This is a genomic window from Streptomyces atroolivaceus (assembly GCF_000717025.1).
Taxonomy (GTDB): domain Bacteria; phylum Actinomycetota; class Actinomycetes; order Streptomycetales; family Streptomycetaceae; genus Streptomyces; species Streptomyces atroolivaceus.
Map to the genome: position 1 here is coordinate 389855 of NZ_JNXG01000002.1, position 112062 is coordinate 501916.

117 protein-coding genes, 4 tRNA genes and 1 pseudogene (1 of these 122 running past the window's edge) are annotated in these 112062 nt (G+C 69.7%); 93 read left to right on the forward strand and 29 right to left on the reverse strand.

Going from position 1 to position 112062, the window contains the following annotated elements:
* The 9 genes from OO67_RS05020 to OO67_RS05060 all read left to right on the forward strand — a co-directional run.
* A protein-coding gene (locus OO67_RS05020; protein WP_244300039.1) for an NADH-quinone oxidoreductase subunit J family protein crosses the window boundary here: on the forward strand, window positions 1-427 show its 3' portion. It extends 305 nt beyond the left edge of the window; the window shows 427 of its 732 coding nt (coding positions 306-732); its start codon lies off the left edge, out of view; the stop codon is at window positions 425-427.
* Window positions 427-840: an NADH-quinone oxidoreductase subunit NuoK gene (gene nuoK, locus OO67_RS05025; RefSeq protein ID WP_033297562.1), complete on the forward strand. Its 414-nt coding sequence runs from the start codon at window positions 427-429 to the stop codon at window positions 838-840. Before OO67_RS05020 ends, nuoK begins: the two co-directional genes overlap by 1 nt.
* Window positions 837-2837, forward strand: coding sequence for an NADH-quinone oxidoreductase subunit 5 family protein (locus OO67_RS05030; protein WP_033297563.1), 2001 nt, complete (start codon window positions 837-839; stop codon window positions 2835-2837). The genes nuoK and OO67_RS05030 overlap by 4 nt, the downstream gene beginning before the upstream one ends.
* A 27-nt stretch (window positions 2838-2864) precedes the next feature.
* Window positions 2865-4415 (forward strand): complex I subunit 4 family protein, encoded by a 1551-nt coding sequence (locus OO67_RS05035; RefSeq protein ID WP_033297564.1) that lies wholly within the window; start codon window positions 2865-2867, stop codon window positions 4413-4415.
* Window positions 4412-5947 (forward strand): NADH-quinone oxidoreductase subunit N, encoded by a 1536-nt coding sequence (locus OO67_RS05040; RefSeq protein WP_033297565.1) that lies wholly within the window; start codon window positions 4412-4414, stop codon window positions 5945-5947. The genes OO67_RS05035 and OO67_RS05040 overlap by 4 nt, the downstream gene beginning before the upstream one ends.
* Before the next feature lie 116 nt (window positions 5948-6063).
* The gene (mscL, locus tag OO67_RS05045) at window positions 6064-6528 is read left to right on the forward strand and encodes a large conductance mechanosensitive channel protein MscL (RefSeq protein ID WP_033297566.1); all 465 of its coding nucleotides are present in this window, start codon (window positions 6064-6066) and stop codon (window positions 6526-6528) included.
* Between the two features lie 220 nt (window positions 6529-6748).
* Complete coding sequence (gene htpX / locus OO67_RS05050) at window positions 6749-7612, forward strand: zinc metalloprotease HtpX (protein ID WP_033297567.1); 864 nt, start codon at window positions 6749-6751, stop codon at window positions 7610-7612.
* Window positions 7609-8001, forward strand: a complete 393-nt coding sequence (locus OO67_RS05055) for a YccF domain-containing protein (protein ID WP_033297568.1) — start codon at window positions 7609-7611, stop codon at window positions 7999-8001. Before htpX ends, OO67_RS05055 begins: the two co-directional genes overlap by 4 nt.
* An 81-nt stretch (window positions 8002-8082) precedes the next feature.
* Window positions 8083-8355, forward strand: a complete 273-nt coding sequence (locus tag OO67_RS05060; protein WP_033297569.1) for a GlsB/YeaQ/YmgE family stress response membrane protein — start codon at window positions 8083-8085, stop codon at window positions 8353-8355.
* Window positions 8356-8458: 103 nt separating this feature from the next.
* Here the strand turns inward: OO67_RS05060 and OO67_RS05065 are convergent, their stop codons facing one another.
* Window positions 8459-8947 carry a YajQ family cyclic di-GMP-binding protein gene (locus OO67_RS05065; RefSeq protein ID WP_033297570.1) on the reverse strand — a complete coding sequence of 163 codons (489 nt, stop codon included), beginning with the start codon at window positions 8945-8947 and terminating at the stop codon, window positions 8459-8461.
* A gap of 164 nt (window positions 8948-9111) precedes the next feature.
* On the opposite strand from OO67_RS05065, the gene OO67_RS05070 reads away from it, so the two are divergent.
* Window positions 9112-9193 (forward strand) — tRNA-Tyr (locus OO67_RS05070).
* Window positions 9194-9915: 722 nt separating this feature from the next.
* Here OO67_RS05070 and OO67_RS05075 read toward each other — a convergent pair.
* From OO67_RS05075 to OO67_RS05095, 5 genes and pseudogenes are all read right to left on the reverse strand, one after another.
* A complete protein-coding gene (locus OO67_RS05075) occupies window positions 9916-11151 on the reverse strand; it encodes an MFS transporter (RefSeq protein ID WP_033297571.1) in 1236 nt (411 codons plus the stop codon).
* A 132-nt stretch (window positions 11152-11283) separates the two neighbouring features.
* Window positions 11284-11696 (reverse strand): annotated as a pseudogene (locus OO67_RS05080) (LuxR C-terminal-related transcriptional regulator); the annotation flags it as partial.
* Window positions 11697-11789: 93 nt separating this feature from the next.
* Window positions 11790-12452 carry a DedA family protein gene (locus OO67_RS05085; RefSeq protein ID WP_033297572.1) on the reverse strand — a complete coding sequence of 221 codons (663 nt, stop codon included), beginning with the start codon at window positions 12450-12452 and terminating at the stop codon, window positions 11790-11792.
* A gap of 192 nt (window positions 12453-12644) precedes the next feature.
* Window positions 12645-13301 carry an SDR family oxidoreductase gene (locus OO67_RS05090; RefSeq protein ID WP_033297573.1) on the reverse strand — a complete coding sequence of 219 codons (657 nt, stop codon included), beginning with the start codon at window positions 13299-13301 and terminating at the stop codon, window positions 12645-12647.
* Between the two features lie 34 nt (window positions 13302-13335).
* On the reverse strand, window positions 13336-14550 hold the full coding sequence (locus tag OO67_RS05095) for an amidohydrolase family protein (protein WP_051709131.1): 1215 nt from the start codon (window positions 14548-14550) through the stop codon (window positions 13336-13338).
* Window positions 14551-14846: 296 nt separating this feature from the next.
* Between OO67_RS05095 and OO67_RS05100 the strand changes: the two genes are divergently transcribed.
* From OO67_RS05100 to OO67_RS05125, 6 genes are all read left to right on the forward strand, one after another.
* A tRNA-Thr gene (locus tag OO67_RS05100) sits at window positions 14847-14919 on the forward strand.
* 45 nt (window positions 14920-14964) lie between these two features.
* Window positions 14965-15037: transfer RNA gene (locus OO67_RS05105), tRNA-Met, on the forward strand.
* Between the two features lie 89 nt (window positions 15038-15126).
* Complete coding sequence (gene rpmG / locus OO67_RS05110) at window positions 15127-15291, forward strand: 50S ribosomal protein L33 (RefSeq protein ID WP_003956487.1); 165 nt, start codon at window positions 15127-15129, stop codon at window positions 15289-15291.
* Window positions 15292-15404: 113 nt separating this feature from the next.
* A complete protein-coding gene (locus tag OO67_RS05115; RefSeq protein WP_033297575.1) occupies window positions 15405-15857 on the forward strand; it encodes a MaoC family dehydratase N-terminal domain-containing protein in 453 nt (150 codons plus the stop codon).
* Window positions 15857-16285 carry a MaoC family dehydratase gene (locus OO67_RS05120; protein ID WP_033297576.1) on the forward strand — a complete coding sequence of 143 codons (429 nt, stop codon included), beginning with the start codon at window positions 15857-15859 and terminating at the stop codon, window positions 16283-16285. Before OO67_RS05115 ends, OO67_RS05120 begins: the two co-directional genes overlap by 1 nt.
* Before the next feature lie 107 nt (window positions 16286-16392).
* Entirely contained in the window at window positions 16393-17448 is a 1056-nt protein-coding gene (locus OO67_RS05125) for a UDP-N-acetylmuramate dehydrogenase (RefSeq protein WP_033297577.1), read from the forward strand.
* 42 nt (window positions 17449-17490) lie between these two features.
* Here OO67_RS05125 and OO67_RS05130 read toward each other — a convergent pair whose 3' ends face one another.
* Window positions 17491-18126 (reverse strand): NAD(P)-dependent oxidoreductase, encoded by a 636-nt coding sequence (locus OO67_RS05130; RefSeq protein ID WP_033297578.1) that lies wholly within the window; start codon window positions 18124-18126, stop codon window positions 17491-17493.
* A gap of 88 nt (window positions 18127-18214) precedes the next feature.
* On the opposite strand from OO67_RS05130, the gene OO67_RS05135 reads away from it, so the two are divergent.
* Complete coding sequence (locus tag OO67_RS05135; protein WP_033297579.1) at window positions 18215-18796, forward strand: TetR/AcrR family transcriptional regulator; 582 nt, start codon at window positions 18215-18217, stop codon at window positions 18794-18796.
* On the opposite strand, the gene OO67_RS05140 is transcribed toward OO67_RS05135, so the two are convergent.
* Together OO67_RS05140 and OO67_RS05145 are read right to left on the reverse strand one after the other, a co-directional pair.
* Complete coding sequence (locus tag OO67_RS05140) at window positions 18789-19802, reverse strand: adenosine deaminase (protein ID WP_033297580.1); 1014 nt, start codon at window positions 19800-19802, stop codon at window positions 18789-18791. The two genes, OO67_RS05135 and OO67_RS05140, sit on opposite strands and share 8 nt — an antisense overlap.
* 120 nt (window positions 19803-19922) lie before the next feature.
* Window positions 19923-21149 (reverse strand): pyridoxal phosphate-dependent aminotransferase, encoded by a 1227-nt coding sequence (locus tag OO67_RS05145; RefSeq protein WP_033297581.1) that lies wholly within the window; start codon window positions 21147-21149, stop codon window positions 19923-19925.
* Between the two features lie 214 nt (window positions 21150-21363).
* Between OO67_RS05145 and OO67_RS05150 the strand changes: the two genes are divergently transcribed.
* From OO67_RS05150 to tuf, 13 genes are all read left to right on the forward strand, one after another.
* A tRNA-Trp gene (locus OO67_RS05150) sits at window positions 21364-21436 on the forward strand.
* A gap of 106 nt (window positions 21437-21542) precedes the next feature.
* Entirely contained in the window at window positions 21543-21830 is a 288-nt protein-coding gene (gene secE, locus OO67_RS05155; RefSeq protein WP_033297582.1) for a preprotein translocase subunit SecE, read from the forward strand.
* Between the two features lie 74 nt (window positions 21831-21904).
* Window positions 21905-22798, forward strand: a complete 894-nt coding sequence (gene nusG, locus OO67_RS05160) for a transcription termination/antitermination protein NusG (RefSeq protein ID WP_033297583.1) — start codon at window positions 21905-21907, stop codon at window positions 22796-22798.
* 178 nt (window positions 22799-22976) lie between these two features.
* On the forward strand, window positions 22977-23411 hold the full coding sequence (gene rplK, locus OO67_RS05165; protein ID WP_033297584.1) for a 50S ribosomal protein L11: 435 nt from the start codon (window positions 22977-22979) through the stop codon (window positions 23409-23411).
* Window positions 23412-23492: 81 nt separating this feature from the next.
* Entirely contained in the window at window positions 23493-24215 is a 723-nt protein-coding gene (gene rplA / locus OO67_RS05170; protein ID WP_033297585.1) for a 50S ribosomal protein L1, read from the forward strand.
* A 411-nt stretch (window positions 24216-24626) separates the two neighbouring features.
* Entirely contained in the window at window positions 24627-25190 is a 564-nt protein-coding gene (gene rplJ, locus OO67_RS05175; protein WP_033297586.1) for a 50S ribosomal protein L10, read from the forward strand.
* Window positions 25191-25276: 86 nt separating this feature from the next.
* Complete coding sequence (gene rplL, locus OO67_RS05180) at window positions 25277-25660, forward strand: 50S ribosomal protein L7/L12 (RefSeq protein ID WP_033297587.1); 384 nt, start codon at window positions 25277-25279, stop codon at window positions 25658-25660.
* A gap of 606 nt (window positions 25661-26266) precedes the next feature.
* Complete coding sequence (rpoB, locus tag OO67_RS05185) at window positions 26267-29752, forward strand: DNA-directed RNA polymerase subunit beta (protein ID WP_033297588.1); 3486 nt, start codon at window positions 26267-26269, stop codon at window positions 29750-29752.
* A 129-nt stretch (window positions 29753-29881) separates the two neighbouring features.
* Window positions 29882-33781: a DNA-directed RNA polymerase subunit beta' gene (locus tag OO67_RS05190; protein ID WP_033297589.1), complete on the forward strand. Its 3900-nt coding sequence runs from the start codon at window positions 29882-29884 to the stop codon at window positions 33779-33781.
* Between the two features lie 499 nt (window positions 33782-34280).
* Window positions 34281-34652 carry a 30S ribosomal protein S12 gene (rpsL, locus tag OO67_RS05195; protein ID WP_003948652.1) on the forward strand — a complete coding sequence of 124 codons (372 nt, stop codon included), beginning with the start codon at window positions 34281-34283 and terminating at the stop codon, window positions 34650-34652.
* A 2-nt stretch (window positions 34653-34654) separates the two neighbouring features.
* On the forward strand, window positions 34655-35125 hold the full coding sequence (rpsG, locus tag OO67_RS05200; RefSeq protein WP_018101248.1) for a 30S ribosomal protein S7: 471 nt from the start codon (window positions 34655-34657) through the stop codon (window positions 35123-35125).
* A gap of 38 nt (window positions 35126-35163) precedes the next feature.
* The gene (gene fusA / locus OO67_RS05205; protein WP_033297590.1) at window positions 35164-37293 is read left to right on the forward strand and encodes an elongation factor G; all 2130 of its coding nucleotides are present in this window, start codon (window positions 35164-35166) and stop codon (window positions 37291-37293) included.
* Between the two features lie 147 nt (window positions 37294-37440).
* Window positions 37441-38634 (forward strand): elongation factor Tu, encoded by a 1194-nt coding sequence (tuf, locus tag OO67_RS05210; protein ID WP_033297591.1) that lies wholly within the window; start codon window positions 37441-37443, stop codon window positions 38632-38634.
* Between the two features lie 203 nt (window positions 38635-38837).
* Here the strand turns inward: tuf and OO67_RS05215 are convergent, their stop codons facing one another.
* Genes OO67_RS05215 through OO67_RS38530 form a run of 5 tightly spaced genes read right to left on the reverse strand, consistent with a single transcriptional unit; the run spans window position 38838 to window position 44406 of the window.
* On the reverse strand, window positions 38838-39539 hold the full coding sequence (locus OO67_RS05215; RefSeq protein WP_033297592.1) for a tpaF: 702 nt from the start codon (window positions 39537-39539) through the stop codon (window positions 38838-38840).
* Window positions 39536-41164, reverse strand: coding sequence for a nitroreductase family protein (locus OO67_RS05220; protein WP_033297593.1), 1629 nt, complete (start codon window positions 41162-41164; stop codon window positions 39536-39538). Before OO67_RS05220 ends, OO67_RS05215 begins: the two co-directional genes overlap by 4 nt.
* A gap of 14 nt (window positions 41165-41178) precedes the next feature.
* Window positions 41179-41817, reverse strand: coding sequence for a hypothetical protein (locus OO67_RS05225; protein WP_051709133.1), 639 nt, complete (start codon window positions 41815-41817; stop codon window positions 41179-41181).
* Complete coding sequence (locus OO67_RS05230) at window positions 41814-43160, reverse strand: YcaO-like family protein (protein ID WP_051709136.1); 1347 nt, start codon at window positions 43158-43160, stop codon at window positions 41814-41816. The genes OO67_RS05225 and OO67_RS05230 overlap by 4 nt, the downstream gene beginning before the upstream one ends.
* A 46-nt stretch (window positions 43161-43206) precedes the next feature.
* Window positions 43207-44406: a hypothetical protein gene (locus OO67_RS38530; RefSeq protein WP_157841653.1), complete on the reverse strand. Its 1200-nt coding sequence runs from the start codon at window positions 44404-44406 to the stop codon at window positions 43207-43209.
* A gap of 73 nt (window positions 44407-44479) precedes the next feature.
* Between OO67_RS38530 and OO67_RS36250 the strand changes: the two genes are divergently transcribed.
* The 3 genes from OO67_RS36250 to OO67_RS05245 all read left to right on the forward strand — a co-directional run bounded on the left by OO67_RS36250 (window position 44480) and on the right by OO67_RS05245 (window position 48541).
* Window positions 44480-44623 carry a thiocillin/thiostrepton family thiazolyl peptide gene (locus OO67_RS36250; protein WP_078597647.1) on the forward strand — a complete coding sequence of 48 codons (144 nt, stop codon included), beginning with the start codon at window positions 44480-44482 and terminating at the stop codon, window positions 44621-44623.
* Window positions 44624-44952: 329 nt separating this feature from the next.
* The gene (locus OO67_RS05240; RefSeq protein ID WP_244300041.1) at window positions 44953-47604 is read left to right on the forward strand and encodes a lantibiotic dehydratase; all 2652 of its coding nucleotides are present in this window, start codon (window positions 44953-44955) and stop codon (window positions 47602-47604) included.
* Entirely contained in the window at window positions 47495-48541 is a 1047-nt protein-coding gene (locus tag OO67_RS05245) for a lantibiotic dehydratase C-terminal domain-containing protein (RefSeq protein ID WP_078597759.1), read from the forward strand. Before OO67_RS05240 ends, OO67_RS05245 begins: the two co-directional genes overlap by 110 nt.
* Window positions 48542-48661: 120 nt before the next feature.
* Here the strand turns inward: OO67_RS05245 and OO67_RS05250 are convergent, their stop codons facing one another.
* Window positions 48662-49864, reverse strand: coding sequence for a cytochrome P450 (locus OO67_RS05250; protein ID WP_033297595.1), 1203 nt, complete (start codon window positions 49862-49864; stop codon window positions 48662-48664).
* A 325-nt stretch (window positions 49865-50189) separates the two neighbouring features.
* Here OO67_RS05250 and OO67_RS05255 point away from each other — a divergent pair, with 325 nt between their 5' ends.
* Both OO67_RS05255 and nshR read left to right on the forward strand, forming a co-directional pair.
* Window positions 50190-50534, forward strand: coding sequence for a hypothetical protein (locus tag OO67_RS05255; RefSeq protein ID WP_033297596.1), 345 nt, complete (start codon window positions 50190-50192; stop codon window positions 50532-50534).
* Window positions 50535-50895: 361 nt separating this feature from the next.
* Window positions 50896-51699, forward strand: a complete 804-nt coding sequence (nshR, locus tag OO67_RS05260; protein ID WP_033298694.1) for an NshR/TsnR family 23S rRNA methyltransferase — start codon at window positions 50896-50898, stop codon at window positions 51697-51699.
* 84 nt (window positions 51700-51783) lie between these two features.
* Here nshR and OO67_RS05265 read toward each other — a convergent pair whose 3' ends face one another.
* Window positions 51784-53781 (reverse strand): PIG-L family deacetylase, encoded by a 1998-nt coding sequence (locus OO67_RS05265; RefSeq protein ID WP_078597761.1) that lies wholly within the window; start codon window positions 53779-53781, stop codon window positions 51784-51786.
* 212 nt (window positions 53782-53993) lie between these two features.
* Window positions 53994-55478: a hypothetical protein gene (locus OO67_RS39530; protein WP_033297597.1), complete on the reverse strand. Its 1485-nt coding sequence runs from the start codon at window positions 55476-55478 to the stop codon at window positions 53994-53996.
* A 270-nt stretch (window positions 55479-55748) separates the two neighbouring features.
* Here OO67_RS39530 and OO67_RS05275 point away from each other — a divergent pair, with 270 nt between their 5' ends.
* Both OO67_RS05275 and OO67_RS05280 read left to right on the forward strand, forming a co-directional pair.
* Window positions 55749-56894, forward strand: coding sequence for a hypothetical protein (locus OO67_RS05275; protein ID WP_033297598.1), 1146 nt, complete (start codon window positions 55749-55751; stop codon window positions 56892-56894).
* 197 nt (window positions 56895-57091) lie between these two features.
* Entirely contained in the window at window positions 57092-57703 is a 612-nt protein-coding gene (locus OO67_RS05280) for a dihydrofolate reductase family protein (protein WP_033297599.1), read from the forward strand.
* Here OO67_RS05280 and OO67_RS05285 read toward each other — a convergent pair.
* Window positions 57685-58224, reverse strand: coding sequence for a GNAT family N-acetyltransferase (locus OO67_RS05285; RefSeq protein ID WP_078597651.1), 540 nt, complete (start codon window positions 58222-58224; stop codon window positions 57685-57687). The genes OO67_RS05280 and OO67_RS05285 overlap by 19 nt on opposite strands.
* Window positions 58225-58762: 538 nt before the next feature.
* On the opposite strand from OO67_RS05285, the gene rpsJ reads away from it, so the two are divergent.
* The 31 genes from rpsJ (at window position 58763) to truA (ending at window position 76107) form a co-directional block, all read left to right on the forward strand.
* Window positions 58763-59071 (forward strand): 30S ribosomal protein S10, encoded by a 309-nt coding sequence (gene rpsJ / locus OO67_RS05290; protein ID WP_003948644.1) that lies wholly within the window; start codon window positions 58763-58765, stop codon window positions 59069-59071.
* 14 nt (window positions 59072-59085) lie between these two features.
* Complete coding sequence (gene rplC, locus OO67_RS05295; protein WP_014154591.1) at window positions 59086-59730, forward strand: 50S ribosomal protein L3; 645 nt, start codon at window positions 59086-59088, stop codon at window positions 59728-59730.
* Between the two features lie 4 nt (window positions 59731-59734).
* Window positions 59735-60385 carry a 50S ribosomal protein L4 gene (gene rplD / locus OO67_RS05300; protein ID WP_033297600.1) on the forward strand — a complete coding sequence of 217 codons (651 nt, stop codon included), beginning with the start codon at window positions 59735-59737 and terminating at the stop codon, window positions 60383-60385.
* A complete protein-coding gene (gene rplW / locus OO67_RS05305; protein WP_031096361.1) occupies window positions 60385-60723 on the forward strand; it encodes a 50S ribosomal protein L23 in 339 nt (112 codons plus the stop codon). Before rplD ends, rplW begins: the two co-directional genes overlap by 1 nt.
* Window positions 60724-60762: 39 nt before the next feature.
* Complete coding sequence (gene rplB / locus OO67_RS05310) at window positions 60763-61599, forward strand: 50S ribosomal protein L2 (RefSeq protein WP_033297601.1); 837 nt, start codon at window positions 60763-60765, stop codon at window positions 61597-61599.
* Window positions 61600-61611: 12 nt separating this feature from the next.
* Window positions 61612-61893 (forward strand): 30S ribosomal protein S19, encoded by a 282-nt coding sequence (gene rpsS / locus OO67_RS05315; protein ID WP_023539342.1) that lies wholly within the window; start codon window positions 61612-61614, stop codon window positions 61891-61893.
* 42 nt (window positions 61894-61935) lie between these two features.
* Window positions 61936-62283, forward strand: a complete 348-nt coding sequence (rplV, locus tag OO67_RS05320) for a 50S ribosomal protein L22 (RefSeq protein WP_026290933.1) — start codon at window positions 61936-61938, stop codon at window positions 62281-62283.
* The gene (gene rpsC, locus OO67_RS05325; protein WP_014047784.1) at window positions 62283-63119 is read left to right on the forward strand and encodes a 30S ribosomal protein S3; all 837 of its coding nucleotides are present in this window, start codon (window positions 62283-62285) and stop codon (window positions 63117-63119) included. The genes rplV and rpsC overlap by 1 nt, the downstream gene beginning before the upstream one ends.
* 5 nt (window positions 63120-63124) lie before the next feature.
* Window positions 63125-63544 (forward strand): 50S ribosomal protein L16, encoded by a 420-nt coding sequence (gene rplP / locus OO67_RS05330; protein WP_014154587.1) that lies wholly within the window; start codon window positions 63125-63127, stop codon window positions 63542-63544.
* A complete protein-coding gene (rpmC, locus tag OO67_RS05335; protein ID WP_033297602.1) occupies window positions 63544-63768 on the forward strand; it encodes a 50S ribosomal protein L29 in 225 nt (74 codons plus the stop codon). Before rplP ends, rpmC begins: the two co-directional genes overlap by 1 nt.
* Window positions 63768-64052 carry a 30S ribosomal protein S17 gene (rpsQ, locus tag OO67_RS05340; RefSeq protein WP_033297603.1) on the forward strand — a complete coding sequence of 95 codons (285 nt, stop codon included), beginning with the start codon at window positions 63768-63770 and terminating at the stop codon, window positions 64050-64052. The genes rpmC and rpsQ overlap by 1 nt, the downstream gene beginning before the upstream one ends.
* Window positions 64053-64152: 100 nt before the next feature.
* Complete coding sequence (gene rplN / locus OO67_RS05345; protein WP_033297604.1) at window positions 64153-64521, forward strand: 50S ribosomal protein L14; 369 nt, start codon at window positions 64153-64155, stop codon at window positions 64519-64521.
* Between the two features lie 2 nt (window positions 64522-64523).
* Entirely contained in the window at window positions 64524-64847 is a 324-nt protein-coding gene (gene rplX / locus OO67_RS05350) for a 50S ribosomal protein L24 (protein ID WP_014047788.1), read from the forward strand.
* Window positions 64847-65404, forward strand: coding sequence for a 50S ribosomal protein L5 (rplE, locus tag OO67_RS05355; RefSeq protein ID WP_033297605.1), 558 nt, complete (start codon window positions 64847-64849; stop codon window positions 65402-65404). The genes rplX and rplE overlap by 1 nt, the downstream gene beginning before the upstream one ends.
* Window positions 65405-65406: 2 nt before the next feature.
* Window positions 65407-65592 (forward strand): type Z 30S ribosomal protein S14, encoded by a 186-nt coding sequence (locus OO67_RS05360; RefSeq protein ID WP_003948630.1) that lies wholly within the window; start codon window positions 65407-65409, stop codon window positions 65590-65592.
* Window positions 65593-65815: 223 nt separating this feature from the next.
* Window positions 65816-66214, forward strand: a complete 399-nt coding sequence (gene rpsH, locus OO67_RS05365; protein ID WP_028439249.1) for a 30S ribosomal protein S8 — start codon at window positions 65816-65818, stop codon at window positions 66212-66214.
* Window positions 66215-66235: 21 nt separating this feature from the next.
* The gene (gene rplF / locus OO67_RS05370; RefSeq protein WP_033297606.1) at window positions 66236-66775 is read left to right on the forward strand and encodes a 50S ribosomal protein L6; all 540 of its coding nucleotides are present in this window, start codon (window positions 66236-66238) and stop codon (window positions 66773-66775) included.
* 2 nt (window positions 66776-66777) lie between these two features.
* On the forward strand, window positions 66778-67161 hold the full coding sequence (gene rplR, locus OO67_RS05375; RefSeq protein WP_033297607.1) for a 50S ribosomal protein L18: 384 nt from the start codon (window positions 66778-66780) through the stop codon (window positions 67159-67161).
* Between the two features lie 47 nt (window positions 67162-67208).
* On the forward strand, window positions 67209-67811 hold the full coding sequence (rpsE, locus tag OO67_RS05380) for a 30S ribosomal protein S5 (RefSeq protein ID WP_014047793.1): 603 nt from the start codon (window positions 67209-67211) through the stop codon (window positions 67809-67811).
* Window positions 67811-67993 (forward strand): 50S ribosomal protein L30, encoded by a 183-nt coding sequence (rpmD, locus tag OO67_RS05385; RefSeq protein WP_003966943.1) that lies wholly within the window; start codon window positions 67811-67813, stop codon window positions 67991-67993. The genes rpsE and rpmD overlap by 1 nt, the downstream gene beginning before the upstream one ends.
* Window position 67994: 1 nt before the next feature.
* A complete protein-coding gene (gene rplO, locus OO67_RS05390) occupies window positions 67995-68450 on the forward strand; it encodes a 50S ribosomal protein L15 (protein ID WP_014047794.1) in 456 nt (151 codons plus the stop codon).
* A 224-nt stretch (window positions 68451-68674) separates the two neighbouring features.
* Complete coding sequence (secY, locus tag OO67_RS05395; protein ID WP_033297608.1) at window positions 68675-69994, forward strand: preprotein translocase subunit SecY; 1320 nt, start codon at window positions 68675-68677, stop codon at window positions 69992-69994.
* Window positions 69994-70653, forward strand: a complete 660-nt coding sequence (locus OO67_RS05400) for an adenylate kinase (protein ID WP_033297609.1) — start codon at window positions 69994-69996, stop codon at window positions 70651-70653. The genes secY and OO67_RS05400 overlap by 1 nt, the downstream gene beginning before the upstream one ends.
* A 125-nt stretch (window positions 70654-70778) precedes the next feature.
* Window positions 70779-71615 carry a type I methionyl aminopeptidase gene (gene map / locus OO67_RS05405; RefSeq protein WP_033297610.1) on the forward strand — a complete coding sequence of 279 codons (837 nt, stop codon included), beginning with the start codon at window positions 70779-70781 and terminating at the stop codon, window positions 71613-71615.
* A gap of 271 nt (window positions 71616-71886) precedes the next feature.
* A complete protein-coding gene (gene infA / locus OO67_RS05410) occupies window positions 71887-72108 on the forward strand; it encodes a translation initiation factor IF-1 (protein ID WP_003956442.1) in 222 nt (73 codons plus the stop codon).
* Window positions 72109-72169: 61 nt separating this feature from the next.
* On the forward strand, window positions 72170-72283 hold the full coding sequence (gene rpmJ, locus OO67_RS05415) for a 50S ribosomal protein L36 (protein WP_003956441.1): 114 nt from the start codon (window positions 72170-72172) through the stop codon (window positions 72281-72283).
* A gap of 197 nt (window positions 72284-72480) precedes the next feature.
* On the forward strand, window positions 72481-72861 hold the full coding sequence (rpsM, locus tag OO67_RS05420) for a 30S ribosomal protein S13 (protein WP_014047799.1): 381 nt from the start codon (window positions 72481-72483) through the stop codon (window positions 72859-72861).
* Window positions 72862-72966: 105 nt separating this feature from the next.
* A complete protein-coding gene (gene rpsK, locus OO67_RS05425; protein ID WP_003956432.1) occupies window positions 72967-73371 on the forward strand; it encodes a 30S ribosomal protein S11 in 405 nt (134 codons plus the stop codon).
* Window positions 73372-73507: 136 nt separating this feature from the next.
* Window positions 73508-74530 (forward strand): DNA-directed RNA polymerase subunit alpha, encoded by a 1023-nt coding sequence (locus OO67_RS05430; RefSeq protein WP_003966937.1) that lies wholly within the window; start codon window positions 73508-73510, stop codon window positions 74528-74530.
* Window positions 74531-74667: 137 nt separating this feature from the next.
* On the forward strand, window positions 74668-75174 hold the full coding sequence (rplQ, locus tag OO67_RS05435) for a 50S ribosomal protein L17 (RefSeq protein WP_014154578.1): 507 nt from the start codon (window positions 74668-74670) through the stop codon (window positions 75172-75174).
* Window positions 75175-75252: 78 nt separating this feature from the next.
* Entirely contained in the window at window positions 75253-76107 is an 855-nt protein-coding gene (truA, locus tag OO67_RS05440; RefSeq protein WP_033297611.1) for a tRNA pseudouridine(38-40) synthase TruA, read from the forward strand.
* Here the strand turns inward: truA and OO67_RS05445 are convergent.
* The gene (locus OO67_RS05445; RefSeq protein WP_033297612.1) at window positions 76076-77965 is read right to left on the reverse strand and encodes a hypothetical protein; all 1890 of its coding nucleotides are present in this window, start codon (window positions 77963-77965) and stop codon (window positions 76076-76078) included. The genes truA and OO67_RS05445 overlap by 32 nt on opposite strands.
* A gap of 76 nt (window positions 77966-78041) precedes the next feature.
* A complete protein-coding gene (locus OO67_RS05450) occupies window positions 78042-78896 on the reverse strand; it encodes a hypothetical protein (RefSeq protein WP_033297613.1) in 855 nt (284 codons plus the stop codon).
* 67 nt (window positions 78897-78963) lie between these two features.
* On the opposite strand from OO67_RS05450, the gene OO67_RS05455 reads away from it, so the two are divergent.
* The 4 genes from OO67_RS05455 to glmM all read left to right on the forward strand — a co-directional run bounded on the left by OO67_RS05455 (window position 78964) and on the right by glmM (window position 83413).
* The gene (locus OO67_RS05455) at window positions 78964-80583 is read left to right on the forward strand and encodes an ABC-F family ATP-binding cassette domain-containing protein (protein WP_033297614.1); all 1620 of its coding nucleotides are present in this window, start codon (window positions 78964-78966) and stop codon (window positions 80581-80583) included.
* Between the two features lie 227 nt (window positions 80584-80810).
* A complete protein-coding gene (gene rplM, locus OO67_RS05460) occupies window positions 80811-81254 on the forward strand; it encodes a 50S ribosomal protein L13 (protein WP_030914195.1) in 444 nt (147 codons plus the stop codon).
* 45 nt (window positions 81255-81299) lie between these two features.
* Complete coding sequence (rpsI, locus tag OO67_RS05465) at window positions 81300-81836, forward strand: 30S ribosomal protein S9 (protein WP_033297615.1); 537 nt, start codon at window positions 81300-81302, stop codon at window positions 81834-81836.
* Between the two features lie 218 nt (window positions 81837-82054).
* Window positions 82055-83413 (forward strand): phosphoglucosamine mutase, encoded by a 1359-nt coding sequence (glmM, locus tag OO67_RS05470; RefSeq protein ID WP_033297616.1) that lies wholly within the window; start codon window positions 82055-82057, stop codon window positions 83411-83413.
* Window positions 83414-83566: 153 nt separating this feature from the next.
* On the opposite strand, the gene OO67_RS05475 is transcribed toward glmM, so the two are convergent.
* From OO67_RS05475 to coaA, 3 genes are all read right to left on the reverse strand, one after another.
* Entirely contained in the window at window positions 83567-85099 is a 1533-nt protein-coding gene (locus tag OO67_RS05475; protein ID WP_033297617.1) for a PH domain-containing protein, read from the reverse strand.
* A gap of 81 nt (window positions 85100-85180) precedes the next feature.
* Window positions 85181-86167, reverse strand: coding sequence for a DUF389 domain-containing protein (locus OO67_RS05480; protein ID WP_033297618.1), 987 nt, complete (start codon window positions 86165-86167; stop codon window positions 85181-85183).
* Between the two features lie 18 nt (window positions 86168-86185).
* Window positions 86186-87178: a type I pantothenate kinase gene (coaA, locus tag OO67_RS05485; RefSeq protein WP_033297619.1), complete on the reverse strand. Its 993-nt coding sequence runs from the start codon at window positions 87176-87178 to the stop codon at window positions 86186-86188.
* A 410-nt stretch (window positions 87179-87588) separates the two neighbouring features.
* Here coaA and OO67_RS05490 point away from each other — a divergent pair, with 410 nt between their 5' ends.
* Both OO67_RS05490 and OO67_RS05495 read left to right on the forward strand, forming a co-directional pair.
* The gene (locus OO67_RS05490) at window positions 87589-88920 is read left to right on the forward strand and encodes a COG1361 family protein (RefSeq protein WP_051709146.1); all 1332 of its coding nucleotides are present in this window, start codon (window positions 87589-87591) and stop codon (window positions 88918-88920) included.
* Between the two features lie 219 nt (window positions 88921-89139).
* The gene (locus tag OO67_RS05495; RefSeq protein WP_051709148.1) at window positions 89140-89955 is read left to right on the forward strand and encodes a hypothetical protein; all 816 of its coding nucleotides are present in this window, start codon (window positions 89140-89142) and stop codon (window positions 89953-89955) included.
* Window positions 89956-90018: 63 nt separating this feature from the next.
* Here OO67_RS05495 and OO67_RS05500 read toward each other — a convergent pair whose 3' ends face one another.
* Window positions 90019-90486 (reverse strand): HIT family protein, encoded by a 468-nt coding sequence (locus OO67_RS05500; RefSeq protein ID WP_033297621.1) that lies wholly within the window; start codon window positions 90484-90486, stop codon window positions 90019-90021.
* A gap of 265 nt (window positions 90487-90751) precedes the next feature.
* On the opposite strand from OO67_RS05500, the gene glmS reads away from it, so the two are divergent.
* From glmS to OO67_RS05540, 8 genes are all read left to right on the forward strand, one after another.
* Window positions 90752-92599: a glutamine--fructose-6-phosphate transaminase (isomerizing) gene (gene glmS / locus OO67_RS05505; RefSeq protein ID WP_033297622.1), complete on the forward strand. Its 1848-nt coding sequence runs from the start codon at window positions 90752-90754 to the stop codon at window positions 92597-92599.
* A 12-nt stretch (window positions 92600-92611) separates the two neighbouring features.
* A complete protein-coding gene (locus OO67_RS05510) occupies window positions 92612-92980 on the forward strand; it encodes a holo-ACP synthase (protein WP_033298700.1) in 369 nt (122 codons plus the stop codon).
* A 4-nt stretch (window positions 92981-92984) separates the two neighbouring features.
* Complete coding sequence (locus tag OO67_RS05515) at window positions 92985-94436, forward strand: bifunctional ADP-dependent NAD(P)H-hydrate dehydratase/NAD(P)H-hydrate epimerase (RefSeq protein ID WP_033297623.1); 1452 nt, start codon at window positions 92985-92987, stop codon at window positions 94434-94436.
* 51 nt (window positions 94437-94487) lie between these two features.
* Complete coding sequence (locus OO67_RS05520) at window positions 94488-94874, forward strand: DUF488 domain-containing protein (RefSeq protein ID WP_033297624.1); 387 nt, start codon at window positions 94488-94490, stop codon at window positions 94872-94874.
* Window positions 94875-94934: 60 nt separating this feature from the next.
* Complete coding sequence (alr, locus tag OO67_RS05525) at window positions 94935-96089, forward strand: alanine racemase (protein ID WP_033297625.1); 1155 nt, start codon at window positions 94935-94937, stop codon at window positions 96087-96089.
* 62 nt (window positions 96090-96151) lie between these two features.
* Entirely contained in the window at window positions 96152-97378 is a 1227-nt protein-coding gene (locus tag OO67_RS05530; RefSeq protein ID WP_033297626.1) for an alpha/beta fold hydrolase, read from the forward strand.
* A 19-nt stretch (window positions 97379-97397) separates the two neighbouring features.
* Window positions 97398-97928: a tRNA (adenosine(37)-N6)-threonylcarbamoyltransferase complex ATPase subunit type 1 TsaE gene (tsaE, locus tag OO67_RS05535; RefSeq protein ID WP_033297627.1), complete on the forward strand. Its 531-nt coding sequence runs from the start codon at window positions 97398-97400 to the stop codon at window positions 97926-97928.
* Between the two features lie 483 nt (window positions 97929-98411).
* Window positions 98412-98594 carry a hypothetical protein gene (locus tag OO67_RS05540; protein ID WP_033297628.1) on the forward strand — a complete coding sequence of 61 codons (183 nt, stop codon included), beginning with the start codon at window positions 98412-98414 and terminating at the stop codon, window positions 98592-98594.
* Between the two features lie 11 nt (window positions 98595-98605).
* Here OO67_RS05540 and OO67_RS05545 read toward each other — a convergent pair whose 3' ends face one another.
* Entirely contained in the window at window positions 98606-99205 is a 600-nt protein-coding gene (locus OO67_RS05545; RefSeq protein ID WP_208860964.1) for a hypothetical protein, read from the reverse strand.
* A 135-nt stretch (window positions 99206-99340) separates the two neighbouring features.
* On the opposite strand from OO67_RS05545, the gene tsaB reads away from it, so the two are divergent.
* The 6 genes from tsaB to OO67_RS05575 all read left to right on the forward strand — a co-directional run bounded on the left by tsaB (window position 99341) and on the right by OO67_RS05575 (window position 102777).
* A complete protein-coding gene (gene tsaB, locus OO67_RS05550) occupies window positions 99341-99988 on the forward strand; it encodes a tRNA (adenosine(37)-N6)-threonylcarbamoyltransferase complex dimerization subunit type 1 TsaB (RefSeq protein WP_033298701.1) in 648 nt (215 codons plus the stop codon).
* A complete protein-coding gene (gene rimI, locus OO67_RS05555; protein ID WP_033297630.1) occupies window positions 99985-100476 on the forward strand; it encodes a ribosomal protein S18-alanine N-acetyltransferase in 492 nt (163 codons plus the stop codon). The genes tsaB and rimI overlap by 4 nt, the downstream gene beginning before the upstream one ends.
* On the forward strand, window positions 100476-101576 hold the full coding sequence (gene tsaD, locus OO67_RS05560) for a tRNA (adenosine(37)-N6)-threonylcarbamoyltransferase complex transferase subunit TsaD (RefSeq protein ID WP_033297631.1): 1101 nt from the start codon (window positions 100476-100478) through the stop codon (window positions 101574-101576). The genes rimI and tsaD overlap by 1 nt, the downstream gene beginning before the upstream one ends.
* Window positions 101573-101842, forward strand: coding sequence for a hypothetical protein (locus OO67_RS05565; protein ID WP_033297632.1), 270 nt, complete (start codon window positions 101573-101575; stop codon window positions 101840-101842). The genes tsaD and OO67_RS05565 overlap by 4 nt, the downstream gene beginning before the upstream one ends.
* Window positions 101843-101940: 98 nt before the next feature.
* Window positions 101941-102405: a VOC family protein gene (locus OO67_RS05570; RefSeq protein ID WP_033297633.1), complete on the forward strand. Its 465-nt coding sequence runs from the start codon at window positions 101941-101943 to the stop codon at window positions 102403-102405.
* A gap of 99 nt (window positions 102406-102504) precedes the next feature.
* A complete protein-coding gene (locus OO67_RS05575; RefSeq protein ID WP_033298707.1) occupies window positions 102505-102777 on the forward strand; it encodes a DUF1876 domain-containing protein in 273 nt (90 codons plus the stop codon).
* A 207-nt stretch (window positions 102778-102984) separates the two neighbouring features.
* On the opposite strand, the gene OO67_RS05580 is transcribed toward OO67_RS05575, so the two are convergent.
* Window positions 102985-104199, reverse strand: coding sequence for a class I SAM-dependent methyltransferase (locus OO67_RS05580; RefSeq protein WP_033297634.1), 1215 nt, complete (start codon window positions 104197-104199; stop codon window positions 102985-102987).
* A gap of 90 nt (window positions 104200-104289) precedes the next feature.
* On the opposite strand from OO67_RS05580, the gene OO67_RS05585 reads away from it, so the two are divergent.
* The 3 genes from OO67_RS05585 (at window position 104290) to groL (ending at window position 107638) form a co-directional block, all read left to right on the forward strand.
* Window positions 104290-105225 carry a polysaccharide deacetylase family protein gene (locus OO67_RS05585; RefSeq protein ID WP_033297635.1) on the forward strand — a complete coding sequence of 312 codons (936 nt, stop codon included), beginning with the start codon at window positions 104290-104292 and terminating at the stop codon, window positions 105223-105225.
* A 380-nt stretch (window positions 105226-105605) separates the two neighbouring features.
* Window positions 105606-105914: a co-chaperone GroES gene (gene groES, locus OO67_RS05590; RefSeq protein ID WP_003966899.1), complete on the forward strand. Its 309-nt coding sequence runs from the start codon at window positions 105606-105608 to the stop codon at window positions 105912-105914.
* 98 nt (window positions 105915-106012) lie between these two features.
* Entirely contained in the window at window positions 106013-107638 is a 1626-nt protein-coding gene (groL, locus tag OO67_RS05595) for a chaperonin GroEL (protein WP_033297636.1), read from the forward strand.
* Between the two features lie 87 nt (window positions 107639-107725).
* On the opposite strand, the gene OO67_RS05600 is transcribed toward groL, so the two are convergent.
* Both OO67_RS05600 and OO67_RS05605 read right to left on the reverse strand, forming a co-directional pair.
* Entirely contained in the window at window positions 107726-108499 is a 774-nt protein-coding gene (locus tag OO67_RS05600) for an SDR family NAD(P)-dependent oxidoreductase (protein ID WP_033297637.1), read from the reverse strand.
* Window positions 108500-108612: 113 nt separating this feature from the next.
* A complete protein-coding gene (locus tag OO67_RS05605; protein WP_033297638.1) occupies window positions 108613-109287 on the reverse strand; it encodes an MOSC domain-containing protein in 675 nt (224 codons plus the stop codon).
* Window positions 109288-109369: 82 nt separating this feature from the next.
* Between OO67_RS05605 and OO67_RS05610 the strand changes: the two genes are divergently transcribed.
* Window positions 109370-110260, forward strand: a complete 891-nt coding sequence (locus OO67_RS05610; protein WP_033297639.1) for a LysR family transcriptional regulator — start codon at window positions 109370-109372, stop codon at window positions 110258-110260.
* Between the two features lie 132 nt (window positions 110261-110392).
* On the opposite strand, the gene OO67_RS05615 is transcribed toward OO67_RS05610, so the two are convergent.
* Entirely contained in the window at window positions 110393-110722 is a 330-nt protein-coding gene (locus OO67_RS05615; RefSeq protein ID WP_033297641.1) for a WhiB family transcriptional regulator, read from the reverse strand.
* Window positions 110723-111156: 434 nt separating this feature from the next.
* Here OO67_RS05615 and OO67_RS05620 point away from each other — a divergent pair, with 434 nt between their 5' ends.
* On the forward strand, window positions 111157-111768 hold the full coding sequence (locus tag OO67_RS05620) for a response regulator transcription factor (protein ID WP_003948568.1): 612 nt from the start codon (window positions 111157-111159) through the stop codon (window positions 111766-111768).
* The last annotated feature ends 294 nt before the right edge of the window (window positions 111769-112062 follow it).

Sequence of the window (112062 nt, forward strand, 5' to 3'; positions counted from 1 at the left end):
CTCGGGCAACCGAGGGCTCGCCCTCGGTGTCGCCGTCGCCTCCGCCGCGGCCCTCGTCTGGGTCGTCGTGGACGCCTTCCGTACGACCTGGATCAATCTGGAGGGCCCGGCCCAGGGCTCCACCAAGGCCTCCGGCGAGTTCCTCTTCCGGCACTGGGTGCTCCCCTTCGAAGCCCTCTCGGTCCTGCTGCTCGCCGCCCTCGTGGGCGCGATCGTCCTGTCCCGCAAGGAGGGCAAGGACGGCAAGGACCCCGGGGGCGGCGTCGGCGCCAAGGGGAGCAAGGGCGGCCCGCGCGGCAAGGACCGGCACGTCATGCGGGACCGCACGGACCGCACGGACCGCGAGGACCGCACGGCCCGCACGGCCCGCACGTACCGTACGGACCGGCAGGAACAGTCGGCCGCGAGCCGGGAGGACATGAGCTGATGCACCTCGCCTATCCCGCAGTCCTCGCCGTCCTCCTCTTCTGCACGGGGCTCTATGGGGTGCTCGCCCGCCGCAACGCGATCCTCGTCCTGATGTCCGTCGAGCTCATGCTCAACGCCGTCAACCTCAACCTGGTCGCCTTCGACGTCTGGCTCCGCGACGCACTCCACGCCGGCCAGGCCCTCACCCTCTTCACGATCGCCATCGCGGCGGCCGAGATCGGCATCGGCCTCGCGATCGTCCTGGCCGTCTACCGCAACCGCGGCAGCTCGGACATCGACCGTCTCCGCGACACCGCGGAGACCGACGACGCCGAAACGCTCCCCGACGACGCCGACGCCGCGCGGGACAGCACCGCGGACCAGGCCACTGCTCCTGCAGGGAAAGCAAAGAAGGCAGAGGCCACCGCGTGACCACCACGACCCTCGCCGTCCTGGTCCCCCTCCTCCCCTTCCTGGGCGCCGCCGCAGGACTCCTCCTGGGCCGGACCGCACCCGGCTTCGTCCGTCCTCTCGCCGTCCTGCCGACCCTCGCCGCCGCCGTCCTCGCCGTCGTCGTCGCCGCACGCCAGGGCGGCGGCCGGCCCATCGACGCCGCGACCCAGCTGACCCCCACCGGTTCGGTCCCGGTCGACCTGGCCCTGCACCTCGACGGCTTCGCCGTCCTCGTCGCCGTCCTCGTCGGGCTCGTCGCCACCTGCGTACAGGTCTACTCGACGGCGTACCTGAAGGACGATGCCCGCTACCCCTCGTACGCGGCACTCGTCTCCCTCTTCACCTCCGCGATGCTGCTCGTCGTCTACTCCGGCGACCTCATGGTGCTCCTGGTCGGCTGGGAGATCATGGGCATCTGCTCGTACTTCCTCGTCGGCCACTACTGGGAGACCTCCGAGGCCCGTGCCGCCTCCCTCAAGGCCTTCCTCGTCACCAAGCTCGGCGACGTGCCCTTCCTCATCGGCCTGTTCGCGCTCGCCGCGGACACCGGCACCTTCCGCATCACCGGCATCCTGGCCGCCGTCACCAACGGCGGACTCGACCACCCCACCCTCATCGCGCTGCTGCTCCTCGCCGGCGTGGCGGGCAAGTCCGCGCAGTTCCCCCTGCACACCTGGCTGCCCGACGCGATGGCCGGCCCCACCCCCGTCTCCGCGCTCATCCACGCCGCGACGATGGTCGCCGCCGGTATCTACTTCGTGGCCCGGCTCCTCCCCGTCTTCGCCGCCTCCGGCGCCGCCCTCGTCGTCCTCGCCCTGATGGCGGCCGTCACGATGATCGGCTCAGGACTCGCCGCACTCGCGCAGGACGACATCAAACGTGTCCTCGCCTACTCGACGATCGGCCAGCTCGGCTACATGTCCGGCGCCCTGGCCGTCGGCGACCGCGGGGCCGCCGTCTTCCACCTCCTGTCGCACGGTGCGTTCAAGGCCGTCCTCTTCCTCGCGGCGGGCGTCGTCATCCACGCCGCGGGAACCAACTCACTCGCCGCCATGTCCCGCATGAGCGGGCTGAACAAGCGCATCCCCGACGCCTACTGGACGATGACCGTCGCGCTCCTCGCGCTCGCCGCGATCCCTCCGTTCGCCGGCTTCTTCTCCAAGGAAGCCGTCCTCGTCGCCGCCGAGCACACCGCCTTCGGAGACCGTGACGTCGCCCCGGCCGCGGCCGGCTGGACGATCCTCGTCGCCGGGCTCGCCGCCGCGGTCCTCACCGCGGCCTACGCCACGCGGCTGTGGCTCCTCGCCTTCCGCGGGCGCGGCACCGAGGCCCCCGACCACGGCAGGCAGCCCGTGGCGATGACCTCCGTCCTGTGGGTCCTCGCCGTCCCCACGATCGCCTTCGGGCTCGCCGCCGGCGTCCTCGTCGACTGGTTCGACGGACACAGCCTCGCCCCCTCCCTCACGACCGCCGTCCTCTCCACCGGCGTCGGACTCGTCGGCGGACTCGTCACCTACGGGGCATGGCGCCACACCACGGCGCTCGCCGACCGTCCCCCGGTCGGGGCCGTAGCCGCCCACCCCGGGGGCGAACCCGCGCTCGTGGAGGCCGAGGCGATCGCCTCGCACACAGCGGTGTACGGCACCATCGCCGACGCCCCGGACCCGTCGGATCCCGGCAGGCTCCTCCTGGGGCCGATGCACCGCCACGCGGTCACCGGCTTCCACCTCGACGCCCTGTACACGGCGCTGTTCGTCCGCCCCGTGGGGGCCGCAGCACGGCTCGTCCACTTCCTGGACCGTGAGGTCGTCGAGACGTACGTACGCGGCTCGGGCAGCATCGCCCGCGGGCTCGGCACCGCGATCCGCCGGAGCCAGACCGGCAACGTGCAGACCTACCTCGGCGCGCTCCTCGCCGGAACCCTTGTCCTGGCGATCGCCGCCGTCGTCTTCGCCAACGTCTACGCCGGGGCGTGAACCGTGCTCGATATCAGCGCATCCGTGATGCAGTTCCTTCTGGCGTTCATCGTCGTCGCCCCGCTCCTGGGAGCGGTCGCCGCGCTGCTGCCCGCCCCGCCCGGGCTCAAGGGCAGGAACCCCGGCCAGGCCGTGCTCCGCCACGGCGTGACCGTCACCGGTGCCGTGCTCCTCGCCGCCCTCGTCCTGGCCGCCGGCTTCGACCACGACCACCCGTCGAAGATGCAGGCCACGACGGACATCAGCTGGATCCCGGCGCTCGACGTCCGGATCCACCTCGGCACCGACGGCATCTCGCTCCCCCTCCTCGTGCTCACCGCGCTGCTGACCTTCCTCTGCGCGCTCCACAGCTACTTCAAGCCCCCCGCGGGCCCGTCCCCGAAGGCCTTGGTAGCTCTCGTCCTCGTCCTCGAGTCCGGCACCCTCGCGACCTTCGCCGTCCTCGACCTGCTGCTGTTCTTCCTGGCCTTCGAGATGGTCCTCATCCCGATGTACTTCCTCATCGCCCGCTGGGGCGGCGACCGGAAGCAGCCCGCCGCCTGGAAGTTCATCCTCTACACGCTGCTCGGCTCCGTGATCATGCTGCTGGGGCTGCTCCTCATCGGTCTGAAGAGCGGCACCTTCGACATGGTGGCACTCGCTACTGACAACGGCCGCGGTCTCACCACATCCGTGCAGGTCATCGCCGTATTGGCGGTCGGTGTCGGCCTGGCCGTGAAGACCCCGATGTGGCCCCTGCACAGCTGGCTGCCCGACGCCCACACCGCGGCCCCGACCGTCGGCTCCGTCCTCCTCGCCGGCGTACTCCTGAAGATGGGTACGTACGGATTCGTCCGCATCCTGCTCCCCGTCACCCCCGACGGGATGCAGACCTTCGCGCCGTATCTGGCCGCCTTCGCCGTGGTCGGGATCATCTACGGATCCCTCGCCTGCCTCGCCCTCGCCCGCCCCGGCGCCAAGGGCGACCTGAAGCGCCTGATCGCCTACTCCTCCGTGGGCCACATGGGCTTCGTGCTCCTCGGCATCGCGACGATGACCCCCACCGGGGTGAACGGCGCGCTCTTCGCGAACATCGCCCACGGCCTCATCACAGGCCTGCTGTTCTTCCTGGTCGGAGCCATCAAGGACCGCTACGGCACGGCGGACCTCGACACCCTCTCCGGCGCCACCGGTGCCGCTCTGTACGGCCGCGCCCCCCGGCTCGGCGGCCTCCTCGCGTTCGCCGCCGTGGCCTCACTCGGGCTCCCCGGCCTCGCCGGGTTCTGGGGCGAGATGCTCACGCTGTTCGGCGCGTTCGACCCCGCCGAAGGGCTCAGCCGCCCCGCCTTCCTCACCTTCATGGCCATCGGCGCCCTCGGCACCCTGCTCACGGCCGCGTACATGCTCATCGTCGTACGCCGCGTCTGCATGGGCGAGCACCGTGATCAGCCGCAGCCGGTCGCCGACATCCAGCACCACGAGTTCGCCGCCTGGACCCCGCTCGCCGCCCTGACCGTCCTCGCCGGACTCTGGCCCGCCGTCCTCCTCGGCCTCACCGACCCGGCCGTGCAGAAGCTCCTCGCAGGAGGCAAGTCGTGACCGTGGCAGCCGACAGCGCAACCGGGGCCGCAAGCCTCGTCCAGTCCGTCGACTGGCTCGCGATCGCGCCCCCCGTCATCGCGGCGTCCGTGGCCCTGCTCGTCCTCGTCGCGGATCTCTTCGTCGGCGAACGGCACAAGCCGCTCCTCGGCTACGGGGCCGTCGCCGGGCTCGTCGCCGCCCTCGCCATGATCGTCCCGCTGCGCGCCGGGGACCGCTCCACCTTCTGCCTCACCGGCGCGACCCAGGCCTGCAGCTACACCGCCGACCACTTCGCGCTCGTCATCCAGGCCCTCGTGCTCGGCGGGGCCCTGCTCACCGCGCTGCTCTCGGTCGGCGACACCCGCAGGCTCCCCGCGGGCGAATTCTGGTTCCTCCTCCTGGCCTCCGCCGCAGGTGCCGCACTGCTGCCCGCGGCCCGGGACCTCGCCACGCTCGTCGTCGCCCTGGAAGTCGCCTCGCTCCCCGCGTTCGCCCTCGTCGGCATCAAGCGCGGCGACCGCCGGTCCTCCGAAGCTGCGCTGAAGTTCTTCCTCTCCTCCGTCGTCGCCACCGCCGTCATGCTCATGGGCGTCAGCTTCGTCTACGCGACCACCGGCACCATGCACCTCACCGAGATCGCCGCCCGCCTCGACGAGGTACCGGCCGGGTTCTCCACCCTCGCCGGGGCGGGTGTCGCCCTCACCCTCGTGGGCTTCGCCTTCAAGACGGCCGCCGCGCCGTTCCACTTCTGGGTCCCCGACACCTACGTGGGAGCACCGCTCCCCATCGCCGCCTACCTCTCGGTCGTCGGCAAGGCGGTCGGCTTCTCCGGTCTCATCCTCGTCACGGTGATCGGTTTCCCGTCGTACGCCGACGTCTGGGGACCGGCCCTGGCCGTCCTCGCCGCGCTCACCATGACCGTCGGCAACCTCGCCGCACTCCGGCAGACCGCGACCCGCGCCCGAAGCGCCGTACGGCTCCTCGCATGGTCGTCAGTGGGCCAGGCCGGCTACCTCCTCGTCCCGATCGCCGCCGCCGCGTACTCCAGTGACGTCCAGATCGGCTCGACCGTGGCCTACGCGCTCATGTACGCGGTGGTGAACCTGGGGGCCTTCGCGGTGGCCGCCCTCGTCGCCCGCAGCCGCCCGGGCAACCGGCTCAGCGACTACCGCGGCCTGTACGCCACCCGGCCCCTGGCCGCGCTCGCCATGGGCTTCTTCCTGCTCTGTCTGGCGGGCCTGCCGCCCGGCATCATCGGTCTCTTCGCCAAGGTCACGGTGTTCTCCTCGGCCGTCGACGCCGGGCTCGGCTGGCTCGCCGTCGTCATGGCCGTCAACGTGGTGATCGCGCTGTACTACTACCTCCGGTGGACCGCCGCACTCTTCACGGCCCCTGTGCCCGGTACCACCGCCGAGGAGGAGCCCTCCGCGCGCGAACACCGGGTCCCGGCCCCGCTCACGCTGGCGATCGCCCTCACCGCCGTCGCAGGGATCGCGCTGTCCGGCGCCCCTCAGCTCGTCCTCCGCTTCGCCGCCGTCAGCCTCTTCTGACCGCCTCCGGCCGGTTTGCCCGCGGAGCCGCGCACAGGGCATGGTCATGCGTGCACGCGTCACGTACATGAGCGCGCGAGACAAGCACGCAAGCAGAGCGCAGAGGAGCCAGAGCGGTGCTGAACGGGTTCAAGGACTTCATCCTCCGCGGGAACGTCGTCTCGATGGCCATCGGCCTCGCCGTCGGGGCCGCCTTCACCGCCGTGGTCACCGGCTTCAGCAACGCGTTCATCGTGCCGCTGATCGGCCTCGTCACCCGCGGCACCGGAGACTTCAGCAAGGCGTCCTACAGCGTCGACGGAGTGACGTTCCCCTACGGCCTCTTCGTCAGCGCCGCCATCGCCTTCCTCATCACCGCCGCGGTCCTCTACTTCCTGGTCGTCCTCCCCATGGCCAAGGTCCAGAACCGCTTCACGACCAAGGAGGAGGAGGAGAAGGCCGGCATCAAGGCAGCCCTCCGCGACTGCCCCCGCTGCTTCGCCGAGATCCCCTCCGTCGCCTCCCGCTGCGCCCACTGCACCAGCGACGTCGAGCCGGACGCCGAAGCACGCGCGCTCGCAGGGCTCCCCGTCCAGCGCTGACCCGGCTGCCGCAGGCCCTCACAGGCCCACGCAGGCCCACCCACCCGTACGGCCCAGGGGCGGATCCACCCGGATCCGCCCCTTCTGCCTGTGCCCCCGGCCACCTCGCACAAGGGAACTAGCTTCCTTCGCCTCGCGTTGACCAGTACGGGAGGCTCCACTGGGGAGTGGAGCACCACCGAGCAAGGGTTCCCCTGCTGCACCACTTGGAGGGCGTACCGTGCACCGCCGGCACAACGGGCTGAAAACCGCTGTACTGCTCGGGGGCCTCTCGGCCCTCATCATCGTCATAGGCAGCTTCTTCGGACGGACCGGCCTGATCGTGGCCCTTCTCGTCGCGCTCGCCACCAACGCCTACGCTTACTGGAACAGCGACAAGCTCGCCCTGCGCGCCATGAGGGCGCGCCCGGTCAGCGAATTCGAGGCGCCGCAGCTCTACCGCACCGTCCGGGAACTCTCGACGGCGGCTCGCCAGCCCATGCCCCGGCTCTTCATCTCCCCGACCCAGGCACCCAACGCCTTCGCCACCGGCCGCAATCCGCGCAACGCCGCCGTGTGCTGCACCGAAGGGATCCTCCAACTGCTCGACGAGCGCGAGCTGCGCGGCGTCCTCGGCCACGAGCTGAGCCACGTCTACAACCGCGACATCCTCATCTCGTCCGTCGCGGGCGCCCTCGCCTCGGTCGTCATGTTCCTGGTCAACTTCGCGTGGCTCATCCCCGTCGGCCGGTCCGACGACGACGACGGCCCGGGCCTCCTCGGCATGCTCCTGATCATGATCCTCGGCCCGCTCGCCGCCTCCGTGATCCAGCTCGCCGTGAGCCGCTCCCGCGAGTACCAGGCCGACGCGTCCGGGGCTCAGCTCACCGGCGACCCGCTCGCCCTGGCGTCCGCCCTGCGCAAGCTCGACGCCGGGACCAAACAGCTTCCGCTCCCGCCCGAACCACGGATCGAGACCGCGAGTCACATGATGATCGCGAACCCGTTCCGTCCCGGCCAGGGCATGTCCAAGATGTTCTCCACCCACCCGCCCATGGCTGAACGCATCTCCCGACTCGAGCAGATGGCAGGGTACCGACCGTGAAGACAATCCTGAACGTCATATGGCTGGTCCTGTGCGGACTCTGGATGTTCCTCGGCTACATCGCCGCGGGGCTCCTGCTCTGCATCACGATCATCGGCATCCCCTTCGGCGTGGCCGCCTTCCGTATCGGCGTCTACGCGCTCTGGCCCTTCGGCTACTCCGTGGTCGACCGCCACGACGCCGGAGGCCCCTCCCTCATCGGCAACGTCCTCTGGGTGATCCTGGCGGGCTGGTGGCTTGCGCTCGGCCACATCTTCACCGGCATCGCCCTGTGCGTCACGATCATCGGCATTCCGCTGGGCATCGCGAACTTCAAGCTCATCCCGGTCTCGCTCATGCCCTTCGGCAAGGAGATCGTCCGCACGGACCAGCCGTTCGCAACGCGCTAGCCGGGCAGCCCGGCCGGCAACCGTACCCGCCCCCGCATGCGTCCTGGCTTGCAGAAACGAGTGACGGGTAGGTACGCGAACATGAGCATCATCAGTTGGATCATCCTCGGGCTGCTGGCCGGCGCCATAGCCAAGCTGCTCCTGCCGGGCCGCGACCCCGGAGGCATCATCGGGACTACTCTCATCGGCATCGTGGGCGCCTTCCTCGGCGGCTGGCTGTCGTCCCGCTTCCTCGACCGCCCCATCAGCACGGACTTCTACGACACTGCCACCTGGGTGGCGGCCGTCGCCGGATCCCTCGTCCTGCTGATCGCCTACCGGTTGCTGTTCGGCAACTCCCGCGACCGCCGCTGACCCGCGCGTCCGCACAGCCCCTCCGGACACGGGAACGGGGCAGGCAGTGCCGACCGGCACACCCCGCCCCGCCCGCGACCCGCTGCGCACGGCAGCGAACCGTCTACCGGTAGTTGGCGAACTGCACTGCGAAGTCCAGGTCCTTGCCCTTGATCAGCGCCTGCACCGCCTGCAGGTCGTCCCGGCTCTTGGAGGTGACCCGCAGTTCGTCACCCTGGACCTGCGCCTTGACGCCCTTCGGCCCCTCATCGCGGATGATCTTCGCCACCTTCTTGGCGTTCTCCTGGGAGATGCCCTCCTCGATCGTGGCGAAGATCTTGTACTCCTTGCCGGAGAGCTGCGGCTCGCCCGCGTCCAGCGACTTCAGGGAGATCCCGCGCTTGACCAGCTTGGACTGGAAGATGTCGAGGATCGCCTTGACCCGCTCCTCGCCGTTCGCCTCCATGAGGATCTTCTCGCCGGACCAGGAGATCGACGCGCCCGTCCCCTTGAAGTCGAAGCGCTGGGAAATCTCTTTGGCGGCCTGGTTGAGGGCGTTGTCGACCTCCTGCCGCTCGACCTTCGAGACGATGTCGAAACTGGAGTCGGCCATGACGTGTGGCTCCTTGCGTCGTATGCGTTGGGTACGGCACAAAGCCTAGCCACCCCCGCCCGCGCCCGGTGCTGATCAACCAGGTGGCGGAGCACCCCTGGTCATCGGGTATCGTTTACGTCGTCGCCAAGGAGCCCCCAACCGGGATCCGACGCGTCGTTCGAGGCGGTGTGCCCGAGTGGCCAAAGGGAGCAGACTGTAAATCTGCCGGCTCAGCCTACCCAGGTTCGAACCCTGGCGCCGCCACACGAACGAGAGGGCCCGTGAGCAGCAGAAATGCTGCTCACGGGCCCTCTTTCATGGGCCGGCGCTGATGAGCCCCATACGCGCCGCAAGCACCACTCTGTCTCGCTGGTCTCGCGTGCTGACCAGCTTGTGTGGGGTCGGCGTGGGGCAGAGTTCGGGCCTACCGCCTGCCCCGCGGGGTCGCCTCGATCCGGGCATGGCCGTCGCCGCGGGCGCCGTCCAGGCACGTGGCACAGACGTGGAAGACAACGGCCACCCTGGGGCAGGCGCGCTGTGCCACCACCTGAGGTTCCGCAGACCGCCGCGCTGCGCTCCGCGGCGGGGCGCGCCGCCCGGTTGCGCGGCGGGGGCCGGCCGGCTTTGGGCCGAGTCCACCCCGCCGCGACGTTCACGTGCCGGGGGGACCGGGTGCCGGGTGGGGGCTCTCCAGGCGGAGTACGAGTGCACGCAGGGCGCGCAGTTCGGCATCCAGTGCCTGCGTGCCTTCGCGGGTGAGGGGGATCCCACGTGCGGGGGCGCCGGGCGGCGTTACCGGCGAGGCGCCGGGCTCGGCTCGCCCGGTGGACGCACGGGATCGGCCGCGGGGATCGGCCGTACGGCGGTCGGGACGCGCGGTCCCGGCGGCAGCCCCCGGGAGCTCACCGACACACACGGCGCACGGACACGCACGGGAGCTCCCCGACGCACACAGCTCACGGACACTCACGGCAGCTCACGGGCACTCACGGCAGTCGCGGCCGTGGTCCGTTCGCCTGGTCAGGGGTCGGCGTGCGCCCTGCCGGTGGCCGCAGCAGGTAGAGGCCGGCGCAGGTGACCAGGACGGCCATGCACGCGATGAAGACCAGCCCCGCGTCCTGGAGGCCGATGTGGACCGAGAGGACACCCACCCCGATCACCGGCAGCGAGATGCCCGCGTACGCCACCACGAACAGCGTGGAGATCACCGCGGCCCGCCGGTCCACGGGTGACGCCGCGGCCACCTGGGACAGGGCGGCCCGGAAGGCCAGGCCCTGGCCTGCCCCGCCGAGGAGCGCGCTCAGCACGACCAGGGGCAGCAGCTGCCACCACAGTGCGGCCGCGAGCAGCGTCAGCCCGCCGAGGAGCCCGGCGCAGCCCAGTGGCAGTGACCGCCGCTCACCGATCCTGCCCACCGCCGACTGCCCGGCGATCGAGGCGAAGAAGGCCAGCGCGACGACCAGCCCGCTCACGGCGTGGTTGTCCACGCCGAGGAACTGGGACAGGAACGCCGGACTGACCGAGGTGAACACCCCGAACAGCGCGAACCCCACGAAGGAGGCGAGCGCCGCCGGCCGGAACACCGCCCGGACCTCGGGCGGCAGCCCGGGCCGCTGCGGGCGGACGGTGGCCAGGGGGCGCCGCTCGCCCACGGTCTCCTTCAGGCCGGACAGGACGACCGCCGAGACCGCCAGCAGCACCAGGTGCACGACGAACGGCAGGTACAGCGGCCAGGAGGCGTACTGCGCGAGGAATCCGGCGAGCAGCGGCCCGCAGCCCAGGCCGCCCATGTTGGCCGCCGTCGCCACGAACGAGGCCCTGGACGAGCCCCTGCCGGGTGCCAGCTCCATGACGTACGCGGTGGCCGCCCCGGTGAACAGCCCGGCCGACAGGCCCGAGAGCAGCCGGCCCGCGTAGAGCCAGCCCAGAGCGGTGGCGCACAGGAAGCAGACGGCGCTCGCCGCGGCGCAGCCCAGGCCCCACCACAGCACGGGGCGGCGGCCCACCGCGTCGGAGGCGTTTCCCGCCAGCAGCAGCACTCCGATGACGCCGAAGGCGTACACCGCGTACACGACGGTCACCGTCATCTCGGAGAAGCCGAGTTCGCCCTGGTAGAGGCTGTAGAGAGGCGTCGGCAGGGTCGTTCCCGCCATGCACACGGCGAACACCGCTCCGCTGAGGTAACAGGGGAGCCAACCTCGGCGATCAAGGCCACCGTCCATGCGCCCGACGCTATCCCGCAGATGCTCCCGCGGGCCGGAACGCCTCGCGCGGCGGCCCGGACGCCCCGCCGTCGCTCGTCGTCCGGGCTCCGGTGGCCGGGCGCGCGGAAAGCGGACGGTCACGTGGCGCGGCTACGACTCCAGGTACCTCAGGACCGCCAGGATCGGCGGCTGTACCCGTCGGTGTGCGACAGCTCCAGCTTGTCGAAGATCGCGTTGAGGTTCTTCTCCACGGCACTCACCGAGATGTGCAGGCGCTTCGCGATCGCCGTGTTGGTGAGCCCCTGGGCCAGGGTTGCGAGGACACTGCGTTCGCGGGGCGTGAGGCGGGCCAGCGGATCTCCGTGTGTGGAGCGGACGACCAGCTGCCGGACCACCTCGGGGTCCAGTGCGGCGTCACCCTTCCGGATGCGCTCCAGTGCGTCGAGGAACTCCTCGACCTGGGCGACCCGGTCTTCGAGGAGATACCCCACCCCCTCCGCGCCGGTGGCCAACAGCTGTGCGGCGTAGTGGCGTTCGATGTGCTGGGACAGAATCAGGACGCCGGCGGGGGCCAACACCGCTGCGGCCCGTGGCCGCGGCGGATCCACCAGGCCGGCCGGCGGTCGGTGCCGGCGTCCGGGCGTGTCCGGGGCAGGTCATGAACTGCGGCGGTGCTGGGCCCGGTCGGAGCCGCGCAGCCGCAGGACCACGTACGTCACGACGGCCACGACCACCAGGGCCAGCACCACCTTGGAGGCGACCCCGACGTAGGTCCCCACTGCCTCCCACTGGTCCCCCAGCCAGTAACCGGCCATCACCAGCACCGAGTTCCAGATCAGGCTGCCGAGCGTGGTCAGGATGATGAAGACGTGCAGGGGCATGCGCTCCACACCGGCGGGGACCGATATGAGGCTGCGGAAGATCGGCACCATGCGGCCGAAGAAGACCGCCTTGGTGCCGTGCTTCGCGAACCACTCCTCCGTGCGCACCAGATCCGAGGCCTTCACCAGTGGCAGCTTCGCCCAGATGGCGTGCATGCGTTCACGTCCCACGCCCGCGCCGATCCAGTAGAGGGCCAGGGCCCCCACGACCGAGCCGAGCGTCGTCCAGAACAGGGCGGACGCCAGGCTGAGGACTCCCTGTCCGGCGGCGAACCCGGTCAGCGGCAGGATCACTTCGCTCGGCAGCGGCGGGAAGAGGTTCTCCAGGGCGATGGCCAGGCCGGCTCCGGGGCCGCCCATGGCCTCCACGAGCCCGGCGGCCCAGCCGGCGATGCCGCCCGCGGGCTCCTGCTGCATAGCCGAGTGCGTGAGATGCATATGAGTCTCCAAAGTCGGCGGGTCGTCACCCCGGGGCGTGTACCCCGATCACCCTCCACGTTAGAAACCGCAGCTCAACGGCGGTATGCGGACGGCCGTCCGGTCCGGTGCGGCTTTCCGCAGGGTCCGGCCTGCGGAAAACCGTACCTGCGGAAAAAGACCGCGCCCCCGGGGCCCCCACCGGGTACCCCCTCAGTTCCCCGCGATGTCCTTCACCGCGACCGCCACCGGCTTGGACCCACTGATCAGCTCGAGGGTCAGGCCCGCCGTCGCCGGGGTGTCCAGCAGTTCCAGCAGGACCGCGGCCACGTCGTCACGGGGGATCGGGCCACGGCCCGTCGAGGCGGCGAGCAGGACCTGACCGGTCCCGGCGTCGTTCGTGAGCATGCCGGGGCGCAGGATCGTCCAGTCCAGGCCGCTCCTGGTGCGTACGTACGCGTCCGCCTCGCCCTTGGCCCGCTGGTAGACGTCGAAGACCTCGTCGCCCGGGTGCCCGGGGTCGGCCCCCATGGAGGAGACCACGACGTAGCGCCGTACGCCCGCCTGTTCCGCCGCGTCCGCGAACAGCACGGCGGCTCCGCGGTCCACCGTGTCCTTGCGTTCCGAGCCGCTGTTCGGGCCGGCGCCGGCGGCGAAGACCGCCGCGTCCGCCCCTCGCAGGACCTCCGCCACCTCCTCGGCGGAGGCCGATTCGAGGTCGAGGACGACGGGCTCGGCACCGGCCGCCCTCAGGTCGTCACCCTGCCGCGGGTTGCGGATGACGCCCACCGCTTCGTCACCGCGCGCGGCGAGCAGCCGCTCGAGCCGCAGCGCGATCTGACCATGTCCACCTGCAATGACAATGCGCATGCTCCCGACCGTACGCCGCGGGGCCCGCTCGTGCTCAAGGCCCGCCGTCGGCGCCGGAATCGGCGCCTCCCTGGCGGGGGAGACCGAGGGAGGGCCCGGAGTGGCGGTACTCGCGCACGGCGCTCGTCCGCGCCACCACACGGCCGCGGTGCACCACGATCCTGCTGTACGCGAGGGAGAGGGCCCCGGCCAGCGTGTCCCCGCGCACGGCGAGCAGCTCGGCGGGGAATCCGGCCTCTACGCGCACCTCCGGCAGGCCCAGGGCGGCTCTGGCCGTGCCCGAGGCGGCGTCGTAGGCGTCCTCGGGGGCGAGGCCCTCCTGCGCGGCCAGCAGGTACGCCGCCTCCAGGGGGTCGCCGCGTCCGACCGGGTTGAAGTGGTCCCGAAGGGCTCCGCTGCCCGCCGCCACCCGGACGCCGGCTGCGCGGAGCAGCCGTACGGGCGGGGTTCCGCGGTGTCCGGCGCCGGAGCAGCCGCCCTGGGGGAGGCAGACCACGGTCACGGCGGCGGCGGCGAGCCTGTCGGCGGTGCGGGCCGCTTCGTCGGCGGGAAGCCGCGAGAGGCCCGCACAGGGGCTGAGACAGACGCCCGGGCGGAGCCCGCGGGCCATGGCGGCCAGCCGGGCGAGGCGGGCCGGGTCGTCACCGTCCGTGTGGAGGTCGACGGGCCGGTCGTGGGAGGCGGCCAGATCCAGGACTGCTTCGGCGTAGCCGGCCGGATCGGGGTCGAGGCCGGGGCAGCCGCCGATCACCCCCGCACCCATGTCCAGGGCGTCACGGAGTACGGCGAGGTTGCCGGCGCCCGCGACGCCGGTGAGGAGCCGGGGCACGGCGACGACCGTCAGATCGGCGAGACCCCGCAGTGAGCGCCGGGCCGCCAGGACGCCCTCCAGGGGGCCGAGGCCCTGTAGGTCGCCGACCGGCACGTGGGCCCGCAGCGCGGTGGCCCCGTGGCTGAGCTGGAGCAGCGCGGCCTCGGTGGCACGACGCCGGACGTCCTCGGGCCGGTGGGACGGCGGGCCCTGCGCCGTGCCGGTGAGTGCCGTGTCGGCGTGGGCGTGGGGCTCGGCCGGGGCGGGCAGCAGGAGGTAGCCGCGCAGGTCCAGGCGGATCCCACGGGTGGTGAGGCTGCCCGCCGTCCCGACCGCCTCGATGCGCGGGCCTTTGAGGAGTACGTCGACGGCGCGTCCGTCGGTGAGCCGTGCCCCGCCGAGCAGGAGCGAGGACGTGCCGACGGGACCAACGGGCATCGCGCCGCTCCTGGAGGGAATACACGATCACGCAGAGTGCGCCGAGCCTAGGCGCGGGCCCGGCCCGCTCACAGGAGGGGTGGATTAGTCGTACGAATGTGGCTCTGTGGGGCGGGCGGGGAGACCGCGGCCACGGGGGTCCGGGAGGGGGTCCGCGGGAGCGGCGTACGGGCTGATCAAGGGCCTGATCAGGGGGGCGGCGCCGGGGTCGGCGGGGGCGCGGGAGGAGGCCCGCGTGGACCGGGGGAAACGGATTTGGGCGATCGGCGACAGACCGTGTAATGTCTTCCTCGCTCGCCCCAATAGCTCAGTCGGTAGAGCGTCTCCATGGTAAGGAGAAGGTCTGCGGTTCGATTCCGCATTGGGGCTCTGGTGATCGGGTAACCCCGCTTCGGCGGGGAAGCCCGGCATCAAAGCGGTGTAGCTCAGTCGGTAGAGCAAGCGGCTCATAATCGCTGTGTCACCGGTTCAAGTCCGGTCACCGCTACTAACGGTAGCCGATTGTGGGGTCGGTCCTTCGATCGGCTACTCTTTTTTGCGTTCATCCGTCCATCCGTCCGTCCAAGGAGCACTCACGTGGCTGCCACCGACGTCCGCCCGAAGATCACGCTGGCCTGCGTGGAGTGCAAGGAGCGGAACTACATCACCAAGAAGAACCGGCGTAACAACCCGGACCGTCTTGAGATGAAGAAGCACTGCCCGCGCTGCAACTCGCACACCGCGCACCGCGAAACGCGCTGAAAACAGGCTCGTACACGAGGCCGTCCCCATTGGGGGCGGCCTCGTGTCGTTTTATCCGGTGGCTCGGGTGGTATCTCACCCGATTCGACTTTTCATCAGGAGGTACCGGGCTCATGGCGCTCGACCAGTCCTTCGTGGGGCGGACCTATCCGCCCACCCCGGCGTACGAGGTAGGCCGGGAGAAGATCCGGGAGTTCGCGGAGGCGGTGGGTGACACCGGCGCCGCGTACGTCGACCCGGAAGCCGCCAAGGCTCTGGGGCACCCGGATGTGATCGCGCCGCCGACGTTCGTCTTCTCGATCACCTTCAGGGCGGCGGGCCAGGTGATCCAGGACCCGCAGCTGGGCCTGGACTACAGCCGCGTGGTGCACGGCGACCAGAAGTTCGCCTACACGCGCCCCGTGCGGGCGGGTGACCGGCTGACGGTCACCTCGACCATCGAGGCCATCAAGTCGATGGCCGGCAACGACATCGTGGACATCCGCGGCGAGGTGCACGACGAGTCCGGTGAGCACGTCGTGACGGCGTGGACGAAGCTGGTGGCGCGTGCCGCCGAGGAGGCGTGATGACGGCGAGCATCGCTTACGGAGCTGTCGAGGTCGGTACGGAACTGCCGGCGCGGTCGTTCCCGGTGACTCGGGCGACGCTGGTGCAGTACGCGGGCGCCTCCGGTGACTTCAACCCGATCCACTGGAACGAGAAGTTCGCGCGCGAGGTCGGTCTGCCGGACGTGATCGCGCACGGCATGTTCACCATGGCCGAGGCGATCCGGGTGGTCACGGACTGGGTCGGTGACCCGGGCGCGGTCGTCGAGTACGGGGTGCGGTTCACCAAGCCGGTCGTCGTGCCGAACGACGGGACCGGGGCGCTGATCGAGGTCAGCGGCAAGGTGGCCGCCAAGCTGGACGACAACCTCGTGCGGGTCGACCTCACGGCCATGAGCGACGGCAAGAAGGTGCTGGGCATGTCCCGCGCGGTCGTCCGCCTCGCCTGACCCACGACCACCGCTGTCCGCCGAAGGGCGCCCTCCCGGGGAGGGCGCCCTTCGCGCGCTCCGTGGCCCAGCACGGGCGGCGGGGCCACGGACCGTACTCTTGTCCCGTGCAGGAACTCCACGACGCCCCCCTCGCCCCCCTGACCACCTTCCGGCTCGGCGGCCCGGCCGCCCGCCTCCTCACGGCCACCACCGACGCGGAGGTGGTCGCCGCCGTGCGTGAGGCCGACGACAGCGGTACGCCCCTCCTGGTCATCGGCGGCGGCTCCAACCTGGTCATCGGCGACAAGGGCTTCGACGGGACGGCCCTGCGCATCGCGACCAAGGGCTTCGAGCTGTCCGGTACGTCGCTCGAACTGGCCGCCGGCGAGGTCTGGACCGATGCCGTGGCCCGTACGGTCGAGGCGGGGCTGGCCGGGATCGAGTGCCTCGCGGGGATCCCCGGTTCCGCCGGGGCGACGCCGATCCAGAACGTCGGCGCCTACGGGCAGGAGGTGTCCTCCGTCATCACCGAGGTCGTCGCCTACGACCGGCACACCCGGGAGACGGTCACCCTCCCGAACGAGGCCTGTGCCTTCTCCTACCGCCACAGCCGCTTCAAGGCCGAACCCGACCGCTTCGTCGTGCTCCGCGTACGGTTCGGTCTGGAGGACGCGGGCGGGCGGTCCGCGCCCCTCCGCTACCCCGAGACGGCCAGGTCCATGGGCGTCGAACAGGGTGACCGCGTTCCCCTCGCCTCCGCGAGCGAGACCGTCCTCCGGCTGAGGGCGGGCAAGGGGATGGTGCTCGACCCGGAGGACCACGACACCTGGTCGGCCGGATCCTTCTTCACCAATCCGATCCTCGACGAGGCGCAGCACGCCGACTTCCTCGCCCTCGCCGGAGAACGACTCGGCGCGGACGTCACGCCCCCGGCCTTCCCCGCGGGGGACGGCAGGGTGAAGACCTCGGCCGCCTGGCTCATCGACAAGGCCGGGTTCACCAAGGGGTACGGCACGGGCCCCGCGCGCATCTCCACCAAGCACACGCTCGCCCTCACCAACCGGGGTGGAGCGACCACCGAGGACCTGCTGGCCCTGGCCCGCGAGGTCGTCGCCGGTGTCCACGAGGCCTTCGGGGTCACACTCGTCAACGAACCCGTGACGGTCGGCGTCAGCCTGTAGCCCCACACTCGGGCCCTGGGGCCAGGGCCCGGGGCCCCTGGCTCAGTAGGCGACTCCCACGCCCTGCTTCACCGCGGACGGGTCATCGATCAGCGCCAGCATCGCGTGGGCCACATCGGCCCGCGCGAGTGACCGGCCGCTGCGCGGGGTGCCGCCCACGACCGTCCGGTACGCCCCCGTCAGCGGGCCGTTCGTCAGCTTCGGCGGCCGTACCGACGTCCAGTCCGTCGCACTGGCGGCGAGCGCGGCCTCCATGCGCGCCAGATCGGCGTACACCTCCTTGAGCACCGCGCCGATCAACCGGCGGACCACGCGGTCCGGCAGGGGATCGTCCGCCGGCTCCGGGCCGACGGGCGCCGCACTCACGACCAGCAGCCGCCCGCCGCCCTCCGCCTCCATCGCCCGCAGCACCTGGCCGGTGAGCCGCTCGGCGACGCCGCCGGCCCGCCGCCCCCGGGCTCCGAGCCCGGACAGCACGGCGTCCCGCCCCGCGACCGCCGCACGCACCGCAGCGCCGTCACCCAGTGGTACGACCGTGTGCGGGGCGGTATCCCGGAGTCCGTCCGGAAGCCGGGCCGGATCGCGGACCACCGCCGTGACCTCGTGCCCCGCCGCCCGTGCCTGCCGGACGATCTCCTGGCCGACGCCCCCCGTGGCTCCGAACACCGTGAGTCTCATCGCGCACGCCTCCCTGAGTGGGTGAGTATTCACTTACCCATAGGGTGAGTGGACGCTCACCCCTTCGTCAAGCCTTGTTGGAGCATCCATGGAGCAGAAGCCGGCCCGAGTCCGCATCGTCGATGCGGCCCATGAGCTCATGCTCGGCATCGGTCTCGCGCGGACGACGACGAAGGAGATCGCCAGGGCCGCCGGCTGCTCCGAGGCGGCGCTGTACAAGTACTTCAGGAACAAGGAAGAGATCTTCGTGACCGTGCTCGGCGAACGCATGCCGAGGCTCGGTCCGCTCCTGAGCGATCTGGAGGCGGGGGAGGGGGAACTGGAGCAGAACCTCACCGAGGTCGCCCGTCAGGCCGCCCTCTTCTACGAGCAGACCTTCCCGGTGCTCGCCTCGCTGTACGCCGAACCCCGGCTCAAGCACCGTCACGAAGCAGCCATGCGCGAGATGGGCACCGGCCCGCACAAGCCGATCCAGGGCCTCGACGCCTATCTCCGCGCCGAGCAGCGGGCAGGCCGTGTGAACCCCGGGGCCGACACCTACGCGGCCGCCTCCCTGCTGCTGGGCGCCTGCGCCCAGCGCGCCTTCGCCTACGAGATGGGCGGGGCCCCGCAGTCGGTGGACGACTTCGCCGCGTCCCTGGCGCGCACCCTGCTGGGCGGCATCAGCTAGCCAGCCACGCGTCGATCCCGCCCAGCAGCTTCTCCCGCACCTCCACAGGTGCCACCGACCCCCGCACGGACTGCCGGGCCAGCTCGGCGAGTTCCTCGTCCGTGAAGGCGTGATGACGGCGTACGAGGTCGTACTGCGCGGCCAGCCGGGAACCGAAGAGCAGGGGGTCGTCCGCGCCGAGCGCCATCGGCACCCCCGCATCGAACAGAGTGCGCAGGGGTACGTCCGCGGGCTTCTCGTAGACGCCGAGAGCCACGTTGGACGCCGGGCAGACCTCGCAGGTCACCCCCCGCTCGGCGAGCTTGCGCAGCAGTCTCGGATCCTCGGCGGCCCGCACGCCGTGCCCGATCCGGGACGCGTCGAGGTCGTCCAGGCAGTCCCGGACGCTGGAGGGGCCCGACAGCTCGCCCCCGTGCGGGGCCGCGAGCAGCCCTCCCTCGCGGGCGATCGCGAACGCGCGGTCGAAGTCGCGGGCCATCCCGCGGCGTTCGTCGTTGGAGAGTCCGAAACCGATGACGCCCTGGTCCGCGTACCGCACGGCCAGCCGCGCCAGCGTCCGGGCGTCCAGCGGGTGCTTCATCCGGTTCGCCGCGATCACCACCCGGATCCCGAGCCCGGTGTCGCGGGCCGCACGGTCCACGGCGTCCAGGATGATCTCGATCGCCGGGACGAGCCCGCCGAGCAGCGGGGCGTACGAGGTCGGGTCGACCTGGATCTCCAGCCATCCGGAGCCGTCCGCGACGTCCTCCATGGCGGTCTCGTGCACGAGCCGCTGGATGTCCTCCGGCGAGCGCAGGCAGGACCGGGCGATGTCGTAGAGGCGCTGGAAGCGGAACCAGCCTCGCTCGTCCGTGGCCCGCAGCTCGGGCGGCTCTCCGCCGGTCAGGGCCTCGGGCAGGCGGACCCCGTACTTGTCCGCGAGCTCGAGCAGGGTCGTCGGCCGCATCGACCCGGTGAAGTGCAGGTGCAGATGGGCCTTGGGCAACCGCCGTACGTCACGCTCCATCCAAGGATCTTGCCGCACACGAGGGGTGCTGCGGTAGCCGGATCCCGTTGTGAGTTACGGCTCGAACAAAAAGCGGCCCCCGGCCGGAGCCGGGGGCCGCACTTCTCCGAGAGGGCTGCGTCAGTCGCGGGCCTCGCCCAGCAGCTTCTGGAGCCGGGAGACGCCCTCGACGAGGTCGTCGTCACCCAGCGCGTAGGAGAGCCGCAGGTAACCGGGCGTGCCGAACGCCTCGCCCGGCACCACGGCGACCTCGGCCTCGTCCAGGATGAGGGCGGCGAGCTCGACGGAGTCCGCCGGGCGCTTGCCGCGGATCTCCTTGCCGAGCAGGCCCTTCACCGACGGGTACACGTAGAACGCGCCCTCGGGCTCGGGGCAGAGCACGCCGTTGATCTCGTTGAGCATGTGCACGATCGTCTTGCGGCGGCGGTCGAAGGCGCTCCGCATCTCAGCGACCGCGTCCAGCGGGCCGGAGACGGCTGCCAGCGCGGCGACCTGGGCGATGTTGCTGACGTTGGAGGTGGCGTGCGACTGGAGGTTGGTCGCGGCCTTGACGACGTCCTTGGGGCCGATGATCCAGCCCACCCGCCAGCCGGTCATGGCGTAGGTCTTGGCCACGCCGTTGACCACGATGCACTTGTCGCGGAGCGCGGGTACGACCGCCGGGAGCGAGGCGGCCGCCGCGTCGCCGTAGACCAGGTGCTCGTAGATCTCGTCGGTCATGACCCACAGGCCGTGCTCGACGGCCCAGTTGCCGACGGCCTCGGTCTCGGCCTCGCTGTAGACGGCGCCGGTCGGGTTGGACGGGGAGACGAAGAGGACGACCTTGGTGCGTTCGGTGCGGGCCGCCTCGAGCTGCTCGACGGAGACGCGGTAACCGGTGGTCTCGTCGGCGACGACCTCGACCGGCACACCGCCGGCGAGACGGATGGACTCGGGGTAGGTGGTCCAGTACGGGGCGGGGACGATGACCTCGTCGCCCGGGTCGAGGATCGCGGCGAAGGCCTCGTAGATGGCCTGCTTGCCGCCGTTGGTCACCAGGATCTGGGAGGCGTCGACCTCGTAGCCGGAGTCGCGCAGCGTCTTCTCCGCGATGGCGGCCTTGAGCTCGGGGAGCCCGCCCGCCGGGGTGTAGCGGTGGTACTTCGGGTTGCGGCACGCCTCGACGGCGGCGTCGACGATGTAGCCGGGGGTCGGGAAGTCGGGCTCGCCGGCGCCGAAGCCGATCACCGGACGCCCGGCGGCCTTCAGGGCCTTGGCCTTGGCGTCGACGGCGAGGGTGGCGGACTCGGAGATCGCACCGATGCGGGCCGAGACCCGGCGCTCGGACGGAGAAGTTGCAGCGCTCATGCCCCCCATGCTCCCAGACCGGAAATGCCCGCGGCACAGGGGTTTCAGGGACCGGACAGGACGTGGACAGCAACCGGACAGGACCGGTCGGTTGTTGTCTGTTCGACGCGGCGCCGTCGAGCACGTACACTCACCTGTCGTTGGCCTTCATCAGTCACACCGTTTTCCCGACCGGTCCGCCGGGGAGGATGCGGTAGGTTGGTGGAAACCACAAAGGGTCGTAGCTCAATTGGTAGAGCACTGGTCTCCAAAACCAGCGGTTGGGGGTTCAAGTCCCTCCGGCCCTGCTACACACTCCTTCGCCAGGATGTGTGCGCATGTACGTACTTCAATGCACCGCCGTGCGGCTCCACCGGGCGCGGCACGGCCACGACCCGGAATCAGGTGAGTAGCGTGACGGACGCCGTGGGCTCCATCGACATGCCTGATGCCGAGGACGAAGCCCCCGAGTCGAGCAAGAAGACCCGGAAGGGCGGCAAGCGCGGCAAGAAGGGCCCTCTGGGCCGTCTCGCGCTTTTCTACCGCCAGATCGTCGCCGAGCTCCGCAAGGTCGTATGGCCCACGCGCAGCCAGCTGTCCACCTACACGGCCGTGGTGATCGTGTTCGTGGTCGTCATGATCGGTCTCGTCACCGTGATTGACTTCGGATTTGCGCGGGTCATCAAGTACGTCTTCGGCTGATCCCCGCGGAGGGCGCCTCATCGGCGCCCCTTTCGCATGTTCCACCCATTTGTATCCAGGAAGAAGCAGCCATCGTGTCTGACCCGAACCTGAACGACGACGCCGAGCCCACGGCGAGCGCCGTCGAGTCCGCCGAGGACGAGCTCGACATCGTCGAGGCGGCGGACGCCGTGGCCCCGGACCAGGTCGACGCTGCTGACGCCGCCGTAGGCGAGCCCGCCGAGCAGGACGCCGTGCGTGTCGAGGACGAAGAGTCCACCGAGGACGAAGAGTCCGACGAGTCCGTCGAGGACGAAGAGGCCGCGGACGAGTCCGACGCCGACGACGAGTCCGCCGAGCCGGCCGCCCCTGTCGACGCCGTCGCCGCCCTCCGCGACGAGCTGCGAGGACTTCCCGGCGAGTGGTACGTCATCCACACCTACGCCGGCTACGAGAAGCGCGTGAAGGCCAACCTGGAGCAGCGCGCCGTCTCGCTCAACGTCGAGGACTTCATCTACCAGGCCGAGGTGCCCGAGGAAGAGATCGTCCAGATCAAGAACGGTGAGCGGAAGAACGTCCGTCAGAACAAGCTCCCGGGATACGTCCTGGTGCGCATGGACCTGACGAACGAGTCCTGGGGTGTTGTCCGCAACACGCCCGGTGTCACCGGCTTCGTGGGCAACGCCTACGACCCGTACCCGCTGACCCTGGACGAGATCGTCAAGATGCTCGCCCCCGAGGCCGAGGAGAAGGCGGCCCGCGAGGCTGCCGAGGCCGAGGGCAAGCCGGCTCCGGCCCGCAAGGTCGAGGTACAGGTCCTGGACTTCGAGGTGGGCGACTCGGTCACCGTCACCGACGGCCCGTTCGCGACCCTGCAGGCGACGATCAACGAGATCAACGCCGACTCGAAGAAGGTCAAGGGCCTCGTCGAGATCTTCGGTCGCGAGACCCCGGTCGAGCTCAGCTTCGACCAGATCCAGAAGAACTGACCGGTTTTCCGCCAGCTTCTGGACACATGCCTACCGAGCAGGTCAGACGGGCTTCGCAGCCGGTCTGACCTGCTCGGTTTTTGGTCGCGCAGCTATACCCGTTATCGTTGCGCGGTATGCCTCCGTCCGGATGACCGGAACGGCGGCGAAACACTCTCACTAGGACCCGGAGAGAGCAATGCCTCCCAAGAAGAAGAAGGTCACGGGGCTTATCAAGCTCCAGATCAACGCCGGTGCGGCCAACCCGGCGCCGCCGGTCGGTCCCGCACTGGGCCAGCACGGCGTCAACATCATGGAGTTCTGCAAGGCCTACAACGCCGCGACCGAGTCGCAGCGTGGCATGGTCGTGCCGGTGGAGATCACGGTCTACGAGGACCGCTCCTTCACCTTCATCACGAAGACTCCGCCGGCCGCCAAGCTGATCCTCAAGGCCGCGGGTGTGGCCAAGGGCTCCGGCGAGCCGCACAAGACCAAGGTCGCCAAGATCACGGCCGACCAGGTCCGCGAGATCGCCACGACCAAGCTCCCCGACCTGAACGCCAACGACCTCGACGCCGCGTCGAAGATCATCGCTGGCACCGCCCGTTCCATGGGCATCACGGTCGAAGGCTAGTCAGCCCCGTAGCCCTTCAGTGGTAGGACCAAGCGCTGGTCCGCACCACGACTCCACACTCTGAAAACCACAGGAGTAGATGTGAAGCGCAGCAAGAACCTCCGCGCTGCGGACGCGAAGATCGACCGGGAGCGTACGTACGCCCCGCTCGAGGCCGTCCGTATCGCCAAGGACACCGCCACCACCAAGTTCGACGGCACCGTCGAGGTCGCGTTCTGCCTGGGTGTTGACCCTCGCAAGGCCGACCAGATGGTCCGTGGCACCGTGAACCTCCCGCACGGCACCGGCAAGACCGCCCGGGTCCTGGTCTTCGCGACCGGTGACCGTGCTGCGGCCGCGGAAGCCGCGGGCGCCGACATCGTCGGCGCCGACGAGCTCATCGACGAGGTGGCGAAGGGCCGTCTGGACTTCGACGCCGTCGTCGCCACGCCGGACCTCATGGGCAAGGTCGGCCGCCTCGGCCGCGTGCTCGGTCCGCGTGGTCTGATGCCGAACCCGAAGACCGGCACCGTCACCCCCGATGTCGTCAAGGCTGTCAACGACATCAAGGGCGGAAAGATCGAGTTCCGCGTCGACAAGCACTCGAACCTCCACTTCATCATCGGAAAGACCTCTTTCGATGACACGAAGCTGGTCGAGAACTACGGCGCGGCCCTGGAGGAGATCCTCCGTCTGAAGCCGTCCGCCGCGAAGGGTCGCTTCATCAAGAAGGCGACCATGAGCACGACGATGGGCCCCGGCATCCCGCTGGACGCCAACCGCGTGCGCAACCTCCTCGTCGAGGAGGACCCGGCCGCCGTCTGAGCCCTCGTGCTCACCCGGTGACCGTGTCACGGCATGGGACGGGCCCCGCAGCCTCTTCGGAGGGTGCGGGGCCCGTCCGCGTCCTTGCCGTGGCTGTTCGGCCGGAGCTGCCTTTGAGCCGTCCGGGAGGCTCTTAAACCTCCCGGACCGGTCGAACCGGGACGGATTTGCTCCGAACGGCTCCGGTCACGTAAGCTCCACGAGAAGCCAAAGACCGCTGGTCGTTGCCGCACTCTCGTCAGAGGGGACGGCGACCGAAGGATCCGTCGAGAACGGGCGACCTGCGCAGGTGACTGTGGAAAGCTCCCGGATTCATCCGGTAGAGCTACGCCCTGGCGCCCGCGCCGGGGCGTTTCGTCTTTCCCGGCCCCTTCTGAGCGGTCCTCATCACCCGGAAGGAGGCCGACGCTCATGGCAAGGCCCGACAAGGCTGCCGCGGTAGCCGAGCTCACGGACCAGTTCCGTAGCTCGAGCGCCGCCGTGCTGACCGAGTACCGGGGTCTCACCGTGGCACAGCTCAGGCAGCTGCGCCGTTCGCTCGGTGAGAACGCCCAGTACGCCGTGGTGAAGAACACGCTGACCAAGATTGCGGCCAACGAGGCCGGGATCGACACGCTGGACGACCTGTTCTCGGGTCCGACGGCGGTTGCCTTCGTCACCGGTGACCCGGTGGAGTCGGCGAAGGGTCTTCGTGACTTCGCCAAGGAGAACCCGAGCCTCATCATCAAGGGCGGTGTCCTTGATGGTAAGGCCGTGACCGCCGATGAGTTCAAGAAGCTCGCGGACCTCGAGTCCCGCGAGGTTCTGCTCGCCAAGCTGGCCGGCGCCATGAAGGGCAAGCAGACGCAGACTGCGCAGCTCTTCCAGGCTCTGCCCTCGAAGTTCGTCCGCACCGCGGAAGCGCTTCGTGCCAAGAAGGCCGAGCAGGGCGGTGCCGGTACCCCGGCTCCCGCCGATGCCGAGGTGGCGGAGTAACACTCCGCGTCCACGGCTCGCAGCGGGCCCGTACGCCCGCCTACATATACATCCGGCACCTGCCGAATTAGTGGAAGGACGCCATCATGGCGAAGCTCAGCCAGGAAGACCTGCTCGCCCAGTTCGAGGAGCTCACCCTCATCGAGCTCTCCGAGTTCGTTAAGGCGTTCGAGGAGAAGTTCGACGTCACCGCCGCCGCCGCGGTCGCCGTCGCCGCCCCGGGTGCCCCCGGTGCCGCCGCCGAGGCCGCTGAGGAGCAGGACGAGTTCGACGTCATCCTCACCGCCGCCGGTGACAAGAAGATCCAGGTCATCAAGGTCGTGCGTGAGCTGACCTCGCTGGGTCTGAAGGAGGCCAAGGACCTCGTCGACGGCGCCCCGAAGCCCGTCCTCGAGAAGGTCGCCAAGGAGGCCGCCGAGAAGGCTGCCGAGTCCCTCAAGACCGCCGGCGCTTCCGTCGAGGTCAAGTGACCCTGCGAGTCCTCTGACTCCGCGGTCTCTGCCGTGAGGCAGGGATGTCACAGCGCGAAGGGCGATCACCCATCCGGGTGGTCGCCCTTTGGCGTGCCCCCGGAGGCTGCCTTGATCTTCCGCCCGCGACGAGTAGGGTGATCTTCGCCGTGCGTTTCTCCGGGGCGCCCAGAGGGCCGTCAACAGGCGTCCTCCGGGCGCAGGTGAAGATCGCCGGGCGTCCGCCGGGGCCACAGGGCCTTGACGAACCGCACGCGGCGCGCAATTCTCAGGACGCGTCGTCATCTCGATCCGCTTCCGAGGCATGGATCGAGAGCGAAGAGGGCAGTAAAGAAGAGCGCACACCGCGCGAGGGCTATTCATAGGTGTTGAGAACAGCTGTTGAGAGCAACGTGGGTCTCTGAGAACCCCGACTGGACATCAGTGTGGCGTTTGGCTACACTGACCCTTTGCGCTGCCTGTTAGCTGCCTCCTGCCCGTCACCAGGGGCATGCCCACGCCTAGCATCGATGACCGGACATTCCCTGACCTTGGGATTCCTGTCTCCGTGTGCGGCTTGGGGCCGGTACGCGCGTAGTGAGTCCGAGCCCTCGGAAGGACCCCCTCTTGGCCGCCTCGCGCAACGCCTCGACCTCGAATACGAACAACGGTGCCAGCACCGCCCCGCTGCGCATCTCTTTTGCAAAGATCAAGGAGCCCCTCGAGGTTCCGAACCTCCTCGCGCTGCAGACCGAGAGCTTTGACTGGCTCCTCGGCAATGCCGCCTGGAAGGCTCGCGTCGAGGCTGCTCTGGACAGCGGACAAGACGTCCCCACCAAGTCCGGCCTGGAAGAGATCTTCGAGGAGATTTCGCCGATCGAGGACTTCTCCGGGTCGATGTCGCTCACCTTCCGCGACCACCGCTTCGAGCCCCCGAAGAACTCGATCGACGAGTGCAAGGAGCGCGACTTCACGTTCGCCGCGCCGCTCTTCGTCACGGCCGAGTTCACCAACAACGAGACCGGCGAGATCAAGTCCCAGACGGTCTTCATGGGCGACTTCCCGCTCATGACCAACAAGGGCACCTTCGTCATCAACGGCACCGAGCGTGTCGTCGTGTCGCAGCTCGTGCGCTCGCCGGGTGTCTACTTCGACTCCTCCATCGACAAGACGTCCGACAAGGACATCTTCTCCGCCAAGATCATCCCCTCCCGGGGCGCCTGGCTGGAGATGGAGATCGACAAGCGCGACATGGTCGGTGTCCGCATCGACCGCAAGCGCAAGCAGTCCGTCACCGTCCTCCTGAAGGCTCTCGGCTGGACCACCGAGCAGATCCTGGAAGAGTTCGGCGAGTACGAGTCCATGCGCGCCACCCTGGAGAAGGACCACACCCAGGGCCAGGACGACGCGCTGCTCGACATCTACCGCAAGCTGCGTCCGGGCGAGCCGCCCACGCGTGAGGCCGCTCAGACGCTGCTCGAGAACCTCTACTTCAACCCGAAGCGCTACGACCTCGCGAAGGTCGGCCGCTACAAGGTGAACAAGAAGCTCGGCGCCGACGAGCCGCTCGACGCCGGTGTCCTCACCAGCGACGACATCATCGCCACCATCAAGTACCTGGTGAAGCTGCACGCCGGTGAGTCCGAGACGGTCGGCGAGTCCGGCCGCTCGATCATGGTCGAGACGGACGACATCGACCACTTCGGCAACCGTCGTATCCGTAACGTCGGTGAGCTGATCCAGAACCAGGTCCGCACGGGTCTCGCCCGTATGGAGCGCGTCGTGCGCGAGCGCATGACCACTCAGGACGTCGAGGCGATCACGCCGCAGACCCTGATCAACATCCGGCCGGTCGTCGCCTCCATCAAGGAGTTCTTCGGCACCAGCCAGCTGTCCCAGTTCATGGACCAGAACAACCCGCTGTCGGGCCTGACGCACAAGCGTCGTCTCAACGCCCTCGGCCCGGGTGGTCTGTCCCGTGAGCGGGCCGGCTTCGAGGTCCGTGACGTCCACCCGTCGCACTACGGCCGCATGTGCCCGATCGAGACGCCCGAAGGCCCGAACATCGGTCTGATCGGCTCGCTGGCCTCCTACGGGCGCATCAACCCGTTCGGCTTCATCGAGACGCCGTACCGCAAGGTCGTCGAGGGCGTCGTCACCGACGACGTCGACTACCTGACGGCCGACGAAGAGGACCGCTTCGTGATCGCCCAGGCGAACGCGACGCTCTCCGAGGACATGCGCTTCACCGAGGCCCGCGTCCTGGTCCGCCGTCGTGGCGGAGAGATCGACTACATCCCCGGCGACGACGTCGACTACATGGACGTCTCGCCGCGCCAGATGGTGTCGGTCGCGACCGCGATGATCCCGTTCCTCGAGCACGACGACGCCAACCGTGCCCTCATGGGCGCGAACATGATGCGTCAGGCCGTCCCGCTCATCAAGAGCGAGGCGCCGCTGGTCGGCACGGGCATGGAGTACCGCTGTGCCACCGACGCCGGTGACGTGCTCAAGGCCGAGAAGTCGGGTGTGGTCCAGGAGGTCTCCGCGGACTACATCACCGTGACGAACGACGACGGCACGTACACCACGTACCGCATCGCCAAGTTCTCGCGCTCGAACCAGGGCACCTCGGTGAACCAGAAGGTCGTCGTCTCCGAAGGCGACCGGGTCATCGAGAGCCAGGTCCTCGCCGACGGGCCGGCCACCGAGAACGGTGAGATGGCGCTCGGCAAGAACCTGCTCGTCGCGTTCATGCCGTGGGAGGGTCACAACTACGAGGACGCGATCATCCTGTCGCAGCGCCTCGTGCAGGACGACGTCCTCTCCTCGATCCACATCGAGGAGCACGAGGTCGACGCCCGTGACACCAAGCTCGGCCCGGAGGAGATCACCCGGGACATCCCGAACGTCTCCGAAGAGGTCCTCGCCGACCTCGACGAGCGCGGCATCATCCGTATCGGTGCCGAGGTCGTCGCCGGCGACATCCTCGTCGGCAAGGTCACGCCCAAGGGCGAGACCGAGCTGACTCCGGAGGAGCGTCTGCTCCGCGCGATCTTCGGTGAGAAGGCGCGCGAGGTGCGCGACACCTCCCTGAAGGTCCCGCACGGCGAGATCGGCAAGGTCATCGGCGTCCGCGTCTTCGACCGCGAAGAGGGCGACGAGCTGCCGCCCGGCGTGAACCAGCTGGTCCGCGTCTACGTCGCGCAGAAGCGCAAGATCACCGACGGTGACAAGCTCGCCGGCCGTCACGGCAACAAGGGCGTCATCTCCAAGATCCTCCCGATCGAGGACATGCCGTTCCTGGAGGACGGCACCCCGGTCGACATCATCCTCAACCCGCTGGGTGTCCCGTCCCGAATGAACCCGGGACAGGTCCTGGAGATCCACCTCGGCTGGCTCGCCAGCCGCGGCTGGGACGTCTCCGGCCTCGGTGACGAGTGGGCCCAGCGCCTGCAGGCCATCGGCGCCGACCAGGTGGCCCCCGGCACCAACGTCGCCACGCCCGTCTTCGACGGCGCGCGCGAGGACGAGATCTCCGGCCTCTTCGGAGCCACGATCCCGAACCGCGACGGTGACCGGCTGGTCCAGCCCTCCGGCAAGGCCCAGCTGTACGACGGCCGCTCCGGCGAGCCGTTCCCGGACCCGGTCTCGGTCGGGTACATGTACATCCTCAAGCTGCACCACCTGGTCGACGACAAGCTCCACGCGCGCTCGACCGGCCCGTACTCCATGATCACGCAGCAGCCGCTGGGTGGTAAGGCGCAGTTCGGTGGGCAGCGATTCGGCGAGATGGAGGTGTGGGCCCTTGAGGCTTACGGCGCCGCATACGCCCTCCAGGAACTTCTGACGATCAAGTCCGACGACGTCACCGGCCGCGTGAAGGTCTACGAGGCGATCGTCAAGGGCGAGAACATCCCCGAGCCGGGCATTCCCGAGTCCTTCAAGGTGCTCATCAAGGAAATGCAGTCGCTCTGCCTCAACGTGGAGGTGCTGTCCTCGGACGGCATGTCCATCGAGATGCGCGACACGGACGAGGACGTCTTCCGCGCGGCGGAGGAGCTCGGTATCGACCTGTCCCGGCGAGAGCCGAGCAGCGTCGAAGAGGTCTGACGGGTTGCCCGGCCGGATCCCCGTGATCCGGCCGGCCCTCCCCGGACCCGTTCAGACCATTGCTGAAGTGCCCCGATTTCTCGCGTGAAGCGAGGGGGCTCGAACCCCCGAAAGAGGGATTGACGACAAGTGCTCGACGTCAACTTCTTCGACGAGCTGCGGATCGGCCTTGCCACCGCGGACGACATCCGGACCTGGTCCCACGGCGAAGTGAAGAAGCCGGAGACCATCAACTACCGCACGCTCAAGCCCGAGAAGGACGGACTCTTCTGCGAGAAGATCTTCGGTCCGACCCGGGACTGGGAGTGCTACTGCGGCAAGTACAAGCGTGTCCGCTTCAAGGGCATCATCTGTGAGCGCTGTGGCGTAGAGGTCACGCGCGCCAAGGTGCGCCGTGAGCGCATGGGTCACATCGAGCTTGCCGCTCCCGTCACCCACATCTGGTACTTCAAGGGCGTCCCGTCGCGCCTCGGATACCTGCTGGACCTCGCGCCGAAGGACCTCGAGAAGGTCATCTACTTCGCCGCGTACATGATCACGTTCGTCGACGAGGAGCGCCGCACGCGTGACCTCCCGTCGCTGGAGGCCCACGTCTCCGTCGAGCGCCAGCAGGTCGAGAACCGCCGCGACTCGGACCTCGAGAACCGCGCCAAGAAGCTCGAGACCGACCTGGCCGAGCTCGAGGCCGAGGGCGCCAAGGCCGACGTGCGCCGCAAGGTGCGCGAAGGTGCCGAGCGTGAGATGAAGCAGCTGCGCGACCGTGCGCAGCGCGAGATCGACCGTCTCGACGAGGTGTGGAGCCGCTTCAAGAACCTCAAGGTCCAGGACCTCGAGGGTGACGAGCTGCTCTACCGCGAGCTGCGTGACCGCTTCGGCACGTACTTCGACGGCTGCATGGGTGCCGCTGCTCTGCAGAAGCGCCTGGAGTCCTTCGACCTCGACGAGGAGGCCGAGCGCCTCCGCGAGATCATCCGGACCGGCAAGGGCCAGAAGAAGACCCGTGCGCTCAAGCGCCTCAAGGTCGTCTCCGCGTTCCTGCAGACCAGCAACAAGCCCAAGGGCATGGTGCTCGACTGCGTGCCGGTCATCCCGCCGGACCTGCGTCCGATGGTGCAGCTGGACGGTGGCCGCTTCGCGACCTCCGACCTGAACGACCTGTACCGCCGTGTGATCAACCGCAACAACCGCCTCAAGCGTCTCCTTGACCTCGGTGCCCCCGAGATCATCGTGAACAACGAGAAGCGGATGCTGCAGGAGGCCGTCGACGCGCTGTTCGACAACGGCCGCCGCGGTCGCCCGGTCACCGGTCCCGGTAACCGTCCCCTGAAGTCCCTCAGCGACATGCTGAAGGGCAAGCAGGGCCGTTTCCGTCAGAACCTCCTCGGCAAGCGTGTGGACTACTCCGCGCGTTCCGTGATCGTCGTCGGTCCGCAGCTCAAGCTGCACCAGTGCGGTCTGCCGAAGGCGATGGCGCTGGAGCTCTTCAAGCCGTTCGTGATGAAGCGCCTGGTGGACCTGAACCACGCGCAGAACATCAAGTCGGCCAAGCGCATGGTCGAGCGTGGCCGCACCGTCGTGTACGACGTCCTCGAAGAGGTCATCGCCGAGCACCCGGTGCTGCTGAACCGTGCGCCCACCCTGCACCGCCTCGGCATCCAGGCCTTCGAGCCGCAGCTGGTCGAGGGCAAGGCCATCCAGATCCACCCGCTCGTCTGCACCGCGTTCAACGCGGACTTCGACGGTGACCAGATGGCCGTCCACCTGCCGCTCTCCGCGGAGGCGCAGGCCGAGGCACGCATCCTGATGCTGTCCTCGAACAACATCCTGAAGCCGGCCGACGGTCGTCCCGTCACCATGCCGACCCAGGACATGGTGCTGGGCCTCTTCTTCCTCACCACGGACGAAGAGGGCCGCAACGTCAAGGGCACGGACCGCGCGTTCGGCTCCACGGCCGAGGCCACCATGGCCTTCGACGCCCGCGAACTGTCGCTCCAGGCGAAGGTCGACATCCGCTTCCCGGTGGGCACCATGCCCCCGCGTGGCTGGGTGCCGCCGGTCGCCGAGGAGGGCGAGCCCGAGTACCAGCCGGGTGACACCTTCCGGCTGCGTACGAGCCTGGGCCGCGCGCTCTTCAACGAGCTGCTGCCCGAGGACTACCCGTTCGTCGACTACTCGGTGGGCAAGAAGCAGCTCTCCGAGATCGTGAACGACCTGGCCGAGCGCTACCCCAAGGTCATCGTGGCGGCGACGCTCGACAACCTGAAGGCGGCCGGTTTCCACTGGGCGACCCGCTCCGGTGTGACCGTGGCCATCTCCGACGTCGTCGTGCCCGAGGCCAAGAAGGCCATCGTCAGGGGTTACGAGGAGCAGGACGAGAAGGTCCAGAAGCAGTACGAGCGCGGTCTCATCACCAAGGACGAGCGCACGCAGGAGCTCATCGCGATCTGGACCAAGGCGACCAACGAGGTTGCCGAGGCGATGAACGCGAACTTCCCGAAGACGAACCCCATCTTCATGATGGTCGACTCGGGTGCCCGAGGAAACATGATGCAGATGCGTCAGATCGCGGGTATGCGTGGTCTCGTGTCGAACGCCAAGAACGAGACGATTCCTCGTCCCATCAAGGCGTCCTTCCGCGAGGGCCTCACCGTTCTGGAGTACTTCATCTCCACGCACGGTGCCCGTAAGGGTCTGGCGGACACCGCCCTGCGTACCGCCGACTCGGGTTACCTGACCCGTCGTCTGGTGGACGTCTCGCAGGACGTGATCATCCGCGAGGAGGACTGCGGCACCGACCGCGGCCTCAAGCTGAAGATCGCCGTCAAGGGTGCCGACGGTGTCCTCCGCAAGACGGACGACGTCGAGACCTCGGTCTACGCCCGCATGCTCGCCGAGGACGTCGTCGTCGACGGCAAGGTCATCGCGCCTGCCAACGTCGACCTCGGCGACGTCCTGATCGACGCCCTCGTGGGCGCCGGCGTCGAGGAGGTCAAGACCCGCTCGGTCCTGACCTGTGAGTCCGCGGTCGGCACCTGTGCCTTCTGCTACGGACGCTCGCTCGCCACCGGCAAGCTGGTCGACATCGGTGAGGCGGTCGGCATCATCGCCGCCCAGTCCATCGGTGAGCCCGGTACCCAGCTGACGATGCGTACCTTCCACACCGGTGGTGTGGCGGGTGACGACATCACGCAGGGTCTGCCCCGTGTCGTCGAGCTCTTCGAGGCGCGTACCCCCAAGGGTGTCGCCCCGATCTCGGAGGCCAAGGGCCGGGTCCGCATCGAGGAGACCGAGAAGACCAAGAAGCTCGTCGTCACCCCGGACGACGGCAGCGAGGAGACGGCGTTCCCGATCTCCAAGCGTGCCCGTCTCCTGGTGGGCGAGGGCGACCCGGTCGAGGTGGGCCAGAAGCTCACCGTCGGTGCCACCAACCCGCACGACGTGCTGCGGATCCTCGGTCAGCGCGCGGTCCAGGTCCACCTGGTCGGCGAGGTCCAGAAGGTCTACAACTCGCAGGGTGTGTCGATCCACGACAAGCACATCGAGATCATCATCCGGCAGATGCTGCGCCGTGTGACGATCATCGAGTCCGGCGACGCGGAGCTGCTGCCGGGCGAGCTCGTCGAGCGCTCGAAGTTCGAGACCGAGAACCGTCGTGTGGTCACCGAGGGCGGTCACCCCGCCTCCGGCCGTCCGCAGCTGATGGGTATCACCAAGGCCTCGCTCGCCACCGAGTCGTGGCTGTCGGCGGCGTCCTTCCAGGAGACGACCAGGGTTCTGACCGACGCGGCGATCAACGCCAAGTCGGACTCCCTGATCGGCCTCAAGGAGAACGTCATCATCGGTAAGCTCATCCCGGCCGGTACGGGTCTGTCCCGCTACCGCAACATCCGGGTCGAGCCGACCGAGGAAGCCAAGGCCGCGATGTACTCGGCCGTCGGCTACGACGACATCGACTACTCGCCGTTCGGCACGGGCTCCGGCCAGGCCGTTCCGCTGGAGGACTACGACTACGGTCCGTACAACCAGTAGAAGTGAGTGAGAAGGGCGCCCACCCCGTCGAGTACCGCGTACGGGGTGGGCGCCCTTCTGCATGCCCGGTACCGCCCGCCGTGAGGTCGGTCACCCGGGGTGACAGGTCGCCCGCCGGTGACGGGCGGGCGGCTGACGTGACGCCGGGCGGCGCGCGGGGCGTTCAGCCTGGTGAGAGGGGCAGTGCGGCCCCGGGGGCCGTCGCTCCGGGGGTCGGTCCTGCCCGGTGGCGCAGGACCACGGGGGCCGGGGCCCGGGGGTGGACGGCATTTGTTTTGACCCAGCTCCGTGAGGTAGGTACGCTCAAGCCTTGTGCCTGGGGTGTGCCTGGGCTCGGGTGCGTGTCCTCAACCGCATGGCGAGTCCGTAAGTGGCCACCGCAATCTGTGTTCCGTCTGCCTTCCAGCAGGGGCGTGCAGTATTCGACACACCCGACCGCGTGGGTCGGTGACTGTTCCAGGTTAGTTTCACCGAACGGCACACAGAAACCGGAGAAGTAGTGCCTACGATCCAGCAGCTGGTCCGGAAGGGCCGGCAGGACAAGGTCGAGAAGAACAAGACGCCCGCGCTCGAGGGTTCGCCCCAGCGTCGTGGTGTCTGCACGCGTGTGTTCACGACCACCCCGAAGAAGCCGAACTCGGCGCTCCGTAAGGTCGCGCGTGTGCGTCTGACCTCCGGTATCGAGGTCACGGCCTACATCCCGGGTGAGGGGCACAACCTGCAGGAGCACTCCATCGTGCTCGTGCGTGGTGGCCGTGTGAAGGACCTGCCGGGTGTTCGTTACAAGATCATCCGCGGTTCGCTCGACACCCAGGGTGTCAAGAACCGCAAGCAGGCCCGCAGCCGCTACGGCGCCAAGAAGGAGAAGTAAGAATGCCTCGTAAGGGCCCCGCCCCGAAGCGCCCGGTCATCATCGACCCGGTCTACAGCTCTCCTCTTGTCACCTCGCTGATCAACAAGATCCTGCTCGACGGCAAGCGTTCCACCGCCGAGCGGATCGTGTACGGCGCCATGGAAGGCCTCCGCGAGAAGACCGGCGCTGACCCGGTCATCACGCTGAAGCGCGCGCTTGAGAACGTCAAGCCCTCGCTCGAGGTCAAGTCCCGCCGTGTCGGTGGCGCCACCTACCAGGTGCCGATCGAGGTCAAGCCCGGTCGCGCCGCCACCCTCGCTCTGCGCTGGGTCGTGGGTTACTCCCGCGCCCGTCGCGAGAAGACCATGACCGAGCGCCTCATGAACGAGCTGCTCGACGCCTCCAACGGTCTTGGCGCTGCCGTCAAGAAGCGCGAGGACACCCACAAGATGGCCGAGTCGAACAAGGCCTTCGCGCACTACCGCTGGTAGTCGCTCACCCCATCGAGACCGAGAGAAGATTGAGCCTTATGGCCACCACTTCGCTTGACCTGGCCAAGGTCCGCAACATCGGGATCATGGCCCACATCGACGCGGGCAAGACGACCACCACCGAGCGGATCCTCTTCTACACCGGCGTTTCGTACAAGATCGGTGAAGTCCACGACGGCGCAGCCACGATGGACTGGATGGAGCAGGAGCAGGAGCGCGGCATCACGATCACGTCCGCCGCGACGACCTGTCACTGGCCGCTCAATGATGTTGACCACACCATCAACATCATCGACACCCCGGGTCACGTCGACTTCACCGTCGAGGTGGAGCGTTCGCTCCGCGTCCTCGACGGTGCCGTCACCGTGTTCGACGGTGTGGCCGGCGTCGAGCCCCAGTCCGAGACCGTCTGGCGTCAGGCGGACCGCTACGGCGTGCCGCGTATCTGCTTCGTCAACAAGCTCGACCGCACGGGCGCCGACTTCCTCCGTTGCGTCGACATGATCGTCCAGCGCCTCGGCGCTGTCCCGATCGTCATGCAGCTCCCCATCGGTGCGGAGGCTGACTTCCGCGGCGTCGTCGACCTCGTGTCGATGAAGGCCTTCGTTTACCCCGAAGAGGCCGTCAAGGGCGAGATGTACGACACCGTCGAGATCCCGGACAACCTCAAGGAGGCCGCCGAGGAATGGCGCGGCAAGCTCCTCGAGGCCGTCTCGGAGAACGACGACCAGATGATGGAGCTGTACCTCGAGGGCGAAGAGCCCACCGAGGAGCAGCTGCACGAGGCGATCCGTCGGATCACCCTCGCGTCGAAGGGCTCGGCCGACTCCGTCACCGTGACCCCCGTCTTCTGTGGCACGGCGTTCAAGAACAAGGGCGTCCAGCCCCTGCTCGACGCCGTCGTCCGCTACCTGCCTTCCCCCCTGGACGTCGAGGCCATCGAGGGCCACGACGTCAAGGACCCGGAGAAGGTCGTCCAGCGGAAGCCCTCGGACGACGAGCCGTTCTCCGGCCTGGCGTTCAAGATCGCGAGCGACCCGCACCTCGGCAAGCTCACCTTCGTCCGGATCTACTCCGGTCGCCTCGAGGCCGGCACCGCGGTGCTGAACTCGGTCAAGGGCAAGAAGGAGCGCATCGGCAAGATCTACCGCATGCACGCGAACAAGCGTGAGGAGATCCCGTCGGTGGGCGCCGGTGACATCGTCGCCGTCATGGGCCTGAAGCAGACCACCACCGGTGAGACGCTGTGTGACGACAAGAACCCGGTGATCCTGGAGTCCATGGACTTCCCGGCGCCGGTCATCCAGGTCGCCATCGAGCCCAAGTCCAAGGGTGACCAGGAGAAGCTGGGTGTCGCCATCCAGCGCCTCTCGGAGGAGGACCCCTCCTTCCAGGTGCACTCCGACGAGGAGACCGGCCAGACCATCATCGGTGGTATGGGCGAGCTTCACCTCGAGGTGCTCGTCGACCGCATGAAGCGCGAGTTCCGCGTCGAGGCGAACGTCGGCAAGCCGCAGGTCGCGTACCGTGAGACGATCCGCAAGGCCGTCGAGCGTATCGACTACACGCACAAGAAGCAGACTGGTGGTACCGGCCAGTTCGCGAAGGTGCAGATCGCCATCGAGCCCATCGAGGGTGGCGACGCGTCCTACGAGTTCGTCAACAAGGTCACCGGTGGCCGCATCCCCCGTGAGTACATTCCCTCGGTGGACGCGGGTGCCCAGGAAGCCATGCAGTTCGGCATCCTGGCCGGCTACGAGATGGTGGGCGTCCGCGTCACCCTTCTCGACGGTGGTTACCACGAGGTCGACTCTTCGGAGCTCGCCTTCAAGATCGCTGGTTCGCAGGCGTTCAAGGAGGGTGCCCGCAAGGCGTCCCCCGTGCTCCTCGAGCCGATGATGGCCGTCGAGGTCACCACACCCGAGGACTACATGGGTGAAGTGGTCGGCGACATCAACTCCCGCCGTGGCCAGATCCAGGCCATGGAGGAGCGCCACGGCGCTCGCGTCGTGAAGGGCCTCGTGCCCCTCTCGGAGATGTTCGGCTACGTCGGAGACCTCCGCAGCAAGACCTCGGGTCGCGCAAGCTACTCGATGCAGTTCGACTCCTACGCCGAGGTTCCGCGGAACGTCGCCGAGGAGATCATCGCGAAGGCCAAGGGCGAGTAACTCTTCCGAGCTCACGCTTTAGGCTTGTCACCGGAGCCCGGTCGGGCATGCGTCGCAGTGCGGCGGATGCCCCCGGCACCGGCATTCCAGCAAAGATCACCTGGCGCCGATGAAGCAAGGCGTACAGAACCACTCAGGAGGACCCCAGTGGCGAAGGCAAAGTTCGAGCGGACTAAGCCGCACGTCAACATCGGCACCATCGGTCACATCGACCACGGTAAGACGACCCTCACGGCCGCCATTACCAAGGTGCTGCACGACGCGTACCCGGACCTGAACGAGGCCTCGGCCTTCGACCAGATCGACAAGGCTCCTGAGGAGCGTCAGCGCGGTATCACGATCTCGATCGCGCACGTCGAGTACCAGACGGAGTCGCGTCACTACGCGCACGTCGACTGCCCGGGTCACGCTGACTACATCAAGAACATGATCACGGGTGCGGCGCAGATGGACGGCGCCATCCTCGTGGTCGCGGCCACCGACGGCCCGATGCCGCAGACCAAGGAGCACGTGCTCCTGGCCCGCCAGGTAGGCGTGCCGTACATCGTCGTCGCGCTGAACAAGGCCGACATGGTGGACGACGAGGAGATCCTGGAGCTCGTCGAGCTCGAGGTCCGTGAGCTCCTCTCCGAGTACGAGTTCCCGGGCGACGACCTTCCGGTCGTCAAGGTCTCGGCGCTCAAGGCCCTCGAGGGCGACGCCGAGTGGGGCCAGACCGTTCTCGACCTGATGAAGGCCGTCGACGAGTCCATCCCGCAGCCCGAGCGTGACGTCGAGAAGCCGTTCCTCATGCCCATCGAGGACGTCTTCACGATCACCGGTCGCGGTACGGTCGTCACCGGCCGCATCGAGCGTGGTGTCCTGAAGGTCAACGAGACCGTCGACATCGTCGGTATCAAGACCGAGAAGACCACCACCACGGTCACCGGCATCGAGATGTTCCGCAAGCTGCTCGACGAGGGCCAGGCCGGTGAGAACGTCGGTCTGCTGCTTCGTGGCATCAAGCGCGAGGACGTCGAGCGCGGCCAGGTCATCATCAAGCCGGGTTCGGTCACGCCGCACACCGAGTTCCAGGCCCAGGCCTACATCCTGTCGAAGGACGAGGGTGGCCGTCACACCCCCTTCTTCAACAACTACCGCCCGCAGTTCTACTTCCGTACCACGGACGTGACGGGCGTTGTGACCCTTCCCGAGGGCACCGAGATGGTCATGCCGGGTGACAACACCCTCATGGACGTCGCGCTGATCCAGCCGGTCGCCATGGAAGAGGGCCTGAAGTTCGCCATCCGTGAGGGTGGTCGTACGGTGGGCGCCGGCCAGGTCACCAAGATCACCAAGTAATTCCGATTACTTGTGGGTCGGGGTAACCCGGTTGCTCTGAACTGAGCGCACAGCACCAAGCAGGGCCCGCACGGCATCACGCCGTGCGGGCCCTGTGCTGTCTCCGCGGGGCTCGCGGCGGACAGGACGACGGGCGCGGCCCGCACACCCTGAGGGTGTGCGGGCCGTCGTGACGCGGGCGTCGTTCGCGTCGGGAGGTGCGGTCAGCTCTCCGGTGGCCGGGCGTATGTGGTGGCCAGCAGGGAATGGCGGGTCGCCCCGTCGCTGTGGACCAGATGGTGCACGGACGACGGGACGAAGCCGCCGAACAGTGTGCCGACGAGCCCCAGCGCCTGGCACCTGAGATTGAGGTCGTAGGTGGCCATCGAGGCCCGCAGCGCACTGATCCGGTAGCCGTGGGAACCCGCCCAGGTGTCCGCCCGGTCCAGACTCGCGTAGAGCGCGACGATCCCCGCTCCGGTGGAGAACTCGCGCTGGACGCCGAGGTTCTCGGCCGGTCCGATCTCGTCGAGCCCGGCCAGGTAGCACGTCTCCTCGGCGGTCACCCGGTACAGCCCTGGTTCGGCGCCCTCGCTGCGGAACGCGAAGACGAAGCCCTCCAGCGCGCCCGCCGAGGCGTCGAGCCCCCAGTCGTCACGGTCCCGGCGCAGCACGTCACGCAGCAGCGACAGGATCACGTCCGTGCGTACCGGCAGTGGCGCGTAGTGCAGCGAGGAGCGGCGGCGTTCGAGCGTGCCCCGCAGGTCGTGGACCGGCCGCAGGTCCTCGGCAGACGGGTGCGGTTCGACGGGCACGGAGTCCGCGAACGGCACCGGCCGGCGCTCGGCCGCCAGGCCGTCCGACGTGGGCGTCCGGGAGGTGAAGCCCTCCAGCACGGCCGTCATGGATGTCACGTCGTTCCTCATGCGGTACCTCCCAGGGACGCGAAGGCCGCCACCGGCTCGTCGGCAGGCGATGTTCCGAGCAGCCGGGCCAACGCGTCGTCGTCCCAGTCCGACCTGGGTGTGAAGCCCAGGCCCAGGTGCTGTGCGAGCTCCCGCAGACTGGCCAGGTTGCAGCCCGCGTCCAGAAAGACCAGCCTGAAGCCGAACGTGCCGTACTTGGTCATGACCTTCTTGAGATCGCCGGTGATGATGATGTCGCACGGCGAGTCACCCGGAGGTACCTCGCCGGAGACGGTCACGAGTGTGTGGCTGCCCTGGGCGTACGCGTAGACCCCAGGAGGCATGATCCGGTCGTCGCGCACCACCGCGTAGGCCGTCGTGCTGCCGATGTTTCCCGACGCCGCGGTCCATCGTTTGACGCGCTCCGGAGTGGTCTCGTCCTCCTTCACCCCGAAGGCGACCTTCAGCAGCAGTCCCAGGGAGCTCAGGGTGAGCGGGGTGTCGCCGTGGGACGGGTCATGCCGTTCCGACCCGGCGAGGACGGAGATGTCCAGGGCGGGGAGCGGTGTGTGCGGGCGGCTCGGCCAGTCCTTGAACTGCGACTGCAGGCGCAGGTTGGACGCGTAGTAGTGCGCCTGGTGGTCCTTCGGAGCGAGGAACGCGCGTGGAGGCATCGCGACCGAGGCCTCGTAGACGGCACCGGCGGGTGCCTGGGGTGCGACCGGCCCCCGCGCGTAGGAGCAGCGAGGGCACCCCGGGCGGACGGCAACCGGCCGGTAGACCGTGCTCAGGGTCGCGGTGTCGATGACGGTGAAGTCGCCGGGGAGGTGCGAGATCGTGGCCCGTGCGAGCAACGCGGTGACGTGGTGGGAGGCCAGGCCGACGACCAGGTCGTGCAGGTACTCCGGCGGCTCGCCGGAGAGGTCCGCCTCACCGTGACGGCCGCAGTCCAGGCACGGTGTGATCGAGAGGTCGGCGTACGGGCCGATCGTGATCGTCCGCGCGTCGGCGCGCACCCGCAGCAGCGGACGCCCGTCCTGCCGGCACCGTTCCTCGGTGGCGGCGAGCAGGGGTGCCGACGCGGGCGTCTCGAAGAACACGGTGAGCTCGTCACCGGGGCCCGGCGGCCCGGCCGGTTCCGTGACCACCGGGCACACCTCCCGCAGCGACCGGCGGGCCCCGGCGACCAGGGCGGCGTCCCCCTCGAGGCGCACCGAGCGCGACACCAGCCGCGCCGCGGCATCCGCCCAGGACGGGTTCGATCCGGTGGAGTTGCCCAGCCGGGAGAGGAAGACGGCCCATTCGGGCGTGACGTCCGGTTCCTCGCCGGACATGGCCTCCTCGACCGCCCCGGCCGACCACAGCAAGGCCAGGCACTTGTAGACCGTGGCCTCGTCGAATCCCGTCTTGAGCGCCAGTTCAGTGTGGTCGCGGGTTCCGTCGCACGCCTCGGTCAGGGGCACCAGCCCTTCTCGTGCGAACGCTCCGGAGAACACCTGTGCCCGGTCGGCCCCGTCGAGCACGACGGATTCCCCTGCCCTGCGCAGCCTCACCCCGCGGCGCAGGACGGGCCGGGCAGGGACGGTCAACTGCATGTCCGTACGTGCGGCCCGCCCGATCTGCTCGGCCTTCATCTCGGCAACCATGATCGATCTCCCTCTTACCGCAGCAGTTCCGGAACAGGCATGGCGCTGTCCGCGCGCGCCTGCGAGAACCGGCCCCCGCACCGGGGGCACCGGTTCACCGAGACCGTCACCGCGGACGAGACGGCTCCGGAGACGAGATTGAACGTACGTACGGTGCCCCCGATCCCCGTCACACCCGTGGCGATCTCGGTCAGGGCGAGGTCCAGGAGGCCGGAGGCGACGGACAGGTGCTGCCGGCCGAACCCCTCGGGCAGGCCGGACAGGGCGGCGTCCATGTCGTACGGGCGGGCGGTGCCCGCGTGTTGGGCGGCGCGCTTCCTGTAGCACGCGTAGCAGGCCGTCCGGCCCGGAACCACGACGGGTCCGCAGAGGATCTTGGTCGGCAGCAGCTGGAGCCCGACGGACGGTGTGCTCCGTTCCGCGCAGATCCGGTCCGTCTCGTCGCGGAGCCCGGGGTCGCCGCCGGCATGCACGGGGACGACGACATCCGCGTGCGGTGCCGTGTCGTTCAGGAAGTCCTCGAAGGACACCTGTAGCTCCGGGGGGACACCACGGTGCTCCGTGAGCCGCCGGCTGAAGGTGTCACCCACGAGGTACAGGCACTGCGGACGCGGATCGTGCGACATGCTGCTCTGCTCCTTCTTCTCGCTCATGCGAACGGCTGCTGCACGGGGTTGACCGCGTCCTCGGCATGGCTCGTGTGCCCCATCGCGCGCGGCGCGTCATAGAGGCGCGGGGTGCCCAGGTACCGCTCGCCGTGTACGAACGACACGGGCATGGCCTCGGGCACGAGCACCTTGACCGCCCGCATGCCCACCTGGCGCGCCTCGTCCGTGGTGATGTCCGTGACGAGCACCTCGGCACCCCGTGCCGCGAGCCGGGCGACGACGGTGTCCAGCGGGTCCGCTCCCGCCGGAAGCCCCGGCATGCCTTCGAGGCCGTACGCCGGCCGTTCACCGTCCAGCAGGAAGCCGAACACGTCCCGCCGGTCGCGCGTCGCGTTGTGGACCGCGCCGCCGACGACGCTCACCTTGGCCGGATCGGGCTCGCGCCCGGCGTACGCCGAGAGGTATCCGCGCAACGCCACCCGCAGGGAGGCCAGTTCGCGGTAGATCTTGCCCAGCGCCTGTTCCGGATGGACGTCGCAGGTGGCGGCGACGATCTGGGCGAGCGCGGGGTCGGCGTCGGAGAGCTGCACGGCGTAGATCACCGGGACGCCGAAGTCCGTCGTCGCGTCGAACAGCCTCACCCGCAGGTCCGTGGAGGTGCCGACGCGGTGCAGTTCCCGGACGCCGGCGTCGAGCCGCGCCGGATCCACGACCAGCTCGGGCAGCCGCAGCTGCTGGAGCCAGACCAGCGCGATGGCGTCCCGCTCGACGACTTCCAGCAACCCGCCGAGCACGGCGCTGCGTACGTCGGAGTGGACGGCGGCACCCGTGGTGATCCCGCGGATGAACTCTTCGGACTTCGACTGGTAGGGCATGTGCAGATACACGGAGATCGCCGGCACGAGCACCGGTATCCGCCGGGTGAGCGACCATGCGCGCACCCATCGGATCGGGACCGAGGGGTCGTACGCGGACAGGCTGCAGTCGTCGCGGGCCAGCTCGGTGGGCGAGCAGCTGGGCCACCGGGACGGCGACACGAACTCCTCTGTGAGGTCGTTCTCGGCGGCGACCACCATCTCGTCGTCGTCCCAGGCACACGTGGAGTACCGTTCGAGCGCTTCCGCGATGGAGACCAGCTTGGCGCGCTCGGGCGTGAGCCCGGTGCCCGCGCCGTCGGAATTTCCGGTGTCCTCGTCGTGGGCCCACGTCCGCAGGTTGGGAAGAGCACGGGACGGGACACCGAGATAGGCCAGCTGGACGGCGAAGGGCGGTTCGCCCTCGCGCACCGGCAGCGGCGCGGTGCGTGACACCAGTCCGTAGGGCGAGACGAGCTCCTCGAGACCGCGCAGCTCGGCCGAGATGTGCTCCTGAGGCCTGTTCAGATGCATGTGGTTCTTCTTCCCGCGTCCGGATGTTCCCCGTGTCCTTGCCGCGCTACTCGGCGGTCTTCGTGGATCCCGACGCCATGCTCCTGGCCAGGCCGTCGAGCTCGTCCTGGAGCTCCTTCATGGACTTTCCGCAGACCTCTTCGTTCGCACGTGCGACGACGTAGCAGAAGACGTACCTCTCCGCCAGGCTGAAACCGAGGGTGTACAGGCAGCTGTACAGCAGGCTGGTCTGCAGCCGGAAGGCCAGGAAGTCGGCGTCGCGGTGCATCAGGCGGTCCAGCTCGGGGCTCGGTGGCGTATGGAAGCGCGTCGGCTCGACCGGGGCGCCTCGCTTGCGAATGAGATCTTCGAGCGTGTGTCCGGCGTTGACGACGGATCCGTCCGAGAAATTTTCGGCCAGGTGGCTTGATTCAGACGTGATGGATTTCGTCCAAAGCCGAACCATCTCGTCGGCCGGATCGTCGTCCGGATCGCCGCACGCCGTGATGAATTCCCGGACGCCGGCCCCTACCTGTTCGTAGAACCGGGCGCAGGCGGCGTCGAAGGATTGCGGGTCCTTGGTGCGCAGATAAATCGCCTCGAAATGCGAACGGTAACTCAGCAGGCGTAGGGAAAGCAGCTCACGGAATTCGTATCCGTCGATTTCTCTCTGCGGTGATCTCAGAAGAGTGGCTCTGGTGTGCGCGGCCATGAGGCGGATGGCACCGAGTGCCGGCGGAGGCGATTGAGGTGTCTCTGCCGCACGATTCAAGAATGAGACGAGAGTCGGTGCGGCCTCCTGGAAGAGCCGCTTGGAGGAAGCGGAGAATCCGGTTCCGGTAAACCCCGCGTTCCACAGCGGTGAGGGAACCGAATCAAGGGGCGTGGCGTCTACCTGTGCGGCGCACCCATATCGTTCGGCCGTTCTATGCAGGTCAGCGCGGGTGGAGTCCTCGTCGGACACCCCTTCGATGCTGATCTGCAGGGTGTCCGTGCCGAGCTGCGCGTCCTGGGTGCGGACGAAGTAGTAAGGGCCGTGACCGCCTGCTCCACCTACCCGCTCCGGCGCGAACAATTCGCGAATCAGGGGCGCGAACGTGTCGTTGTATTTTGAACCAACTGGCTGCGGGATGGTGGCAAACAAGTGCACGAATGAAACCCCCGAGATTTCGGCCGGCGCCAGACGGGCCGTCACGTGATCTTGTAATCGACCGTAACTCAGAGAGATGAGAAGAAGGAACCCCGGCTCCAGTGTGATCTGCGTCACTCCGGAAACTGCTTGCGTTGTGATCGTCCGAATGCCTAGATTCGAATCACATTGACGAAAGGGGGTGTAATCAATGGAGCAGCAGATCGAACTCGATGTGCTCGAGATTTCGGACCTCATTGCAGGTGCCGGGGAGAACGATGACCTGGCGCAGGTGATGGCCGCCTCGTGCACGACCACCAGTGTTTCGACGAGTTCTTCGTCGTCCTCGTCCTGAATCTAGGGACCGGGAAACAGTTGAGCCACCGTCGGGGTGTTCCTCGGCGGTGGCCTTCTGCAGTCCTGGCGTGCCTTTTCCGATTCGAGGAACGCGCCGTCCCTGGAGGTGCGACCAGAGGTGCGGGCGTCGTGCCCCGGACGACGACGGGCTCGTGCGAAGCCGGCCGGCCGAGAGCCGGAACACATGTTGTCAAGCGCGAACTGACCGGTGCGGTGGAGTGACAGGCGGGCTCCGTGCGGCGGGGCGCCTCTCCGCGGCCCGGCCCCGACGTCCGCACGCCGTGGTGAACCGGGCCGGCGTGACGAAGTTGGGGGATTCCTATGGGTGTGAACATCAGTCCGTACGTCGTCTATCGGCGCAGCAGACTCCCACTGGGCGAGCTCGGAGGGATGTCCTTCACCACCGCCTGGTCGCGCATCGATGAACTGCACGCCCTGCGGGACGAGATCGGCAAGAACGCCGTCGGCCTGGCCGACCGCCTCGGCGAGCTCGTGCCTACGCTGGGGGACGACGTCCGGGCCGACCTGATCAGGCTGCGGCGCGACGTGCACAATCTGCGGCACGACCGGGCGGTGGCGCGACTGGAGCCACTGCGTCCGCATCTCGGCCGCGAGGTGGTCGACGAGGTCGAGACCTGGTGCGCGCTCGGCGTGCGGGCCGAACAGTGCGAGCGAGCAGGGCGCGAGGAGCTCGAGAGTGAGAAGGCCCGGGCCGCCGACGGCTTCGGCGCCCTCTTCGAGCACGATGCGATGGCCCGCAGCATCCAGCTCTCCGGCGACCGGCTGTACCGGGGCCTGCGCGACCTCGTCGCGGGCGACGAGGCGAGCGCCCTCAAGCCGAGCAAGGCCCGGCTGCGGGAGTCTTCCCTCGTCAACTTCGCCTACCGGGCGAGCTTGAAGCCGTCCCCCTTCGGACGGTTCACCGAGATCGGCGCGTTCCCTCCGGACGACCCGCGCCCCGCGGATCCCGGTGGCCGGCACGGCGGGACGCAGGAGTCGGTCACGACGCTGAACCGTCTCCTCGTGAACTGGGTGCTCGCCGGCCTGCCGCTCGTACCGGGCGGGATGGAGCCGGGGCACCTCGTGCTGAACTCCACGCTGCGGGCCGGCACCGAGTACGTCGAGTACGTCGGTGTCGCTCCCGGCTCCCGTGAGGACGGCCGGATGGCCACCGAGAGGGTGCTGCGCGTACGCCGGGAGGGACTCTTCGACGCACTGCTCGCGGCGATGCCCGAAGGATCGGCTCCGGCGGCCACGGTGCTGCGCGACCTCACCGCCGTCACCGGGAAGGCGGAGACGAGCCGGAAGGTCGTGCAGGGGCTGATCCGGGCCGGCATCCTCTTCTTCCGGCCGGAGATCGACGATCACGACCCCGACTACTCCATGAAGCTCGACCGCGTACTCGCGGCCGGCGGGACGCCGGAGACGGCCGCGCTACGCGGACACTTCTCCGAACTCAGGCGGTTGGAGACGGACTTCTCCGAGGCGGCGGCCGACGAGAGGCAGAAGCTGCTCGACTCGGCGTACGCGGCGATCGGCGGCATCGCCGAGCTGTGCAAGGTGTCCCCGCCCCCCGAGGAGGTCCTGAAGTCACCGGTCTTCGAGGACACTCCGGCATCCACGGCGCCCCAGGCCTGGAACCTGCCGACGGTGGAGGGGAGCATCCCCGCCCTGACGGGCCTCTGGCGTCTGGCCTCGATGATGGACAACGGCCAGGTGAAGCGACTGGGTCTCTACTCCTTCGCCACCCGCGTGCTCGGCGACCGCAGCACGATGCCCTTCCTCGAGTTCTTCCAGGCCTTCTCGTCGCTGACGGACCAGGAACAGGTCGACGTGTTCATGGGGCGCGACGTGGAGGAGGCCGAGAGGTACACGAGGCAGCGGGCGGAGGCTCTGCGCACGATCCGGCAGCGGCTCGTGCCCGGGGACGGCACCGTGCACCTGGACCCCTCGGTCATCGAGAAGGCCTGCGAGGGCGTGGAGGACCTCCTGGACACGGAATCGGTGACGTTCCGCGCACAGTTCGCCCAGGGAGTGCTGCCCGACCGGGACCGGACGTTGGTCGTGAACGGCCTGCTCACCGGCTACGGCGTCTACTTCTCACGGTTCGGCTCGTTCGTCGAGGGCACCGACGAATGGTCCCTGCCGGCCGCCCAGCGGGAGCACCTCGCACGCAGGTTCCCCGGCCAGGTCGACCTCAACTCCGTGCTCGGATTCAACTTCAACCTGCACCCCTCGGTGACCCGGCGGGTCGTCAACTACCCCGGCGCGGTGTCGCTCGGCGCCGAGCGGACGGTCTACGGACTGGCGCGTCTGGAGGTCCGCGCGGATCAGGCCACCAGGTCGCTGCGCCTCTGGGACCCTGAGGCGCAGGAAACCCTCGACCTCGTGCCCATGAACTTCATGACCCCGATCGGGGTCCCGCTGCTCTACCGTCTGCTCGAGGCGCTGTCCCCGTCCAACCGCTACCTGTGGAAGCCCCTGGACGACATCAGGGACGCGGGAGGGCCCACGGTGTACGGCGAGACGGCACCCCGGCTGGTCGTGGGTGACGTCGTGGCCGACCGCAGGTCCTGGAACGTGGCCGCGGCCGAGATCCCCATGCTCCAGGATCTGAGCCGGGACGTGCCCGAAGCGCTCGTGGCCTTCGACGCGTGGCGCCTGACGCGGGGCCTTCCCCGCCACGCCTTCGTGCTGTGCCAGACGCCCGAGGAGCGAGACGTCATGGCCGGGCGCAGCCGGAAGGTGACCCGCCAGTGGGCGGACTACGCGCACCTGCGGCGCGCCAGCGTGCACAAGCCGATGTACGTCGACTTCCGGAACCCCTTCCTGGTCCGGAGCTTCGCGAAGTCGGCCCTGTCACGCGGCGATGTCGTCGCGTCGATCCGCGAGTGCCTTCCTTCGGTGGACGACTACGGCCCGGACACGGGCTGGACCGCAGCAGAGGAGTTCTTCGTTGAACTGTGTACCGACAACTAGTGGGCAGACCGGAACGCGTGAGTGGAGGACGGTCCACATCCACGTTCCGCACTCGCTGCACACCCCCTTCCTGTGCGACGTGGTCGAGCCGCTGCTCCGGTCCGAGGGACTCCAGGACCACTTCTTCTTCCTCCGGTACTGGCAGGGCGGCCCCCATCTGCGGCTGCGGATGCTCTGCGGCCCCGGGGCCGGTTCGGCCGAGGCGGCCGAACGGGTCGTCGCGGGTCTGGCACGTGCGATGCCGGAGTTCGGTGCGCAGGCGCGGGAGGAATACGCGCTCGGGCTGACCTTGCAGGACGAGCTCGCCCGCCTGGAGAAGGAGACCTCGGAGGAGGGCCGGCCCATCGGGGCCCTCGACCGGGTGGCGTACGAGCCGGAGTACCGCAAGTACGGGGGAACGGAGGGGCTGCAGATCGCCGAGACCGTCTTCCGCAAGTCGTCGGTGGCGGTCCTCGGCCTGCTGGGCGGGCAACCGCGGGCGTGGGTGGACGAGCGCCGGGCACCGATCGGGGAAGCCGCGAGGATCATGGCGATGTTCCTCCACGGGGCAGGCCTCGACCCGCGGGCCGCAGGGCTGTTCCTGCGGGAGTACGAGGACTGGTGGCGTACGTACGCGCCGGATGACATGCAGCGTGCCTGGCCGAAACTGTTCGGCGGCGTCTCGGCACAGATGACGAATCTGTGCGCGGCGGTCTGGCGTGACGGCGCCACGGACGTGTTCCACGACATCAGCGCGGAGGCCGCAGCCCGCGCCCGTTCCGTGTGCGGGGCGGAGCCCGGCGGCGATGTCCGCGACCTCCGGCTCGACGGCACGCCTTACCCGGGCTGTCTCTCGAACTACGTGCACACCACCAACAACCGTCTCGGCCTGGTCCCCGCCGCCGAGGGGCTCGTCGCGTACCTCGTGCGCCGGGGCCTGGAAGCGATGGACGGGTAGGGCCTGTCGTTGTCGGGATCGTGCGGGGCCCCGATGCCCCGGTGCCGGAAGCCCGGAGCCTCCGTCCCGCGCAGGCCCTTCCCTGTGGGGCCTGCGCCGGACGGAGAGCTCACCGGTGCGTCACCAGCTCACCGGAAGCTTGTGCAGGCCGTACACCCCCATGCTGTCCTTGAACGGCAGTTCCGCGACCGGGGTGGCCAGCTTCAGTCCGGGAATCCTCGCGAGGAGGGCGTTGAAGACGACCTCCAGCTCCAGTTTCGCGAGGTTCTGGCCGATGCACTGATGGATGCCGTGGCCGAACGCCAGGTGGTGCCTGCCGCCGCGCTCGATGTCCAGCCTGTCCGGGTCGGGGAACACCGCCTCGTCGTGGTTGCCGGAGGCGCTGAGCCCGATGACGCCCTCACCCGCGCGGATCAGCACCCCGCCGATCTCGAGGTCGGCCGTCGCCACCCGGGAGGTCACCTGGTCGGCGATGCTGAAGTAGCGCAGCAGCTCGTCGACGGCCTGCGGGGCCAGACCCGGGTCGGCCCTGAGCTTGGCCAGCTGGTCGGGGTTCTCCAGCAGGCCCACGACGCCGAGGGAGATCATGTTCGCGGTGGTCTCGTGACCGCCGACCAGGAGGACGTTCGCCATCCCGACCAGTTCCCCGTGGTCGAAGGTGCCGGTCTCCCGGTTCTTCACGACGAGCCTGCCGAGCAGATCGTCCCCCGGGTCCGCTTCCTGAGCGGTGACCAGCTCGGAGAAGTACGCGTGGAGCTCTTGATGCGCGCTGTTGCGCTCCTGTGGGTCGGCGTCGACCGACACCAGCTTGTTGGTGCGGTCCTGGAAGAACGCGCGGTCGCTGCGGGGCACCCCGAGCAGCTCGCAGATCACCAGGGACGGCACCGGGAGGGCGAGCGCCTCGACCAGATCGGCCGGCCCCTCGCCGGCGAGCATGGAGGAGATGCACTCGTCCACGATCTCCTCGACGCGGGGACGCAGTTGGAGCACCCGCTTGACGGTGAACTCCGGGATCACCATCTTGCGCTGCGCCGTGTGTACGGGCGGGTCCATGGCGAGCAGCACGGGCCGCATCTGCTCCATGACCTCCGGCGGCGCATCGAAGTGGAGTGGATAGCCCGGGTGGGCCAGGTTCGAGCTCACATGAGGGTCGGCGAGCAACTGTCGTATGTGCTCGTGCCGGGTGAGCAGCCACGCGGTCCGCCCGGAGACCAGAGTGACCTTGGTGATCGGCTGCTCGGCACGCAGGGACGCGTACTCCTTCGGCGGGTGGAGCGGGCAGGTCCTGGGGTAGGGATACGCGCTGTCCTGTCGGTCCGTCACGGTCTTCTCCGCGGGTAGTCCAGGGAAATCTCCTTACGGACTCCATTCAAGCGGAAGATGATCCACATCGTGGCGTTATCGGTGAATGAGGCCGAACTCACGTGGACCGCAGGGAGGAAAGTCGGCCGCCTTCCCGGCATGGCCCGTCCCGTGCTTTCGGTGGGAGGGGTCGGTACAGTGCGACATTGCAGTGATCGCGTAATCCGGAATGACCCCTTCCGCGTGGGGACGCGTCGATAGTACGTTGGATTTCATGTGCTCCACATCGTGGAGAGTTCGCTTGCGCCGTCGAAGTCACAGTGTGTGCCGAGGGGGAGTTGGAGCTATGTACCTTTCGATCGTCATGTGGGACCTGAAGAAGTCGGAAGCCACGGTGGAGAGCCTCAGGGAATACCTGCGGGACTATGCCGTGGACGCCTACTCCGCGCTGGACGGAATGCGGCTCAAGGCGTGGTTCTCCGATTCCGCGCGTCAGCTGTGGGGTGCGGTCTATCTGTGGGACAGCCCCGAGCAGATGCCCGGCCTGTACAAAGTCAGTCGCGTGATCGATCTCATCGGGTATCCGCCGACTTCGGTCGGTGGTTTCACGCTCGAGGCGACCGCCGAAGGGAAGAGCGTTCACGAGACACTGGCCGGCCTGGGGATCGCCCTGGAGGGCGGAACGCAGTAAGGGCAGGCGTGCGACCGGATGGGCGGGAGGTTTGCCGGGCCGGTCGGTTCGAGGGGCGGTCGAGGGCCGGAGCCGCGCGGGTGGCTTCGCCGCTCCGGCTGGCGGCCGGGTGTGGAGTGCCGCGCGGCGCCGGTGTCGCCCGCGCCGGGCATCACCGTGCTCGCGGAGGGTTCAGGTGTGTCGGACCGGCGCTTTCGCGTGTGTTCGGCACCGTCCGGTGGGCCGGGTGCTGTGCGCGGGCCTCGAGCTCCCGGGCGGGCGCGGTGCGCCGGCCCTCCCCGCCCGGACACGCGTATTCCGCACCGCTTCACGAAGATCATTCGGTGAAGGAGGCGGGGGCGCTCGTGCTAACGTCGTGATCGTGGCCAGCCTTGACACTATTACCGAACGCTCTGATTCTGCCGTACAACGCATCATCGATGTGACAAAGCATTCGAGGTCCGTTGTCCGCACGGTGCTGATCGAGGACATCGAGCCTCTTCTGCAGAGCATCCGTGCCGGAGTGGAATTCATCGAGATCTACGGACTCGACACCGTGCCTGTTCCGGACAGTCTGCTCGCCGAATGTGAACGGCGCAGAATTCCGGTCCGGCTGCTCGCCGCTTCGGTCGCCAATCAGGTCTTCAAGACCGAGAAGAAGCCCAAGGTATTCGGTATCGCCAAGGTCCCGCGGCCTCGTCGCCTGTCGGACCTGTCCGACATGACCGGTGACCTCATCCTGCTCGACGGAGTGAAGATCGTCGGCAATATCGGAGCCATCGTGCGGACCTCGTTCGCGCTCGGGGCCTCGGGAATCGTGCTCGTGGACAGCGATCTCGGCAGTATTGCGGACCGCCGTCTGATCAGGGCGAGCCGGGGCTATGTGTTCTCCCTTCCCATCGTTCTCGCGTCCCGGGCCGAGGCGCTCCAGTACTTCCAGGACAATGCGATGCGCCCGGTGGTGTTCGAGGCCGACGGGGATCTCGGCGTCGCTGATCTCGACGGTATGGACGAGCGACTTGTGCTCATGTTCGGCAGCGAGAGGATCGGCCCGTCGGGCGAGTTCTCCGACATCGCCGCCAAGTCGGTCTCCATTCCGATGAATCCCGCGGCCGAGTCCCTCAACGTATCGGTGTCGGCCGGAATCGCGCTGCACGCGAGGGCCCGCCGTAACCTCTCCCGGTAGTCCCGGCCGCAGAGCCCCGTCAAGGGCCCCGTCCTCCCCTCCGGGAGGGGCGGGGCCCTTGGCGTGCGCCGCCGGGAGCCCCCGCTACCGCGGCCGCCACATCCAGGGCGCCGCGTCCGGACCCAGGCCGGCGACCGAAGGCCGGCCGTCCGGGCCCAGGCGGAGCGAGGCCCCGTCCAGGGCGGCCGGCCCGTCGGTCCGCACGTGGAGCCCGCCGCCCATGAGCAGCTGGACGAGGCCCTCGGCGGTGCGGCCCAGCAGCACGGGCCCGCGCGGTGACGGGGCGGCGTCCACCGGCCCGTACCCGTCGAACCGCGCTCCGGGCACGGCCGTCCCCGCCCGAGCCGTGATCAGCCCGCTCCCGGCCGCTGCCCGGTAGTAGAGGGACACGGACCCGTCGGGAGCCGGGAGGGCGGCCGGCGCGTGGGCCGGGACGGGCGCCGCCGTGAGCTGTGTGCGAGCCGTGAGCCCCGCGGACGGGGTGTCCTGGGCCCAGTGGTGCACGGCGTGGTGGCCGGCGCCGAAGACGTGGACGCGTCCGCCCTCGTCCACGGCGGTGTGCAGGCCGTCCTGCACCTCTCCGCCGCCCATGTCCCGCCACGCGCTCCACCGCCCCGCCCCGTCCCGCACCCGGGTGCTGACGCCCTTCTCGGCGTCGCGTACGAAGAGATGGATCTGCCCGTCCGGAGCGGCGACGGCCACCGGTACGCCCGTGCGACGTACTTCGTCACGTCCGGGAGAAGGAGAGCCCAGGCCGCGCCAGGGGCGGAAGCCCCGGCCCGGGGCGCTCTGCTCCAGCACCACGATCTCGCGCTCGTTGTCGGCGCCGTGCCCGCCGAGTGCGGCGAAGCGGAGCCCGAACAGCAGCAGGCGCCCGTCCCGTGTGGTGGCCGAGCCCAGTGCGGGGGCGAGCGGGCCGCCGCCGAGGTCGTGCGGAGGCCCCCAGGCACCGCTGCCCGGCCCGGTCTCCTGCCACCGCACCACCCGCAGCCCCAGCACGGCATAGGCCGCGAGCCGGCCGTCCGGCTCGGCGGTGAGGACCGTGCGCGTGCCCGGGTAGCGGTGGTGGGTGGAGCGGACCCAGCCCTTGCGGTTGGTGAGCGGGCGGTCGCCGCCGACGTTGTAGTCACCGCAGCCGGACGGATTGCCGCAGTCCCAGTCGGGCGAGCCCCCGTAGGGGACGAGGTGGGCGGCCTTCCTCGCCAGTACCCCCTGCGGCAGGTTCTTCGGCCAGTGCCGGTTGTAGTAACCGCGGTAGGCGACCGTGACGAAGCCCGGTATCCGGCCACCGTCCGCGGTCGCCCGGGCCACCCAGCGGATCATCGCGGCCCACGCGAAGCAGGCCGCGGCCGTGTGGTCGGCGTGGTCGGAGTAACCGGGCTGTTCGCTGTCCCTGCGGCGGACGGCCTCCGTGCTGTGCTGGATGTCCGGGTCGGGGTCCAGGGTGTGGACGACGGTGGGCCGGTAGCTCTCCATCAGGCCGGTGAGGACCCCGACCAGCCCGTCGTACGTGTACGAGCCGGCGCGCCGCAGCGGCGATCCGTCGGCCACGACCGTACGCAGCACGAGCCGGCGATCCTGCCAGAGACTGGGCAGCCCGAGCCGGTGCCGGCCGGTGTGCATGGCCGTGTTGAGGAAGATCAACTCCACTCTGCGGCCGTCGGCCGCCAGCACGTTCACCTCGGCCCTGTGGTCCGGGCCGAGCTCGGCGACGGAGACCTCCCAGGGGGTGAAGGGCCGCAGCCCGAGCAGGGCGGCGTACGCCTGTCGCAGCCCCTGGTGGCGTGCGGAGGAGTACGCGCCCTTGTCCGGCGCCGGGCGGGGGCGGCCGGGGATCTTGTTGACGCCGTCGGCCTCACCGGCCGTGAGGTAGACGCACACCAGCGGTGTCCCGGCGTCGAGGGCGAGCCGGGTGTCCGGGTTCATGAAGTACAGGTCGTCGTCCGGGTGGGCGAGTATCTGCATCAGCAGCGCCCGCCGCCCGGTGCTGATCGGCTGCCCGGGGGCGGGATCAGGGGCCGGATCCGTACGCCGGGGCGCCGGAACCGAGCAGGCGCCGAGCGCCGCGCCCGTGGCGGCCATGGTCACGACGGTGCGCCGGCGCACACCGTTTCCGGGCAGGGCAGGTCCATCCGTCACGTCACGCACTCCGTCCGCGTCCCCCCGCAGCGGACGGGCGTGGGCCCAGAGCTGCGTGCTGTCGGTCAGCGCAGGTCAGGGCTTGGGCCTGCTCCTGCGGGGGGATAGACGGGGATCCGGGCCCGTGCGTTGCCCGGACGGCCGGGCAACACGTGCTACCCGGTCACGGCGGCGACGACCGAGGCCAGGAGGGCCAGCGCGGGCTGGGCGACGTCGGCCGCGCCGGAGAGCAGCTCCCGCAGGCGTTCCGCCCGGAGCCGGAAGGCGCCGGTGTCGGATTCCCCGGACAGCGTGGCCAGGTCGTGCACGGCCTGGGCTGCCTCGGCGCGGTCGGCCTCGGGCAGGTCGGTGCTCGACAGCGTCAGCTGGAGGAGCTGCCGCAGGTCATCGGCGTGCAGGGTGGTTCCGTGCTGGTTCTGGAAGTCCTGGATGACCGTGTTCACGGGACGGTTGACGAACGTGGTGTTCTGCCCGTGGAAGTTGTAGTTCTCCGTCATGGCGCTCCCCGTGGTGAGAATGACCTTGCAGTTGTTCAGGTGGTACCCGGTGCCGGGCGGGCGAGTCGGTGTCAGGGCGGCGCTGATGGCCTGTTGGGCCTCCGAGACCCTTCTGAACGCCTCCTCGTCGCGGTCCCGGGCGCTGCGGAGCAGCAGGTCGCGCAGTACGGCGGGGCCGTCGCCCTGAGCCCGGCCGGGCGGGAACTCGCCGTCCGGAGCGCCGAGTCCGGCGCCCGGCTGCTCGCCGAGGGCCTCGGTGATGCGGCCGAAGAGCGTGCGGAAGTAGCGGGGCGTGACGTCCTCCACGGGGAACACGACCTTCTGCTTACCCCAGGGGAGGTCCTGTCTGCCGTTGAACAGGACGAGACAGGGCAGCAGTTCGGGGGCCACCTTGAGGAGGGAGGCCACTTCGTAGGCACCCTGAGGGTCGTACGGCTGCCAGCGTAGCCAGCGCACGGACGCCAGGCTCCGGTACAGCTCCGGATCGAGGTGTTCGCGCCAGTACCTCCTGGCCTCGGCCCACCGGGCCCGGCGTTCCAGGAGGAACACGCGGACGGACGGGCCCGACAGTGCGTCGAGGTCCTCGAAATGCGTGCGGACGTAGGTCGCCAGCTCGGTGTCGGCGGTGGTGTAGAGGAGGACGCCCCACAGCCTGCCCCCGGCGTCGGGCGCGGCCCCGTTCATGGCCAGCTGCATGCGTTCCAGCAGGGCGGCCGGATTGGGTGCGGGGGCCAGCTCGTAGCAGCCCTGGGGCATGCGCTCGATGCACAGGACGACCAGGTCGCCGTCGGCCAGGCCGGACGCCTCGATGGTGAGGTCCTGGTCGAGTGCCTCATCCGTGGCCGGGTCGACCAGCCAGGTGCGCAGTGCGTCCGCAGCCGGTCCGGCCACACCCCTCCGCCCTGCTTCGGCCAGGGACCGCGTCAGGCATTCGGCGACCGTCGACGCCGGGTGGACCGCGATCTCGAACGCTCGGCCCAGCGCGGCGTCGTGCAGCTCCCGCCACCGGGACGGCCGGGCTTCGGCGTCCCGGGGCGGCGTACGGAACGCTTCCAGCTTCTGGAGGTGCCAGGCCGCTCTGCTGCCGTAGGGGCCGGAGAACGTGGCGTGATCCCCGTCGAGTACGTCGATCAGCAGGCGCACGGCGTCTCCCCCGGTGGACGTGTGGTCCCTGTGAGTCTCCGTCGCGTCCGTGGCCGGGCGCAACAGGCCGCGCCGGGCCGCCGGGTGAGGGTCCGTGCGACAAGTCCGTTGTCGGAGTGCCCGGTTGGTGCGCTGCGGGCAGCCTCAGGCACAGATCCATCACGTGATCATTACGGTTCGCATCGCACTCTTGTCCGAATGCGGGCCGACGGCGTGAGGTAGTGACGCCAGAGCTGTGTGGGGGAGTGGAACAGAACAGTGAGCAGTGACATGCCACCGGGGGAACCGGTCAACCGTCCGGACGGAGAGGGCTCCGTCTCCGACGAACAGTGGGCGGAACTCGTCCGGCAGGCCGAGAGCGGGGGGACCGACGCGCCGAAGGAGCCCTCGGCGCGCGCCCGCATGGTCACGGCGCGGCTGCGCGCGCTGGACGAGGAGGCGGCGGCCGGGCGGCGCCGGGGCCGGAAGAACAAGCCGGCCGAACCCTGGCGGCCCGAGGGGTGGCGCACCGGCCCCACCTGGGAGGAAACGCACGGGCGTGCACGGAAGCGGCGGCGTCTCGCCGCGGTCCTGGGGTTCGCCGTGGTCGTGGCGATCCTGGTGATCACCATGCGGCCGAGTCTGCTGACCGACCACCTGCCGGGAGGGGGCGACTCCGCGGACACCGGGCCCGCCGCCGGGCCCGTCGGCGTGGCGGACGCGGACCGGCCGACGCCGGAGGAGCCCTTCCGTGGTTCGCCCGCGCTCCACTGGGCGGACGGGGCGGCGGGGATCGAGCTCCCGGAGGCCGAGGCGACCGGAGGGATGAGCAAGGCCGAGGTCGAACACGCCCTGCGGGCGACCCGGCAGTTGCTCATCTCCGCCAACCTCGATCCGGCCACCCTGCGGGGGGAGAGCCCCGACGAGGCGCTGGAGCTGCTCGATCCGCTGCAGAAGGGGGAGCGGGAGCGGCTCGAGCGGTCACTGGCGGAGCCGAGCGAGGAGCAGGACCCGCTGATGCTGTTCAGCCGGTTCGACGCGGAGGAGGCACAGCTCGCCGGGGACGTCGTCAAGACGCGTGGGCGGATGACGTTCGAAGCGGGCGCTGCCGGCTCCGTGGAGGTGCACACCGACTACACCTTCGTCTACCCGCTGGTGAGGCCGGGTGGGGACGAGGTGGCGCGCACGATCGTGCGGCGGAGACTGACGACCGCGCTGCACGACCCGGAGCGGTTCGCGGCGACGCGCGGCAAGCTCTCCGTCGTCAGCTCCCAGCAGAACGTCGGCAACACCGACTGCGAGACCTACGACGGCTTCCTGCACCCGGCCTTCCCGAGCGACAGCGCGGAACCCGTCCCCGCCGGGCCCGACGTGGATCCCTACGACCGCGGCGAGTGGCAGCCCGAAGGGCCCTGCGGCAAGCTCACCCGTACGTGAGGTGAGCACGGCAAGCCCCGGGAGCCCGCGGTCTCCTCGGCCGAGGACGGACGCGGTGGCGGCGCGCTGACCCGTCACCCGGCAGCGTCCGGACCGATGAGTTCCCGCGCCCCACGGCGTCAGACAGCGGGGGGACGGCCGTCCCCCCGCCGAAGAACCCGGACCGGCCGTCGAGGCCGAAGAGAGAGCGGTGCGCGATGAAGCTGGTTGTGCAGGAGTTCCTGACGCTGGACGGTGTCTCCCAGGGCCCGGGGTCCGCGGACGAGGACACCAGTGGCGGGTTCGAGCGGGGCGGCTGGTTCGTGCCGTTCCTGGACGAGGAGTTCGACCGCCTGGCAGGCACCTGGCTCGGAGAGGCGGACGCGTTCCTGTTCGGCCGCCGTACGTACCAGAACTTCGCTCGGGACTGGCCGAAGATGACCGGCCATCCCTTCGCCGGCATCCTGAACGGCCTGCCGAAGTACGTGGCCTCCCACAGCCTGACCGAGGCCGGATGGGACCCCACCACGATCCTGTCCGGCGACGTTCCCGCCCAGGTCGCCGAAGTGAAGCGGCGGCCAGGCCGGGAGCTGCAGATCCACGGCAGCGCCCGGCTGGCGCAGTCCCTGCTGGCCGCGGGGCTCGTCGACACACTGCGGCTCGTGATCGCCCCGGTCGTGGTGGGCCAGGGCCGGCGCCTGTTCCCGGACGGTGGCGCACCGGCCGGCCTCCGGCTCGTCAGCCACCAGGTGACACCGGGCGGCCTGTCGGTGCACACCTTCGAGGCGGCGGGGCTTCCGGAGTTCGGGACCTACGGGGCCGAGGGGTAGCCCGGCTGCGCCCCCTGACCGGAACCTCCCGCCCGGGGGTGCCACCGGCGTCGGACGGAAGCTCCGGTGCCGGGCCGGCGGACCATGAAGACGTCCACCGGGTCCTCCCGCTCCACGGTGAAGCCGTGCCGCTCGTACAGGCCACGGGCGGCGCTGCCCTGCAGGACGTCCAGGCGGACCGGCACGCCCTCGGCGTCCGTACGCGCGAGGAGACCGGCCAGGACAGCGGTGCCGATGCCTCTGCCCCGGAGCTGCGGGGCGAGGTAGAAGTGCTCCAGCCACCAGCCGTCCTCGAAGGGCCGCAGGGCGACACAGCCCGCGAGAACCCCGTCGGCCTGCACCACGGAGGTGTGCTCGGGGGTGTAGGAGTCACGCAGGCGCTGCCGCACCCTGTGCTCGTCGTACCGGCCGAGCCGTTCCAGGTCGGGGCGCATGGCGACGGCCCGGAGCTCGGCCATGGCTTCCACGTCTTCGGAGGTGGCCGGGCGCAGGCCCCAGCCCTGTACGGCGCTCGTGGACATGGCGGGATTCTGTCAGGCCCGGCGAACCGTGATCACGGCCTCGCCCTGGCATATGCCTGAGGGGCCGCCTTCACTCGATCCACGGATACCGTCGAACCGGCACGCGACTGCGGCGCGAGCGAGGCCGCGAGCCCCCTGAAGGGCGCCTGCGTTTGGGAGGTCCCCCGCAGGGGGTAAGATCCCGGGCCGATTGGCCAGGCCTGCGACCCGTGTGGCACACTAGCCAGGTTGCTCGGTTGAGTGTCAATGCTGCGCGCCTCCCGCCGGGAGGACCGGAAGCGAGTCCCACAGTACTCGTCGACCCCATGCGGGTCGGACGTACGGGAATCTTTCGGGAAGTTCAGCAGGGCGCTGACCAGGCACCCGGTGGGGTTTCGCCCCCGGCAGCGCGGTTTCGGCCCGCACCCCCTTGGTTGGGAAATCCTTCGGGAGATCTTCGTAGAGGGGATGCGACACGCCCGACCGCGTGGGTCGGAGGCGGAGTTAGGAGAACTCCCGGGTTCCAGAGCGTTATTGAGAGACAGGACTACTAGTAGCCATGGCGGGACAGAAGATCCGCATCCGGCTCAAGGCCTACGACCACGAGGTCATCGACTCCTCGGCGAAGAAGATCGTCGAGACGGTGACCCGCACTGGTGCGTCGGTCGCAGGCCCGGTGCCGCTGCCCACTGAGAAGAACGTGTACTGCGTCATCAAGTCGCCGCACAAGTACAAGGACTCTCGCGAGCACTTCGAGATGCGCACGCACAAGCGCCTCATCGACATTCTCGACCCCACGCCGAAGACGGTTGACTCGCTGATGCGCCTCGACCTGCCGGCTGGCGTCGACATCGAGATCAAGCTCTGAGGGGACGGGCCGAGATGAGCAAGAACATCAAGGGCGTCCTGGGCGAGAAGCTCGGCATGACCCAGGTCTGGGACGAGAACAACCGGGTTGTCCCGGTGACCGTCGTCAAGGCCGGTCCGTGCGTCGTGACGCAGGTCCGTACGAACGACAGCGACGGCTACGAGTCGGTCCAGATCGCCTTCGGCGAGATCGACCCGCGCAAGGTGAACAAGCCCCTCAAGGGCCACTTCGCCAAGGCCGACGTGACCCCGCGCCGCCACCTGGTGGAGCTCCGCACCCCTGACGCCAGCGAGTACACGCTGGGCCAGGAGGTCACTGCCGAGGTGTTCGAGTCCGGCGTCAAGGTCGACGTCACGGGCAAGAGCAAGGGCAAGGGCTTCGCCGGTGTCATGAAGCGTCACAACTTCAAGGGCCTCGGCGCCGGCCACGGCGTCCAGCGCAAGCACCGTTCCCCCGGTTCGATCGGTGGCTGCGCCACCCCTGGGCGTGTCTTCAAGGGCATGCGCATGGCCGGTCGGATGGGTAACGAGCGCGTCACCACCCAGAACCTGACCATCCACGCGGTTGACGCGGAGAAGGGTCTGCTCCTCATCAAGGGCGCGGTCCCCGGTCCGAACGGCGGCCTCGTCCTGGTCCGTACCGCGGCCAAGGGGGCTTGAGGTAATGAGCACCATTGACATCCTTTCGCCGGCAGGCGACAAGGCCGGTACCGTCGAGCTCCCCGCGGAGATCTTCGACGCGAAGACCAGCGTTCCGCTGATCCACCAGGTCGTCGTCGCACAGCTGGCAGCTGCCCGTCAGGGCACGCACAAGACCAAGACCCGCGGCGAGGTCCGTGGTGGTGGGCGCAAGCCGTACCGCCAGAAGGGCACCGGCCGCGCGCGCCAGGGTTCGACCCGTGCGCCGCAGTTCGCCGGCGGTGGCGTCGTCCACGGCCCGCAGCCGCGTGACTACTCGCAGCGCACCCCGAAGAAGATGAAGGCCGCCGCCCTGCGCGGTGCCCTCTCGGACCGGGCGCGTCACTCCCGCATCCACGTCGTCACCGGCGTGGTCGAGGGTGGGATCTCCACCAAGGCCGCCAAGACGCTGCTCGGCAAGATCTCGGAGCGCAGCAACCTGCTCCTGGTCGTCGACCGTGCCGACGAGGCCGCGTGGCTGTCCGCTCGCAACCTGCCCCAGGTGCACATCCTGGAGCCGGGCCAGCTGAACACGTACGACGTGATCGTCTCTGACGACGTGGTCTTCACCCAGGCCGCTTTCGAGTCCTTCGTGTCTGGCCCCCAGACCGCTGAGACCGAAGGGAGCGCCGCCTGATGAGTGAGGCGACCGTCACCAGCTCGACCATCACGAGCAAGACCTACTCGGACCCGCGCGACGTTCTCGTCAAGCCGGTCGTGTCCGAGAAGAGCTACGCGCTGCTCGACGAGAACAAGTACACGTTCATCGTCGCGCCCGGCTCCAACAAGACCCAGATCAAGCAGGCCGTGGAAGCGGTCTTCTCGGTCAAGGTCACCGGGGTCAACACGATCAACCGGCAGGGTAAGCGCAAGCGCACCAAGACCGGTTTCGGCAAGCGCGCCGACACGAAGCGCGCCATCGTGACCCTCGCCGAGGGCGACCGTATCGACATCTTCGGCGGCCCGACCTCCTGACGGAGGTCGAGTCGTCCGGAATCGGACGAGGACTGAGAAATGGGTATCCGCAAGTACAAGCCGACGACCCCGGGCCGTCGTGGCTCCAGCGTCGCCGACTTTGTCGAGATCACGCGGTCCACGCCGGAGAAGTCGCTGGTCCGCCCCCTGCACAGCAAGGGCGGCCGTAACAACGCCGGTCGTGTGACCGTTCGCCACCAGGGCGGTGGCCACAAGCGCGCCTACCGAGTGATCGACTTCCGTCGTCACGACAAGGACGGCGTGCCGGCCAAGGTCGCGCACATCGAGTACGACCCGAACCGCACCGCGCGCATCGCGCTGCTGCACTACGCGGACGGCGAGAAGCGCTACATCATCGCCCCCCGTGGCCTGTCGCAGGGTGACCGCGTCGAGAACGGTCCGACCGCAGACATCAAGCCCGGCAACAACCTGGCGCTGCGCAACATCCCGGTCGGTACGACCCTCCACGCCATCGAGCTCCGGCCCGGCGGCGGCGCGAAGTTCGCCCGTTCCGCGGGTGCCTCCGTGCAGCTGCTCGCGAAGGAGGGCACGATGGCCCACCTTCGTATGCCTTCCGGAGAGATCCGGCTGGTCGACGCCCGCTGCCGCGCCACCATCGGTGAGGTCGGCAACGCCGAGCAGTCGAACATCAACTGGGGCAAGGCCGGCCGCATGCGCTGGAAGGGCGTTCGCCCGACCGTCCGCGGTGTCGCGATGAACCCGGTTGACCACCCGCACGGTGGTGGTGAAGGCAAGACCTCCGGTGGACGTCACCCGGTCTCGCCGTGGGGTCAGAAGGAGGGTCGTACTCGCTCGCCGAAGAAGGCATCGAGCAAGTACATCGTCCGCCGCCGCAAGACGAACAAGAAGCGCTAGGAGCGGGTTTAGATGCCGCGCAGTCTCAAGAAGGGGCCCTTCGTCGACGGCCACCTCATCAAGAAGGTGGACGTACAGAACGAGGCAGGCACCAAGAACGTCATCAAGACCTGGTCCCGTCGCTCGATGATCATCCCGGCCATGCTGGGTCACACCATCGCGGTGCACAACGGCAAGATCCACGTCCCGGTGTTCGTCACCGAGTCGATGGTCGGCCACAAGCTCGGCGAGTTCTCGCCGACTCGCACCTTCCGCGGCCACGTCAAGGACGACCGGAAGTCGAAGCGCCGCTAGCGCGGGGTGGAAACGACTATGACTCACACCGAAGGGACAACCATGGAAGCCAGGGCCCAGGCGCGGTACATCCGCGTCACGCCCATGAAGGCCCGCCGCGTGGTGGACCTCATCCGTGGCATGGATGCCACGGAGGCTCAGGCGGTCCTGCGTTTCGCCCCGCAGGCCGCGAGCGTGCCGGTTGGCAAGGTGCTTGACAGCGCCATCGCCAACGCTGCACACAACTACGACCACCCTGACGCCTCTTCGCTGGTCATCAGCGAGGCGTACGTGGACGAGGGCCCGACCCTGAAGCGGTTCCGTCCGCGTGCTCAGGGCCGTGCCTACCGGATCCGTAAGCGGACCAGCCACATCACCGTGGTCGTCAGCAGCAAGGAAGGAACCCGGTAATGGGCCAGAAGGTAAACCCGCACGGGTTCCGGCTCGGCATTACCACGGACTTCAAGTCCCGTTGGTACGCCGACAAGCTGTACAAGGACTACGTCAAGGAAGACGTCGCCATTCGTCGCATGATGACGAAGGGCATGGAGCGGGCCGGCATCTCGAAGGTCGAGATCGAGCGCACCCGCGACCGCGTCCGCGTTGACATCCACACCGCCCGCCCGGGCATCGTCATCGGCCGCCGTGGCGCCGAGGCCGACCGCATCCGTGGCGAGCTGGAGAAGCTGACCGGCAAGCAGGTCCAGCTGAACATCCTCGAGGTCAAGAACCCCGAGGTGGACGCTCAGCTGGTGGCCCAGGCCGTCGCCGAGCAGCTCTCCTCCCGTGTCTCCTTCCGTCGTGCCATGCGTAAGAGCATGCAGAGCACGATGAAGGCGGGCGCAAAGGGCATCAAGATCCAGTGCGGTGGCCGCCTCGGCGGCGCCGAGATGTCCCGCTCGGAGTTCTACCGCGAGGGCCGCGTGCCCCTGCACACGCTCCGTGCGAACGTCGACTACGGCTTCTTCGAGGCCAAGACGACCTTCGGCCGCATCGGCGTGAAGGTCTGGATCTACAAGGGCGACGTCAAGAACATCGCCGAGGTCCGCGCCGAGAACGCAGCGGCTCGCGCCGGCAACCGTCCGGCCCGTGGCGGCGCTGACCGCCCGGCCGGCCGTGGTGGCCGTGGTGGCGAGCGCGGCGGTCGCGGCCGCAAGCCGCAGCAGTCCGCGCCGGCAGCGGAGGCCCCCAAGGCCGACGCTCCCGCCGCCGCTGCTCCGGCTGAGAGCACCGGAACGGAGGCCTGACCGAAATGCTGATCCCCCGTAGGGTCAAGCACCGCAAGCAGCACCACCCGAAGCGCAGCGGCATGTCCAAGGGTGGCACGCAGGTTGCGTTCGGCGAGTACGGCATCCAGGCGCTGTCCCCGGCGTACGTGACGAACCGCCAGATCGAGGCAGCTCGTATCGCGATGACCCGCCACATCAAGCGTGGCGGCAAGGTCTGGATCAACATCTACCCGGACCGCCCCCTGACGAAGAAGCCTGCCGAGACCCGCATGGGTTCCGGTAAGGGTTCTCCCGAGTGGTGGATCGCGAACGTCAAGCCCGGTCGGGTGATGTTCGAGCTGTCCTACCCGAACGAGAAGATTGCTCGTGAGGCGCTCACCCGCGCTGCTCACAAGCTTCCGATGAAGTGCCGGATCGTTCGGCGCGAGGCAGGTGAGTCGTGATGTCGGCCGGTACCAAGGCGTCCGAGCTGCGCGAGCTGGGCGGCGAGGAGCTTCTCAACAAGCTCCGCGAGGCCAAGGAAGAGCTGTTCAACCTCCGCTTCCAGGCGGCGACGGGGCAGCTCGAGAACCACGGTCGGCTCAAGTCCGTCCGTAAGGACATCGCCCGGATCTACACCCTGATGCGCGAGCGCGAGCTGGGCATCGAGACGGTGGAGAGCGTCTGATGAGCGAGAGCACTGTGACTGAGACCAAGACCGACCGCGGCTTCCGCAAGACCCGTGAGGGTCTGGTCGTCAGCGACAAGATGGACAAGACCGTCGTCGTCGCTGTCGAGGACCGCGTCAAGCACGCGCTGTACGGCAAGGTCATCCGCCGTACGAACAAGCTCAAGGCCCACGACGAGCAGAACGCCGCAGGCGTCGGCGACCGCGTCCTCATCATGGAGACGCGTCCGCTGTCCGCGACGAAGCGCTGGCGCATCGTCGAGATCCTCGAGAAGGCCAAGTAATCCCTGAGGGGGTCTCCCCTCAGGCCAGTTCCGCCAGGCTCGGCAGGGGCTCCCGCAACGGGGCCCCTGCCGGGAACCGGCAGACGATCAGGAGATAGACGTGATCCAGCAGGAGTCGCGACTGCGTGTCGCCGACAACACGGGTGCGAAGGAAATTCTCACCATCCGTGTTCTCGGTGGCTCGGGTCGCCGCTACGCGGGCATCGGTGACGTCATCGTCGCCACCGTCAAGGACGCGATCCCCGGTGGCAACGTGAAGAAGGGTGACGTCGTCAAGGCCGTCATCGTTCGCACCGTCAAGGAGCGTCGCCGTCCGGATGGCTCGTACATCCGCTTCGACGAGAACGCCGCTGTCATTCTCAAGAGCGACGGCGACCCCCGCGGCACCCGTATCTTCGGCCCCGTGGGCCGAGAGCTGCGCGAGAAGAAGTTCATGAAGATCATCTCGCTCGCGCCGGAGGTGCTGTAAGCATGAAGATCAAGAAGGGCGACCTGGTTCAGGTCATCACCGGTAAGGACAAGGGCAAGCAGGGCAAGGTCATCGTCGCCTTCCCCGCTCAGGACCGCGTCCTCGTCGAGGGTGTCAACCGGGTCAAGAAGCACACCAAGGCCGGTCAGACGGCTCGCGGCTCGCAGACCGGTGGCATTGTCACCACCGAGGCCCCGATTCACGTCAGCAACGTTCAGCTGGTCGTGGAGAAGGACGGCAACAAGGTCGTCACCCGCGTCGGCTACCGCTTTGACGACGAGGGCAAGAAGATCCGCGTTGCCAAGCGGACCGGTGAGGACATCTGATGACTGCCACCACTGCGCCGCGTCTCAAGACGCGCTACCGCGAAGAAATCGCCGGCAAGCTGCGTGAGGAGTTCTCGTACGAGAACGTCATGCAGATCCCCGGTCTGGTCAAGATCGTGGTCAACATGGGTGTGGGCGACGCCGCCCGCGACTCCAAGCTGATCGACGGTGCCGTCAAGGACCTCACCACGATCACGGGCCAGAAGCCGGCCGTCACGAAGGCCCGCAAGTCGATCGCGCAGTTCAAGCTGCGCGAGGGGCAGCCGATCGGCTGCCACGTCACCCTCCGTGGTGACCGCATGTGGGAGTTCCTGGACCGTACGCTGTCGCTCGCGCTTCCGCGTATCCGTGACTTCCGTGGCCTGTCGCCGAAGCAGTTCGACGGCCGTGGCAACTACACCTTCGGTCTCACGGAGCAGGTCATGTTCCACGAGATCGACCAGGACAAGATCGACCGGGTCCGGGGCATGGACATCACCGTGGTCACCACGGCGACCAACGACGACGAGGGTCGTGCCCTGCTTCGTCACCTCGGCTTCCCGTTCAAGGAGAACTGACCGTGGCGAAGAAGGCTCTGATCGCTAAGGCCGCCCGTAAGCCGAAGTTCGGCGTGCGCGGGTACACCCGCTGCCAGCGCTGCGGCCGGCCCCACTCCGTCTACCGCAAGTTCGGCCTGTGCCGCGTGTGCCTTCGTGAGATGGCTCACCGTGGCGAGCTGCCGGGCGTGACCAAGAGCTCCTGGTAATTCCTCCTCGCCCTTTGGGCGTTGGGAGGACCAGAAAGCTCTCGGTAAGTATCCGGTCGGCAGGAGCCCCGCTCTTCATGCCGTAGGCTTGAAGGGTTGGGCGCCTGCCGCCCTGACCGACTTACTACGCCGTAGGTCCCCGCACCGCACCCGTCCCGCCACTGAGTGGGGAGAGGGATGGCGCATACAGGAAACCCCGGCGAGAGAGGCCGAAGGCCAACTCATGACCATGACTGATCCCATCGCAGACATGCTCACGCGTCTGCGTAACGCGAACTCGGCGTATCACGACGATGTCGCGATGCCGCACAGCAAGATCAAGTCGCACATCGCGGAGATTCTCCAGCAGGAGGGTTTCATCACCGGCTGGAAGGTCGAGGACGCCGAGGTCGGTAAGAACCTCGTCCTCGAGCTGAAGTTCGGGCCGAACCGCGAGCGTTCGATTGCCGGCATCAAGCGCATCTCGAAGCCGGGTCTGCGTGTATACGCAAAGTCCACCAATCTGCCGAAGGTTCTCGGCGGCCTGGGCGTGGCGATCATCTCCACGTCCCACGGTCTCCTGACCGGCCAGCAGGCCAGCAAGAAGGGCGTAGGTGGGGAAGTCCTCGCCTACGTCTGGTAGTCGGGAACGGAGGAATAGCTCATGTCGCGAATCGGCAAGCTCCCCATCCAGGTTCCCGCCGGTGTGGACGTCACCATCGATGGCCGCACGGTCGCGGTGAAGGGCCCCAAGGGTTCCCTCTCGCACACCGTCGCAGCGCCGATCGAGGTCACCAAGGGTGAGGACGGCGTGCTCAACGTCGTCCGCCCGAACGACGAGCGTCAGAACAAGGCCCTCCACGGCCTGTCCCGCACGCTGGTGGCGAACATGATCACCGGCGTGACCACGGGATACAGCAAGGCGCTCGAGATCAGCGGTGTCGGTTACCGCGTCCAGGCGAAGGGCTCCAACCTGGAGTTCGCCCTGGGCTACAGCCACCCGATCCTCATCGAGGCTCCGGAAGGCATCACCTTCAAGGTCGAGTCGCCCACGAAGCTCAGCGTCGAGGGCATCGACAAGCAGAAGGTCGGCGAGGTAGCCGCCAACATCCGCAAGCTGCGGAAGCCCGACCCGTACAAGGCCAAGGGCGTCAAGTACGCGGGCGAGGTCATCCGCCGCAAGGTCGGAAAGGCTGGTAAGTAGCCATGGCATACGGTGTGAAGATCGCCAAGGGCGACGCGTACAAGCGTGCCGCTCTCAAGCGGCGCCACATCCGCGTCCGCAAGCACATCTCCGGTTCGCCGGAGCGTCCCCGCTTGGTCGTGACGCGTTCCAACCGCCACATCGTGGCCCAGGTCATCGACGACATCGCGGGCCACACGCTCGCGTCGGCGTCGACCCTGGACACCTCGATCCGTGGTGCGGAGGGTGACAAGAGCGCCCAGGCCAAGCAGGTCGGCGCCCTGGTCGCCGAGCGTGCCAAGGCTGCAGGCGTCGAGGCCGTCGTGTTTGACCGCGGTGGTAACCAGTACGCCGGGCGGATTGCCGCTCTGGCTGACGCCGCCCGTGAAGCCGGGCTGAAGTTCTAAGCCCCGGTTCCAACGCACAGCGGACGTAACAGAGAGAGGTAAATCCAATGGCTGGACCCCAGCGCCGCGGAAGCGGTGCCGGTGGCGGCGAGCGGCGGGACCGGAAGGGCCGTGACGGTGGCGCAGCCGCCGAGAAGACCGCGTACGTCGAGCGCGTCGTCGCGATCAACCGCGTCGCCAAGGTAGTGAAGGGTGGTCGTCGCTTCAGCTTCACCGCGCTGGTCGTGGTGGGCGATGGTGACGGCACCGTCGGTGTCGGATACGGCAAGGCCAAGGAAGTTCCCGCGGCCATCGCCAAGGGCGTCGAAGAGGCCAAGAAGAGCTTCTTCAAGGTCCCGCGTATCCAGGGCACCATCCCTCACCCGATCCAGGGCGAGAAGGCTGCGGGCGTCGTCCTGCTCAAGCCTGCTTCCCCCGGTACCGGTGTGATCGCGGGTGGCCCGGTGCGTGCCGTTCTGGAGTGCGCCGGCGTCCACGACATCCTGTCGAAGTCGCTCGGTTCTTCGAACCCGATCAACATCGTGCACGCGACCGTGGCGGCCCTTCAGGGTCTGCAGCGTCCCGAGGAGATCGCGGCCCGCCGCGGTCTGCCCCTCGAGGACGTCGCCCCCGCGGCTCTGCTCCGTGCGCGTGCGGGAGCGGGTGCGTAATGGCTCGCCTCAAGATCACGCAGACGAAGTCGTACATCGGCAGCAAGCAGAACCACCGCGACACCCTGCGTTCGCTCGGGCTCAAGCGCCTGAACGACTCGGTTGTCAAGGAGGACCGCCCCGAGTTCCGCGGAATGGTTCACACCGTCCGCCACCTCGTGACGGTTGAGGAGGTTGACTGACATGGCGGAGAACAGCCCGCTGAAGGCCCACAACCTCCGGCCTGCCCCGGGCGCCAAGACCGCCAAGACCCGTGTGGGTCGTGGTGAGGCGTCCAAGGGTAAGACCGCAGGCCGTGGTACCAAGGGTACGAAGGCTCGTTACCAGGTTCCGGAGCGCTTCGAGGGTGGCCAGATGCCCCTCCACATGCGTCTCCCGAAGCTCAAGGGCTTCAAGAACCCGTTCCGCACGGAGTACCAGGTCGTGAACCTGGACAAGCTCGCGACGCTCTACCCCGAGGGTGGAGAGGTCACGGTGGCCGATCTGGTCGCCAAGGGCGCTGTGCGCAACAACCACCTCGTCAAGGTCCTCGGACAGGGCGAGATCTCCGTGGCGCTGCAGGTTTCGGTTGACGCCGTCTCCGGCTCCGCCAAGGAGAAGATCGCCGCTGCCGGCGGCACCGTCACCGAACTCGTCTGAGACAACTCGGACAGGACAGTGGCCTGAACACCCGACCGGGGATGCCTCTCATTTGGGGCATCCCCGGTTGGTCGTTCCTAGGGGGGCATGTACGCCGGTAAGGTGGCGTGCACTGTTGCTGTGGTAAGACCTGGGCAAGAGCCCGGGGTCCTTTGGCTGTTACGTAATCGTCGATCCTCAAGACCGTCACCTCACGCTTTTGCGCGGGGGTCGCAGGAGGCACCGTGCTCACCGCGTTCGCCCGGGCGTTCAAGACGCCCGACCTGCGCAAGAAGCTGCTCTTCACGCTCGGCATCATCGTGCTCTACCGTCTCGGGGCGCACATTCCCGTACCGGGGGTGAGCTACGAGAACGTCCAGATTTGTGTTGATCAGGCCAGCAAGGGCAACAACAGCCTGTTCGGTCTGGTGAACATGTTCAGCGGTGGTGCACTGCTGCAGATCACGATCTTCGCGCTCGGAATCATGCCGTACATCACGGCCAGCATCATTCTTCAGCTGCTGACCGTCGTCATCCCCCGTCTCGAAGCCCTGAAGAAGGAGGGGCAGTCGGGCACGGCCAAGATCACGCAGTACACGCGTTATCTGACCGTCGCGCTCGCCATCCTCCAGGGCACCGGGCTCGTGGCGACCGCCCGCAGCGGCACGCTGTTCAGCGGTTGCCCCGTCGCCGACCAGATCGTCCCGAACCAGTCGATCTTCACGACCGTCGTCATGGTGCTCACCATGACCGCGGGCACCGCCGCCGTCATGTGGCTCGGTGAGCTCATCACCGACCGCGGCATCGGCAACGGCATGTCGATCCTGATGTTCATCTCGATCGCCGCCAGCTTCCCCGGCGCCCTGTGGGCCATCAAGGAGAGCGGCAAGCTGGCCGACGGCTGGATCGAGTTCATCACGGTCATCCTCATCGGCTTCGTGATGGTCGGCCTCGTCGTCTTCGTCGAGCAGGCCCAGCGCAGGGTCCCGGTGCAGTACGCGAAGCGGATGATCGGGCGCCGGTCGTACGGTGGTACGTCCACCTACATCCCGCTGAAGGTGAACCAGGCGGGTGTGATTCCCGTCATCTTCGCTTCTTCGCTGCTCTACATCCCTGCTCTAATCGTTCAGTTCTCCAACTCCGACGCGGGCTGGGCGACCTGGATCCAGGACCACTTCGTCAAGGGCGACCACCCGTACTACATCGCGACGTACTTCCTTCTGATCGTGTTCTTCGCCTTCTTCTACGTGGCGATCTCGTTCAACCCCGAGGAAGTCGCCGACAACATGAAGAAGTATGGTGGCTTCATCCCGGGTATCCGGGCAGGTCGGCCCACTGCCGAGTACCTGAGCTACGTGCTCAACCGGATCACTTGGCCGGGCTCGCTGTACCTGGGTCTGATCGCTCTGGTGCCGACGATGGCGTTGGCAGGCTTCGGTGGTGCCAACCAGAACTTCCCGTTCGGCGGGACGAGCATCCTGATCATCGTGGGTGTGGGTCTGGAGACCGTGAAGCAGATCGAGAGTCAGCTCCAGCAGCGCAATTACGAAGGGTTCCTCCGCTGATGCGAATCGTCCTCGTCGGGCCGCCCGGTGCCGGCAAGGGAACGCAGGCTGCGTTCCTTGCCAAGAATCTCTCGATTCCGCACATCTCCACGGGCGACCTCTTCCGCGCCAACATCAGCCAGGGCACCGACCTTGGCAAGCAGGCCCGCTCCTACATGGACGCGGGACAGCTGGTGCCGGACGAAGTCACCAACGCCATGGCCGAGGACCGCATGTCCCAGGCGGACGCCGAGCACGGCTTCCTGCTGGACGGCTTCCCGCGCAACGTGGGGCAGGCCGTCACGCTGGACGAGATGCTCCGCACCAAGGGCGTCGTGCTGGACGCGGTCCTCGATCTGGAGGTCCCCGAGGACGAGGTGGTCAAGCGCATCGCGGGCCGCCGCATCTGCCGTAACGACAGCGCGCACGTCTTCCACGTGACGTACAACCCGCCGAAGGCCGAGGGTGTCTGTGACGCCTGCGGCGGTGAGCTGTACCAGCGGGACGACGACACCGAGGAGACGGTCCGTACCCGTCTCGAGGTCTACCACACGCAGACCGAGCCGATCATCGACTACTACCGGTCCCAGGGCCTGGTCGTGACGATCTCCGCACTCGGCAAGGTCACCGAGGTGACCGAGCGGGCCATGGAGGCCCTCAAGAAGTCCGACGAGGGCTGAGCCCCCCCCGTCTCTCACCACCACAGCCGGCCGCGGCGCCCTCGGGCGCCGCGGCCGACTGTTTGCGCCGTATCGTGGAGTACGGCCATCGACCGTTCCCTCCGCAGGCAGAAAGGCGCCCAGCAATGGTGCAGATCAAGACCCCCGAGCAGATCGCGAAGATGCGCGAGGCGGGCCTCGTGGTCGCTGCCATTCACGCCGCCACGCGCGAGGCGGCCGTCCCCGGCGCCACCACGAAGGACCTGGACGAGGTCGCCCGCAAGGTGATCGCCGACCACGGCGCGAAGTCGAACTTCCTGGGCTACGGCGGATTCCCCGCGACCATCTGCACCTCGGTCAACGACGTCGTCGTGCACGGCATCCCGGACGAGAAGACGGTCCTCAAGGACGGCGACATCATCTCGATCGACGCCGGCGCGATCATCGACGGCTGGCACGGCGACGCGGCGTACACCGCCTTCGTCGGCTCCGGGCACGCTCCGGAGGTCGTCGAGCTCTCCCGGGTGACCGAGGAGTCCATGTGGGCCGGGATCGCCGCGATGAAGGTGAACAACCGGCTCGTCGACATCTCGAAGGCCATCGAGTCCTACATCCGCCGCCAGCCCCGCCCCGCGACCGGTAAGTACGGGATCATCGAGGACTACGGCGGCCACGGCATCGGCACCGAGATGCACATGGACCCGCACCTGCTGAACTACGTCTCGCGCAAGCGTGGCAAGGGCATCAAGCTCGTCCCGGGTGTCTGCCTCGCCATCGAGCCGATGGTCTCGCTGGGCACGGCGCAGACCAAGGTCCTCTCCGACGAGTGGACGGTCCTCACGACCGACGGCACCTGGTCCTCGCACTGGGAGCACTCGATCGCCCTCACGGAAGAGGGACCGCTGGTCCTGACGGCTCCCGACTGCGGCCGCGCGAAGCTCGCGCAGTACGGGGTCGAGGCGGCGCCCGACCCGCTGGGCTGAGGCTCACCCGCCGGACGGAGTGCCGGGCCGGCCGGCCGGTGCCGCGGGGCGCCCATGGAGCCTGAGGCCCGGCGGCCGGACGTGCTCGGCCTCCGGCCCGACGCAGGACTGTCCGGCTGATCCGTGTCTAAGGATCAGAGTAAGTGGGCAAACTTGACGGATTCGTCTTTTGGAGTCCGCTGACGTAGACTGACTCGTCGGCTCTCGTGCATCCGTGTGTCTTCATGCGGCGACGGGAGTCGATCAAGGTAGCCGATTCGAAAGGCGAAGCGTGGCCAAGAAGCAAGGTGCCATCGAAATTGAGGGCACCGTGATCGAGTCCCTCCCGAACGCCATGTTCAAGGTGGAACTTCAGAACGGTCACAAAGTCCTCGCGCACATCAGCGGCAAGATGCGGATGCACTACATCCGTATCCTTCCGGATGACCGGGTCGTCGTGGAGCTCTCTCCGTACGACCTGACGCGTGGCCGGATCGTCTACCGGTACAAGTAGATCTTGCCGCCATCGCGCTTCGGCGTGGTGAGGGGCACTGACCCGGAGAACCTGACATCCCATGAAGGTCAAGCCGAGCGTCAAGAAGATCTGCGACAAGTGCAAGGTGATCCGCCGTCACGGCCGGGTCATGGTCATCTGCGACAACCTGCGCCACAAGCAGCGCCAGGGCTGACGCACGACCACCTGCATCTCGCAGCTTTTCGCGCGACGCACGTAAACGTACATACGCAGAGCCCGTCCAAGCTTCGGCTGACGACACCTCCGGCGGGGGCCGGGGACCCGGACGTACCACCTCTTCCCAGGCGGATGAGGTCGGCGCTCGGGAGTGGCACTGCGGAAGACCCCCGACTTAACAACTGGAGCCATTGAATGGCACGCGTTTCAGGTGTTGACATCCCGCGCGAAAAGCGCGTGGAGGTTGCCCTCACCTACGTCTTCGGTATCGGGCGCACCCGGTCCAAGGAGATCCTCGCCACCACCGGCGTGAACCCCAACACCCGCGTTCGTGACCTGGCCGAAGAGGACCTGGTCAAGATCCGCGAGTACGTGGACGCCAACCTCCGCACCGAGGGTGACCTTCGCCGCGAGATCCAGGGCGACATCCGCCGCAAGATCGAGATCGGCTGCTACCAGGGCATCCGGCACCGTCGCGGTCTGCCGGTCCACGGTCAGCGCACCAGCACGAACGCGCGTACCCGCAAGGGCCCGCGTCGCGCCATCGCCGGTAAGAAGAAGCCGGGCAAGAAGTAGTCCTCAGCGGACGTACTGCGGGAGTCCGGGCCACCGGACGTCCGCGGAAACCAGCGGTCTTCGCTGTAGGACCGATCACCTCCCCTCTCCATCTGGAGTCAAGACATGCCCCCCAAGGGTCGTCAGGGCGCAGCCAAGAAGGTGCGTCGCAAGGAAAAGAAGAACGTCGCTCACGGCCACGCGCACATCAAGAGCACGTTCAACAACACCATCGTCTCGATCACGGACCCCTCGGGCAACGTGATCTCCTGGGCCTCCGCCGGCCACGTCGGCTTCAAGGGCTCGCGCAAGTCCACCCCCTTCGCCGCGCAGATGGCCGCCGAGTCGGCCGCCCGCCGCGCGCAGGAGCACGGCATGCGCAAGGTCGACGTCTTCGTCAAGGGTCCCGGCTCCGGCCGTGAGACCGCGATCCGCTCCCTCCAGGCCACGGGCCTCGAGGTCGGTTCGATCCAGGACGTCACCCCGACGCCGCACAACGGCTGCCGTCCGCCGAAGCGTCGCCGCGTCTGATCCGCGACGGCCGGTGACGGTCGTGCGTCAGTAGCGTGGGTCCGGGCGGTATGTCCCTTCGGGGGCGTGCCGCCCGTACCCTTGTTTCATCTGTCGGGCATCAAATAGTGGGTGCCCACGACTGAAGGATCGCAACATGCTTATCGCTCAGCGTCCGTCGCTGACCGAAGAGGTCGTCGACGAGTTCCGCTCCCGGTTCGTGATCGAGCCGCTGGAGCCGGGCTTCGGTTACACCCTCGGCAACTCCCTGCGTCGCACCCTCCTCTCCTCGATCCCCGGTGCCGCTGTCACCAGCATCCGGATCGACGGTGTCCTGCACGAGTTCACCACCGTGCCGGGCGTCAAGGAGGACGTGACCGACCTCATCCTCAACATCAAGCAGCTGGTCGTCTCCTCGGAGCACGACGAGCCGGTCGTGATGTACCTGCGCAAGCAGGGTCCCGGCCTGGTCACCGCTGCTGACATCGCCCCGCCGGCCGGTGTCGAGGTCCACAACCCGGACCTGGTCCTGGCCACGCTCAACGGCAAGGGCAAGCTGGAGATGGAGCTGACCGTCGAGCGCGGTCGCGGCTACGTCTCCGCCGTCCAGAACAAGCAGGTGGGCCAGGAGATCGGCCGTATCCCGGTCGACTCCATCTACTCGCCGGTGCTCAAGGTCACGTACAAGGTCGAGGCGACCCGTGTCGAGCAGCGCACCGACTTCGACAAGCTGATCGTCGACGTCGAGACCAAGCAGGCCATGCGTCCCCGTGACGCCATGGCGTCGGCCGGCAAGACCCTGGTCGAGCTGTTCGGTCTGGCGCGCGAGCTCAACATCGACGCCGAGGGCATCGACATGGGCCCGTCCCCGACGGACGCCGCGCTCGCCGCCGATCTGGCGCTGCCGATCGAGGAGCTCGAGCTCACGGTCCGTTCGTACAACTGCCTCAAGCGCGAGGGCATCCACTCCGTGGGTGAGCTCGTGGCGCGCTCCGAGGCGGACCTGCTCGACATCCGCAACTTCGGTGCGAAGTCGATCGACGAGGTCAAGGCGAAGCTGGCCGGTATGGGCCTCGCGCTCAAGGACTCGCCTCCCGGCTTCGACCCGACCGCCGCCGCCGACGCCTTCGGCGCCGACGACGACGCGGACGCCGGTTTCGTGGAGACCGAGCAGTACTGAGCCGCATCCCGGACGGGGGTGCCTGATCTTCCAGGTGCCCCCGTGCCGGGCCAGTAGGGACTTCCGCGGGGCGGCCGCCTCGCGGGAACTGACACCGGTACCTGATACGGCCGGTGCAGCACACAAGGAGAAAAACCATGCCTCAGCCCGCCAAGGGTGCCCGTCTGGGCGGCAGCGCTGCGCACGAGAAGCTTCTTCTCATCAACCTCGCGAAGTCGCTGTTCGAGCACGGCCGCATCACCACGACCGAGGCCAAGGCCCGCCGCCTGCGTCCGGTCGCCGAGCGTTTCATCACCAAGGCGAAGAAGGGCGACATCCACAACCGTCGCCTGGTGCTGCAGTCGATCACGGACAAGAGCATCGTGCACACGCTCTTCACCGAGATCGCCCCGCGGTACGAGAACCGCCCCGGTGGTTACACCCGCATCACCAAGATCGGCAACCGTCGTGGCGACAACGCCCCGATGGCCGTCATCGAGCTGGTCGAGGCGCTGACCGTGGCCCAGCAGGCCACCGGTGAGGCCGAGGCCGCGACGAAGCGCGCCGTCAAGGAAGACGCCCTCAAGAAGGACGAGGCTCCGGCCGAGACCGTCGAGGACGCCAAGCCGGCCGACGCCGCCGCTGAGGAGTCCAAGGACGCCTGAGCGTCCTGAGACCCACGTACGGGCCCGCATCACCCTTCGGGGCGGTGCGGGCCCGTTCGGTTCTGAGAGGATCTGCGGGTGAGTGACGAGGCAGAGCCCGGCTTTGTACGGGTACGGCTGGACCTTTCCTACGACGGCAAGGATTTCTCCGGCTGGGCGAAGCAGACCAGCAGGCGCACCGTGCAGGGCGAGATCGAGGACGCGCTGCGCACCGTGACGCGGTCGTCGGTGACGTACGACCTGACGGTCGCCGGGCGCACCGACGCGGGGGTGCACGCGCGCGGGCAGGTGGCGCACGTCGACCTGCCGGCCGGGGTGTGGGCGGAGCACGAGGAGAAGCTGCTGCGGCGGCTGGCGGGGCGCCTGCCGCTGGACGTACGGATCTGGCGCGCGGCCGAGGCCCCTGCGGGGTTCAACGCGCGCTTCTCGGCGCTGTGGCGTCGGTACGCGTACCGGGTGGGGGACCGGCAGGGTGGTGTGGACCCGCTGCTCCGGGGCCACGTGCTGTGGCACGACCGGCCGCTCGACGTCGACGCGATGAACGAGGCCGCCGCGCTGATGACGGGGGAGCACGACTTCGCGGCGTACTGCAAGAAGCGCGAGGGTGCCACGACCATCCGTACGCTGCAGAAGCTGCACTGGGTGCGGGACGCGGAGTCCGGCGTGCTGACGGCGACCGTGCAGGCGGACGCGTTCTGCCACAACATGGTGCGGGCGCTGATCGGCGCGGCGCTGTTCGTGGGGGACGGACGCCGGCCGGCCTCCTGGCCGGCCGAGGTGCTGGCGGCGAAGGTGCGGGACCCGGGGGTCCACGTGGTGCGGCCGCACGGGCTGACGCTGGAGGAAGTGGCCTATCCGGCCGACGCGCTGCTGGCGGCCAGGGCCGTGGAGGCGCGGAACGTCAGGACGCTGCCGGGGGCGGGCTGCTGCTGACCGGTCTTCGGCGCAGGGCGCGCACCAGCCTGGCGGCGCTGTCCACGGCGAGCAGAGTCGTCACCGTGGAGCTGAACCAGCCGATGTCCGGCGCCCACCAGGCATGGACGGCCACCGAGGTGAAGAACAGCAGGGCCGCCGTGCGCAGCACCCACCAGCGTGCCGGGTGCGTTTCCTCCTCGGGAGGTGCCTCCGGGTGGACGCCCTCCTTGGTGGTCATCGTGTCCCGCATGCCCGCGAGGAAGCCCCGCCGGGCCAGCACCCGGGCGCCCGGCAGCTCCGTGAGGACCTCCTGCCCGCCGCCGTATCCCGGGGGCAGCGGCGGAAGACCGAGGGCCGCGACGAGCTCGCTCTGGTGGCGGGCGGGGTCGCCGGCGGCCCGCAGGACATGGGCCAGGGGACGAGGGTCGGTGAGCCCGTAGACACGGGCGAGGGCTGCTGCGGTGGCGGTCGCCTCCGCGTGGTCGGTCGCGGGGGTGGCGGTCTCCCAGGCGTGATGCGTCACCTTCTTTCCCCGGTGCAGCAGGGTGAAGCTGCTGCGTTCCGGGGTGCGGTGCAGGACCAGGGCGGGCCAGTCCTCGGCCGTGGTGAAGTTGTCGGCCGCCGAGGTGAGCGGGTCTTCGGGGAGCAGGGCCGCCCGCTTGCCGCGTACCGGGTCCGGGACGATCTCGACGTACGTGTGACGGCTGCCGGCGGGGGCCGTCCGGAGGCTGTGGCCGCAGATCAGCGCGGCCCGCGCGACCTCGGTCGGCCCGGTGGACACGATGGCGACCGACCGCGGTGCCAGTTCCCGCTCCCAGTCGGGGGCGCCGGAGGCCGGGGGCCCGGGGGAGGGGCGGAAGAAGGGGATCCTCATCGCCAGCTCGATCCGGGTGTCGGAGCGGGCCTCCAGGAATTCGGCACGGGGATCGCCGAAGTAGGTCCAGGGGAAGGTGGTGGCGTGCACCCCGATGCTGCGGAAGGCGGTGAGGGCCTCCTCGTAGCGGCTCATGGACCACAGGACCAGGGCCAGGTGGTTGCGGAAACCGGCTGCCTCCCGGTCTCCCGGGGCGTAGCTGTCCGACAGGGCCTGCGCGCGGGTCACGGCCGCTTCGGCGCGGGAGGTGTACGGGTCGGGGCCGGGTGTGTCCTCGTCGGCTATCAGGTACTCCACGACGGCCTGGAGCGGCAGCGCGTGGAGCCTGGAACCGGGAGGGGCCTGGTCGGCCGCCCGCTCCGCGAAGGCGAACATCTCCTCGTGCGATCCGTACCACTTGTCGCAGAGGTACTGGAGCGCCTGGACGTGGCAGCCCTCGTGGTGAGGGTCGCGGGCGTTCGCCTCGGCCAGATAGGTGTCGAAGACCTCGCGCGGGGCCTGGATGCCGCGGGCCTGGGTCAGGGCGATGCGCCACGGGACCGGGTCGGCGGGGTTGAGCTCGGCGGCGGCGGAGACCACCGGCACCGCGTCCCGCAGCACCGTGTGGAACGCCCGGAACTGGTCGGCCTCGACGTTCCTGGCCCGGGCGCCGGTCCGTATCTGCCAGGCCTGGCAGATGTACTGGTCGGCCTTGACGAGTACGGCGTCGGGGTCCTCCGGGGACTCCTCCAGCCAGCTGTCCAGCCAGCCCGGATGATGCAGCGAGGTCCGCGCGAGGCGGGAGACGCAGGCGTCCCTGCGTTCCCACTGGGCGTGCCGGCGGGTGGCGGCCAGCAGTTCGGCGGCCGGGGCGTGGTCGCCCGCGGAGGCGGCGGTGAGGGCCACCCGCAGCGAGGGGTCGGGGGCGTCGAGGACCACGGCGTCGTCCGGGGGCATGCCGGCGCCCATCGCGTCGCTGTGGCGCAGGACACGCGGGATGGTGAAGAGGGTGGTCAGACGCACGGCGACGGGTCCTCGGTCGAGGGGAGGGACTGGGCTGGTGCGTGGGGGACTCGTGCGTGGGGCGGGGCGCGGGCGGTCAGCCGACGGGGAGCCCCGCGGCCGCGGAGGCCTGGACCTCGCCGCGGTGGCGGATCTGGCGGAAGGTGAAGTCGGTCAGGTCGTCGCCGACCTTGTAGACGTCCTTGGCCGCCGTGGTGACGTTCTTCCCGCTGGTGTAGCCGCCGACCGTGAAGTAGGCGTAGCGGCCGTAGGAGTTGGCGGTGCGCCGGCAGACGGACCCGCCGCGGCAGAAGGTGGGCACTCCCGAACCGCTGAGGGAGGCCATGCCGCCCGAGGCCTGCTCGGCGGCCTTCCTGGCCTCCGCCTCGGTGCCGAAGACGGCCAGCCCGACCGTGACGGCGATGCCGTCCTTGCCGTAGGTCGCGCGGATGACCTGGTCACAGCCGTTGTTCACGAGGATCGAGCCGAGGGCGCCCTGGGTCGTCGTGGCGCAGTCCGACGTACGGGCGGTGGCGCCCTTGGCGTAGACGCGGTCGCCCATCGTCAGCTTCCTGCCGGGGAAGAAGGCGTCCACGGTGACCCGGGCCCTGTCCTTCTTCTCGTCGGCTATGTAGTCCTTCGGGTCCGGCGGGGGCGGCGGTGCTACCGAGGAGAAGGAGGGGTCGGGCGCCGAGGCCTCCGAGGGCAGGTCGGCGGGGGCCGGCAGCTCACTGGCGGTCCTGTCGGACCCGGAGGCGCCGCCGCCCCCGTCGGTCGTGATGACGGCGGTGGCCACGATCGCGGCCACGGCGGCGGTCGCCAGTGCCCCGCCCCCGATCATCAGCCACTTCTTGCGCCTGCCCCGCGCGGCGGACGCCTCCGCCAGTGCCGCCCAGTCCGGAGTCCGGCTCTCTTCCGGCCCCCAGGAGGGCCCCCCTTGCCCAAAGCTCATGCGGCGAATCCTAGACCGGCCGTAATCCGGTTGGGTCAACGGTTCGCCTGCCGTGACAATGCTGTGCATGGGACATCTTGAAGCGGGCCACCTGGAGTACTACCTACCGGACGGACGGGTGCTGCTCGGTGACGCTTCGTTCCGGGTGGCCGACGGCGCCGTCGTCGCGCTGGTCGGCGCGAACGGGGCGGGCAAGACGACACTCCTGAAACTGCTCGCCGGGGAGCTCCAGCCGCACGGCGGCTCGGTCTCGGTGAGTGGCGGTCTCGGCGTGATGGCCCAGTTCGTGGGCTCCGTGCGGGACGAGCGGACCGTCCGTGACCTGCTGGTGTCAGTGGCCCAGCCCCGGATCAGGGAGGCGGCCCAGGCCGTCGACGCGGCGGAGGAACGCATCCTCGCCGTGGACGACGAGGCCGCGCAGATGGCGTACGCGCAGGCGCTGAGCGACTGGGCGGAGGCGCGGGGGTACGAGGCCGAGACGCTGTGGGACATGTGCACGACGGCCGCGCTCGGCGTCCCGTACGAGAAGGCGCAGTGGCGCGAGGTGCGCACGCTCAGCGGGGGCGAGCAGAAGCGGCTGGTCCTGGAGGCGCTGCTCAGGGGCCCGGACGAGGTGCTGCTCCTGGACGAGCCGGACAACTATCTGGACGTCCCCGGCAAGCGGTGGCTGGAGGAGAAGCTCAAGGAGACCCGCAAGACGGTGCTCTTCGTCTCCCACGACCGGGAGCTGCTCTCACGTGCAGCCGAGAAGATCGTGAGCGTGGAGCCCAGCCCGGCGGGCTCGGACGTCTGGGTGCACGGCGGCGGATTCGGCACGTACCACCAGGCCCGCAAGGAGCGGTTCGCGCGCTTCGAGGAGCTCCTGCGGCGCTGGGAGGAGGAGCACGCCCGGCTGAAGGCGCTGGTCCTGCGGATGCGGCAGCAGGCGGCGAACAGCCCCGACATGGCGAACCGCTACCACGCGATGCAGACCCGCTTCAAGAAGTTCGAGGAGGCGGGACCGCCGCCGGAGCCGCCCCGTGAGCAGGACATCAGGATGCGGTTGCGCGGCGGGCGGACCGGGGTGCGGGCGGTGACGTGCACCGGTCTGGAGCTGACCGGTCTGATGAAGCCGTTCGACCTGGAGATCTACTACGGGGAGCGGGTCGCCGTGCTCGGCTCCAACGGGTCGGGGAAGTCCCACTTCCTGCGGCTGCTGGCGGGGGAGCCCGTCGCGCACACCGGTGAGTGGAAGCTCGGTGCGCGGGTCGTGCCCGGCCACTTCGCGCAGACGCACGCCCATCCGGAGCTCCTCGGCAAGACGCTCGTCGAGATCCTGTGGACGGAGCACGCCAAGGACCGCGGCGGCGCGATGTCGGTGCTGCGGCGCTACGAGCTGGAGCGCCAGGGCGACCAGGCCTTCGAGAGGCTGTCCGGCGGGCAGCAGGCGCGGTTCCAGATCCTGCTCCTGGAGCTGGCGGGCACGACCGCGCTGCTGCTGGACGAGCCGACGGACAACCTGGACCTGGAGTCGGCCGAGGCACTGCAGGACGGGCTGGAGGTGTACGACGGGACGGTGATGGCCGTGACGCACGACCGCTGGTTCGCGAAGTCCTTCGACCGCTATCTGGTCTTCGGCTCGGACGGGGTGGTGCGGGAGTCCACGGAGCCGGTCTGGGACGAGCGCAGGGTCAGGCGGGAGCGGTAGGGACGGCGCGTTTTGACCCGTCCCGGGCGGGACGGGTACTGTCGGTGGTTGTTATACGTATCGGCTCCGTCGTCCTCACGCGGACAGCCCTTACGTAGGTTCTCTGGAGCAGTTACCAGTGGCTCGCATACGGGCAGCGTTCCCGGCATTGTGGGCCCCAGCTGCATGATCGCTTCAGGGGTGCCATGTGTCTGGACCTCATCCACTGAAGAAGCGAAGGCTACGAAGTGCGTACGTACAGCCCCAAGCCCGGCGATGTCACTCGCCAGTGGCACATCATCGACGCCGAGGACATCGTCCTGGGCCGTCTGGCCACCACGGCTGCGAACCTCCTCCGAGGCAAGCACAAGGCGATCTACGCCCCCCACATGGACATGGGCGACTTCGTCATCATCATCAACGCCGAGAAGGTTCACCTCTCCGGTAACAAGAAGACCCAGAAGATGGCGTACCGCCACTCGGGCTTCCCGGGCGGTCTCCGTTCCGTGCGTTACGACGAGCTCCTCTCGAAGAACCCCGAGAAGGCTGTCGAGAAGGCCATCAAGGGCATGATCCCCAAGAACACCCTGGGTCGTCAGATGCTCTCGAAGCTCAAGGTCTACGCGGGCGACCAGCACCCGCACGCTGCGCAGCAGCCGGTCCCGTTCGAGATCACCCAGGTCGCGCAGTAGTTCCGGCCTCCCCCCTAAGACGTAAAGAAAGATCTGAGGAGAATCGTGGCCGAGACCACTGTTGAGACGACCGCTGACGACGCGGCGGGCACCGAGGGCGAAGAGACCTTCGCCGAGGTGACCACCTTCGAGTCGGAGGTCCCCGTCGAGGGTGAGTACACCTCCGAGTCGCTCGCGGGCCGCTTCGGCGACCCGCAGCCCGCGGCCGGCCTTGGCCGTCGCAAGAACGCCATCGCCCGCGTCCGGATCGTCCCGGGCACCGGCAAGTGGAAGATCAACGGTCGCACCCTTGAGGACTACTTCCCCAACAAGGTGCACCAGCAGGAAGTCAACGAGCCCTTCAAGGTGCTCGAGCTCGACGGCCGCTACGACGTCATCGCCCGCATCTCGGGTGGCGGCGTCTCCGGTCAGGCCGGTGCCCTGCGCCTCGGCGTGGCCCGCGCGCTGAACGAGGCGGACGTGGACAACAACCGCGCCACGCTGAAGAAGGCCGGCTTCCTCTCCCGCGACGACCGTGCGGTCGAGCGCAAGAAGGCCGGTCTCAAGAAGGCCCGTAAGGCCCCGCAGTACAGCAAGCGCTAAATCGCCTGCTCGTCTGCTTCACACGTTCGCCCCGGCGGCACACTCCGTGCTGCTGGGGCGTTCGTTTATCAGCCCTCGCGGGCGTATAACGGCTTAAGACGTTTGCATGCTTATAGGGCTGGCGGCCTCAGGCGCCCTTCTTTGCTGTGCCTTGCCTTGATCTGCCCTGTTTTGAGTACTTTGGTTTTGTGGTTTCGGAGCACTTTCGGAGGACACCAGTGGGACGACTCTTCGGCACGGACGGCGTGCGGGGTGTCGCCAACGCGGACCTGACAGCCGAGCTCGCGCTCGGACTCTCGGTCGCGGCGGCACACGTACTCGCCGAGGCGGGCACCTTCGAGGGGCATCGGCCGACCGCTCTGGTGGGCCGCGACCCCCGTGCGTCCGGTGAGTTCCTGGAGGCGGCCGTCGTGGCGGGCCTGGCCAGCGCCGGCGTGGACGTGATGCGCGTGGGCGTGCTGCCCACCCCCGCCGTGGCCTACCTCACCGGCGCCCTCGGCGCGGACATCGGTGTCATGCTCTCGGCCAGCCACAACGCCATGCCCGACAACGGCATCAAGTTCTTCGCCCGCGGCGGCCACAAGCTCGCCGACGAGCTGGAGGACCGCATCGAGAAGGTCTACGAGCAGCACCGCACCGGAGAGCCCTGGGCCCGGCCGACCGGCGCCGGCGTGGGCCGCGTCACCGACTACGCGGAGGGCTTCGACCGTTACGTCGCCCATCTCATCGGTGTCCTTCCGAACCGGCTCGACGGACTGAAGGTCGTCCTCGACGAGGCACACGGCGCCGCCGCCCGCGTCTCGCCGGAGGCGTTCGCCCGGGCCGGGGCCGAGATCATCACCATCGGCGCCGAACCGGACGGCCTGAACATCAACGACGGCTGCGGCTCCACGCACATGGAGCTGCTGCGCGCCGCCGTCGTCGAGCACGGCGCCGATCTCGGCATCGCGCACGACGGTGACGCGGACCGCTGCCTGGCCGTGGACGCGACCGGTGAGGAGGTCGACGGCGACCAGATCCTGGCCGTGCTCGCCCTCGCCATGCGCGAGTCCGGCCACCTGCGCAAGGACACCGTCGTCGGCACGGTCATGTCGAACCTCGGCTTCAAGATGGCGATGGAGCGCGAAGGCATCCAGCTCGTCCAGACCGCCGTCGGCGACCGCTACGTCCTGGAGTCGATGAAGGCCGAAGGGTTCGCGCTGGGCGGCGAGCAGTCCGGCCATGTCATCGTCCTGGACCACGCCACGACGGGCGACGGCACGCTGACCGGGCTGATGCTCGCGGCACGGGTCGCCGCCACCGGCCGTACGCTCGCCGACCTGGCGGGTGTGATGCAGCGCCTCCCGCAGGTCCTCATCAACGTGCCGGACGTCGACAAGTCCCGTGTGGACACCTCCGCCGAGGTGGCCGCCGCAGTGGCCCAGGCCGAGCGTGAACTGGGTGACACCGGCCGGGTACTCCTGCGCAAGTCGGGCACCGAGCCGCTCGTCCGGGTCATGGTCGAGGCCGCCGATCTCGAGCAGGCGCGCGCCGTGGCCGGCCAGCTGGCCGACGTGGTGAAGTCCGCACTCGGCTGAGGGACCGCCGTTCGGGCGTGGTGAAGTCCGTGCCCGGCTGAGGGACCGCCGTAGGGGCGTGGTGATGTCCGCGTCCGGCTGACGGACCGCCGTCGGGGCGCTGTGAAGTCCGCGCCCGGCCGACGGACCCCGGCCGGACGGACGGCTCCGGCTTCACGGCCGGGGCCGTCCGGCGTCCAGCTCGCGGATGATGCGGGTCAGGTCGGCCGGGGCGGCCGCGAGGCGGACCGGCTCGCCGGCGTCGTCGAGTTCGGCGACGTGCCAGCTCCTGTGCAGGGTGTCGCCGTCGCTCCCCCTGGCACGCCGTACGTTCGTGACGGTGAGCCGTTCCACCGGTATCCGTCTCGCCGCGAACCGGCCCGGGCCGGGGTGGGGTGTCACCGCGGGCGGCCCGTCCCCCAGGACGACATGGGTGCCGAAGCCGTTCGGGTTGTAGTCGGTGTGCTCGAGGAAACGGGCGGCCAGGAACCGGTCCGCCTTCTCCAGGGAGCCCCCGTCCCCGGTCTCCGCCGCGTCCCCGGGCGTACGGACGCGGGTCGCGTGCCACGCCCAGGCGAACATGCCCACTGTGGCCAGGGCCCCCGATGCCGTCCATGCCAGCGTCGCGGGAGTGCCGAGCGGGTCCAAGGGGTGGAGGTAGCAGAGCGGCAGCAGCCACACGGCCGTACCGGCGAGCGCGCCCGCGAACGGCAGGGCCGAGGGCAGGACCTCGTCGTCCGGCAGCCGGCGCCCGCGCCGGCGCAGCAGCACCAGGGCGCCGGGGTAGCCCGCGGCGAGGGCGCACCCGGCCGCGATGACGGCCACGTCTCCGGCTCCGGTGAAGTGCTCGCGCCACACGTGGTGCTCTGCGGCGACCTCCCTCACCCGGCCCCGCCAGAAGGTCAGTTCGACGTTGTCACCGGGGTCGAACCCCCGGGCGCCCTCCTGCGAGACCCCGAGGCGCTCCAGCGGCCGGCCGTCGGCGAAGTACAGCCGGCTGCTCTGCCTCCCCCTCCCGGCCTCCGTCCGCTCGATCACCGCGCTCCGGGTGCTCAGGCACTCGCCGCGTTCCGCGGCCGGCGTACCGGCGGTGCAGGGGACGGCCGACATCCACGCCTGTTCCTCCGACGCGGCGTTCGGCACGGACCACGCGGCCAGGCCCGCGCCCGCGAGCAGCAGTGCGCACAGGACGGACGCCACGGCCGGGCCGCGACCGGCGGTGCGGGACGAGATGACGGGGAGGTGGCTCGTCTCGGGGGCTCCGTGGCGGCGGTGCAGCGTGCGGAGCGCGTCCAGTTTCGCTTCGAAGCCGGCGCGGTCGTCGGAGGACCCGCTCAGCGGCAGGGGCAGCCGCCGTGTGCGGCCGTCGCGCATCAGCACGCTGACGCGGTAGACATCCTGGTTGCGCCCTCGCTGGATGTACATGCGCAGGTCGGCGATGTCGGGCCACGGCATGTTCCGTCGGCGCAGCAGCGTCCGGACGCGCAGGCCACGGGCGTCCGCGCTCACCTGGGCGGTCGCCGCGTGCAGGAGGACGAGGCACAGCAGCGCGAGCAGCAGGCCCACGGCCACCCACACGTCCAGCGGCCCGCCCACGTGAACCGCGCGCACGGCGGCCAGGCCCGCCCCGGCCGCCCCGAGTGCGACGAGGCACCACAGGGCACGTCTCCTGAGGGGGCGGCGGTTCACTTCCCCGGCATCGGTCATGTACCGGATCGTGTCACCGGCCGTGCCGCTCCCGCTTGTGCGGTGTACGGCAGCATTCGCGCCGGTGACATTGCCGGGCCGTCACCCCTTGGACGGTGGCCGCGGTCCCCTGGGGACGCCCGCTTCACGCCGACCCGGGGGAGCCGCCCGGCGCCTGGTGTTCCACAAGGCCTTCTGGATCAGCAGTGTGAGCGTCCCCGCGAGGACGATGCCGGCCATGTTCGCCAGCAGCTGTGCCGACGACCCCCAGGTCTGCTGCAGGTCCTGGTAGCTGAAGGCCACCGCGGCGTTGGCGGCGGCCGGCACCGTGGTCACCGAGATCGCCACGCCGATCAGCGCCCCCGACTTCGCCGAGGTCAGCGAGAGCGTCCCCGCGATGCCCGCCAGGAGCGCCACGACGAACGACATCCAGTCCGGGTGCCAGATGAATCCGGTGTTGGGCCTCTCCGCCTTGACCATGTCCTCCGTGAACAGCCCGAGCGCGTCCAGCAGCCAGGCGAAGCCCGCCGTGAGCACCATCGCCACCGCGAAGCCACCGATCAGCGCCCACAGCGACCGGCCGGCCAGCCGGGGCGCCCGCTGCACGAGCGCCGTCGAGATCCCCGCCAGCGGACCGAACTCCGGGCCGACCGCCATCGCGCCCACGATCAGGACGGCGTTGTCCAGCATCACCCCGCACGCGGCGAGCATCGTCGCGAGCGCGAGGAAGGCCACGTAGGTGACGCTGAAGGTCGACTCCTCGTGGGTCACCTCGCTCAGCTCTTCCCAGAGCACCGCGTCGGCGCCCTCTCCCGGCGCCGCCCGTTCGGCCTCCTCGGCGTGCTTGGAGAGGGTGAGGTCCATGTTCTCGGCGGTGATCGAACCGGAGCTGTCGATGCCCATCTCCCGCAGGGCACCGATCAGTTCGTCGCCCGCCTCCCGGGCCACGTCGCACAGGACCACGTCGCCCACCGGGCTCCGTGCGGCACCCGTGAGCACCGCGAGATGGGCGGTGCCCACGGTCCGCCCGATCAGCCCGACCACCTCATCGGTGCGGTCGGCGGGCACGATGAGGCGCAGATGCAGCACGGGGCACCCTTTCCGGAGTCAGAGCTTGCGCAGTGACAGACGCTGGACCTTGTGGTCCGGCCCCTTGCGCAGCACCAGAGTGGCACGGCCGCGCGTCGGCGCGACGTTCTCCAGCAGATTGGGCCGGTTGATGGTCCGCCACATGGTGCGCGCGTAGTCCAGCGCCTCCTCCTCGGAGACCTGTGTGTACTTGCGGAAGTACGAGAACGGGTTCTGGAACGCCGTCTCGCGCAGCCTGCGGAAGCGGTGGAGGTACCAGGTCTCGATGTCCTCGGCGCGGGCGTCGACGTACACGCTGAAGTCGAAGTAGTCCGCGAGGCCGACCCGGGTCCGGCCGTCCTTGCCGGGCAGCGCGGGCTGCAGCACGTTCAGCCCCTCGACGATCAGGATGTCGGGGCGGCGTACGGTGAGCCGCTCGCCCGGCACGATGTCGTAGATCAGGTGGGAGTAGACGGGGGCCGTCACCTCGTCCTTGCCGGCCTTGATGTCGGCGACGAACCGGGTGAGGGCCCGGCGGTCGTACGACTCGGGGAAACCCTTGCGCGACATCAGGCCCCGCGACTGGAGTTCCTTCATCGGGAGCAGGAACCCGTCGGTCGTCACCAGCTCCACCCGGGGGTGCTCCGGCCAGCGCGCCAGCAGCGCCTGGAGGATGCGGGCGGTGGTGGACTTGCCGACGGCGACGCTGCCGGCGACCCCTATGACGAACGGGGTGCCGCGCTGCTCGCCGTGCCCGTTGCCCGCGTCACCCAGGAAGGTGTTCAGGGCCCCGCGCAGGCCCGAGGTGGCCTGGACGTAGAGGTTGAGCAGCCGGGATAGCGGCAGATAGACGTCCCGGACCTCGTCGAGGTCGATGACGTCGCCGAGCCCTCTCAGCTTCTCGACCTCCTCGGCGCTCAGCGGCAGCGGGGTCTTGTCACGCAAGGCGCTCCACTCCGCCCGGGTCAGGTCGACGTAGGGCGTCGGCGCGTGCTCGGTGCGGCGGGGGCTCCGTGCGGGCGAAGTGATCACGTATTCATTGTTGCGGGAGTTTTAACGGAGTGGGGGGTGGGGTCGGTCACGTGTGGCGCGGTCCCGGGGGGCGAGGAGCGTGCTGCCCGCGTCCTTCGAGGCTCGTACCGGCCGGAGTCCGGCGGTCGCCCGGTCTCCCCGCCGACGGCTGAGCCGGCCCGCGCCTGCGCGCCCAACCGGCACCTCCACCCCCTCCCCGGGGCAGCGGCAGAGCGTCGCGTGCCTCCGCCGTGACCAGCGAGAAGACGGCCGGCGGCGACTGCCGACCACTCCGTTGATACGAACCTGACACACCGCCACAACCTTTGGCCGGGCCGCACAGTCCAACAGCGGAAACGATCACTCCGTGGGACGTCCCCAGGGCCGTCGCCACGGGACAGACCCCCCCCCGGTACAGCCTGGGAGCTGACATGAGAACCGCCACCGGCCGCAGACGGCTCGGCGCGTACGCGCTCGTCGCGGCAACGGCGCTGAGCGCCACCGTGCTCGGCACCACGCCGGCCTCCGCCGCGAGCGACGCACTGTGGGTGCAGTCCCCGGAGGAGGTGACGCTGGCCGTCGAGCCGGGCTCGTACCAGGAGCTCTCGTTCGGGATCTACCACGACAACGGCGATTACCACGTCGCCAACGGCGTGCTCACCCTCGACCTGTCGGAGCTGGCGGGCGTGGCCGAGGTCTCGGTGCCCGACGGCTGCTTCCTGGCTGCGTCCGACACCGTCGCCGTGTGCGACGTCTACGAGGTCGGCGACATCGGCGGCACCTATGACGGGCCCCAGTTCACCTTCGGGCTCCGGACCGTGGAGGGCGCCCCGGCCGGGGCGGAGCTGAGCATCGGCCACCATGCCCACGCGGAGACCGACGGCCCGGACGGTGTGCTGTACTCCCACCGGGGCAGCACCCCGGTCAAGGTCGAGTCCGTACCTTCGTCACCTGCGCCGGACCTGAAGCTGACCGAGCCGGCGGCGGTGGGCCCGGTCGCCCCCGGAACCTCTCTGACCGTACCCGTCACGGTCACCAACAACGGCGACGCGGCTGCGGAGGGCTTCCGTCTCCGAGCGTGGAACACCTACGGCCTGGAGTCCGCCACCACCTCACCGGACTGCGCCTGGACTCCGCCCGCCCTGGGTACCGAGGACATGCCGGGCGGCCTGCTGGACTGCACCTTCGACACCGTCGTGGAGCCCGGTGCCACCGTCACCCTGGCGGAGCCGCTGCGGCTCGCCGTGGCGCCCCACGCCCTGTTCGAGCGGCTCGACGTCGAGATCGAGCCGCTGGGGAGCACGCAGGACCGGAATCCCGAGGACAACTTCGCCGCCATGCAGGTCACCGCGGAGAACACGGCCGACTTCGCCGTCCAGGGTGACGAGGTCACCGGCGCGGCCGGGGAGACGGTCACCGCCACGGTCGGCTTCCGCAACCACGGGCCCGCCTGGTTCGCCAACACCGGCAGCGGTGAGGCGGTCGGCACGGTCACCCTGGCGGTCCCCGAGGGCGCCACGGTCGTCTCGGCGCCGGAGAACTGCTCGGCGCTGGGATCCACCACCTACCGGTGCGAACTCCGGCACTGGGCCACCCCCGACGAACAGATCCGGTTCCCCTTCGAACTGCGCGTCGACCGGGTGATCCCGAACGCCACCGGCGCCGTCACGCTCCAGGCCTCCGCACGGCAGACCCCCTACGACCCGGACCCGAGCAACGCCCACGCCGTACTGGCACTCAACGGGGCCGCCCAGGCGTCGTAGCGGATGCCCGTCCGGCGTGCCGGGCGGGGCGGCCGGGTGGCCGCGTCGGGGAGACGGTGCCGCGACGCGGCACCCGATGAGGCCGGCCCCGGACCCACCGGCGATGATCACCCTGAGTGCCGCGTCCGTCCGCCCTGTTGTCAGCCTGCCGCACCGCCTGCGGCAGGTGACTGCCGGCCGGTGCGGTGGATCCGATTCCCGCACGACCCATGAGGTGCAATGAAGACAAGTGGCAGAACCAGCGCTGCGGGCGTGGTCGTAGGGGCACTCGCCCTCTCGGCGTTCGCGGCTCCCGCGGCACAGGCCGCGGAGACCGGGATCACGGTCTCCCGGGTTGTGGTCAACGGGGGCAAGTCCGTCATCGTGGGCACGTCCGAGGAGAAGGAGCCGCCCCTCACCTTCCGGGTGACCCTCCCCTCCGGATACACGTCGGCCGACATGAGCACCTGGAGCGCCAGACCGTTCCTCTACCACGGCACGACCGTGGCCAAGGGGGCGGAGAGCGGCGGTCTCCGCACGGGTATCTACACCTGTTACCCGACGACTCCCCGGATCGCGGACTGCGAGGGCAGCCTGTACATCGATCCGCGGTACGACCTCGACTCGAACAACGACGCGACCACCTGGAAGATCGGTGTCCTGACCCAGCTGTGGAAGCCCGGTGGCGGGCTCAAGGCGGAGCAGCCCGTCACCGCCTCCGGCACGGTGAAGGTCAAGCGCTGGGCCAAGGCCACGGTGAACGCCTCACCCGAACCGGTGACGAAGGGCGGGACGATCACCGTCACCGGCAGCCTCAAGCGGGCGGACTGGGTGAAGCACACGTACACCGGTTACGCCGGCAAGTCCGTCAGCCTGCAGTTCCGGAAGAAGGGCAGCTCCGTCTACTCCACGGTCAAGACGGCCACGTCGTCCAGCACGGGCGCGCTGAGGACCACCGTCAAGGCCTCGGTCGACGGTTACTGGCGCTGGAGCTTCGGCGGTTCGTCCACGTCGGGCACCGCCACCGCCGCCGGCGACTTCGTCGACGTGCGCTGAGCGGGGCCGTGCCGGCGGCCCCCTCACGGGAGGGCCGCCGGCACGGCAGCCGGGCTGCGGGCCTCACACACCGTCCGGATGCCCCCGGAGCCGGGCCCGGAGCGACCTGGCCGTTTCGTCCGCCTGAGCGGCCGTCACCCGCTCGGGCCGCGGACGGCGGAGCAACTCGAACACCCCCGGCCCGCGTTGTTCCTGCGGCAGGTCCGCCGTGCGCGGCACGATGTGGAAGTGCACGTGGGCGAAACCCTCGGCCTCGGCGAACTGCACGACGTAGGTCTTGTCGCAGCCGGTCACGTCGCGGAGTGCCCGGGAGAGGCCGACCTGCCACGTACCCAGCGTGGAGGCCTCGGCGTCGGTGAGGTCATGTACGGCCGTGACGTGTCGGCGGGGCAGCAGTACGAGCCAGCCCGGGACCGCCGTGTTGAAGGAGTGGGCCACCCGCCAGTGCCGGTCGAAGGCTACGCACTCGCGGGGCGGCAGTTCAGCGAACTGTGCTTCCTGGTCGCACGCGTAACACCCGGGACTCGTCATGCTCCGAGAGCCTAGAACCGCCCGGCCGGGAACATGCCGGTCTCTGCGGAACGGCCCCGTGAACCGTCCCCTCCGCCCGGTGTCCCCGCCCGGGGCGGATGTCCGCACCCCGGTGGCTCGGGCCGCCCGCGCCGCGACGGTGCCGCGGACCTTCAGGCGCGGCCGCCCGCTTCAGCCCCGGCCCGCAGCGTGACAGACCCTATTGGCGCAATGGCGGGCACTTCCGCGCCACCCGGGGCGGGGACACCGGCCTTATGGTGACGATATGTGCGGAATCGTGGGTTATGTCGGGGCGCAGTCGGCGCAGGATGTCGTTGTCGCGGGGCTGAAGCGGCTGGAGTACCGGGGCTACGACTCCGCCGGGGTCGCCGTCCTCGCGGACGGAGGGCTGGCGGCTGCCAGGAAGGCGGGGAAGCTCCTCAACCTGGAGAAGGAGCTCAAGGACCGGCCGCTGCCGGCCGGGAACACCGGTATCGGGCACACCCGTTGGGCCACGCACGGAGGGCCCACCGACGCCAACGCCCATCCGCATCTCGACAACGCCGGCCGGGTCGCCGTCGTGCACAACGGGATCATCGAGAACTTCGCCGCCCTGCGCGGGGAGCTGGCCGGACGGGGCCATGACCTGACCTCCGAGACCGACACCGAGGTGGTCGCCCACCTGCTCGCCGAGGCGTACTCGTCGGGCGGTGACCTGGCGGAGGCCATGCGCCAGGTGTGCCGCCAGCTGGAGGGCGCGTTCACCCTGGTCGCCGTGGTCGCGGACGAGCCCGACGCGGTGGTGGGGGCCCGGCGGAACTCGCCGTTGGTGGTGGGGGTGGGTGACGGGGAGATGTTCCTCGCCTCCGATGTGGCCGCCTTCATCGCGCACACGCGGGACGCGATCGAGCTGGGCCAGGACCAGGTGGTCGAGCTGCGCCGGGACGGGGCCACGGTCACCGGTTTCGACGGCCGCCCCGCCGACGTACGTGAGTACCACGTGGACTGGGACGCGTCGGCCGCAGAGAAGGGCGGATACGCCTCCTTCATGCTCAAGGAGATCGCCGACCAGCCCAAGGCCGTCGCCGACACACTGCTCGGCAGGGTCGACGGCTCGGGCACGCTCCACCTCGACGAGGTGCGCATTGCGCCGGGCGTGCTCCGCGAGGTCGACAAGGTCGTCGTCGTCGCCTGCGGGACCGCCTTCCACGCCGGGATGATCGCCAAGTACGCCATCGAGCACTGGACGAGACTGCCCTGCGAGACGGAGCTCGCCAGCGAGTTCCGCTACCGCGACCCGATCCTGGACCAGCGCACCCTCGTCGTCGCCATCTCGCAGTCGGGCGAGACGATGGACACGCTGATGGCGGTCCGGCACGCCCGCGAGCAGGGGGCGAAGGTCCTCGCCATCTGCAACACGAACGGGTCGACCATCCCCAGGGAGTCGGACGCCGTCCTCTACACGCACGCCGGCCCCGAGGTCGCCGTGGCCTCGACCAAGGCGTTCCTGACGCAGCTCGTCGCCTGCTACCTCGTCGCGCTGTACCTCGGGCAGGTACGCGGCACCAAGTGGGGCGACGAGATCCGCACCGTCGTGCGTCAGCTCTCCGAGATGTCCGGCGCGGTCGAGCGGGTCCTGGGGACGATGGAGCCGGTACGGGAACTGGCGCGGTCCCTGGCCGGCCACGACACCGTGCTCTTCGTGGGCCGGCACGTGGGCTACCCGGTGGCCCTGGAAGGCGCGTTGAAGCTCAAGGAGCTCGCGTACATGCACGCCGAGGGCTTCGCGGCCGGGGAGCTCAAGCACGGGCCGATCGCGCTGATCGAGGAGGGCCTGCCGGTCGTCGTCGTCGTGCCGTCCCCGCGCGGCCGTTCGGTGCTGCACGGCAAGATCGTGTCGAACATCCAGGAGATCAGGGCCCGGGGTGCCCGTACCGTCGTCATCGCGGAGGAGGGCGACGACGAGGTCGTCCCGTACGCCGACCACCTCATCAGGATCCCGGCTACGCCTACGCTGCTTCAGCCGCTGGTCGCCACGGTGCCGTTGCAGGTGTTCGCCTGCGAGCTGGCCACCGCCCGGGGCAACGAGGTGGACCAGCCGCGCAATCTGGCGAAGTCCGTGACAGTCGAATGAGTGAGTGAGCACGTGATCATTGGGGTCGGGATCGATGTGGCGGAGATCGAACGCTTCGGCGCCGCGCTGGAGCGCACGCCCCAGCTGGCCGAGCGGCTCTTCCTCGAGCGGGAGTTGCTGCTGCCCGGCGGGGAGCGGCGGGGAGTCGCCTCGCTGGCGGCCAGGTTCGCCGCGAAGGAGGCACTGGCCAAGGCGCTCGGAGCGCCGGGCGGGCTGCTCTGGACCGACGCCGAGGTGTGCGTCGAGGACAGCGGGCGGCCGCGCCTGGAGGTCCGCGGCACCGTCGCGGCGCGGGCGGCCGAGCTCGGCGTCCGCAGCTGGCACGTGTCGCTCAGCCACGACGCGGGGGTGGCGTCGGCCGTGGTGATCGCGGAGGGTTGAGGGTATGCGACATGCCTACAGCGTCGAGACCGTACGGGCCGCCGAGAGGGCGCTCATGGCACGGCTTCCGGAGGGTGCGCTGATGCAGCGCGCCGCCGCCGGACTGGCGGTGGCCTGCGGCGACCTGCTCCGGCGCAACGGGCGGGTGTACGGGTCCCGGGTGCTGCTCCTCGTCGGCAGCGGCGACAACGGCGGTGACACGCTGTACGCGGGGGCCCGGCTGGTCAGGCGCGGGGCCGGGGTGCGGGCCCTGCTGACGTCGCCGGACAAGGTCCACGGGGCCGCGCTGGCCGCCCTGCTGGCGGCGGGTGGGCAGGTCCTCGACGGCCCGGACCTCGGGGCGTTCGGCCCCGTCGACCTCGTCGTCGACGGCATCACCGGGATCGGGGGCCGCGGGGGCCTGCGACCCGAGGCGGCGGCGCTCCTCCGCGCGGTCACAGGAGGCCACGCGCCCGTGCTCGCGGTGGACCTGCCGAGCGGCGTCGAGGCGGACACCGGCCAGGTGCTCGGCGCGGCCGTACGGGCGGACGCGACCGTCACCTTCGGTACGTACAAGCCGGGGCTGCTCATCGACCCCGCCGCCGGACACGCGGGCGCGCTCAGGCTCGTCGACATCGGCCTGGCGCCGGAACTGCCCGCACGGCCGGATCTGGAGGCCCTCCAGTACGCCGACGTGGCCGCCCTGCTGCCCGTGCCCGACGGCGAGAGCGACAAGTACCGGCGCGGGGTCGTCGGTGTGGCCGCCGGCTCGGAGCGGTACCCGGGCGCGGCCGTGCTGGCGGTCGCCGGGGCGCTGCGCGGGGGCGCCGGGGCCGTGCGGTACGCGGGCCCCGGGGCCGACGCGGTGATCGCCCGCTTCCCGGAGACGCTGGTGCACCCCGGCCCTCCGTCGGAGGCCGGACGCGTGCAGGCCTGGGTGGTCGGGCCAGGCCTCGGAGACTCCTCGGCAGCGGCCGGAGCGGTGTCCGACGCGCTTGCCTCGGACGTCCCCGTGCTGGTCGACGCGGACGGGCTGCGGCTGATGGACGCGGCGGTCGTGCGCTCCCGGACCGCGCCCACGGTCCTCACCCCGCACGCCGGCGAGGCCGCCGCGCTGCTCGGGGTGGCGCGCGAGGAGGTCGAGGCGGGACGGCTCGCCGCGGTGCGGGAACTGGCCGCGCGCCACCACGCCACGGTGCTGCTGAAGGGCTCGACGACCCTCGTCGCGGAGCCCGGGGACACGGCCGTCCGCGTCAACCCGACCGGCACGTCCTGGCTCGCCACGGCGGGCAGCGGCGACGTGCTGTCCGGGCTGACCGGTTCGCTGCTCGCCGCGGGCCTCGCGCCGCGCGACGCCGCGTCGGTGGGCGCCTACCTGCACGGGCTCGCGGCGCGCCGGGCCTCGGACGGGGCGCCGGTCGCCGCGCAGGACGTCGCCGACGCCGTACCGGCGGCGTGGCGGGACGTGCGGGCCTGATCCACGCTGGAGACCGGAAGCCGGAGCGGAGCGAACGGACGGTGATCGGTCGTGGGCAGTGGCAGCGGCATACGCGTGCGCAGGGTGTACGACCCGCCGGAGGACGACGACGGCACCCGCGTCCTGGTCGACCGCCTCTGGCCGCGCGGGATCTCCAAGGAGCACGCGGCGGTCGACCTGTGGGCCAAGGACGTGACCCCTTCGAAGGAACTCCGCACCCGGTACCACGAGGACCGCTCCGAGAACCGGTACGGCGACTTCGTGGACCGCTACCGCACCGAGCTCGGTGACCCCGAGCACACCGAGGCCGTGGAGGGGCTGCTCGCCCTGCTGCGCCGGGGCGGGCCGGTCACCCTCGTCACGGCCGTGAAGGACGTGCCGGCCAGCCATGTCCCGGTCCTCGTCGACCATCTGGAGGACGCCCTCGACCACCGGTGACCGCCTCACCGGGCACAGAGGTCGAGGGCACAGGCGTACGGCTCTGAGACACTGGGCGCGATGAACGAGACAGCGACCATGAGAGCCCGTGCCGAGATCGACCTCGCCGCGTTGCGCGCCAATGTGCGCGCCCTGCGCGCGCGGGCGTCCGGGGCGCAGCTCATGGCCGTGGTGAAGTCCGACGCGTACGGGCACGGGGCGGTGCCCTGCGCCAGGGCGGCGCAGGAGGCCGGGGCTGCCTGGCTGGGCACCGCCACCCCGCAGGAGGCGCTCGCGCTGCGGGAGGCCGGGATCGGCGGCCGGGTGATGTGCTGGCTGTGGACGCCCGGCGGCCCCTGGCGAGAGGCGGTCGAGGCCGACATCGACGTCTCGGTGAGCGGCATGTGGGCACTGGACGAGGTCACCGCCGCCGCCACGGAGGCCGGGGTCCGGGCCCGGGTCCAGCTCAAGGCGGACACGGGTCTGGGACGTAACGGCTGCCAGCCCGCGGACTGGCCCGCGCTCGTCTCGGCCGCCCGCGCGGCCGAGGACGCGGGCATCCTGCGCGTCACCGGTCTCTGGTCGCACTTCGCCTGCGCGGACGAACCCGGCCACCCGTCGATCGCCGCCCAGCTGAACGTCTTCCGCGACATGGTGGCGTACGCCGAGAAGGAGGGCGTCCGGCCCGAGGTGCGGCACATCGCCAACTCCCCGGCGACGCTCACGGTGCCCGAGTCCCACTTCGACCTCGTACGCACCGGTATCGCGATGTACGGCATCTCGCCCAGCCCCGAGCTGGGCACACCGGCCGACTTCGGGCTGCGGCCCGTCATGACGCTCGCCGCCTCCGTCGCGCTGGTCAAGCAGGTGCCCCCGGGCCACGGCATCAGTTACGGGCACCACTACACGACCTCCGCCGAGACGACGCTCGCGCTGGTGCCCGTCGGGTACGCGGACGGCATCCCGCGCCACGCCTCGGGCCGGGGCCCCGTCCTCGTCGGAGGCGCCGTCCGCAGGATCGCGGGGCGGGTGGCGATGGACCAGTTCGTGGTCGACCTCGGGGGCGAATCCCTCGACGCGGGCGCGGAAGCGGTGCTGTTCGGGCCGGGGGACCGGGGCGAACCGAGTGCGGAGGACTGGGCCGAGGCGGCGGACACGATCGCTTACGAGATCGTCACGCGCATCGGCGCACGCGTTCCCCGCGTCCACCTCCACGAGGACTCCGGCCGGGGCTGAGACCCCGGCCCCGCCGGGAGCACGGTCCGACGACGACAACGACGACGAAGGAGCACGGCACGGTGAGCGAGACCAGCGCCGAGGACGTGGTGGCGACGGCGGCCGTCGCGGCGGCCGGCTGGCGCCGGGCGGGCATCGCCGGGGCGGCGATAGGCGTCATCGCCGCGGGCGCGGCGGCGGGTGTGGCCGTCGAGCGGCTCACCGTGGGCCGGGGGATGCGCAAGAAGGCCCGCCTCGCGCTGGACGCGTCGGGCCCGTACGGCTCCCTGCGGGGGCTGCCCGGCCGGGCGGTGGCGGACGACGGAACCGAGCTGTACTACGAGGTCGACGAGATCGAGCCGGACGGCGGTACGAGCCGCGCGGGCAGGGGCCCCGGGGCGAATGTCGCCGCGGGCTCAGGACCCCGCCGCCGCCGGCTCTTCGGCAGCAAGGACCCCGCGCCCCTGACCGTCGTCTTCAGCCACGGCTACTGCCTCGGCCAGGACTCCTGGCATTTCCAGCGTGCCGCGCTGCGCGGTCTGGTCCGCACGGTCCACTGGGACCAGCGCAGCCACGGCCGCTCGGAGCGGGGCAGGGCGCAGACCGAGGGCGTACCGGTCGGCATCGACCAGCTCGGCCGCGATCTCAAGGCGGTCCTCGACGCGGCGGCGCCGGAGGGCCCGCTGGTGCTGGTCGGGCACTCCATGGGCGGCATGACGATGATGGCGCTCGCCGACCGCTACCCGGAGCTGATCCGTGACCGGGTGGCCGCGGTCGCGTTCGTCGGGACGTCGAGCGGCAAGCTCGGCGAGGTGAACTTCGGACTGCCGGTGGCGGGCGTGAACGCGGTGCGACGGGTGCTGCCCGGGGTGCTGAAGGCGCTCGGGTCGCAGGCCGAGCTGGTGGAGCGCGGGCGGCGGGCGACCGCCGACCTGTTCGCGGGGCTGATCAAGCGGTACTCCTTCGGATCGCGGGACGTGGACCCGGCGGTCGCGCGGTTCGCGGAGCGGCTCATCGAGTCGACCCCGATCGATGTGGTCGCCGAGTTCTACCCGGCGTTCACGGAGCACGACAAGAGCGGGGCGCTGCCCGCCTTCCGCGAACTCCCCGTGCTGATCCTGGCCGGTGACAAGGACCTCGTGACCCCCAGCTCGCACAGCGAGGCCATCGCGGACGAACTCCCGGACGCGGAGCTGGTCATCGTGCCGGACGCCGGTCACCTGGTGATGCTGGAGCATCCGGAGACGGTGACCGACCGGCTGGCGGACCTGCTGGTGCGGATCGGAGCCGTTGCGGCCGAGGCGCGCTGATCCTCTACCGTTGGTCGGCATGGAAGCAGCGCACAACGGCCCGGTGACCGACACCGCACCGGGCACCGTCAACCTGGACGTCACCGTCGAGTCCCCCGAGGAGATGAAGGAGCTGGGCCGCCGGATCGCCCGCGTGCTGGCCCCCGGCGACCTGGTGATGCTCACCGGGGAGCTCGGCGCGGGCAAGACGACCCTGACCCGCGGCCTCGGCGAGGGCCTCGGGGTGCGCGGTGCCGTGACCTCGCCGACGTTCGTGATCGCCCGGGTCCATCCGCCCCTGGGCGAGGGCCCGGCCCTGGTCCACGTCGACGCGTACCGCCTGGGCGGTGGCCTCGACGAGATGGAGGACCTGGACCTCGACGTGTCGCTGCCGGAGTCGGTGGTCGTCGTCGAGTGGGGCGACGGCAAGGTCGAGGAGCTGTCGGAGGACCGGCTGCGCGTGGTGATCGACCGCGCGGTCGGCGACACGGACGACGAGCGCCGCACAGTGACCCTGGTGGGGATCGGCGCGCGCTGGGCGGAGCTGGGCGCGGAGCTGGCGGGGACCTGATCCCCGCTCCCACGGGGGCCGTGGCGGCGCCTGAGCGGGATTGGCGGGGGCGTCGGCGCACGGGGGACGGACGCATGGCACACCTGCGGGGGCCGATCCTGTGCGTGTCGGCCCCCGCCACCACCGGCGAGTCTCCGGTGACGCCGGGATACGGCGCTCTCCGGGCGGGTGCTCGGGCACCGGGTGGGCCCGGCCGCCGACGTCTTCTCCCTCGGCGCCGCGCTCGTGCAGGCGGCGAGCGGGGATCGGCGTGATCGGTCCGGTGATCGACCTGGCCGAGGACCGTCGGCCGTGTGTGGTCCCTGTTCCCGTCCTCGGGACTCCCTGAGCGCGTTGCCGGTGTTCCGACGCGGGCCCGGGGGAGCACTTTCCGACAGATCGTCGGTAAAATGTTGCGCACGGGCGGCCCGTCGTGTTCCCATGGGTGCAAGGATTGGTTAGGTCTACCTAACTGCACCCCTGGACGAAGCCCGAGGAGGCAGCATGCCGACGCCTGAGCGTGAAGTGCAGCCGCAGTCGTCGCAGGCGGAGCCGCCGTCGGTGTCCGCGCTGTCGATGAAGGACCTGCTGGCCTCCTGCGCGGCCGCGACGGCGGTGTCGACGCCGCCCCGCGACGAGCGGGCCGATGAAGGCGACACCGAGGACGTGGGGCGCGACGCGGCGTAGCCGCCCGGTCCTCAGGGGACGACGACGACCTTCACGCCGACCGTGGCGAAGGTCCACAGCACGTCGCCGTCCGCCCTCTTCATCCGCACCCCGCCGGTCTTCATCGTGGGGTCGGGACTCTGCATCGAGTCGTCCTGCGCGGCGCTGAAGCCGACGGACACGTCGTCGACGTTCGCGAAGCGCACCACGTGCTCGATCGGGACGCCGTCGGAGCCCTTGATGCTGCCGGAGCGCGAGGTCACCCCGTACACACCGGGCGGCGGGCTCACCGAGCTGGGCATGACGGCGAACGTCCGGAGGGCCTTCTCCTTGTCGTCCACGATCCACACTCGGCGGTCCTTCAGCGCGTACACGACGCGGGCCCCGGTGCCGGAGTCCGCCGGGACCGCGAACGGCTTTCTGGACGGCTGGGGCTGGGGCTTGGGGGTGGGGGCGGCGGACGCCGGGCCGGAGGCCTCGGCCGAGGGGGCTGCGACCGAGTCGGGCGCGTTCGCCGACGCCTGGTAGGCGAGGAAACAGACCGCGGCCAGCGCCGCGGCAGTGAGCCCGGCCACGATTCCCGAGCTGCCCCTTGCCACCGTGAGGTCCCCTTTCACATGCGTCCGTCGCATGTCGTACAAGCATTTACGTCGTACACGCGTATACCCGGCGACGGTACCAGCAGCGGAGGGGGAGACCGGGACGCCGTACGGGCTGCCGTGGCCGGGTCGGCGGAGCCGTAGGCTGTTTGTGTGCTGCTGCTCGCCATGGATACCGCCACCCCCGCTGTCACCGCCGCCCTTCACGACGGGACCGCCGTCATCGCCGAGACCGGCCAGGTCGACGCCCGGAGGCACGGGGAGCTGCTGCTGCCCGCCGTCGACCGGATCCTCGCCGAGGCCGGGGTCACGCTCGACGCCGTGACCGACGTGGCCGTCGGGGTCGGCCCCGGCCCGTACACCGGGCTGCGCGTCGGCCTCGTCACCGCGGCGACCTTCGGCTCCGCCCTCTCGGTGCCGGTGCACGGCCTGTGCACGCTGGACGCCCTCGCGTACGCCGCAGGACGGGACGGTCTCGAAGGCCCGTTCGCCGTCGCGACCGACGCACGCCGCAAGGAGGTCTACTGGGCGCGGTACGAGGACTTCCGCACCAGGGACGGCGAGCCCGCCGTCGACCGGCCCGCCGACATCGCGGACCGGCTCGCCGGCCTGGCCGTGGCCGGTGCGGGAGCGCTGCTCTACCCCGAGGCCTTCCCGGACGCCCGCGGACCGGAACACGTGTCCGCGGGGGCGCTCGCCTCCCTGGCCGCCGAACGCCTGGCCGCCGGCGACTCCCTGCTCCCGCCGCAGCCCCTCTACCTCCGCAGGCCCGACGCCCAGGTGCCGAAGAACTACAAGGTGGTCACCCCGAAGTGACCACCGCCACGGCCGTGCTCCGCGAGATGCGCTGGTGGGACATCGCGCCGGTGCTGGAGCTGGAACACGAACTCTTCCCGGACGACGCCTGGTCGGCCGGGATGTTCTGGTCCGAACTGGCCCGCGCCCGCGGGCCCCGGGCCACCCACCGCTACGTCGTCGCGGAGGACCCCGCCGACGGCCGGATCGTCGGCTACGCGGGTCTCGCCTCGGCAGGCGACCTCGCCGACGTCCAGACGATCGCGGTGAGCCGCGGCCAGTGGGGCGGTGGCCTCGGCTCCGAGCTCCTGACCGACCTGCTCCGGCACGCCACCGCCTTCGAGTGCACCGCCGTGCTCCTCGAGGTCCGTGTCGACAACACCCGCGCCCAGAAGCTCTACGAACGCTTCGGCTTCGAACCCATCGGCTTCCGCCGGGGCTACTACCAGCCGGGCAACATCGACGCACTCGTCATGCGCCTGACCGTACAAGGAACAGAGACAGACTGATGGCTGACGAACCGCTCGTACTCGGTATCGAGACCTCCTGCGACGAGACCGGCGTCGGCATCGTGCGCGGCACGACGCTCCTCGCCGACGCCGTCGCCTCCAGCGTCGACACGCACGCCCGCTTCGGCGGAGTCGTCCCGGAGATCGCCTCGCGCGCCCACCTGGAGGCGATGGTCCCCACCATCGAGCGCGCCCTGAAGGACGCCGGGATCAGCGCCCGTGACCTCGACGGCATCGCGGTCACGGCCGGCCCCGGGCTCGCGGGGGCGCTGCTCGTCGGCGTATCGGCCGCCAAGGCGTACGCGTACGCGCTGAACAAGCCGCTCTACGGGGTCAACCACCTGGCCTCGCACATCTGCGTCGACCAGCTGGAGCACGGACCGCTGCCCGAGCCGACGATGGCGCTGCTGGTGAGCGGCGGGCACTCCTCGCTGCTGCTGGCCCCGGACATCACGAACGACGTACGGCCGCTGGGCGCGACCATCGACGACGCGGCGGGCGAGGCCTTCGACAAGATCGCCCGGGTGCTGGACCTCGGCTTCCCCGGCGGCCCGGTGATCGACCGGCTGGCCAGGGAGGGCGACCCGAAGGCGATCGCTTTCCCCCGCGGGCTGAGCGGCTCGCGCGACCCCGCGTACGACTTCTCGTTCTCCGGGCTCAAGACGTCCGTGGCGCGCTGGATCGAGGCGAAGCGCGCGGCCGGTGAGGACGTTCCCGTGCGGGACGTGGCGGCGTCCTTCCAGGAGGCCGTCGTGGACGTCCTCACCCGCAAGGCCGTCCGGGCCTGCAAGGACGAGGGCGTCGACCATCTGATGATCGGTGGCGGCGTCGCGGCGAACTCGCGGCTGCGGGCCCTCGCCGAGGAGCGGTGCGAGAAGGCGGGGATCCGGCTGCGGGTCCCCCGGCCGGGGCTGTGCACGGACAACGGCGCCATGGTCGCCGCGCTGGGGGCGGAGATGGTGGCACGCAACCGCCCGGTGTCGGACCTCGGCCTCTCGGCTGACTCCTCGCTGCCGGTCACGGAGACCCATGTGCCGGGTGCTCACGCGCACGGCCACGACCATGTGCACGAGATCAGCAAGGACAACCTCTACTCATGACCGTCGCCCTGATGTGGGAGGCCCGAGCCGCCGAGGGCCGGGGTGCGGAGCTGCTGGAGTGGGCCAGGGCCCGCGCGGCCGGACTGGCCCTGGAGCCGCTGCGCAGCGAGCTGCTGCGCGCACCGCAGGACCGGGTGCTCGTGCTGACCTGGTGGGAGGCGGCGTACGACGACGAGCTGCCGGAGCTGCCTGAGCCGGAGGCCGGGCTGATCAGCCGGCCGGTGCACCGGTGGCGCTTCGAGTCCCTCGGTCCGGCGGGCGGCTGACAGCCGCCCGGGCCGCGCGTGTTCCGATGAGTTTCCGGCGGGGGAGCGGTCTACCTTCCACAGCGAACGACGACGTTCCCCGGGCAAGGAGAAGGACGATGCAGAAGATCAGGCCCTGTCTGTGGTTCGACGACCAGGCTCAGGAGGCCGCGGAGTTCTACGTCTCGGTCATCGGCGGGGACTCCCGGATCGTCGACGTCACCCGCAACGCGGAAGCGGCGCCCGGAGAGACCGGAACGGTCCTGACGGTGGACTTCGTGCTCGCGGGCCAGGAGTACCTCGGCCTCAACGGCGGACCGCAGTTCCACTTCTCCGAAGCCGTCTCGCTGAGCGTGGACTGCGAGGACCAGGAGGAGGTCGACAGGCTGTGGGCGAGGTTCACCGAAGAGGGTGAGGAGAGCATGTGCGGGTGGCTGAAGGACCGGTACGGCCTGTCCTGGCAGATCGTCCCGCGTGCGCTGCCCGAGCTGCTCGGCGGTCCCGACCGGGCCAGGGCGGACCGGGTGATGAAGGCGATGATGGGGATGCGCAAGCTGGACGTACAGGCTCTCCAGGACGCCTGAGCGAGGCCCTCCGGGGGCGGCCTCGGCACGTGGTGCACGCCGTGCGCGGGCGCACGAACGGGCGCACCCTGGTAGGAGGACTCCCGGGAGGTGACCGACATGATGGAGACCACGGTCGGATGGCACGTCGAGCTGGAATTCGAGGAGGACACCCATCGGACCCGTGCGGCCGCGATGGTGCGGCTGAGTGACGGGACCGAGGTGCGGGCCCATGGATATGCGAGCCGCCACCCCTCCGACGCGCAGCAGCCGCGGGTGGGCGAGGAGATCGCCGGAGCCCGCGCACTCAACGAACTGGCGATGAAGCTGCTCACCAAGGCCCACGACGAGATCGACGAGGCGTCGGGCCGGACGTCGTACCCGCTGACCTGATTCCCGGCACCGTCCCACCGCCGGGGCCGCCGGGGACCGTGTGGATGTGGACGGGACCGCGGCGTGGCCACGCTCGCGGGGCCGACGCGCACCCGCGGCACCCGGCGGTGGGCGGGGAGCGCCTTGTCGCGTCCGGTCAGCCGGTCGGCCGGTCAGTCGCGGGGCCCCGGCGCGCCGGCGGATCCGCTGATCACGGTGGAGGCCTGATCAGGCCCGCTTCACCGGCTGCCCGATCAGCATCGTCGGGGCTCCGGCCACACGTGTCAGGAAGACGGTCGCCGCGTGGGGCCCCTGGAGCTTCATCTTCCGGCGCAGTTCCTCCGGTTCGACCGCCGAGCCGCGCTTCTTGACCGTCAGCACACCCACCTGACGTTGCCTCAGGAGAGCCTTCAGTTTCTTCATGTTGAAGGGCATCTGGTCAGTGATCTCGTAGGCGGTCGTGGCGTCGGACTCGTACGGCCGGTCGCTGGTGACGTACGCGATCGTCTCGTCGATCAGCCTGCCCTCGCACCGTTCCACGATGTCGGCCACCAGATGGGCGCGGATGACGGCGCCGTCCGGCTCGTACAGATACCGGCCCACGGGGCCGACGGGCGGGGCGGGGAGCGGGCCGTCCGACACGAGGGCCGTACGGGACGGGAGCAGCGTGGCCCGGAAGGCGCCGGGGGTGAAACCCGCGCCGAACCAGAGCACGGCCTCCTTCACGTCCCCGCCGTCCGAGATCCACTCGGCCTCGGCCTGCGGTTCGATCGCCTCGTGCGGCACGCCGGGGGCGATCTTCAGTGCGGCCCGGGGGGCCTTCAGCGCGGCCCCGGTCGCCCAGGAGAGCGGCGGCGAGTAGGCCTCGGGGTCGAAGATCCTGCCGCGCCCGCCGCGCCGCGCGGGGTCGACGAAGACCGCGTCGTACGGGGAGGTGTCGGTCTCCACGACGTCGGCGCAACGGACCTCGACCAGGTCCTGGAGTCCGAGCGCCTCGGCGTTGGCACGGGCGACCTGGGCGGTGAGCGGGTCGCGGTCCACCGCCAGGACCGAGATGCCCGCCCGGGCCAGGGCGATGGCGTCACCGCCGATGCCGCAGCACAGGTCCGCCACGCTCCGCACGCCGAGTTCCGCGAACCTTTCGGCGCGGTAGCCGGCGACGGAGGTGCGGGTCGCCTGTTCCACACCGTGGGGGGTGAAGAACATGCGGTACGCGTCCTCGGCGCCGAACTTGGCCACAGCGCGCTGTCGCAGCCGCGCCTGACCCAGCGCCGCCGACACGAGGGCGGCGGGGTGGGTGCGGCGCAGCCGGGTCGCGGTCGCCAGCTCCTGTGCCGGGTCGTGGTCACGCACCTCTGCCAGGAGCGCCGCGCCCTCGGGGGTGCGCAGGGCCGCGAAGGAGGCGAGCGGGTCGGTCTGGCCGGCAGGAGGAAGGGCGTTCACGGGTCCATTGTGAGCCAGCCGGGGGAAGTGGCGGGCCCACCGGAGGTGTCGCCGGAGGCGGCCGGTGCCCCGGTGGCAGGATGCGGCGCCATGCAACTAGTAAGACAAAAGGAAAATAGTGTCACGAAGCGCCACAGGACGGCCGGGGTGGTTCTGGCCGCCCTGCTGACCGGGGCCGCCGCCTCCGGGTGTGCCGACGGGGCGGGCGAAGCGGACCGGCAGCGGCCGCCCGCCGGGCAGCCGGGAGCCGCTGCCGCGCCGGAGGGTCCCGCCGCGGCAGCGGCGAAGGCCGAGCGGCTGAAGCGGGCACAGGCCGCCCGCGCCGCGGTCGCGAGGAAGTGGGGGCTGGCGAAGGTTCCCCTCGTCGCCCCCGCGCCGCCCGCCGTGAAGCCGCGCGTCACCACCCGCGAGGGGTTCGAGGTGGAGGGCGGGGAGGCGCTGCCGCCGGTCTTCACGGCCGTGCCCACCAAGGAGCGGATCGTCTTCCTGACGATGGACGACGGGGCGGAGAAGGACCCCGAGCTGCTGCGGATGATGACCGAGCTGAAGATTCCGTACAGCGCCTTCATCAGCGACTACGTCGTGAGTGACGACTACGGCTACTTCAAGGACATGCAGGCCAGGGGTGTCACACTCAGCAATCACACGCTCAACCACCGCTATCTCCCGGGGCTTTCGAAGGCCGAGCAGCGGCGGGAGATCTGTGGCGAGCAGGACAAGATCGAGAAGCACTTCGGGAAGAGGCCCACCCTCTTCCGGCCGCCGTACGGCAATTACAACGGTGACACCCTGCGCGTCGCCCAGTCCTGCGGCATCAAGGCGGTACCCCTGTGGGCGGCCGAGGCGTTCCCCGACCGCATGGAGTGGCGTGAGTGGGACCAGGACCTGCACCCCGGCGACATCATCCTCACCCACTTCCGGGGGCGCGAGGACTGGGACGGGTCCATGGCCGACATGGTCCGCCGCGTCATGAAGACGGTCACGGACAAGGGGTACGCCGTGGCCAGGCTGGAGGACTACGTCTGACAGCGGGGCAGCAGGCCGGCGGGCAGCAGGGCGGCACGGCATCAGGGCCTCGGGGCGTCAGGGCGGGGTGCCGATCCATCACCAACCCGCCCGTCCCGGCCCGTCCGTCCACCTCCTCCCGTCCGCCGGAACACCGCGGCGGTCTCCCGCGTTGTCCGGGCGTGCGCCGGTCCCACGGCGCCACGCGGGGGTGGTGAATTGGCACTCCGCTTGACCGAGTGCTAATCGCGGTCATAGTCTCAGTGCTGGCACTCCCCGATGGAGAGTGCCAGCACAACTGCGCGACAGGGCAGGTCCGGCACCCGCGACGACGGATCGGTCTGGTCGCCACCCCACAGACTGTTAAACCCCGTGAGATCTCCGAAGGGGGAGACCGGATCGTGTCGACCACCAGCTCCAAGGTTGCGATCAAGCCGCTCGAGGACCGCATTGTGGTCCAGCCGCTCGACGCCGAGCAGACCACGGCTTCCGGCCTGGTCATTCCGGACACCGCCAAGGAGAAGCCCCAGGAGGGCGTCGTCCTGGCCGTGGGCCCGGGCCGCTTCGAGAACGGCGAGCGACTTCCGCTCGACGTCAAGACCGGCGACGTCGTTCTGTACAGCAAGTACGGCGGCACCGAGGTGAAGTACAACGGCGAGGAGTACCTCGTCCTCTCGGCCCGCGACGTTCTCGCGATCGTCGAGAAGTAGTTCACCCACGTTTGCTTCTGTTCTGCGCCCCTGGCCCCCTGCGAAATAACTAGCCGGGTGGCGAGGGGCGCAGTTCGTTTGAGAGGACAGCTCAGCCCATGGCGAAGATTCTGAAGTTCGACGAGGACGCCCGTCGCGCCCTTGAGCGCGGCGTCAACAAGCTTGCCGACACGGTGAAGGTGACGATCGGTCCGAAGGGCCGCAACGTCGTCATCGACAAGAAGTTCGGCGCTCCCACCATCACCAACGACGGTGTCACCATCGCGCGCGAGGTCGAGCTCGACGACCCGTACGAGAACCTCGGTGCCCAGCTGGTGAAGGAGGTGGCGACCAAGACCAACGACGTAGCGGGTGACGGCACCACCACCGCCACCGTGCTCGCCCAGGCCCTCGTCCGCGAAGGCCTGCGCAACGTGGCCGCGGGCGCGTCCCCGGCCGCCCTGAAGAAGGGCATCGACTCCGCCGTGAAGGCGGTGTCCGAGGAGCTCCTCGCGACCGCCCGCCCGATCGACGACAAGGCCGACATCGCCGCCGTCGCCGCGCTCTCCGCGCAGGACCCGCAGGTCGGCGAGCTCATCGCGGACGCGATGGACAAGGTCGGCAAGGACGGTGTCATCACCGTCGAGGAGTCCAACACCTTCGGCCTGGACCTCGAGTTCACCGAGGGCATGGCCTTCGACAAGGGTTACCTGTCCCCGTACATGGTGACCGACCAGGAGCGTATGGAGGCCGTCCTCGACGACCCGTACATCCTGATCCACCAGGGCAAGATCGGCTCCATCCAGGAGCTGCTCCCGCTCCTGGAGAAGGTCATCCAGGCCGGCGCCTCCAAGCCGCTCCTGATCATCGCCGAGGACGTCGAGGGCGAGGCGCTCTCCACCCTCGTCGTCAACAAGATCCGTGGCACCTTCAACGCCGTCGCGGTGAAGGCCCCGGGCTTCGGTGACCGCCGCAAGGCCATGCTCGGCGACATCGCCACCCTCACCGGTGCGACCGTCATCGCCGAGGAGGTCGGCCTCAAGCTCGACCAGGCCGGTCTGGACGTGCTGGGCACCGCCCGCCGCGTCACCGTCTCCAAGGACGACACGACCATCGTCGACGGCGGCGGCGACTCCGCCGACGTCAAGGGCCGCGTCAACCAGATCAAGGCCGAGATCGAGTCCACGGACTCCGACTGGGACCGCGAGAAGCTCCAGGAGCGCCTCGCGAAGCTGGCCGGTGGCGTGTGCGTGATCCGTGTCGGTGCCGCCACCGAGGTGGAGCTCAAGGAGAAGAAGCACCGTCTGGAGGACGCCATCTCCGCGACCCGCGCCGCGGTCGAGGAGGGCATCGTCTCCGGTGGTGGCTCCGCTCTGGTCCACGCCGTCAAGGTTCTCGAGGGCAACCTCGGCAAGACCGGCGACGAGGCCACGGGTGTCGCGGTCGTGCGCCGCGCCGCCGTCGAGCCGCTCCGCTGGATCGCGGAGAACGCGGGCCTCGAGGGCTACGTCATCACCTCGAAGGTCTCCGAGCTCGACAAGGGTCAGGGCTTCAACGCCGCGACCGGCGAGTACGGCGACCTGGTGAAGGCCGGCGTCATCGACCCGGTCAAGGTCACCCGCTCCGCCCTGGAGAACGCCGCGTCCATCGCGTCGCTGCTGCTCACGACCGAGACCTTGGTCGTCGAGAAGCCGGCCGAGGAAGAGGCCGACGCCGGTCACGGCGGCCACGGCCACTCCCACTAGTACGACTCCGTACGCCGCCGAGGCCCGGTACCCCCGTCGCGGGGGCACCGGGCCTCGGTGCTGTGGCGGGCCCCGGTCCCGGGCGGGCTACCTCGGGCCGTACGTGCGGCCCGCGCGCGAGGTCACCCCGCCGAGCAGGCTGCGGGGCGTCAGCTTCACGAGGCCCATCAGCGCCTTGTAGCGCGGATCCGGGATCGACACCGACCTGCCCCGTGCCAGGTCCGCCAGGGCCGCGGCCACCAGCTTGTCCGCGTCGAGCCACATCCAGTCAGGGATGTTGCCCGTCCCCATCCCGGCCCGCTCATGGAACTCGGTCCGTACGAAACCCGGGCACAGCGCCATCAGCCGCACCCCCGAACCCGCCAGGTCCTTCGCCGCGCCCTGGGTGAACTGCACGACCCACGCCTTCGACGCGCCGTACGTCCCCCTGGGCAGGAAGGCGGCGACGGAGGCCACGTTGACCACCCCGCCGCGACCGCGTTCCCGCATCGGTCCCGCGGCGGCCGAGGTCAGCCGCAGCACCGCCTCGCAGTGGACCTTCAGCATCGTGAGTTCGTCCGCCATCGACACGTCCAGGTAGCGCCCCTTGTTGCCGAAGCCGGCGTTGTTGACCAGCAGGTCGACAGGGCTCACACGGTCCGTCAGCCGCTCTGCGACAGCCTCGATCCCGGCGTCCGTGGACAGGTCGGCCGTCAGCACCTCGGCCTCGATGCCGTGCCCGTCGTGCAGCTCCGTGGCCTGGGCCCGCAGCCGCTCCGTGTCGCGGGCCACCAGCACCAGGTTGTGCCCGTCACTCGCGAGGCGCCGTGCGAAGGCGGCCCCGATCCCCGCCGTCGCGCCCGTAATCAGTGCAGTCGTCATAGGCGGCACGTTAGTGCCCACGTCAGCGGGTGGCCGACCCGCCTTCCGTCATGGCGCTCGCGGGCGGAGCGTGCCAGGGCACGCGAGCCCAGCATGATCCGAACGAGTGGCCCTCAGACCGCGGAGCTCTGTTTCGCCACGTACGCCCGCGCCGCCCGCAGCGTTTCCGTGTGCAGCGCGTCACCGGCTTCGAGCAGGCTGGGCAGCAACTCCCGCTCCGTGGTCGTCGCCCGGAACTCCAGGGCGACGGTGATCTCGTGGCCGGGCACGTGCACCACCTCGACCGGGTCCCCCGAACGGATCGTCCCCGGCTCGATCACGCGGAGATAGGCACCCGTGACCCCCTCGCGTGTGAACCGCTTCACCCAGCCCCGCTCGCCCAGGTGGCCCGCGAACGTACGGCACGGAATGCGGCCCGACGTCACCTCCAGCACCAGTTCGTCGCCGATCCGCCAGCGCTCCCCGATCCGGGCATGGCTCACGGGGAGCCCGAGGGTCGTCAGGTTCTCGCCGAACGCGCCGTTGGGCAGGGGACGGCCGAGCTGCTTCTCCCAGGCGTCGAGCTCCTCGCGGGCGTACGCGTACACGGCCTGGTCCGTACCGCCGTGGTGCCGGAGGTCGCACACCGCGTCGCCTGCCAGGCCGCTCCCGCCGCTGCCCCGGGGGCCGGGGTCGGCGACCCGCACGGGGGCGTCGGACGGAAGCTTGCCGATCCCGGTGAGGCCGTCGGCCCCGTCCGAGTGAGGGGAGGGTGTGGGACGGCCGAGATTCACGGTGAGCACCTTCATAACGGGACAGGCTAGCCGTGCTGCGCTCAAAGGTGCTCATGATTATTCGCCTACCACTGCAAGAGTCGCTTATGGTCGAGGGGTGATCGAAGCCCGTCATCTCCGTGTCCTGCGCGCCGTGGCCGCCACCGGCTCGTTCTCCGCCGCCGCGCGTGAACTCGGCTGTACGCAACCGGCCGTCAGCCAGCAGATGAAGGCCCTGGAGAGCTCCGCGGGCACGCCGCTGCTCATCCGTACGGGGCGTGAGATGCGGCTGACCCAGGCGGGGGAGGCGCTGGTGCGCCATGCGTCGGGCATCCTCGCGGGGCTGACCGCCGCGGAGGAGGAGGTCGCCGCGATCGCGGGGCTGCGGGCCGGGCGGGTCCGGCTCGTGTCGTTCCCGAGCGGGAGCTCCAGCCTGGTCCCCGGGGCCCTCGCCGCGCTGCGCGCCGCGCACCCCGGCACCCAGGTCTCGCTGGTCGAGGCGGAACCGCCGCGCTCGGTGGAGATGCTGCGCGACGGCGACTGCGACATCGCGCTGGCCTTCCGCTACGGGGCGACCGGCGGCGAATGGGACGACCTGGTGGTGCGCCCCCTGCTCAGGGACCGGCTCGTCGGCCTGGTCCCCGAGGGGCACCGGCTGGCGGGGACGGACGCGGTGACCATCGGGGAGCTGGCCGACGAGCCGTGGATCGCCGGCTGCCCGCGCTGCAGGCGCCAGCTGGTGGAGGTGTGCGAGGAGTCGGGGTTCACCCCTCGCATCGACTTCGCCACGGATGACTACCCGGCGGTGATCGGCCTCGTGGGAGCGGGCCTCGGCGTCGCCGTCCTGCCCGAGCTGGCCCTCGAGTCGGTACGGCCCAAGGGGGCGCGCACGGTGGCGGTGGAGCCGGCCGTGGAGCGTGAGATCGTCGCCCTCACCCTGCCCGACCTCGCCCGGGTGCCGGCGGTGGCGGCGACTCTCGACCAGCTGTCCCTGGCAGCCGCACGCTGAACGGCCGCATGCCCGGGGCGGTCCGGCCGCGCCCGGACGGCCCGGCCCGCCGCACCCGGGGGGCCGATCCTCCGGCGGCGGATGTGCCGGGTGTGAAGAAACGTTTTTGCGTTCGATGGGCCGTGCGGACCGTCAGGTGTGGCCGGCATCCGGGGCCGGTCCTGTGTTTGCGGAGATCAGGCGATTGCGGGCGCGCCCCATGAGCTCCTCGCGCTCGTCCTCGGTCAGGCCGCCCCATACGCCGTAGGGCTCCCGTACCGCGAGCGCGTGCGCTGCGCACTCGGCGCGTACCGGGCAGCGCATGCAGACCTCCTTCGCCGAGGTCTCACGGGCACTCCGGGCTGCTCCGCGCTCCCCTTCGGGATGGAAGAACAGCGAGCTGTCGACCCCGCGGCAGGCGGCCAGCAGCTGCCAGTCCCACAGGTCCGCGTTGGGTCCGGGAAGGCGGGAGAAATCTGCCATTGCGTGTCCCCTCGAAACCTTGCTGGTTCGGAAACGGATCCTCGACCGTTGTCGTTCGTCTGGTGCTTGTCGATGACCGGAGTCCCGACCGTACATCTACGGTGTTAGTAGATGTAAATATGACTGATTGCGAATCTAGCCTCAGACGCCAGCAAAAGTGAAGAAAACCCGCTAAATGGGGCAGGCCGCCGCACAGGGGGATCGGTTGACGCGTGAATGATCCCGTGTCGCACTTCTCTGTGCACGACCCCTCACTTAGAGTGCCGAACCGGGCACTACGGCCCGTAACTCTTTCGAGTGACCGTCGTTGATGAGGGGGAGGCGGTTGACGGAGAACGAGCTCGGGCAGATGTCCGAGGGGGTCAACCGCACAGGTGACGACTTGTATCAGCCTGGAGGCTCAAGGTGACGCGCATCAGCTGCGGAGGACGGTCATGACATCCGTCCTCGTCTGCGACGACTCCCCGCTTGCCCGAGAAGCGCTCCGCCGCGCGGTTGCGACCGTGCCCGGTGTCGAGCGGGTGACGACTGCGGCCAACGGCGAGGAAGTGCTCCGCCGCTGGGGGGCCGACCGTTCGGATCTGATTCTGATGGACGTACGCATGCCCGGCCTGGGGGGTGTGGAGACGGTCCGGCGGCTGCTCTCGGCGGACCCCGGAGCACGGATCATCATGCTGACCGTCGCCGAGGACCTGGACGGCGTCGCGCTCGCGGTCGCCGCCGGCGCCCGCGGCTATCTGCACAAGGACGCGTCGCGTGCCGAACTGCGCGCGACCGTGACGCAGGCGCTCGCCGATCCGACGTGGCGGCTGGCCCCGCGCCGGCTGCGCTCCGCGGAGATGGGCGCCGCGCCGACGCTCACCGCGCGGGAGATCCAGGTGCTCGAAGGCATGAGCCACGGCCGCTCCAACGCGGAGATCGGGCGCGAGCTGTTCCTCTCCGAGGACACGGTGAAGACGCACGCGAGGCGTCTGTTCAAGAAGCTCGGAGCCTCGGACCGGGCGCACGCCGTCGCGCTCGGATTCCGCTGGGGTCTGGTCCGCTGATGTCGCGGCGCGGCCGGTAGCCGTGCGATCCCGTCCGCACGCCGGCGGACGGGGCGACGGTGGCGGCGGACCTGCGGCCGGGCCCTCCCTCACCAGCGCTATGTGACGCTTCCTGGCCGATGCCGCATCCTTGGGGTTGTGGAGTTCCTCGGGGAACATTCGGTCGAGCGGAAGGGGAGGGCGCAGGGCATGACATCCGGCGCACCCGCTCAGAACGCTGGAGCACTCGCTCGCAACACCGACGACGTACGACCCGCGCGGCCTGACGCGCCTGCCGAGCCGTGCGCCGGCGCA

Bases quoted from the DNA above. Each gene is read 5' to 3' on its own strand.
- nuoK (WP_033297562.1), top strand. From the start codon at position 427: ATGCACCTCGCCTATCCCGCAGTCCTCGCCGTCCTCCTCTTCTGCACG.
- OO67_RS05035 (WP_033297564.1), top strand. From the start codon at position 2,865: ATGCAGTTCCTTCTGGCGTTCATCGTCGTCGCCCCGCTCCTGGGAGCG.
- OO67_RS05060 (WP_033297569.1), top strand. From the start codon at position 8,083: ATGAGCATCATCAGTTGGATCATCCTCGGGCTGCTGGCCGGCGCCATA.
- OO67_RS05065 (WP_033297570.1), bottom strand. From the start codon at position 8,947: ATGGCCGACTCCAGTTTCGACATCGTCTCGAAGGTCGAGCGGCAGGAG.
- OO67_RS05075 (WP_033297571.1), bottom strand. From the start codon at position 11,151: ATGGACGGTGGCCTTGATCGCCGAGGTTGGCTCCCCTGTTACCTCAGC.
- OO67_RS05085 (WP_033297572.1), bottom strand. From the start codon at position 12,452: ATGCATCTCACGCACTCGGCTATGCAGCAGGAGCCCGCGGGCGGCATC.
- OO67_RS05090 (WP_033297573.1), bottom strand. From the start codon at position 13,301: ATGCGCATTGTCATTGCAGGTGGACATGGTCAGATCGCGCTGCGGCTC.
- OO67_RS05095 (WP_051709131.1), bottom strand. From the start codon at position 14,550: ATGCCCGTTGGTCCCGTCGGCACGTCCTCGCTCCTGCTCGGCGGGGCA.
- OO67_RS05115 (WP_033297575.1), top strand. From the start codon at position 15,405: ATGGCGCTCGACCAGTCCTTCGTGGGGCGGACCTATCCGCCCACCCCG.
- OO67_RS05120 (WP_033297576.1), top strand. From the start codon at position 15,857: ATGACGGCGAGCATCGCTTACGGAGCTGTCGAGGTCGGTACGGAACTG.
- OO67_RS05130 (WP_033297578.1), bottom strand. From the start codon at position 18,126: ATGAGACTCACGGTGTTCGGAGCCACGGGGGGCGTCGGCCAGGAGATC.
- OO67_RS05135 (WP_033297579.1), top strand. From the start codon at position 18,215: ATGGAGCAGAAGCCGGCCCGAGTCCGCATCGTCGATGCGGCCCATGAG.
- OO67_RS05140 (WP_033297580.1), bottom strand. From the start codon at position 19,802: ATGGAGCGTGACGTACGGCGGTTGCCCAAGGCCCATCTGCACCTGCAC.
- OO67_RS05145 (WP_033297581.1), bottom strand. From the start codon at position 21,149: ATGAGCGCTGCAACTTCTCCGTCCGAGCGCCGGGTCTCGGCCCGCATC.
- rplK (WP_033297584.1), top strand. From the start codon at position 22,977: ATGCCTCCCAAGAAGAAGAAGGTCACGGGGCTTATCAAGCTCCAGATC.
- rplJ (WP_033297586.1), top strand. From the start codon at position 24,627: ATGGCAAGGCCCGACAAGGCTGCCGCGGTAGCCGAGCTCACGGACCAG.
- rplL (WP_033297587.1), top strand. From the start codon at position 25,277: ATGGCGAAGCTCAGCCAGGAAGACCTGCTCGCCCAGTTCGAGGAGCTC.
- rpsG (WP_018101248.1), top strand. From the start codon at position 34,655: ATGCCTCGTAAGGGCCCCGCCCCGAAGCGCCCGGTCATCATCGACCCG.
- fusA (WP_033297590.1), top strand. From the start codon at position 35,164: ATGGCCACCACTTCGCTTGACCTGGCCAAGGTCCGCAACATCGGGATC.
- OO67_RS05215 (WP_033297592.1), bottom strand. From the start codon at position 39,539: ATGAGGAACGACGTGACATCCATGACGGCCGTGCTGGAGGGCTTCACC.
- OO67_RS05220 (WP_033297593.1), bottom strand. From the start codon at position 41,164: ATGGTTGCCGAGATGAAGGCCGAGCAGATCGGGCGGGCCGCACGTACG.
- OO67_RS05225 (WP_051709133.1), bottom strand. From the start codon at position 41,817: ATGAGCGAGAAGAAGGAGCAGAGCAGCATGTCGCACGATCCGCGTCCG.
- OO67_RS05230 (WP_051709136.1), bottom strand. From the start codon at position 43,160: ATGCATCTGAACAGGCCTCAGGAGCACATCTCGGCCGAGCTGCGCGGT.
- OO67_RS36250 (WP_078597647.1), top strand. From the start codon at position 44,480: ATGGAGCAGCAGATCGAACTCGATGTGCTCGAGATTTCGGACCTCATT.
- OO67_RS05245 (WP_078597759.1), top strand. From the start codon at position 47,495: ATGTCGTCGCGTCGATCCGCGAGTGCCTTCCTTCGGTGGACGACTACG.
- OO67_RS05255 (WP_033297596.1), top strand. From the start codon at position 50,190: ATGTACCTTTCGATCGTCATGTGGGACCTGAAGAAGTCGGAAGCCACG.
- OO67_RS05265 (WP_078597761.1), bottom strand. From the start codon at position 53,781: ATGGCCGCCACGGGCGCGGCGCTCGGCGCCTGCTCGGTTCCGGCGCCC.
- OO67_RS05275 (WP_033297598.1), top strand. From the start codon at position 55,749: ATGCCACCGGGGGAACCGGTCAACCGTCCGGACGGAGAGGGCTCCGTC.
- OO67_RS05280 (WP_033297599.1), top strand. From the start codon at position 57,092: ATGAAGCTGGTTGTGCAGGAGTTCCTGACGCTGGACGGTGTCTCCCAG.
- OO67_RS05285 (WP_078597651.1), bottom strand. From the start codon at position 58,224: ATGTCCACGAGCGCCGTACAGGGCTGGGGCCTGCGCCCGGCCACCTCC.
- rpsJ (WP_003948644.1), top strand. From the start codon at position 58,763: ATGGCGGGACAGAAGATCCGCATCCGGCTCAAGGCCTACGACCACGAG.
- rplC (WP_014154591.1), top strand. From the start codon at position 59,086: ATGAGCAAGAACATCAAGGGCGTCCTGGGCGAGAAGCTCGGCATGACC.
- rplD (WP_033297600.1), top strand. From the start codon at position 59,735: ATGAGCACCATTGACATCCTTTCGCCGGCAGGCGACAAGGCCGGTACC.
- rplW (WP_031096361.1), top strand. From the start codon at position 60,385: ATGAGTGAGGCGACCGTCACCAGCTCGACCATCACGAGCAAGACCTAC.
- rplB (WP_033297601.1), top strand. From the start codon at position 60,763: ATGGGTATCCGCAAGTACAAGCCGACGACCCCGGGCCGTCGTGGCTCC.
- rpsS (WP_023539342.1), top strand. From the start codon at position 61,612: ATGCCGCGCAGTCTCAAGAAGGGGCCCTTCGTCGACGGCCACCTCATC.
- rplV (WP_026290933.1), top strand. From the start codon at position 61,936: ATGGAAGCCAGGGCCCAGGCGCGGTACATCCGCGTCACGCCCATGAAG.
- rpsC (WP_014047784.1), top strand. From the start codon at position 62,283: ATGGGCCAGAAGGTAAACCCGCACGGGTTCCGGCTCGGCATTACCACG.
- rplP (WP_014154587.1), top strand. From the start codon at position 63,125: ATGCTGATCCCCCGTAGGGTCAAGCACCGCAAGCAGCACCACCCGAAG.
- rpmC (WP_033297602.1), top strand. From the start codon at position 63,544: ATGTCGGCCGGTACCAAGGCGTCCGAGCTGCGCGAGCTGGGCGGCGAG.
- rpsQ (WP_033297603.1), top strand. From the start codon at position 63,768: ATGAGCGAGAGCACTGTGACTGAGACCAAGACCGACCGCGGCTTCCGC.
- rplX (WP_014047788.1), top strand. From the start codon at position 64,524: ATGAAGATCAAGAAGGGCGACCTGGTTCAGGTCATCACCGGTAAGGAC.
- rplE (WP_033297605.1), top strand. From the start codon at position 64,847: ATGACTGCCACCACTGCGCCGCGTCTCAAGACGCGCTACCGCGAAGAA.
- rpsH (WP_028439249.1), top strand. From the start codon at position 65,816: ATGACCATGACTGATCCCATCGCAGACATGCTCACGCGTCTGCGTAAC.
- rplF (WP_033297606.1), top strand. From the start codon at position 66,236: ATGTCGCGAATCGGCAAGCTCCCCATCCAGGTTCCCGCCGGTGTGGAC.
- rplR (WP_033297607.1), top strand. From the start codon at position 66,778: ATGGCATACGGTGTGAAGATCGCCAAGGGCGACGCGTACAAGCGTGCC.
- rpsE (WP_014047793.1), top strand. From the start codon at position 67,209: ATGGCTGGACCCCAGCGCCGCGGAAGCGGTGCCGGTGGCGGCGAGCGG.
- rpmD (WP_003966943.1), top strand. From the start codon at position 67,811: ATGGCTCGCCTCAAGATCACGCAGACGAAGTCGTACATCGGCAGCAAG.
- rplO (WP_014047794.1), top strand. From the start codon at position 67,995: ATGGCGGAGAACAGCCCGCTGAAGGCCCACAACCTCCGGCCTGCCCCG.
- OO67_RS05400 (WP_033297609.1), top strand. From the start codon at position 69,994: ATGCGAATCGTCCTCGTCGGGCCGCCCGGTGCCGGCAAGGGAACGCAG.
- map (WP_033297610.1), top strand. From the start codon at position 70,779: ATGGTGCAGATCAAGACCCCCGAGCAGATCGCGAAGATGCGCGAGGCG.
- rpmJ (WP_003956441.1), top strand. From the start codon at position 72,170: ATGAAGGTCAAGCCGAGCGTCAAGAAGATCTGCGACAAGTGCAAGGTG.
- rpsM (WP_014047799.1), top strand. From the start codon at position 72,481: ATGGCACGCGTTTCAGGTGTTGACATCCCGCGCGAAAAGCGCGTGGAG.
- rpsK (WP_003956432.1), top strand. From the start codon at position 72,967: ATGCCCCCCAAGGGTCGTCAGGGCGCAGCCAAGAAGGTGCGTCGCAAG.
- OO67_RS05430 (WP_003966937.1), top strand. From the start codon at position 73,508: ATGCTTATCGCTCAGCGTCCGTCGCTGACCGAAGAGGTCGTCGACGAG.
- rplQ (WP_014154578.1), top strand. From the start codon at position 74,668: ATGCCTCAGCCCGCCAAGGGTGCCCGTCTGGGCGGCAGCGCTGCGCAC.
- OO67_RS05450 (WP_033297613.1), bottom strand. From the start codon at position 78,896: ATGAGCTTTGGGCAAGGGGGGCCCTCCTGGGGGCCGGAAGAGAGCCGG.
- OO67_RS05455 (WP_033297614.1), top strand. From the start codon at position 78,964: ATGGGACATCTTGAAGCGGGCCACCTGGAGTACTACCTACCGGACGGA.
- OO67_RS05475 (WP_033297617.1), bottom strand. From the start codon at position 85,099: ATGACCGATGCCGGGGAAGTGAACCGCCGCCCCCTCAGGAGACGTGCC.
- OO67_RS05490 (WP_051709146.1), top strand. From the start codon at position 87,589: ATGAGAACCGCCACCGGCCGCAGACGGCTCGGCGCGTACGCGCTCGTC.
- OO67_RS05495 (WP_051709148.1), top strand. From the start codon at position 89,140: ATGAAGACAAGTGGCAGAACCAGCGCTGCGGGCGTGGTCGTAGGGGCA.
- OO67_RS05500 (WP_033297621.1), bottom strand. From the start codon at position 90,486: ATGACGAGTCCCGGGTGTTACGCGTGCGACCAGGAAGCACAGTTCGCT.
- glmS (WP_033297622.1), top strand. From the start codon at position 90,752: ATGTGCGGAATCGTGGGTTATGTCGGGGCGCAGTCGGCGCAGGATGTC.
- OO67_RS05515 (WP_033297623.1), top strand. From the start codon at position 92,985: ATGCGACATGCCTACAGCGTCGAGACCGTACGGGCCGCCGAGAGGGCG.
- alr (WP_033297625.1), top strand. From the start codon at position 94,935: ATGAACGAGACAGCGACCATGAGAGCCCGTGCCGAGATCGACCTCGCC.
- tsaE (WP_033297627.1), top strand. From the start codon at position 97,398: ATGGAAGCAGCGCACAACGGCCCGGTGACCGACACCGCACCGGGCACC.
- OO67_RS05540 (WP_033297628.1), top strand. From the start codon at position 98,412: ATGCCGACGCCTGAGCGTGAAGTGCAGCCGCAGTCGTCGCAGGCGGAG.
- OO67_RS05545 (WP_208860964.1), bottom strand. From the start codon at position 99,205: ATGCGACGGACGCATGTGAAAGGGGACCTCACGGTGGCAAGGGGCAGC.
- tsaB (WP_033298701.1), top strand. From the start codon at position 99,341: ATGGATACCGCCACCCCCGCTGTCACCGCCGCCCTTCACGACGGGACC.
- tsaD (WP_033297631.1), top strand. From the start codon at position 100,476: ATGGCTGACGAACCGCTCGTACTCGGTATCGAGACCTCCTGCGACGAG.
- OO67_RS05565 (WP_033297632.1), top strand. From the start codon at position 101,573: ATGACCGTCGCCCTGATGTGGGAGGCCCGAGCCGCCGAGGGCCGGGGT.
- OO67_RS05570 (WP_033297633.1), top strand. From the start codon at position 101,941: ATGCAGAAGATCAGGCCCTGTCTGTGGTTCGACGACCAGGCTCAGGAG.
- OO67_RS05575 (WP_033298707.1), top strand. From the start codon at position 102,505: ATGATGGAGACCACGGTCGGATGGCACGTCGAGCTGGAATTCGAGGAG.
- OO67_RS05585 (WP_033297635.1), top strand. From the start codon at position 104,290: ATGCAACTAGTAAGACAAAAGGAAAATAGTGTCACGAAGCGCCACAGG.
- groL (WP_033297636.1), top strand. From the start codon at position 106,013: ATGGCGAAGATTCTGAAGTTCGACGAGGACGCCCGTCGCGCCCTTGAG.
- OO67_RS05600 (WP_033297637.1), bottom strand. From the start codon at position 108,499: ATGACGACTGCACTGATTACGGGCGCGACGGCGGGGATCGGGGCCGCC.
- OO67_RS05605 (WP_033297638.1), bottom strand. From the start codon at position 109,287: ATGAAGGTGCTCACCGTGAATCTCGGCCGTCCCACACCCTCCCCTCAC.
- OO67_RS05615 (WP_033297641.1), bottom strand. From the start codon at position 110,722: ATGGCAGATTTCTCCCGCCTTCCCGGACCCAACGCGGACCTGTGGGAC.
- OO67_RS05620 (WP_003948568.1), top strand. From the start codon at position 111,157: ATGACATCCGTCCTCGTCTGCGACGACTCCCCGCTTGCCCGAGAAGCG.